73 protein-coding genes (1 of these 73 running past the window's edge) are annotated in these 101,335 nt (G+C 71.3%); 41 read left to right on the top strand and 32 right to left on the bottom strand.

Annotation, left to right across the window (positions count from 1 at the left end; translation table 11 throughout):
* Positions 1 to 711 carry the 3' portion of a glucosamine-6-phosphate deaminase gene (locus AC067Z_RS14145; protein ID WP_478789753.1) on the top strand. Its footprint begins 72 nt before the window's first position, so 711 of the gene's 783 nt are visible here — the last part of the coding sequence; the start codon falls outside the window, past its left edge; its stop codon occupies positions 709 to 711.
* A gap of 86 nt (positions 712 to 797) precedes the next feature.
* On the opposite strand, the gene AC067Z_RS14150 is transcribed toward AC067Z_RS14145, so the two are convergent.
* Genes AC067Z_RS14150 through AC067Z_RS14180 form a run of 7 tightly spaced genes read right to left on the bottom strand, consistent with a single transcriptional unit; the run spans position 798 to position 8,509 of the window.
* On the bottom strand, positions 798 to 1,511 hold the full coding sequence (locus AC067Z_RS14150) for an SRPBCC family protein (RefSeq protein WP_478789754.1): 714 nt from the start codon (positions 1,509 to 1,511) through the stop codon (positions 798 to 800).
* Positions 1,512 to 1,534: 23 nt separating this feature from the next.
* A complete protein-coding gene (locus AC067Z_RS14155) occupies positions 1,535 to 2,647 on the bottom strand; it encodes an XdhC family protein (RefSeq protein ID WP_478789755.1) in 1,113 nt (370 codons plus the stop codon).
* Positions 2,640 to 3,803: a vWA domain-containing protein gene (locus tag AC067Z_RS14160; protein ID WP_478789756.1), complete on the bottom strand. Its 1,164-nt coding sequence runs from the start codon at positions 3,801 to 3,803 to the stop codon at positions 2,640 to 2,642. Before AC067Z_RS14160 ends, AC067Z_RS14155 begins: the two co-directional genes overlap by 8 nt.
* A gap of 5 nt (positions 3,804 to 3,808) precedes the next feature.
* A complete protein-coding gene (locus AC067Z_RS14165) occupies positions 3,809 to 4,687 on the bottom strand; it encodes an AAA family ATPase (protein WP_478789757.1) in 879 nt (292 codons plus the stop codon).
* A 38-nt stretch (positions 4,688 to 4,725) separates the two neighbouring features.
* A complete protein-coding gene (locus AC067Z_RS14170; RefSeq protein WP_478789758.1) occupies positions 4,726 to 5,583 on the bottom strand; it encodes an FAD binding domain-containing protein in 858 nt (285 codons plus the stop codon).
* Positions 5,580 to 7,964 carry a xanthine dehydrogenase family protein molybdopterin-binding subunit gene (locus AC067Z_RS14175; protein WP_478789759.1) on the bottom strand — a complete coding sequence of 795 codons (2,385 nt, stop codon included), beginning with the start codon at positions 7,962 to 7,964 and terminating at the stop codon, positions 5,580 to 5,582. Before AC067Z_RS14175 ends, AC067Z_RS14170 begins: the two co-directional genes overlap by 4 nt.
* Positions 7,961 to 8,509 carry a (2Fe-2S)-binding protein gene (locus AC067Z_RS14180; protein ID WP_478789760.1) on the bottom strand — a complete coding sequence of 183 codons (549 nt, stop codon included), beginning with the start codon at positions 8,507 to 8,509 and terminating at the stop codon, positions 7,961 to 7,963. Before AC067Z_RS14180 ends, AC067Z_RS14175 begins: the two co-directional genes overlap by 4 nt.
* A gap of 727 nt (positions 8,510 to 9,236) precedes the next feature.
* Between AC067Z_RS14180 and AC067Z_RS14185 the strand changes: the two genes are divergently transcribed.
* The 20 genes from AC067Z_RS14185 to AC067Z_RS14280 are packed head-to-tail and all read left to right on the top strand — an operon-like array spanning position 9,237 to position 39,108.
* Entirely contained in the window at positions 9,237 to 11,087 is a 1,851-nt protein-coding gene (locus tag AC067Z_RS14185) for a phage tail sheath family protein (protein WP_478789761.1), read from the top strand.
* Between the two features lie 37 nt (positions 11,088 to 11,124).
* Positions 11,125 to 11,649 carry a phage tail protein gene (locus tag AC067Z_RS14190; protein ID WP_478789762.1) on the top strand — a complete coding sequence of 175 codons (525 nt, stop codon included), beginning with the start codon at positions 11,125 to 11,127 and terminating at the stop codon, positions 11,647 to 11,649.
* 28 nt (positions 11,650 to 11,677) lie between these two features.
* Complete coding sequence (locus AC067Z_RS14195) at positions 11,678 to 12,442, top strand: T4 family baseplate hub assembly chaperone (protein ID WP_478789763.1); 765 nt, start codon at positions 11,678 to 11,680, stop codon at positions 12,440 to 12,442.
* Positions 12,435 to 13,148 (top strand): hypothetical protein, encoded by a 714-nt coding sequence (locus tag AC067Z_RS14200; RefSeq protein WP_478789764.1) that lies wholly within the window; start codon positions 12,435 to 12,437, stop codon positions 13,146 to 13,148. The genes AC067Z_RS14195 and AC067Z_RS14200 overlap by 8 nt, the downstream gene beginning before the upstream one ends.
* A 4-nt stretch (positions 13,149 to 13,152) precedes the next feature.
* Positions 13,153 to 14,052: a Pvc16 family protein gene (locus tag AC067Z_RS14205; RefSeq protein ID WP_478789765.1), complete on the top strand. Its 900-nt coding sequence runs from the start codon at positions 13,153 to 13,155 to the stop codon at positions 14,050 to 14,052.
* A 31-nt stretch (positions 14,053 to 14,083) separates the two neighbouring features.
* Positions 14,084 to 16,207, top strand: coding sequence for an ATP-binding protein (locus AC067Z_RS14210; RefSeq protein ID WP_478789945.1), 2,124 nt, complete (start codon positions 14,084 to 14,086; stop codon positions 16,205 to 16,207).
* Positions 16,198 to 16,512, top strand: a complete 315-nt coding sequence (locus AC067Z_RS14215; protein ID WP_478789766.1) for a hypothetical protein — start codon at positions 16,198 to 16,200, stop codon at positions 16,510 to 16,512. Before AC067Z_RS14210 ends, AC067Z_RS14215 begins: the two co-directional genes overlap by 10 nt.
* Positions 16,509 to 23,297 carry an eCIS core domain-containing protein gene (locus AC067Z_RS14220; RefSeq protein ID WP_478789767.1) on the top strand — a complete coding sequence of 2,263 codons (6,789 nt, stop codon included), beginning with the start codon at positions 16,509 to 16,511 and terminating at the stop codon, positions 23,295 to 23,297. Before AC067Z_RS14215 ends, AC067Z_RS14220 begins: the two co-directional genes overlap by 4 nt.
* A gap of 6 nt (positions 23,298 to 23,303) precedes the next feature.
* Entirely contained in the window at positions 23,304 to 23,993 is a 690-nt protein-coding gene (locus AC067Z_RS14225) for a hypothetical protein (protein ID WP_478789768.1), read from the top strand.
* Entirely contained in the window at positions 23,990 to 24,676 is a 687-nt protein-coding gene (locus AC067Z_RS14230) for a hypothetical protein (protein ID WP_478789769.1), read from the top strand. The genes AC067Z_RS14225 and AC067Z_RS14230 overlap by 4 nt, the downstream gene beginning before the upstream one ends.
* Positions 24,677 to 24,681: 5 nt before the next feature.
* The gene (locus AC067Z_RS14235) at positions 24,682 to 25,062 is read left to right on the top strand and encodes a LysM peptidoglycan-binding domain-containing protein (RefSeq protein ID WP_478789770.1); all 381 of its coding nucleotides are present in this window, start codon (positions 24,682 to 24,684) and stop codon (positions 25,060 to 25,062) included.
* The gene (locus AC067Z_RS14240) at positions 25,055 to 26,194 is read left to right on the top strand and encodes a hypothetical protein (RefSeq protein ID WP_478789771.1); all 1,140 of its coding nucleotides are present in this window, start codon (positions 25,055 to 25,057) and stop codon (positions 26,192 to 26,194) included. Before AC067Z_RS14235 ends, AC067Z_RS14240 begins: the two co-directional genes overlap by 8 nt.
* A gap of 26 nt (positions 26,195 to 26,220) precedes the next feature.
* Entirely contained in the window at positions 26,221 to 26,748 is a 528-nt protein-coding gene (locus tag AC067Z_RS14245; protein WP_478789772.1) for a phage baseplate assembly protein V, read from the top strand.
* 22 nt (positions 26,749 to 26,770) lie between these two features.
* A complete protein-coding gene (locus tag AC067Z_RS14250; RefSeq protein WP_478789773.1) occupies positions 26,771 to 27,121 on the top strand; it encodes a hypothetical protein in 351 nt (116 codons plus the stop codon).
* Complete coding sequence (locus tag AC067Z_RS14255) at positions 27,118 to 27,498, top strand: GPW/gp25 family protein (protein ID WP_478789774.1); 381 nt, start codon at positions 27,118 to 27,120, stop codon at positions 27,496 to 27,498. The genes AC067Z_RS14250 and AC067Z_RS14255 overlap by 4 nt, the downstream gene beginning before the upstream one ends.
* Positions 27,495 to 30,677 (top strand): putative baseplate assembly protein, encoded by a 3,183-nt coding sequence (locus AC067Z_RS14260; protein ID WP_478789775.1) that lies wholly within the window; start codon positions 27,495 to 27,497, stop codon positions 30,675 to 30,677. Before AC067Z_RS14255 ends, AC067Z_RS14260 begins: the two co-directional genes overlap by 4 nt.
* A complete protein-coding gene (locus AC067Z_RS14265; protein ID WP_478789776.1) occupies positions 30,674 to 34,438 on the top strand; it encodes a putative baseplate assembly protein in 3,765 nt (1,254 codons plus the stop codon). Before AC067Z_RS14260 ends, AC067Z_RS14265 begins: the two co-directional genes overlap by 4 nt.
* A gap of 22 nt (positions 34,439 to 34,460) precedes the next feature.
* On the top strand, positions 34,461 to 36,620 hold the full coding sequence (locus tag AC067Z_RS14270; RefSeq protein ID WP_478789777.1) for a hypothetical protein: 2,160 nt from the start codon (positions 34,461 to 34,463) through the stop codon (positions 36,618 to 36,620).
* A gap of 39 nt (positions 36,621 to 36,659) precedes the next feature.
* On the top strand, positions 36,660 to 38,210 hold the full coding sequence (locus tag AC067Z_RS14275) for a DUF6519 domain-containing protein (RefSeq protein ID WP_478789778.1): 1,551 nt from the start codon (positions 36,660 to 36,662) through the stop codon (positions 38,208 to 38,210).
* A 22-nt stretch (positions 38,211 to 38,232) separates the two neighbouring features.
* A complete protein-coding gene (locus AC067Z_RS14280) occupies positions 38,233 to 39,108 on the top strand; it encodes a peptidoglycan-binding protein (RefSeq protein WP_478789779.1) in 876 nt (291 codons plus the stop codon).
* A 62-nt stretch (positions 39,109 to 39,170) separates the two neighbouring features.
* On the opposite strand, the gene AC067Z_RS14285 is transcribed toward AC067Z_RS14280, so the two are convergent.
* Positions 39,171 to 40,712 carry a hypothetical protein gene (locus tag AC067Z_RS14285; protein ID WP_478789780.1) on the bottom strand — a complete coding sequence of 514 codons (1,542 nt, stop codon included), beginning with the start codon at positions 40,710 to 40,712 and terminating at the stop codon, positions 39,171 to 39,173.
* The gene (locus AC067Z_RS14290) at positions 40,709 to 42,730 is read right to left on the bottom strand and encodes a hypothetical protein (RefSeq protein ID WP_478789781.1); all 2,022 of its coding nucleotides are present in this window, start codon (positions 42,728 to 42,730) and stop codon (positions 40,709 to 40,711) included. Before AC067Z_RS14290 ends, AC067Z_RS14285 begins: the two co-directional genes overlap by 4 nt.
* A 195-nt stretch (positions 42,731 to 42,925) precedes the next feature.
* On the opposite strand from AC067Z_RS14290, the gene AC067Z_RS14295 reads away from it, so the two are divergent.
* The 3 genes from AC067Z_RS14295 to AC067Z_RS14305 all read left to right on the top strand — a co-directional run bounded on the left by AC067Z_RS14295 (position 42,926) and on the right by AC067Z_RS14305 (position 48,492).
* Positions 42,926 to 44,095: an ROK family transcriptional regulator gene (locus tag AC067Z_RS14295; protein ID WP_478789782.1), complete on the top strand. Its 1,170-nt coding sequence runs from the start codon at positions 42,926 to 42,928 to the stop codon at positions 44,093 to 44,095.
* Between the two features lie 50 nt (positions 44,096 to 44,145).
* Positions 44,146 to 46,008 carry an alpha-galactosidase D gene (locus AC067Z_RS14300; protein WP_478789783.1) on the top strand — a complete coding sequence of 621 codons (1,863 nt, stop codon included), beginning with the start codon at positions 44,146 to 44,148 and terminating at the stop codon, positions 46,006 to 46,008.
* Between the two features lie 75 nt (positions 46,009 to 46,083).
* On the top strand, positions 46,084 to 48,492 hold the full coding sequence (locus tag AC067Z_RS14305; RefSeq protein WP_478789784.1) for a glycosyl hydrolase family 95 catalytic domain-containing protein: 2,409 nt from the start codon (positions 46,084 to 46,086) through the stop codon (positions 48,490 to 48,492).
* Between the two features lie 92 nt (positions 48,493 to 48,584).
* On the opposite strand, the gene AC067Z_RS14310 is transcribed toward AC067Z_RS14305, so the two are convergent.
* A complete protein-coding gene (locus AC067Z_RS14310) occupies positions 48,585 to 48,971 on the bottom strand; it encodes a winged helix-turn-helix transcriptional regulator (protein ID WP_478789785.1) in 387 nt (128 codons plus the stop codon).
* 136 nt (positions 48,972 to 49,107) lie between these two features.
* Between AC067Z_RS14310 and AC067Z_RS14315 the strand changes: the two genes are divergently transcribed.
* Complete coding sequence (locus tag AC067Z_RS14315; RefSeq protein WP_478789786.1) at positions 49,108 to 50,079, top strand: NADP-dependent oxidoreductase; 972 nt, start codon at positions 49,108 to 49,110, stop codon at positions 50,077 to 50,079.
* Between the two features lie 31 nt (positions 50,080 to 50,110).
* On the opposite strand, the gene AC067Z_RS14320 is transcribed toward AC067Z_RS14315, so the two are convergent.
* The 3 genes from AC067Z_RS14320 to AC067Z_RS14330 form a co-directional block, all read right to left on the bottom strand.
* Positions 50,111 to 51,505 carry an NADP-dependent succinic semialdehyde dehydrogenase gene (locus tag AC067Z_RS14320; protein ID WP_478789787.1) on the bottom strand — a complete coding sequence of 465 codons (1,395 nt, stop codon included), beginning with the start codon at positions 51,503 to 51,505 and terminating at the stop codon, positions 50,111 to 50,113.
* Between the two features lie 262 nt (positions 51,506 to 51,767).
* Positions 51,768 to 52,142, bottom strand: coding sequence for a hypothetical protein (locus tag AC067Z_RS14325; protein WP_478789788.1), 375 nt, complete (start codon positions 52,140 to 52,142; stop codon positions 51,768 to 51,770).
* A 209-nt stretch (positions 52,143 to 52,351) separates the two neighbouring features.
* The gene (locus AC067Z_RS14330; RefSeq protein ID WP_478789789.1) at positions 52,352 to 53,029 is read right to left on the bottom strand and encodes a DUF6629 family protein; all 678 of its coding nucleotides are present in this window, start codon (positions 53,027 to 53,029) and stop codon (positions 52,352 to 52,354) included.
* Between the two features lie 678 nt (positions 53,030 to 53,707).
* On the opposite strand from AC067Z_RS14330, the gene AC067Z_RS14335 reads away from it, so the two are divergent.
* Positions 53,708 to 54,625, top strand: a complete 918-nt coding sequence (locus tag AC067Z_RS14335; RefSeq protein WP_478789790.1) for a S1 family peptidase — start codon at positions 53,708 to 53,710, stop codon at positions 54,623 to 54,625.
* A gap of 138 nt (positions 54,626 to 54,763) precedes the next feature.
* Positions 54,764 to 54,997, top strand: coding sequence for a hypothetical protein (locus AC067Z_RS14340; RefSeq protein WP_478789791.1), 234 nt, complete (start codon positions 54,764 to 54,766; stop codon positions 54,995 to 54,997).
* 74 nt (positions 54,998 to 55,071) lie between these two features.
* Here AC067Z_RS14340 and AC067Z_RS14345 read toward each other — a convergent pair whose 3' ends face one another.
* Positions 55,072 to 55,587 carry an ATP-binding protein gene (locus tag AC067Z_RS14345; protein ID WP_478789792.1) on the bottom strand — a complete coding sequence of 172 codons (516 nt, stop codon included), beginning with the start codon at positions 55,585 to 55,587 and terminating at the stop codon, positions 55,072 to 55,074.
* A 217-nt stretch (positions 55,588 to 55,804) separates the two neighbouring features.
* Here AC067Z_RS14345 and AC067Z_RS14350 point away from each other — a divergent pair, with 217 nt between their 5' ends.
* From AC067Z_RS14350 to AC067Z_RS14360, 3 genes are read left to right on the top strand one after another with little or no spacing between them, the layout of a single operon-like run.
* Positions 55,805 to 58,162, top strand: a complete 2,358-nt coding sequence (locus AC067Z_RS14350; RefSeq protein WP_478789793.1) for an FHA domain-containing protein — start codon at positions 55,805 to 55,807, stop codon at positions 58,160 to 58,162.
* A 6-nt stretch (positions 58,163 to 58,168) separates the two neighbouring features.
* Positions 58,169 to 59,011 carry a hypothetical protein gene (locus AC067Z_RS14355; protein WP_478789794.1) on the top strand — a complete coding sequence of 281 codons (843 nt, stop codon included), beginning with the start codon at positions 58,169 to 58,171 and terminating at the stop codon, positions 59,009 to 59,011.
* On the top strand, positions 59,011 to 60,048 hold the full coding sequence (locus AC067Z_RS14360) for a serine/threonine-protein kinase (RefSeq protein ID WP_478789795.1): 1,038 nt from the start codon (positions 59,011 to 59,013) through the stop codon (positions 60,046 to 60,048). Before AC067Z_RS14355 ends, AC067Z_RS14360 begins: the two co-directional genes overlap by 1 nt.
* Before the next feature lie 20 nt (positions 60,049 to 60,068).
* Here the strand turns inward: AC067Z_RS14360 and AC067Z_RS14365 are convergent, their stop codons facing one another.
* Entirely contained in the window at positions 60,069 to 61,346 is a 1,278-nt protein-coding gene (locus tag AC067Z_RS14365) for a streptophobe family protein (RefSeq protein ID WP_478789796.1), read from the bottom strand.
* A gap of 159 nt (positions 61,347 to 61,505) precedes the next feature.
* On the opposite strand from AC067Z_RS14365, the gene AC067Z_RS14370 reads away from it, so the two are divergent.
* The 4 genes from AC067Z_RS14370 (at position 61,506) to AC067Z_RS14385 (ending at position 66,623) form a co-directional block, all read left to right on the top strand.
* Entirely contained in the window at positions 61,506 to 62,912 is a 1,407-nt protein-coding gene (locus tag AC067Z_RS14370; protein WP_478789797.1) for a DUF6777 domain-containing protein, read from the top strand.
* Positions 62,913 to 63,045: 133 nt separating this feature from the next.
* A complete protein-coding gene (locus AC067Z_RS14375) occupies positions 63,046 to 64,563 on the top strand; it encodes an extracellular catalytic domain type 1 short-chain-length polyhydroxyalkanoate depolymerase (RefSeq protein WP_478789798.1) in 1,518 nt (505 codons plus the stop codon).
* A gap of 5 nt (positions 64,564 to 64,568) precedes the next feature.
* Positions 64,569 to 66,068, top strand: a complete 1,500-nt coding sequence (locus AC067Z_RS14380; protein WP_478789799.1) for a 3-hydroxybutyrate oligomer hydrolase family protein — start codon at positions 64,569 to 64,571, stop codon at positions 66,066 to 66,068.
* A 57-nt stretch (positions 66,069 to 66,125) separates the two neighbouring features.
* On the top strand, positions 66,126 to 66,623 hold the full coding sequence (locus AC067Z_RS14385; RefSeq protein ID WP_478789800.1) for a peroxiredoxin: 498 nt from the start codon (positions 66,126 to 66,128) through the stop codon (positions 66,621 to 66,623).
* A gap of 74 nt (positions 66,624 to 66,697) precedes the next feature.
* Here AC067Z_RS14385 and AC067Z_RS14390 read toward each other — a convergent pair whose 3' ends face one another.
* Genes AC067Z_RS14390 through AC067Z_RS14415 form a run of 6 tightly spaced genes read right to left on the bottom strand, consistent with a single transcriptional unit; the run spans position 66,698 to position 76,251 of the window.
* The gene (locus AC067Z_RS14390) at positions 66,698 to 69,724 is read right to left on the bottom strand and encodes an alpha-mannosidase (RefSeq protein WP_478789801.1); all 3,027 of its coding nucleotides are present in this window, start codon (positions 69,722 to 69,724) and stop codon (positions 66,698 to 66,700) included.
* A gap of 28 nt (positions 69,725 to 69,752) precedes the next feature.
* Positions 69,753 to 71,768: an endo-beta-N-acetylglucosaminidase gene (locus AC067Z_RS14395; protein WP_478789802.1), complete on the bottom strand. Its 2,016-nt coding sequence runs from the start codon at positions 71,766 to 71,768 to the stop codon at positions 69,753 to 69,755.
* Positions 71,769 to 71,797: 29 nt separating this feature from the next.
* On the bottom strand, positions 71,798 to 73,084 hold the full coding sequence (locus tag AC067Z_RS14400; RefSeq protein WP_478789803.1) for a glycoside hydrolase 5 family protein: 1,287 nt from the start codon (positions 73,082 to 73,084) through the stop codon (positions 71,798 to 71,800).
* 39 nt (positions 73,085 to 73,123) lie between these two features.
* A complete protein-coding gene (locus tag AC067Z_RS14405) occupies positions 73,124 to 73,984 on the bottom strand; it encodes a carbohydrate ABC transporter permease (RefSeq protein ID WP_478789804.1) in 861 nt (286 codons plus the stop codon).
* Positions 73,981 to 74,952: a carbohydrate ABC transporter permease gene (locus tag AC067Z_RS14410; RefSeq protein ID WP_478789805.1), complete on the bottom strand. Its 972-nt coding sequence runs from the start codon at positions 74,950 to 74,952 to the stop codon at positions 73,981 to 73,983. The genes AC067Z_RS14405 and AC067Z_RS14410 overlap by 4 nt, the downstream gene beginning before the upstream one ends.
* Before the next feature lie 12 nt (positions 74,953 to 74,964).
* Positions 74,965 to 76,251: an extracellular solute-binding protein gene (locus AC067Z_RS14415; RefSeq protein WP_478789806.1), complete on the bottom strand. Its 1,287-nt coding sequence runs from the start codon at positions 76,249 to 76,251 to the stop codon at positions 74,965 to 74,967.
* Positions 76,252 to 76,651: 400 nt separating this feature from the next.
* On the opposite strand from AC067Z_RS14415, the gene AC067Z_RS14420 reads away from it, so the two are divergent.
* The 5 genes from AC067Z_RS14420 to AC067Z_RS14440 all read left to right on the top strand — a co-directional run bounded on the left by AC067Z_RS14420 (position 76,652) and on the right by AC067Z_RS14440 (position 82,264).
* A complete protein-coding gene (locus tag AC067Z_RS14420; protein WP_478789946.1) occupies positions 76,652 to 77,674 on the top strand; it encodes a LacI family DNA-binding transcriptional regulator in 1,023 nt (340 codons plus the stop codon).
* Positions 77,675 to 77,839: 165 nt separating this feature from the next.
* Positions 77,840 to 78,232 carry a DUF6479 family protein gene (locus AC067Z_RS14425; protein WP_478789807.1) on the top strand — a complete coding sequence of 131 codons (393 nt, stop codon included), beginning with the start codon at positions 77,840 to 77,842 and terminating at the stop codon, positions 78,230 to 78,232.
* Between the two features lie 341 nt (positions 78,233 to 78,573).
* Positions 78,574 to 79,143, top strand: a complete 570-nt coding sequence (locus tag AC067Z_RS14430; protein ID WP_478789947.1) for a (2Fe-2S)-binding protein — start codon at positions 78,574 to 78,576, stop codon at positions 79,141 to 79,143.
* Complete coding sequence (locus tag AC067Z_RS14435; RefSeq protein ID WP_478789808.1) at positions 79,140 to 80,141, top strand: FAD binding domain-containing protein; 1,002 nt, start codon at positions 79,140 to 79,142, stop codon at positions 80,139 to 80,141. The genes AC067Z_RS14430 and AC067Z_RS14435 overlap by 4 nt, the downstream gene beginning before the upstream one ends.
* The gene (locus AC067Z_RS14440) at positions 80,138 to 82,264 is read left to right on the top strand and encodes a xanthine dehydrogenase family protein molybdopterin-binding subunit (RefSeq protein ID WP_478789809.1); all 2,127 of its coding nucleotides are present in this window, start codon (positions 80,138 to 80,140) and stop codon (positions 82,262 to 82,264) included. The genes AC067Z_RS14435 and AC067Z_RS14440 overlap by 4 nt, the downstream gene beginning before the upstream one ends.
* On the opposite strand, the gene AC067Z_RS14445 is transcribed toward AC067Z_RS14440, so the two are convergent.
* The gene (locus AC067Z_RS14445) at positions 82,200 to 83,000 is read right to left on the bottom strand and encodes a uracil-DNA glycosylase (RefSeq protein ID WP_478789810.1); all 801 of its coding nucleotides are present in this window, start codon (positions 82,998 to 83,000) and stop codon (positions 82,200 to 82,202) included. The two genes, AC067Z_RS14440 and AC067Z_RS14445, sit on opposite strands and share 65 nt — an antisense overlap.
* A complete protein-coding gene (locus AC067Z_RS14450) occupies positions 82,997 to 85,513 on the bottom strand; it encodes a SpoIIE family protein phosphatase (RefSeq protein WP_478789811.1) in 2,517 nt (838 codons plus the stop codon). Before AC067Z_RS14450 ends, AC067Z_RS14445 begins: the two co-directional genes overlap by 4 nt.
* Positions 85,514 to 85,710: 197 nt before the next feature.
* On the opposite strand from AC067Z_RS14450, the gene AC067Z_RS14455 reads away from it, so the two are divergent.
* Positions 85,711 to 86,634 carry a MurR/RpiR family transcriptional regulator gene (locus AC067Z_RS14455; RefSeq protein WP_478789812.1) on the top strand — a complete coding sequence of 308 codons (924 nt, stop codon included), beginning with the start codon at positions 85,711 to 85,713 and terminating at the stop codon, positions 86,632 to 86,634.
* A gap of 360 nt (positions 86,635 to 86,994) precedes the next feature.
* Positions 86,995 to 87,408 (top strand): hypothetical protein, encoded by a 414-nt coding sequence (locus AC067Z_RS14460; RefSeq protein WP_478789813.1) that lies wholly within the window; start codon positions 86,995 to 86,997, stop codon positions 87,406 to 87,408.
* Between the two features lie 31 nt (positions 87,409 to 87,439).
* Here AC067Z_RS14460 and AC067Z_RS14465 read toward each other — a convergent pair whose 3' ends face one another.
* The 9 genes from AC067Z_RS14465 to AC067Z_RS14505 all read right to left on the bottom strand — a co-directional run bounded on the left by AC067Z_RS14465 (position 87,440) and on the right by AC067Z_RS14505 (position 101,196).
* The gene (locus tag AC067Z_RS14465; protein WP_478789814.1) at positions 87,440 to 90,349 is read right to left on the bottom strand and encodes an NHLP bacteriocin export ABC transporter permease/ATPase subunit; all 2,910 of its coding nucleotides are present in this window, start codon (positions 90,347 to 90,349) and stop codon (positions 87,440 to 87,442) included.
* A 1-nt stretch (position 90,350) separates the two neighbouring features.
* Complete coding sequence (locus AC067Z_RS14470) at positions 90,351 to 92,654, bottom strand: NHLP family bacteriocin export ABC transporter peptidase/permease/ATPase subunit (protein ID WP_478789815.1); 2,304 nt, start codon at positions 92,652 to 92,654, stop codon at positions 90,351 to 90,353.
* A complete protein-coding gene (locus AC067Z_RS14475) occupies positions 92,651 to 93,457 on the bottom strand; it encodes a hypothetical protein (RefSeq protein ID WP_478789816.1) in 807 nt (268 codons plus the stop codon). The genes AC067Z_RS14470 and AC067Z_RS14475 overlap by 4 nt, the downstream gene beginning before the upstream one ends.
* A gap of 163 nt (positions 93,458 to 93,620) precedes the next feature.
* Positions 93,621 to 93,839: a type A2 lantipeptide gene (locus tag AC067Z_RS14480; protein ID WP_478789817.1), complete on the bottom strand. Its 219-nt coding sequence runs from the start codon at positions 93,837 to 93,839 to the stop codon at positions 93,621 to 93,623.
* Between the two features lie 505 nt (positions 93,840 to 94,344).
* Positions 94,345 to 95,301 carry a glucose-6-phosphate dehydrogenase assembly protein OpcA gene (opcA, locus tag AC067Z_RS14485; protein WP_478789818.1) on the bottom strand — a complete coding sequence of 319 codons (957 nt, stop codon included), beginning with the start codon at positions 95,299 to 95,301 and terminating at the stop codon, positions 94,345 to 94,347.
* Positions 95,298 to 96,833 (bottom strand): glucose-6-phosphate dehydrogenase, encoded by a 1,536-nt coding sequence (gene zwf, locus AC067Z_RS14490; protein ID WP_478789819.1) that lies wholly within the window; start codon positions 96,831 to 96,833, stop codon positions 95,298 to 95,300. Before zwf ends, opcA begins: the two co-directional genes overlap by 4 nt.
* Positions 96,834 to 96,994: 161 nt before the next feature.
* Entirely contained in the window at positions 96,995 to 99,406 is a 2,412-nt protein-coding gene (locus AC067Z_RS14495) for a beta-xylosidase/alpha-l-arabinosidase (RefSeq protein WP_478789820.1), read from the bottom strand.
* A gap of 47 nt (positions 99,407 to 99,453) precedes the next feature.
* On the bottom strand, positions 99,454 to 100,323 hold the full coding sequence (locus AC067Z_RS14500; RefSeq protein WP_478789821.1) for a carbohydrate ABC transporter permease: 870 nt from the start codon (positions 100,321 to 100,323) through the stop codon (positions 99,454 to 99,456).
* A gap of 3 nt (positions 100,324 to 100,326) precedes the next feature.
* Entirely contained in the window at positions 100,327 to 101,196 is an 870-nt protein-coding gene (locus AC067Z_RS14505) for a carbohydrate ABC transporter permease (RefSeq protein WP_478789948.1), read from the bottom strand.
* Between the last annotated feature and the right edge of the window lie 139 nt (positions 101,197 to 101,335).

Here is a 101,335-nt window from a genome sequence, read left to right on the forward strand (position 1 = left end):
CGACGCAAGCCCGACGCCCTGCTCGGCGTCGCCACGGGATCGACCCCGTTGCCGATCTACGAAGCCCTCGCGGCCAAGGTCTCGGCGAAGGAGGTGGACGCCTCCCGGGCACGGATCTGCCAGCTCGACGAGTACGTGGGCCTGCCCGCCGGCCACCCCGAGTCCTACCGCTCGGTCGTGCTGCGCGAGGTCGTCGAACCCCTCGGTCTGAGCGAGGCCGCCTTCATGGGCCCGGACGGCGCGGCCGACGACGTCGCCGCGGCTTGTCTGGCCTACGACCGCGCACTGGCCGAGGCGGGCGGAGTGGACCTCCAGCTGCTCGGCATCGGCACGGACGGGCACATCGGCTTCAACGAGCCTTGCTCGTCCCTCGCCTCCCGGACCCGGATCAAGACCCTCACCGAGCAGACCCGCCGCGACAACGCCCGCTTCTTCGACGGTCTCGACGAGGTGCCCCACCACGTCATCACCCAGGGCATCGGCACCATCCTCGAGGCCCGCCACCTGGTGCTGCTCGCCACCGGCGAGGCGAAGGCGGACGCCGTGGCGCTCGCCGTCGAGGGACCGCTGTCCGCACTGGTACCCGCCTCCGCGCTGCAACTGCACCCGCACGCCACGGTCGTGGTGGACGAGGCGGCCGCCGCCAGCCTGAAGCTCGGCGACTACTTCCGCGCCACGTACGCGGCCAAGCCGGACTGGCAGGGGATCTGAGGCATCTTCCGGCCCGCCGTGCCGCGGCCGGGACGCGGCGCACACGCCTGCCGACTGCCCGGTGTCAGGGGCAGCAGGACCTCCGATCAGCGCCGCCTGCGGCAACGGAAAAGGATCACGGTCAGCACGGCCGTGGCCACGACGAGCGCGGCGGCCACGCGTTTGACGACGGGGAGGCCGGCCAGGTACATGAGATCGATGGGCTCGGCCTCCTCCATGTCGGGGCCGGGCCCCACGTCCGCGCCGGTGGCATGGACGGCGCCCCTGCGGTGGGCGCCCACCGCAGCAGCGGCTCCACCCTGCCCCACGGCGGACTCGGACCCGGCGGACGTCGTGGCGGTGTCCTGTGCGGCCGACGTCCCCGACAGCTTCTGGGCCACGCAGGAGGAGAACCGGCCGATCAGCTTGTCGCCCACCTCTGCCATCACTCCGCGGCCGAACTGCGCCGGACGACCGGTGATCTTCAGATCGGTCGTGACAGTCACCGTCGTATCCTCCCCCTCCTGCACCAGTCCGGCGGTCACGGTGGCGTTCGCCGTGCCCTGGCCGCGTACCTCCTTGCCCCGTGCGGCGAGAACGAGCCGATGCGCGGTCTCGTCCCTCTCCTCGAAGATCACGGTCCCGCGATAGGTGACGGTGATCGGCCCGAGCTTCACCTTCACGGTGCCGGTCACCGTCTCCCCGTCGTACGCCTCGACCGTCGCACCCGGCATGCACGGGGCGATGCGCTCGATGTCCAGCAGCAGCCGCCACGCCTCGTCGACCGGGACGGGCACGGTGAACGTGTGTTCCAGCTCCATGGCTCCTCCTTCCGGCCGGCGCGTCAGACCGGCCTGAGTCCCGGTGGATGGATCATCCCCGCCGTGTCGCCGAGCGGTGCCCCGCTGCCGCCCCAGCGCAGTGCGACGATCTCCGCCGCGATCGAGACGGCCACCTCCTCGGGTGTGCGGGCGCCGAGGTCGAGACCGATGGGCGACCGCAGGCGCGCCAACTCCGCCTCGTCCAGGCCCTTTTCCCGCAGCCTGGCAAGACGGTCGTCGTGCGTGCGGCGACTGCCCATGGCTCCGATGTACGCGGCAGGGGTACGCAGCGCGACCTCCAGCAGCGGGACGTCGAACTTCGGGTCGTGGGTCAGGACGCACACCACGGTCCGCTCATCGACATCCGTGTCCCGCAGATAGCGGTGCGGCCAGTCGACCACCACCTCCACCCCCTCCGGAAAGCGCCGGGGGTCGGCGAAGACGGGCCGGGCGTCGCACACGGTCACCCGGTAGCCGAGGAACGCGCCGATCCGGGCGACGGCAGCCGCGAAGTCGATCGCCCCGAAGACGAGCAGCCGTGGCGGCGGGGCGAACGACTGCAGAAAGACCGTCACCTCGTCCTCGCGGCGTTCGCCGTGCGGCCCGTAGTGGCGCCGCCCGGTCGCCCCTTGTGCCAGTTCACCGCGCGCGTCGTCGGTGACCGCCGCGTCCAGGCCCTCCGTGCCCAGCGTTCCGACGACGACGTCCTGCCGAACGGCGAGCGCGGCGCCGGGGGCGGCCGGACCTTCGACGACGAGTGCGAGGGCGATGGGGCGGTGTGCGGCCACGGCTTGCGCGATGTGCCCGAAGGACGGGTCGACAGCCGCGGACACGGGGCGTACGAGCACGGTGATCTCCCCGCCGCAGGTGAGCCCGACGGCGAAGGCGTCCTCGTCGCTGTAGCCGAACGTCTGCAGCACTGCCTCGCCGCTCGCCATGACGTCCTTGGCGAGCTCGAAGACCGCCCCCTCCACACAGCCGCCGGACACGCTGCCGACGACCTGGTCACCGGGGCCGACGGCCATGGCCGCGCCGGGGCCGCGGGGTGCGCTGCGGCTGACCGCCACGACGGTGGCAAGGCCGAACGTGGCACCGGAGTCGTACCACTCGCGCAGTGCCGGAAGGATGTCACGCACGGGCCGCACCCCTCACCACTGCCGCCAGCCGCTCCAGCGCGGCCAGGCTGTGTCCCTCGACGAAGTCGTCCACGCTGGGCAGGGCCGCCACGATCCCCGCGGCGAGCGGCTCGTAACCGGGGCGTGCCTTACGGGGGTTGGCCCACACGACACGGTGCGCCAGCCGGTGCAGCCGCCTCATCTGGGCGGCGAGCAGTGCCGGGTCGTCGCGTTCCCATCCGTCGGAGAGCACCACGACGACGGCTCCGCGGGCGGTGCCGCGCTGCCCCCAGCGGTCGAGGAACCCCCGCAGGGTCTCGCCGAGCCGGGTGCCGCCACCCGCATCGTGGACGGCCGATGACACGGCGGCCAGCGCTTCGTCCGGGTCGCGGTGCGCCATCTCCCGGGTCACCCGGGTCAGCCGGGTGCCGAGGGTGAACACCTCGGTGGTGGCACGGCTCCCCGCCCCGCGCGTGGCGGCGTGCACGAAGCGCAGCAGGGCGTCCGTGTACGGGTCCATGGAGCCGCTGATGTCCAGCAGCAGGACGACCCGCCGGGGTTTGGCGGCGCGGGCGTGCGACGGCACGCTCGCCGGCTCGCCGCCGTGGCGCAGGAGTTCGCGCACGGTGCGCCGCGGGTCGACGGCGCCGCGCCGGGCCGGGCGCCTTCGTGGGGTGCGGCGGGGTTCGCCGGTGAGGGCGAAGGCCGTGAGCAGCCTGCGCAGTTGCTCGCGCTGCGCGGCGTCGAGCCCGGCGAAGTCCCGGTGGCGCAGTCTCTCGGTGGTGCTCGCCGCGGCGAGCGCCGTGCGTGACGCCTCGTCGGGGTGGTGCGTGTCGTCCGGCCGGCCGGGTGACGAGGCGGGCACGGCGGCCGGGCGCAGGACGAGTCCGGGCGGGAGCCGGGTCCCGCCCGGGCCGGGCGGCGGAGGGCGCGGCGCGAAGTAGGCGGCGAAGACGCGGTCGTAACGCTCCAGGTCGTCGCGTTCCGCGCAGAGCGTGAGCCGCCCGGCCCAGTACACGTCGGAGCGGCGGCCGGGGCCGAGGGCGTCGAGAGCACGGACGAAGGTCCCCAGCCGGTTCTGGTCGGCGCCGACCCCCGCGGCACGCAGGGCCCGCACGAATCCGACGGCAACGGCGACGGGATCGCTCACCGGGTCCGGGGCATGCGTTGGTGCCATGGTGGTCACGCCCCCCTCGTCGCGAGCGCCGCCGACAGGTCGAGGGAGCGGGCCCGTTCGGAGTCCTCGTGGTACTTCAGAACGGATCCGAGGGTGGCGACGGCGAGTTCCGCGTCGAGTGCGGTGGCCCCGAGGGCGTGCAGGGCCTCCGCCCAGTCGATGGTCTCCGCCACGCCGGGAGGTTTGACCAGGTCCTGGGTGCGCAGCAGTTGAACGACTGCGGTGACCTGGGCGGCGAGCCGTTCGGTCACCTGTGGCTGCCTGCTGCGGACGATGGCGAGTTCGCGTGCGAAGCCGGGGTGGTCGAACCAGTGGTAGAGGCAGCGCCTCTTCAGGGCGTCGTGGACGTCGCGGGTGCGGTTGGACGTCAGAACGACGACGGGCGGTTCGTCGGCACGCAGGGTGCCGAGTTCGGGCACGGTGACGGTGTACTCGGACAGCAGTTCCAGCAGGAACGCCTCGAACTCGTCGTCCGCCCGGTCGATCTCGTCGACCAGCAGCACCGCCGGCCGGGTCTCCAGTGCGCGCAGCAGCGGGCGGGCGATGAGGAAGCGCCTGCTGTACAGCTCGTCCTCGAGCTTGTCGGGGTCACTGGTCCCGGCCGCCTCGGCGGCCTTCAGATGCAGCAGCTGTCGTGGGAAGTCCCAGTCGTACAGGGCCTGGGAGGCGTCGATGCCCTCGTAGCACTGGAGGCGGATCAGTGCGGCGCCGGTGACGTCGGCGAGGGCCGCGGCGAGGGCCGTCTTGCCGGTGCCCGCGTCGCCTTCGCAGAAGATCGGGCGGCGCAGCTTCAGCGCCAGGAAGCAGGCGGTGGCGAGACCGTCGTCGACGAGATAGCCGGTCTTCTCCAAGCGGGCCCGCAGGTCGTTCGGCCCTTCGCTCACCCTGTCACCCGTCCCGTCTCCCCGCTGTCCGATGGCGGCTACTCCATGCCGGCGGCCGCCATGACGGCGCGCCGGGTCAGGACCCGGGCGAGATGTTCGCGGTAGGCCCGCGAACCGGAGAGGTCGGACGCCGGATGTGTTCCCTCGGCCGCCGCGTCCGCCGCCCGCGCCACGGTGTCCGCGGTCGCCTCGGCCCCGGCGAGGGCCTCCTCGGTGGCGCTCGCCCGCAGCGGTGTGGCTCCCATGTTCGTCAGGGCGATGCGCGATGCGGCGAGGCGGCCGTCGTCGCGCCGCACCATGGCGGCGACGCCGACGACGGCCCACGCCTGGGCGGCACGGCTGAACTTCTCGTAGTGGAAGCCCCAGTCGTCGCACTTCGGCACCCTGATCTCGACCAGCAGCTCGTCGGGGTGCAGCGCGGTCTCCAGGTAGTCGGTGAAGAAGTCGCGGGCCGCGATCGTGCGTCTGCCTCCCGGTCCGACGACGGTCAGCTCCCCCTCCAGGGCGAGGAGTACGGCGGGCAGGTCACCGGCCGGGTCGGCGTGGGACAGCGAGCCACCGAGGGTGCCCCGGTGGCGTACGGCGGGGTCGGCGACGGTCGCCGTGGCCGAGGCGAGGAGTCCGGCGTGGCGGCGCACCAGCGGGTCGCGCAGGATGTCGTGGTGGGTGGTCATGGCACCGATGACGAGCGCGTCGGCGTCCTCCCTGACACCGCGCAGCCCGTCTATCCGGCCGACGTCGACGAGGAGTTCGGGGAAGGCGAGCCGCAGCCGCAGTACGGGAATCAGGCTCTGGCCGCCGGCCAGCACCTTCGCGTCGTCGCCACCGTCCGCGAGTGCGCGAACCGCCTCTTCGACGGAGTCGGGCCGTGCGTAGTCGAACGCGGCGGGAATCATGCCGCCACCTCCTTCTCGGCCGCCGCGGCTGCCTCCTGGAGCGCCGTCCAGATCCTCTGCGGCGTGCACGGCATGGCGACGTCGGTGACGCCGAGGGGGCGCAGCGCGTCGACGATCGCGTTGACGACGGCTGGGGTCGAGGCGATGGTGCCTGCCTCGCCGACGCCCTTGACGCCGAGCGCGTTGGACGTGGCGGGCGTCTCGGTGCGGTCGGTGACGAAGTCGGGGAGATCGGTCGCGGAGGGTACGAGATAGTCCGCCATGGTGCCGGTGAGCAGATTGCCGTCGGCGTCGTAGACGGCCTCCTCGTAGAGCGCCTGGGCGATGCCCTGGGCGAGGCCGCCGTGGATCTGGCCCTGCACGATCATCGGGTTGACGGCCTTGCCGACGTCGTCGACACAGACGTAGCTGCGGATGCGGGCGCGACCGGTCTCGGTGTCGACCTCGATGGCGCACAGATGGGTCCCGTGCGGGTAGGAGAAGTGACCGGGGTCGATGACGTGTTCGGCGTTGATGGTCGGTTCGAGCCCTGCGGGTAGGTCGTGGAACGAGAAGGTCTCCCAGGCGACCTCCTGGATGGTCTTCGTCGCCTCGGGAGACCCTCTGACGGTGAACTTCCCCTCGGCGAAGTCGAGATCCGACTCGTTGGCCTCCAGCAGATGCGCGGCGACCTTGCGGGCCTTCTCCACGACCTTCAGCGCCGCGTGGTGGACGGCGACGCCGCCGACCACGAGGGAGCGCGAGCCGTAGGTGTCCATGCCCTGCGGAGCGACCTTGGTGTCGCCGTGCACGACCTCGATGTCCTCGAACGGGACACCGAGCACGTCGGCGGCGATCTGGCTCCAGCAGGTGGCGTGGCCCTGGCCGTGCGGGCTGGTCCCGGTGACCACCTCGACCTTGCCGTCGGGCAGCATGCGGATGCTCGCGGCCTCCCAGCCGCCCGCCGCGTACCGCAGGTCCCGCAGGATCCGGCTGGGTGCGAGGCCGCACATCTCGGTGTAGGTGGAGATGCCGATGCCCAGCCTGACCGGGTCGCCCCTGGCGTGGCGGGCGCTCTGCTCGGCGCGCAGGGCGTCGTAGTCGAACAGCGCCATGGCCCGGTCGGTGGCGGCCTCGTAGTTGCCGCTGTCGTAGGTCCGTCCGGCGATGTTGGTGTAGGGGAACTCCTCGTGGCCGATCCAGTTGCGACGGCGCAGCTCCATGGGGTCCGTGCCGAGCTCGGCGGCGAGTTCGTCCATGGTCCGTTCGATGGCGAACGTGGCCTCGGGGCGGCCCGCGCCCCGGTAGGCGTCGGTGGGCGTCCTGGTGGTGAAGACGCCGGTGCAGTTGAACGTGTACGCCTTCATCTTGTAGATGCCGGGGTACATGAACGCGCCGAGGATCGGGATGCCGGGTGAGAGCAGCATCAGATAGGCGCCCATGTCGGCGAGCAGGTCGACCCGCATGCCGAGCAGGGTGCCGTCGGCGGTGGCGGCGATCTCGACGTCCTGGATCTGGCCGCGGCCGTGGTGGGTGGCCTGGTAGCCCTCGGAACGGGACTCGGTCCATTTGACCGGCCGGCCGAGCTTCCGGGCGAGACCGAGGGCGAGTGCCTCCTCGGCGTACACCTGGAGCTTGGAACCGAAGCCGCCTCCGACGTCGGGGGCGATCACTCTCAGCCGGTGTTCGGGGATGCCGGTGGCCATGGCGAGAACGACGCGCGCCACGTGCGGGACCTGGGTGGAGGAGTACAGCGTGTACTCGTGCGAGGCGGTGGGCGGGACGGCGACGACGGCGCGCGGTTCCATCGCGTTGGGGATGAGGCGCTGCTGGGTGTAGCGGCGGGTGACCACGATGTCGGCGCGGGCTTTCTCGGCCTCGTAGTCGCCGCCGGTCAGCGGCCAGAGGTAGCAGCGGTTGGTGCCCTTGTCGGAGTGGACGAGCGGCGCGCCCGGGGCGAGTGCCGCCTCCAGGTCGAGCACGGGTGGCAAGGGGGTGTAGTCGACGTCGATGCCTTCGAGTGCGTCGGCCGCCCGGTAGCGGTCGCGTGCGACGACGACGGCGACCGGGTCTCCGGCGTAGCGGACCTCGCTCGCGGCGACCGCCGGGTGGTCGGGCATCACGATGTCCTCGGTCGCCGGCCATACGCAGGGCATGGGGTTCAGCTCGTCCGCGAGCTCGCGGCCGGTGAACACGGCGACCACCCCGGGCATCTCCTGTGCGCGGGAGACGTCGATGCGGTCGATCGTGGCGTGCGCCATGGGACTGCGGAGCAGCGCCATGTGCAGTTGTCCGGTGGTGGTGATGTTGTCGGTCCAGGTGGTGCGGCCGGTGACCAGGCGCGCGTCCTCCTTGCGGACGCGTGAGCGGCCGACCTCCGGTGCCTTGGGCTGCTGGTTCATACCGGCGCCTCCCGTCCGGCGCCGGCCGGGGCCTGCGAGGTGGCCGGGGCGGTGTCGGCGGCGGGCGCGGGGGCCGCGCGGCGGCGTTCCTCGGCTGCGGCGGCGAGCACGGCGCGGACGATGTTCTGGTAGCCGGTGCACCGGCAGAGGTTGCCCTCGAGCCCTTCACGGATCTCTTCCGGGGTGGGGTCGGGGTTGTCCTTGATCAGGTCCCGTGCGGCCATGATCATGCCGGGGGTGCAGTAGCCGCACTGAAGGGCGTGCTGCTGGTGGAACGCGGTCTGGAGCGGATGCCATTCGCCGTCGCGGGCGAGGCCCTGGATGGTGGTCACCTCGCTCCCGTCCGCCTGGACCGCGAGGACGGTGCAGCTCTTGGCGGTAGCGCCGTCGAGGTCGACCGTGCAGGCCCCGCAGTTGGTGGTGTCGCAGCCTATGGGGGTGCCGGTGAGGCCCAGGCGGTCACGGAGGTAGTGCACGAGGAGGAGTCTGGGCTCCACCTCGTCCTCGTAGAGCGTGCCGTCCACCGTCACCGAGATGCGGGTCATGTGACCTCCCGAGGCAGGGGCAGGCGGATTCTGCCGTTCTGCTCCGATACAGGCAACTTTAGGCGGCCCGATCGGGAGGCGCGAGCCTGGGAGGACGGGCCCGACGGGCGGACGCGACGGAGGGCTTCGCGTCGGATTCCGGACACCGGAGTGCGACGCCCCGGACACGCGACCCCGGCAGGCATGCACCGGCTCCCCCGGTTCGGTTGGGTGTGATGCGGACACACCTGGTCCGGGGCTCGCGCGGCGGCGTCGGGCGTGTGCGGGCGGGGCTTGCGGGGGCACCGCGCCGTCGACCGCCGCGGATATCTCTCGCATTTCGCAGTAATGGGGACACAAGGCGGCGCGCCGGGCGCATTTTCGAACGGCCGGATTCCACCCCTCGCCGCCCGGAACATGTGAAGCGATCGTGAATACCTCTTCATATCCGATCACCGGGACGGCGCTGACCATGACGATTAACCGACTGCTTCTTTCGCGCACGCTTTTCGGCGGATGACCGAAAGGGTCCCTTGACCACCACTTGAGAGACGAACGAGACTCGCAGAGGCACTCATGCATCAGGAGCCACAAGCGCATGCGCATGCAAGTGGCCCTGCGAGACCGATATCGCACGGGGTGTGTGGCGGGGGAAAAAGTGGAGAGCTCTCTTGCGCGTCCGACGCGTGCGGGCATTTCCTTCACCTCCTCTCCTCATCTCTTGGTGCGCGAAGGGAATGGAGGGGGAATGCCGACGCACATGGGCTATCCCGGCGTATACATCGAAGAACTTCCCAGCAGCGTCCGTACCATCGCCTCGGTCACCACGTCCGTGACCGCATTCGTGGGCCACACCCGCCGGGGTCCGCTCAACCAACCGGTGCGCATCACCAGTTTCGCGGAGTTCGAGCGCCGCTTCGGCGGCCTCACCGCCCGGAGCGCTGTCGGCTACGCGGTGCACCAGTTCTTCGGCAACGGCGGCGCTGTGGCCGTCGTCGTACGTGTGGCCAAGGCCGGCACCGGCCAGGAGGCATGCGTCACGCTCGACTCCACGGAGGGGCGCAGTGAGTGCCCCGTGCTCGAGGTGCACGCGAAGGAGCCCGGGGTCTGGGGTTCGGGCCTGCGGGTGGCCGTCGACCACGACACCCCCACCCCGGACAAGACGTTCAACCTGCACGTCCTGGACGCGCGCGGTGACGCACGCGAGACGTTCACCGGCCTGTCGATGCACTCGGGCCACGGCCGCTTCGTCGAGACGGTCGTGAACGCGGGCTCGTCGCTGGTCCGGGTGAAGGCGCTCGACGAGGACCGGCCCGATCCGTCGGGCACGGTGTCCAAGCCGTTCGCCGCCGACCTGCCGAACCTGAACGTCGAACTGAAGGTCAAGATCGGTGACGTGGAGCGGGAGTTCACGCTCTACGAGCCCGACCGCGACGGCCAACCGCCCGTGGATGTCACCGAACTGGCCCTGCTGCTGGAGCGCAAACTGCGCGCCCTGCCCGACGCCCCCGGCAAGCACGCCTACGCCGGGGCCGAGGTCACCCCCTTCGGCCGCCGTCTCCAGGTCGTCGCAGGTTCCGTGGACCCCGACGACGTCGTGCGCTTCGTCGGCGAGTGCGCCAACGATCTGGGCCTGGAAGCCTCGGTGAACCCGCCGGTCTTCGCCCTGGAGGGCGGCAAGGACGGCGACGCGCCCGGACCGCGCGACCTCATCGGCAGCGCGGCGGACAAGACGGGCGTGCAGGCGCTGCGCGACGTCGACGACGTCAACCTGCTGGCACTGCCCGAGCTCGCGGCGTACGAGTCCACCGAGGACATGGTCACCGTGATCTCCGCGGCGGAGCAGCTGTGCCGCGAGCGGCGGATCTTCCTGCTGGTCGACTCGCCCTCCACCTGGGGCAGCGTGGACTCGGCGCGGGCGGGGATCGGTTCGTTCGACTCCGTGCGCAGCGACCACGCGGGCCTGTACTTCCCGCATCTGCAGCTCACGGACCCGCTCACCGGCCGGCTGCGGGCCTTCCCGCCGTCGGGTGCCGTCGCGGGTGTCATCGCCCGCACGGACGGCGAGCGCGGTGTGTGGAAGGCGCCCGCGGGCACCGAGGCACGGCTGGCCGGCGTCCGTTCGCTCACCGTCCGCCTGACCGACCGCGACAACGGTCTGCTGAACCCGCTGGGCGTCAACTGCCTGCGCACCTTCCCCGTCGTGGGCCCGCTGGTGTGGGGCGCCCGGACGCTCCAGGGCGCGGACGCCCTGGAGAGCGAGTGGAAGTACGTGCCGGTGCGCCGTCTCGCGCTCCACGTCGAGGAGAGCCTTTACCGCGGTCTGCAGTGGGTCGTCTTCGAGCCGAACGACGAACAGCTGTGGCAGCAGATCCGGCTGAAGGCGTCGGCCTATCTCAACGATCTGTTCCGTCAGGGCGCGTTCAAGGGCGGCACGCCCCGCGAGGCGTACTTCGTGAAATGCGACAAGGACACCACCACGGATGCCGACATCGACCGCGGTGTGGTGAATGTCGTGATCGGAATCGCACCGGTCAAGCCCGCGGAGTTCGTCATCGTCAAGATTCAGCAGATGGCCGGACAGTTCGACCTCTCATAGTCTCCAGGCCCGAGGAAAAGGAACACGAAGGAAACCGATGGCTGAGTTCCAGGTAAACGCCCATCGTTTTGACCCCTACAAGAATTTCAAGTTCCTGGTCCTGTGGGACGGTCGAACGGTCGCGGGCATCAGCAAGATCAGTCCGCTCAAGCGCACCACCGAGGTGGTCAAGCACCGGCACGGCGGCGACCCCAGTTCGCCGCGGAAGTCCCCGGGCCGCTCCGAGTTCGAGGGAGTCACCCTGGAACGCGGTGTCACCCACGACCGCGAGTTCGACCGCTGGGCCAACAAGGTCTGGCAGGTCGGTGCGGGGCTCGGCGCGGAGGTGTCGCTGCGTGACTTCCGCAAGGACATCATCATCCAGGTCCTCAACGAGGCCGGGCAGGTCGCCGTTTCGCACAAGCTCTACCGGGCCTGGGTGAGTGAGTACCAGGTCCTCGGCGAACTCGACGCGAACGCGAACGCCGTCGCCATCCAGAGCGTCAAGCTCGAATGCGAGGGCTGGGAGCGGGACTACGAGGTGCCGGAGCCGGTCGAACCGTCGTTCACGCACCCGGCCTGACCGCCGTCCACGCACGGAGGGACGACGGATGAACGGCCCCAGGGGGGCGTCGGCCGCGGGACCGGCCGAGCTGCTGGCCGTCTGGGAGACCGGCCTGGCGCAGCACGCGGCGGACCGCTCACTGCTGCTGCACCGGGCCGCCAGGCCCGGGGCCGGTACCGACGAACTGCTGTCGGTACCGGTCGGGCGGCGGGAGGCGGATCTGCTCGCGCTGCGCCGGGCGCTGTTCGGCGAGCGCATGCAGGTGCGCGTCGAGTGCGGCGCGTGCGGCGAGGCGATGGAGTTCGACCTCGACACCAGTGTGCTGGGGGCCGGGGCGGCAGTTCCGGAGGAGCCGCTGAGGGTGGCGGATGACGAGTGGGTGGTCGAATTCAGGCTGCCCACCGTCGCCGACCTCGCGGTGGCCGCCTCGTCCGCCGACCCGGCAGAGGCACGCCGACGGCTGGTGGCGGCCTGCACCGTGCGGGCGCTGCGGCACGGCGAACCGGTCGATGCCGACGACCTGTTGCAGCTGCTGCCCGAACGGTTGGAGCGCCGCATCTCCGAGGCGGCGGCCGAGGCCGACCCCACGGCGGACGTCACCCTCACCATCGCCTGCCCCGAATGCGGTGAAGCCACCACGGCCGAACTGGACATCACCTCCTATCTGTGGACCGAACTCGACACCTGGGCGCGGGACCTGATGCTCGACGTCCATCTGCTCGCCACCGCCTACGGGTGGAGCGAGCCGGAGATCCTGGCGCTCAGCCCGCTGCGGCGTCGCTACTACCTGGAGCTGTGCGCAGATGCCTGACCACTTCGACCGGCTGCTCGCCCGGTACACGCCGCTGGGTGCGGCGGACCGCGCGCCGGCCCGGGTGCGGCCGCGGCTGCCCGGCCCGTTCGAGCGGGTCGAGGCGCTGCGGTACGGCCCGCCGGAGCCGGACGAGCCGGCGGCACTGATCCCATCGGCACCGGCGGCACCGCCCGCGCCCGCCGCGACGGTGCGCCACGAGCGCGAGGTGCGCACCGACCGTCACACGGTGGTGCGCACGGAACAGGTCCGGCCGGAGGACGCCGCGCAGCCGGACCGTACGGAGCCGGCGGCGCTGCTTCGGCCGGCGGCTCCGCTAGCTCCCCTCGTACGGCCCGTGCCGGAGCAGGCACAGCGCGCGGGACGCCGGAGCGGGACCGCCGACGCCGGGGACACCCCGCAGCGCGCCACGGCGTCCACCGACCGGCAGCCGTCTGCCACCCCGCACGTCGCCGCCGCCACCGCGCCCGTGCCGCGCGGATCCGACACCGCCGCCGTACGCAGCACGTCCCGGGGTTCGGTGGGCCGCCGCGCACCGAAACCGGCCGAGCGGGTCGTGCATGTGCAGATCGGGCGGCTGGAGGTCAGCGCCGCGCCGCCGCCCGGCCAGGACCGCCGGCCCGGTCCCCGCTCCGGCAGGGCCGCGCCCGCACTGACGTTGGACGACTACCTGTCACGCGCCTCACGCGGCGAGAAGAGGGACTGACGACATGAGCAACGCACTCGCCGTCGCGACGGTCACCCAGGCGCTGAGCCTGCTCATCGCGAGCAATCTGAGCCCCGAGATGGACATCGCGGTCAATGTCGAGACACGCAAGCCGCCGAACGAGCCGCCCACCGAACCGACCATCACGGTGTTCCTCTACCAGGTGACGCCCAACGCCGCGATGCGCCATGTCGACCTGCCCACCCGCGGCCCGGACGGCACCCTGCGCAAGCGCCCGGCCGCCGCGCTGGACCTGCACTACCTGATCACCGCGTACGGCGACGAGGCCGAGCTCGTCGGACAGCGGCTCATCGGCTGTGTGATCCGCACGCTGCACGAAATCCCCGTGCTGCCGAAGGACGTGATCGAGCTGGCGGCGGAGAAGCCGTATCTCGCGGGCTCCGATCTCGCCGAGTCGCCACAGAAGGTGCGCTTCACGCCGACGGTGATGGACATCGACGAGACGTCGAAGCTGTGGGGCATGCTGCACCAGACGCCCTACGCCCTGTCGGTGGCGTACCAGGCGTCACTGGTGCTGGTGGAAGGCCGCGAGCGGCCGGTTCCGGCGAAACCGGTGAAGGAACGGACGGTACGGGTGCTGCCGTTCGGCGCACCGGGGGCCCCGGTGCCGCCCGGAGCGGGCGACCCCGCGGGCGGGCCGGAACCGGTGGACACCCCCGTGCCGGCCGAGCGGGAGAACGCGTCCGCGACCGGCACCAAGTCGGCGGCCAAGCGAACCGTCCCGGCCGCGCGCACACGCAAGGAACTCCCGCGCGGCGACGACGAAGCGGCGAAGCCCCCTGCCAAGCGGGCGGCTTCACCGGCACGCGGCCGGGCCCGCAAGCCGAGTGGCGAGGACGGCCCGAAGCAGGGCGAGCCGCAGAAGACGGACGGGAACAACTGAGCACGTGGGGAAGACGGGGGCGGGTGAGGACATGGGCACGTACGAGGGGGCCGGCGGCCCGGCGGAGGCCGCGGCCCAGGGCTGGGCGCTGACGTCGGCGATCCAGGCCGTCCTTGCGCGCATCGACGCCCATGCCGCCCGGGCGACACGTCGCGGGGCAGGCGCCGGACCAGGGTCCGCGTCCGGCAATCCCGACGGTGTGCGCGGCGCCGACAGCGCCCCCGGGGCGGGCCCGACGCCCGCACCCGGACAGTCCGCGGGAGCAAACGGCGGTCCGGACACGGCACTTGACGACGCGTCGCCCGGCGAAAACCGGAGCACGTCTTCCGGCGTGGGCCTCGCGGAGGCGACCGCCCCACCGGCCGCGCTGGCCGCCCTCGTCGCCTGCTTCGGGCTCAGCACCTTCGAACGCGACATCGTCCTGCTCGCCGCCGCGGCCGAGTTGGACCCCACCACCGCGGCACGGTGCGCGGCGGCCTGCGGGGATCCGGAGCGGGGCCATCCCACGTTCTCCCTCGCCCTCGCCGCGCTCGACGCACCGCACTGGAGCGCGCTGACGCCTGTCGCGCCACTGCGCCGGTGGCGGCTGATCGAACTCGACGACGAGACCCGGCTCACCACCTCCCGGCTCCGGCTCGACGAGCGCATCCTGCACTTCCTCGCGGGCTCCCCGTACCTGGACTCCCGGCTGCACGGTCTGCTGCGCCGCACCGGTGTGCCCGACTCCCTGCCCGCCTCGTACGACCTGGCGGCGAGCCGGGTGGCGGCCGGATGGGCGGGGGCGGCCCCGGGTGCACCGCTGCGGGTGGAACTGGTCGGCGGGGATCTGCGCAGCCGCGCGGACATCGCCGCGGCGGCCGCCCGCCGTTCGGGGCTCGGCATGTACGAGATGTCGGCCGCCGACATCCCGACCGTGCCGGCCGAACGGGACCGGCTGGCCCGGCTGTGGCAGCGCGAGGCGATTCTGCTGCCGGCGGCCCTGCTGGTGGAGTTCGGCGACCTGGACCGCGAACAGGCCGCCGCCGCCGAGGTGTTCATCGAGAGCGCGGCCGTCCCGCTCGTCGTCTCCAGCCTCGATCCACGGCCGACCGACCGCCCGCGGGGCGAGCGGGTCGCCGTACCGCCGCTGGACACCGACGAGCAGCTCGGGGTGTGGACCGACGCGTTCGCCGCCGTGCCCGAGGTACCGGAGGCCGCTCTGCGGGACCTTGTCGCGCAGTTCTCGCTGCCGCCGCATCTCGTGCGCTCGGCCGGCGCGGCCGTCGCACGCGACCTGCCCGGTGAGGACGAGCTGGATGCGACGGGGCTCGCCTGGCGCGCCGGACTCACCGAGGCCCGCATGGGCATGGACGAGCTGGGGCGCCGGATCGAACCGCGGGCCGGCTGGGGCGATCTGGTGCTTTCCGAACGGCAGTTGAGGATTCTGCGCGAGATCGTGGCGCATGTCCGCAGGCGTCCCACCGTCTACGAGGAGTGGGGATTCGCCCAGACGCTGCGCCGCGGCCTCGGCGTCACCGCCCTGTTCGCCGGCGGTTCCGGTACGGGCAAGACCCTGGCCGCCGAGGTGATGGCGCGGGAGCTGGGCCTGGACCTGTTCATCATCGATCTGTCCCAGGTGGTCAGCAAGTACATCGGTGAGACAGAGAAGAACCTGCGGAGGGTCTTCGACGCGGCCGAACGCGGCGGCGCGCTGCTGCTGTTCGACGAGGCCGACGCGCTGTTCGGCAAGCGCAGCGAGGTCAAGGACAGCCATGACCGGTACGCCAACCTCGAGGTGAGCTATCTGCTGATGCGGATGGAGGCGTACCGGGGTCTCGCGATCCTCACCACCAACATGAAGCAGGCGCTGGACACGGCGTTCATGCGCCGTATCCGCTTCGTGGTCGACTTCCCGTTCCCCGGAGAGAGCGAACGGGCCGAGATCTGGCGCCGGGTGCTGCCCGCGCAGGCGCCGATGAAGGACATCGACCCCGAGCTGCTCGCCCGGCTCACCGTGGCCGGCGGCTCCATCCGCAACATCGCGCTGTCCGGCGCGTTTCTCGCGGCGGAGGAGGGTGACCGCCTTCAGATGCGCCACATGCTGGAGGCCGCCCGTACCGAATATCTCAAGCTGGACCGCTCCTTGACACCTTCGGAGGTCCACGGATGGGTCTGAACGAGGCTCCGCGCGGCGATGCGCGCAATGATCCCCGCACGGTGCGGGTCGACATCGGAGAACTGGTGCTCGACGGATTCGGCCGCGGGGTGGACCCGGAGCGGGTATCGGCCGCGTTCCAGGCGGAGTTGGGCAGGCTCGTACGAGAGCGGGGCGTGCCGCTGGCCGCGGACGGCGGCCGGGCACTGGACGGCCTCGCGGGTCTGCCGCCGCTGCCGGCGACGGCATCCGCACGTCGCCTGGGCCAGGAGCTGGCGCGCGCGGTGCACGCGGGCCTGTCCGGCAGGGGCGAGGTGACGCCATGAGCACGTCCCACTCCCAGGAGACGCGGTCGGACGGGCCCGGCAAGCGGCGCAAGCGCAAGGACCGCGCCAGGTCCGGAGCTCCCGAGCCGAAGAACATCGTCAGCGGGGCCGGCCAGCCGCTCGACATGAGCGTGCGCAGGGAGCTGGAGGAGCAGCTCGGCCACGATTTCGGCCGGGTGCGGCTGCACACCGACCGGGACGCCGGCGCGCTCACCGAGATGCTCGGCGCGGACGCGGTGGCGGTCGGCCAGGACATCTTCTTCCGCGAGGGCGCGTACCAGCCGGGGACGGTGGAGGGGCAGCGCCTCCTCGCCCACGAGCTGCTGCACACCGTGCAGAACCCGCACGGTCTCGGCATGCTGCGCGCGGGCCGCGACCTGGGCGCGGTGAGCCTGCCGCAGCAGGCGATGGAGCGCGAGGCGGAGTCGGCGGCGCAGGATCTCGTACGGGAGTCAGCAGAGCCATCGGGCGAGATTGCCGTACGACCTGGGGAAGCCGAGGTGCGGACCGGCCATGCGACGCCCGGCTGGCTGCGCTATGCGACCGTGGACGCCGATCGCCGCCGGATGGAGGAGCTGGACCCCGCGACCCTGATCGACCGCGTCGCGAACGGCGTCCTGCGATCCCTGCGCGGCGACCCGGAGGACCGATCGGGCCGGGTACGGCTCCAACTGGCGCGGCTGGCGCCCCAGGTGCAGGACCTCGTCCTCGACCGACTGGAGATACGGCTGCCGGCACCCGCCCTCGACCGGGTGCTGGACCTCGTCGAGGAGACCGAGGCGGCTGGGCCGCTGCCGCTGGATGCTGCGGTGGCGCCGGTGGCATTGCCTGGGGCGGGAGAGCAGATTGCGGAGGAGCGTCGGCGCGACGAGTCCGCCGACGAGCGGCCGGACGCCCGCGAACGGCGGAAGGGCGCCGGAGGCGGTCCTGAGGGCGAGCAGGATCAGCCCGGCGAGGGCGGCGGCAGGCTGCCCGGGACCGAGGGCCATGAGGGAGCGGCTGACGGCGACGGGAAGGGCAGCACGTCCCCTGAAGAGGCCGCATCGCAGGACAAGGAGGAGGCCGGGGCGCGACAGCAGGACCGGTCGCAGTCCCAGCAGGTGGACAGGGACGCCTCCGTCCGCGAGGACAAGATCGCCTCCGCGCAGGACCAGCAGCAGAAGGCCCAGGGCGACGGCGCGCAGAAGGACGAGGCGAAGCAGGACGACCAGGCCGCCGAGGAGGAGCGGGAGGAGGCCGGAGGCCAGGAGGAGGCGCCGCAGGAGCCGGAGCGGCAGGCGGGAGAGCACCGGGCAGGTGAGGACGAGGGGCTGGCGGGCGCCGGGAACATCGCGGCCGCCCCGTCGCCCGTCGACAAGAGCGGCGCCGAGCCCGGCGAGAGGTCCCGTACCGGTGACACCCGGCCGGCCCCTACCACGGGCGATCCGGCGAACGAACAGGACGTCGACGACGAGCCGTTGGGGCTGGAGCCCGAATCCGAGCAGGACGCCGCGGAGGAGCCGGACACCGAGGCGGCGGAAAGCTCTGGTGTGGCGGACGCCGGCGCCGATCTGAAGGGCCCGGACACCACCGACGACCCGCGGCTGTTCCAGCGGCGAAAGAGGGGCGCACCCCGGGTACCTGGAATCTCTTCCACCGAGGGCGAATCGGAGCCGGACACCGTCGAGGAAACGACGGAGCCCAAGGGGGCACGGGGCGCACCCGAACGCACGGACGAAGCGGACTCCGAGAGCCGGACCACCCAGGAGCTGTCGGTCGACATGTCCGCCGAGCAGGACCTCGGGTCCCAGGGAACCGGCGGGCCGAGCGATACGGGGCTGCTGTCCGGGCTCACCTCGGCGGAAGCCGTGGGTGGGGACGCCGAGAAGCGACAGTCGGAGCAACGCGCGGAGGACGCCGAGGCTCGCCGGCGGGACGAGGAGGCCCGCACCGCCGACGGTGCAGAAGCCGGCGCGCCCCTGACGGCCGGCGGACCGGCCGGTCCCGAGCACCTGGCCAAGGCGGACGAGGACGCCCGTACCCAGGACGCTGGTTCGTCCCACGCGTCCGGTAAGAAGGCGGACAGTGGCGGACAGGCCGAAGGCACCGCAAAGCAGGGATCACGGGCCGCCGGCGCCCCGGCGAAGAGCGAGCCGGAGCCGAGCGCCGGATCGGACAAGGGGGCCGCCCAGCCGGCCGACAAGGGCGAGGACACCACGGGCGCCGGCGGCAGCGGAACCGGCACTGGCACTGGCCAGGGCGCTCCCGACACCAAGCCAACCCCCCGCCCCGACCACCAGGACGTCACCGAGGGCAACGGCAGCAACAGCAACGCCACATCGCCGGGGCCGGAGACCGGCACGGACAAGGTCTCCACGCCAGGGTCCGGCTCTGCTCCGCAACTGGCGTCGGGCAACGGCCCCTCACCCATGTCGGCCACGGAAGCGAGGACCAACACGCCCAAAGCCGGGGGCGGTTCGGGCTCCGGCACAGCGGGCGCAGCGGCCCGGTCCAAGCCGTCGGGCAGCAAGCGGCAGGCCGCACGGCAAGTCGCCCGGAACGCGCGCCGCGGCGGAGGTGGTGGGGGCGGTGGCGGTGGCGGTCGCTCGTCCTCCGCTCCCCCGCCCGCACGGGGCCGTGGCGCCAAAGCAGGCGCATCCGCCCCGGCGAAGCCCAAGAAGGAAGCCGCCGCACCGGATGTCTCGAACGCCACGCCCGAGGCCGGACTCGCGACGGCAGCGGGCCTGAAGCCACATCAGATGCTGGACACGCTCAAGGGAGTGAACGGCGCGGTCGGCCGATCGGTCGACAAGGAGCGCACAGTCCTGCGCAAGGCCCCGCCGAAGGAGCAGCGCCCGTCCGGCTCCCCGCGGACGGTGCCCGGTGGCCCGACGGCGTCGGCGCCAGGGACGTATACCAACGCCAAGGTGGCCCGTACCGAGGCAGCTCCGGGCACGACACCCGAGATCGCCGGCGAACAGAAGCCGGAAGGCGAAGTTCCGGGCGCGAACGTGCCTGAGCCGAGCTGGTGGGACATCGCCGTCACGATCGGCGCGCAACTCTTCGGCAAGCTCCTGAAGGAGATCCTGCCGCTCGACGACCTGATCGACTCGATCCTCGGGCTCCCGACGAGGGACGAGGGCCTGCAGAACGCCAAGGTGGGCGACGCCCCCAGGCTCCCGCTGGAGAACGACTCGGACCCCCAACGCACCGACGAACAGGGCCAGAAGCTCGACGAGCGGAAGACGGAATTGCACCGCTCCGGCCGGGCGGACGCGGCTCGCCCGATGGGCGAGGACCAGATCTATCCGGACGTTCCCCAGGAGACCCTGACCGGCAAGGTGCCCGGCCGCAACGGCAAGAACGCCAAGGGTGCCGGTCGCACGATGCCCGGCGGCGGGGTGCCGATCGAGTCGGCGTCGGCCGTGGCCGAGCACGACCGCGGTCCGCAGATCCAGGCCGGCTTCGGCCAGGGTCGGCAAAGGATGTCGCAGGAGCGCAAGACCAAGGACGACAAGGCGCAGGACGACCGGCAGAAGCACGACCGGGACCTGAAGCACGAGGTCGACGCCAGCAGCAAGAAGCAAGCCGACGCCCGAGACAAGGGTCGCGCCGACATCTCCGACTCCCGCGACAAGTGGCGTAAGGAGCAGGACGACAAGACCTCGGAGATCGACGGCAAGAAGGGCAAGAAGTACGACGAGGTCCGCAAGGACATCAAGGGCAAGGAAGAGGAGACCGACAAGGACGTCGACAAGCGCACCGAGGACGACAACAAGAAGATCACGGATGAGCAGGCCCAAGCCGAGAAGGACGCGGAGAAGAAGCAGGAGGAGGGCAAGGACGACGCCGACAACTGGCTCGAAGACGCCATCGAGAAGCTGAAGCAGTTCTTCGAGGATCTCAAGAACGCCATCAAGAGCGTCTTCGAGAAGGCGCGGCAGGTCGTCACCGACCTCATCGACAAGTTCAAGCAGCAGGTCTTCAAACTCATTGACGACGCGCGCAATTGGGTGATCGACAAGATCAACAAATTCGCCGACGCGTTGATCGCTCTCGGTGACGAACTTCTCGCCGACTACCCGGCGATGCGCGACAAGTGGCGCAACACCATCGATGGTGCGCGGGACTGGGCCGTCGAGAAGGTCAACCAGTTCGCGGACGGGCTCAAGGAAGTCGCGGGGAAACTGCTCGACGGCCTGTGCGGGGCGCTGCTCGCCGGGCTCGACGTCCTGGAGACCGGCATGCTGGCGGCCGTCGAGGTCGCCGAGACCGCCGCCGTCGGGGCGCTGGAGTTCGGTGCCGCCGTAGTGGAGGGCCTCGGCGAGTGGGCGGCCATCTTCAACGACATCGTCTCCGACCCCGGCGACTGGATCAGCAAGGCGGGGGCCGCCGCGGACGCCGGTGCCAGGGACCACCTGTTCAACGAGGTCACGAGCGCGGTCAAGGCCTGGTTCAACCAGAAGGTCCAGGAGATCATCGGGATCCCGATGGACCAGTTCCAGGAGCTGATCTCCGGCGGGGTGACCGTCGAGCAGATGGCTCAGATGGCGTGGGACGAGGCGCTGCCGCAACTCCCGGTCATCATCGGTGTGCTGGTGGTGGAGAAGGTCGTCGCGAAGCTGATCCCCGGTGCCGGTTGGGTCATGGCGATCATCGACGCTCTGAAGACGGCGTGGGGCGCACTCAGCGAAATCCTCGCCGCTTTCGGCCTTTTCATGGACTTCCTGAAGTCGGTCAAGAGCGGCAATGGCGCCCAGCCTTTCGCGAAGGCGGTGGCCGCGGGTGTGGTCGCGCTGCTGGAGTTGATCTACGAGTTCCTGATCGAGGGCGTCGGGAAGTTCATGGGCAAGGTGGCCGAGAAGCTCGGCGACATGCTGAAGAACCTCCGCAAGAAGAAGGACAAGCCCGACGGTTCTGACACCCCGCCGCCGGACGCACCAAGCAAGCCGAAGGACGACGAGTCCAAGAGTGACGACCGCACCACGCCCGCCAAGTCCTCCGACAAGCCGGGCGACAAGGGGACGGACACCCCGACGACGCGCAAGCCGCCGCCGGACAAGACGTCCCGCCCGCCGGCCCGGCCGCGCCCCGGCAAGCGTTCCTCACCGGAGAAGAAGCCCTCGCACACGACCCGGCCGAAGAAGCGCCGGGACGACGAGGAGCGGCGTGAGGAGGGGCGCGAGGTCAACGCGGCTCGGAAGCGGATACGGGACGGGGAGCGGCGCTCCACCCGCGACGACAAGGACGACAGCCCTTCGCGCCGCGGCCCGGCCCGCGACACCCTCCGCCCCGACCGCCGCAAGGACGACGACCGCCCCCGTGACCCGGACGAGGACCGTGACAGGGACCGCGACCGTGACCGTGACCGCGACAAGGACCGCGACAAGGACCGCGACAGGGACAGGAAGCGGGACAAGGACCGCCGCCGCACCCGGCGCGCCCGCCAGACCGTCAAGTCGGCCCGCAACAGAGCGCGTCGCGCGGCGGACAAGCTCCGCGGCAAGGCCCGCCGCAAGCTCGGCAACCGCCTGAACGACCGGCTGCGCCGCCTCAAGGACCTGTGGCGACGCCGGCGGGACCGGAGGCGGGACGACGACCGCCCGCGCGACCCGGGCAGGAACCGCCGGGACAGGCGGGACGACGGGACCGAGTCGGTCGACCTGCCGGATGTGCCGTTCGCTGACGCCGACGACGGGGAGCGGCACGTGCTGAGGTTCCACGGCCGCGGCACGGACGCAGGTCTTTACGTTCACAGCATTCCGGAAGAGGTCACTAAGTTCATTGCCGAATGGCGAGAGGACATCGCGAAGCAGGAGCCGTCGACCGAGCGGGACAACCAAGAGCTGTATCTCAAGGCCGCCGTGAGTAAGTACAACCGCGCCACGAGAATTCAGAAGGGAATTCCGGCGAAGGTGAAGAAGGCGGACCGGGACAAGTACAAGCCCCGCCGTCGGGCCCTGCGGAAGCAGATGGTGAAGTTGGCCAACGCGGCGAGGCTGCGGGAGTACAACGACATCCCCGATCCCAAGTGGCCGGACTTCGATGACGTTAAGCCTGGTCGCGGGAGTGCGGGACACTTCTCCGAGTACCTCGGGACCTCCGCGAAGACGGTGTTCGGTGGACCGGGCCAGGATGCCTCCAAGGCGAAGAAGGGGCAGCCGTCGGGTTGGGACTACATCACGAAGAACGGTCTGAGTGAGAACTCCGCCTGGGTGAGGATGCACCTCCTGCCGGAGCGACTCGGCGGCAGGGCCACCGGCGACAACCTCGTGCCCGCACGCGGTCCGCAGACCAATATCCCATTCCGGGAGAACATCGAGGATCAGGCCTACGGTGCCATCCCCAAGCAGCAGAAGATCATCTGGTACAAGACGGGGGTCCGGTTCGGGTACTCGCGTACCAAGGACTTCGCCGACTTCCCCAGCTATATCCATGCCGCGTACGGCGGATACGAGAAAGTTCGCGGTACCGGGAAAAAGCGGAGCGATTGGATTCGGAAAGGCGCGGAGAAACAGTATGCTCGGCACGTTGAGCCGCCCCACAAGGACGAAGGAGGAACCCTCTTCATCAACACGGCCGGTGCGACGACCATCGCCGGCATGCTCGAATGCTCCGAGAGGCTCGCCGGGCACGTCATTGATGCACGTGAAGACGCAGGGAAGTTCAAGACGCTGCTTGGAATCGGGCCGGTTCTTCGGGCCTGGAAGGGAAGGCGGGGGCCTGACTTCATGCCCGGCTTGCCGGACATGCTCGACAAGCTTGATGACCTGATCGCACAGGATAAGGTCAAACTGACGGTGTGAGGAATTATGAATCCCGACGGCAAGAATCAATCTTTTCCGTTCGAAGGGCTCTGCGCAAACGTTTTCGAGGAGATTCACAGTTCCTCCGGACTGACGGTATGGGAGGCCAAATTCGGTGAGGTGCCGGAGTATTTGGACGACCCTGAATACGTCTTCGGAAGTCTTGCCGAGGACTATGATCTGCCGTTCGGTCCAGAGGTTCGGCGAAATTTCTTCCGATTCGAAAAAATTGCAGCGTATTGGCAATCGGCAGACCAGGGCTCTGAGCTGGTCGGCGAATTCCAGCTAAATCATGTGTACAGCAGAAGGCTCATGTCGCACACCTGGGAAGGAACCGACGACTGGGAGCGCGCGCTATACAAAGAGCTGCGGATCTTCGACAACACGCCTCAGACGGGAAGCGGACGCATGGCCGGGCTGCGTGCCACGCCTGGTACCACGGATCCCGAGATCTGGTTCTTCGACATGCGACAGGGCGCCATGGAGATGGAACTCGACTACGGAACGTACCTGGACACGCTGATGGTGACCAAGGGAACCATCGGCTGGCAGTACCTGTTCTGTGACGCAGGTTTCGGTGATGAAGGCTTCACGCCCATCGCCGAGGGACTCAACGAAATGCTGGAGGTATTTCCGCGGTTCTTTCCCGATCACGACTACGCGGACCTCAAGGCCCGCCTCCGGGAGCGCACATGACCCGCTACGCCGACATACCCAAGCCCATCCGCTCCGGCATCGTCGTCGTCGACCCCGAACGCGGCACCCCCCAGCGCATCATCGTCCTCCAGTTCAACCCCGACACCCTCGAACGCTCCCTCTCCCCCCAGGCCGCCGGAGGGTCCGGTGATGCCGGCGGGGGCGGGAGTGGGTCCGGGGACAGAAACGAGGCTCTCCGCCTCAAGGGGCCCGCGCAGGAGACATGGAAGTTCACCGCCGAGATCGACGCCACCGATCAGTTCGAGGTCGCCGCTCCCGACGGGATCCATCCCGAGCTCGCGACCCTCGAAATGCTCGTGCATCCGACCACCGCGCAGTTGCGGGAGGCCTCGCGGCTGACGAAGAAGGGGACGATCGAGATCAGCCCGATCGAGATGCCGCTCACCCTCTTCACCTGGGGGGCCAAGCGCGTCATGCCCGTGCGGCTCACCGAACTCGCCATCAACGAGTCCGCGTTCGACGTGAACCTGAATCCGATCCGGGCGAGCCTCAGCATCGGCATGAAGGTGCTCAGCGTCAGCGATCTGCCGGCCGGGCACCGCGGGGCCGACCTCTACATGGCGCACCTCGCGCAGAAGGAGCAGCTCGCCCGGGCCGCCCGCAGCGGCGGGCTCGCCGTGCTGGGGCTGGCCGGGCGCAACGGCATCATGGGGAGGGCCTGAAGGACATGGCAGACATCGAGCCGTACGAGAGCGCCATGGACGCGATACCCGGCGCCCACCCCTACCCCCGTTCGAGCCGCTACCACGACGCGGAGATCGGGGTGCACCGCAGCGCCGACGGTACTGAAGTGCGCTACACCAAACGGCGGTTACTGCCCCCGCTCGACGCGGCGGGCACCGACGACGAGTACGCGACGCACACCGTCAGCACCGGGGAACGCCCCGATCTGCTGGCGCAGCGGTACTTCGGTGACCCGGGTCAGTGGTGGCAGATCGCGGACGCCAATCCGGTGCTCGATCCGCAGGAGTTGACGGACGAGGCGGGCCGGGACATCCGCATCCCGCACGCAGGTGGTTTCCCCGCCCCGGGAGACCGGTATGTCTGAGCAGCCCGTCGGGCGCGGGCCCGTGCACATCACGCTGCAGACGGGTCCGCGGCTGACCCGGCCCGTGCCGCCGGAGGTCGTCGAGGCGCTGCTGTCCGCGCAGATCACGGCGACCGCCGGCGAACGCAGTGGGTTCCAGCTCGCGTTCGACCTCACCAAGACGGGTGCGCTGTCCCGGCGGTTACTGCCCGAGGGGTTCTTCGACCCCAAGACCCGGGTGATCCTTTCGGTGAGTGTGAAGGGGACCCCCGAGGTGCTCCTCGACGGACTGATCGTGCGTCAGGAGGTGGGCGCCAGCAACCAGCCGGGACATTCGACGCTCACGGTGACGGGCGAGGACCTGTCGATCCTGATGGACCTCGAGGAGCACACCGACCGGTACCCGAACCTGCGGCCGTCCCAGCGGGTGGGCCGGATCCTGGCCAAGTACGCCGACTACGGGATCGAGCCGCGCGTCTTCCAGGAGAAGATCGAGCAGCCGCCGCGCGAGCAGCTGCGGGTCGAGTATCAGACGGGCACCGACCTGGGGTACATCACCGAACTGGCCCGGGCCAACGGCTACATCTTCTACCTGGAGCCGGGTCCGCGCCCGGGTGTCTCCACGGCGGTGTGGGGGCCGGAGCGCCGGATCGGGGACCGTCAGCACGCCCTGAACGTGAACATGGACGTCAACTCGACGGTGGACCAGCTGACGTTCGCCTACGACGGCACGGCGCGCGAGGAGCCGCAGGCACGCGTGCAGAACCCGGCGACCCGCGACGCCGTGCTGCTGCCGCAGCCCGACATCGGGCCGCTGCGTCCGCCGTTGGGCCGCCGGGCCACGCCCGCGCTCAAGCGCCGCACGCTGTCCGGCACGGCCAAGAAGGAGTCCGAGCAGGCGCAGGCCGAGCTGCTGGCGCGGGCGGCGCTGTCCGCGGACGCCATCTCCGGTTCCGGGTCGCTCGATGTCAACCGGCACGGGTACATCCTGCGGCCGCGCGAGCTGGTGGGTGTGCGCGGCGCCGGGGTGACGTACGACGGCGACTACTACGTGAAGTCCGTGACGCACAACATCCGGCCCGGCTCGTACCAGCAGAACTTCACGCTCTCGCGCGAGGGGCTCATCGCCCGCAGCGGCACCGTACGGCCGTAGAACCAGGGGACCAGGAGTAACTACGCATGGCTGCAGGACCGAACAACCGGTTTCTCGGCAAGTTCCGGGGGCGGGTGGTGAGCAACGACGATCCGCTGAAGATCGGCCGGATCACGGTGCAGGTGCCGGACGTTCTCGGCAACGAGACGTCCACCTGGGCGCTGCCGTGCCTGCCGTTCACCGGACCGGGCTCGGGGCAGTACGTCGTGCCCGCCAACGGGGCGGGCGTATGGGTGGAGTTCGAGCAGGGGGATCCCAGCTACCCGATCTGGACGGGTTGTTGGTACGGGGACAGTGCGGAGCTGCCGCCCGATGCGCTCACGGGCGGTCCGGCGCACCAGAACGTGGTGATCCAGACCTCCGACAAGCACAAGTTCGTGATGGGCGACGTCCCGGGCGGCAACGGCATCCGGCTCCAGGCGGCGACCGGCGCGTACATCCAGGTCGACGAGAAGGGCGTGACGATCGCCAACGGCCTGGGCGCGTCGATCGTGCTGAGCGGCGCCGAGGTCAATGTCAACGACGGCCGGCTGATCGTGCCGGGCAAGCAGTAACGACACAACGGGGAGAGAAGTCTTGTCCGGACACTCCGGGAACTCCGGGACCTGCATCAGCGCGGTCTCCGCGCTGCACTGTCCGCACGGCGGCCGGGCGTTCGCCGCGGCCGCGCCGAGTGCCGTGCTCGTCGACGGGCAGCCCGTCCGCACGGCCTTGGACGTGTTCGCCGTGACCGGCTGCGCGCACACCGTCGACGGTGTCCCACGGCCGTGCACCAGCGTCCGCTTCAGTCCGGCCGCACGCGGCGTGCAGGTCGACGGGGTGGCGGTGCTGCTGGACACCATGGCGGCGCAGTGCTTCGACGCCGCGCTCGTGCCGCAGGGTCCGGCGGTCGTATCCGCAGCGCGACGAGGGGTGACGTGCCGATGACGGTCCGACGACGCAGTGACATCGCGTTCCCGTTCCGCAGCGACCGGCGCGGACGCAGCGCGCATGCCGCGTACGACGAGCATGTGCGGGATCTGATCGAGCAGTTGCTGTTCACCAGCCCGGGCGAGCGGGTGATGCGGCCCGACTTCGGCTGCGGGCTGCTCGATCTGGTCTTCACCCCGAACAGTCCCGAGCTGGCCTCCGCGCTGGAGCTCTCGGTGCAGGCGTCGCTTCAGCGCTGGCTGGGCGAGCTCATCGAGGTGGAAGCCCTGGACGTGGTCAGCGAGGAGAACGTGGTCCGGGTCCATCTGTCCTACACGGTGCGCTCCACCGGGAGCCGGCGTGACGACGTGTTCGAGGGGAGCGGGCCCGCATGAGCGGCGTGCGCGAGGAGTTGGTCTGCCGCAGCGACGGCAGGCGGGGCAAGGTGCGCGCCGCACAGCTGGGCGGCGTGGACGCGGTGGAGGTGGGCGACGACGGGCTGACGCTCACCGTGACGTTCCTCGGGAAGGCCCCGCACGGGCTGTGCCCGGAGAACATCCGGATCGACGGCGGGCGGCGCGTCACCGGGATCGAGGCGGTCGACGTCACGGTCGAGCGCGAGGAGGACCCCGAGCTGGACGACCGGCTGCTGGTGACGCTCGACCGGAGCGGGGACACGAGTCGCTACCGGCTGTCGGTGGTGGACACGGACCCGTACGGGCGGCCCGGCACCGAGCCGTTCCCCGGTTTCGACCAGCGGTACTTCTCGGCCGGGTTCTCCTTCCGGCTCGACTGCCCCACCCCGTTCGACTGCAAGGACGACCCCGGCGACTGCCCGCCCGATTTCCCGGCCGCGCCCGTCGTGAACTACACCGCCCGCGACTACGAATCGATCCGGCAGCTGATCCTGGACCGTCTGGCGCTGACCACCCCCGACTGGGTGGAGCGCAATCCGGCGGATCTGGGGATGACGCTGGTGGAGCTGCTGGCGCACACCGGCGACCGGATCAGCTATCAGCAGGACGCGGTGGCGACGGAGGCGTATCTGGACACCGCCCGGCGGCGGGTGTCGGTGCGCCGTCATGTGCGGCTGATCGACTATCCGATGCACGACGGCTGCAATGCGCGCGCGTTCGTGACGGTGGAGGTGGCGCGGGAGCTGACACTGCTGCCGGGCACGTTCCGGTTCGCGGCCGTCGATGTGCGCAGGCTCGGCCCGCGGGACCGGCCGGAGATCGGCACGGTGATCGACGACCGTGAGCTGACGGTCCTCGGCGAGCGAGGCTCCGTCGAGGTGTTCGAGCCGGTCGTGGCCGTGGAGCCGCTGGTGCTGCGTCCCGCGCACAACAGGGTCCGCTTCTGGACCTGGGGCGACGAGGTGTGCTCGCTGCCGAAGGGGGCCACGTCCGCGACACTGCGCGACGAGTGGGCCGACGAGGAGTGCTCCCGGCGCCAGTTGCGGCTGGCACCTGGCGATCTGCTGCTGATCGAGGAGGTGCGCGGCCCGCGTTCGGGAACACCCGGCGACGCCGACCCGGCGCACCGGCAGGCAGTGCGGCTGACCTCCGTCACCCCCGTCGTGGACACCCTGTGCGACCAGCCGGTGCTGGAGGTCACGTGGGCCGCCGAGGACGCGCTCGCGTTTCCCGTCTGCCTGTCCACGCGCGGCGGCAGGGACTGCGAGCCGGTCGCCGACGTGAGTGTCGCGCGCGGCAATGTGGCGCTGGTCGACCACGGCCGCTCGCTCACGTTCTGCGGCGGCACGCCGGAGACGGTGACGGTGCCGCCCGAACCTGCGGTGCTCGGTTCCTGCGATCCGGCCGGCTTCGGCTGCTGGGACGAGGACGCCGGCAATGCGGTCGCGGATCTGATCGGTGCACGGCTGGACCAGACACGGCACGGACGACAGCTGACCGCCGCTCAGATACGTGAGCTGTTCACGGTGGCGGGCGAGGACGAGACGGGCCGGGCCGGACTCGGTCTGGAGCTTGCGGGCCGCCGTCGGGAGAAGGTCGTGCCCGGCACCGCGTACGAGCAGGCGGAGGCGCTCGAGACGCTGCTGGCGCAGGTGGTGTACCCGGGCATCCGGCGCCGGTTCCGTCCGGTGCTGCAGCGCTCCCCCGTTGTCCAGGCGGTGCCCTTCCCGCTGTCCGCGCATGTGTCGGCCGGTCAGTCGGCCCGGCTGGCGGCCGTCCCGGGGCGGGTGCGGCAGCGGCTGGTGGAGCTGTGGCGCAGTGCCCGCGACTGCGACGGTCTGACGGAGGCGGAGATCGCCGAACTGACCGTGCTGTTCGGGCTGAAGGTGCTGGAGCGCTTCGAGCTGCGGCGTCATCCAGTGGGTGCACTGCGGGAGTTGCTGCACCGCAGCGAGCGGCTGCTGGCCGCGAAGCTGCGGCGGCTGGAGGTGCTGACTGCCCGGTCACGCGCGGGCGCGGTGCTCGATGCCGGCATCGCGTGGGAGATCGCGCACACGTGGGGCCCGGCGTACGCGGCAGGGCTGCACCCGGACGAGCCGGAGCTGCGCGGCCCGGCCGCCGCGCTGCGGCAGGATCCGCGCGAGGCGCTGCCCGCCGTCCGGGTCGTCGACGGTGACGATGTCTGGTCCCCGCGGCGGGATCTGCTGCACAGCGGGCCGCGCGAGCGGCATGTCGTCGGCGAGCTGGAGGACGACGGCCGGATCGCGCTGCGGTTCGGCGACGGCAGGCACGGGGCGCGGCCTCGTCCGGGCGCCCGGCTGGAGCTGCACTACCGGCTCGGCGGCGGCGCTGCCGGCAACGTGGGCGCAGAGGCCATCAATCATCTGGTGCTGTGCCGCGATCCCGATGCCTCGGACGCCGGAGACGCGATGCCGGTCGCCGGAGTGCGCAATCCGCTTCCTGCGGTGGGCGGCACGGAGCCGGAGCCGGTCGAGCAGGTGCGGCAGCTGGCGCCGCTCGATCTCAAGCGTTCGCGGATGCGGGCGGTGACCGCCGAGGACTACGCGGCGCTGACCGCGGCGCTGCCGGGTGTGCAGCGGGCGGCGGCGGAGATCCGCTGGACCGGCAGTGTGCAGGAGGCCCATGTGGCCGTGGATGCGCTGGGTGCCGGGGAACCGGGTCCGGAACTGCTGGACTCGGTGGCGTACGCCCTGGAGGGCTACCGGCGCATCGGGCACGACCTGGTGGTCGGCCCGGCGCGCAGCGTGCCGCTGGACATCGCGATCGAGGTCTGTGCGACGCCGGGGCACCAGCACGGGCAGATCCTCGCGGAGCTGTACCGGCTGCTGGGCACCAGGCGTCTGTCCGGCGGGCGGCTCGGCTTCTTCCACCCGGACGCGCTGACGTTCGGCGAACCGGTGCGGCTGAGCCGCCTGGTGGCCGCGGCGGCCGCCGTGCAGGGCGTGGAGAGCGTGCGGGTGACAAGGCTGCAAAGGCTCTTCGAAGGACCCACGTCCTTCACCGAGCACATCGACGACACGGCACTGGAGGCAGGCGTGCTGCGGCTCGGCCCGCTGGAGATCGCACGTTGCGACAACGACCCCGACCGGCCCGAGAACGGGCGGCTGTCCATCGAGCTCGGCGGAGGTGCGCGATGAGCGGCACGTGCGGCTGCGGCTGCGGCGGCCACGACGAGCGCCACGCGCCGAAGGCTGTGTACAACCCGCCGGGGCGCACCGCGTTGGACTACCGGGTGGGCGAGTACGGCTCGTTCCTCGCGGCTCTGCTCGACCGGTTGGCCTCGCCCGCGTATCCGGCGCTGCGCGGCCTGACGGTCCGCACGCCGGACGATCCGGCCGTGGGCCTGCTCGACTCGTGGGCGGTGGTCGGTGACCTGCTCACGTTCCATTCGGAGCGGATCGCGGACGAGGCGTATCTGCGCACCGCGAACGAGCACCGTTCACTGGCTCTGCTGGGCCGCCTGGTGGGGCACCGGCCGCGGCCGGGTATCGCCGCCGACACCCACCTCGCGTATTCCCTGGACCGGGATCCGCGTGCCCCCGAGGTGTCCGTGGTCATTCCGCGGGGTGCACGGAGCAACAGCGTCCCGACGACGTCGGACGAGGACTCGCAGGTCTTCGAGACGAGGGAGGACCTGACGGCTCGGGCGTCGTGGAACGAGCTGGCGGTGCGCAGGCGCCGGCCCTCCCTGCTGACACCCGACGATCTGGCCCGGCGCTCGGAGATCTTCGTGTCGGGCACGTCCACCGCGCTGACGGCGGGCGACCGGCTGCTGTTCGTGTTCGGGGGTGAGGAAGGCGGGCCGGAGGGGCAGCGGATGCTGCTGCCGGTCACCCGGCTGCGTACCGACCGCGAGGACGATGTGACGGCGATCGGGCTGCCGCAGTCGGCGCCGCCGACGCTGGGTGAGCTGGTCGGCGAACTGCGCGAGTGGATCACGGAGGACGAGCGGGAGGTCGAGGACGGGGAGCCGACACCGGCCAACCCCAATCCGCGCCCGGTCAGCCGGTACATCGAGGAGTTCGACACCCAGGTGCTGGCGCCGCTGCGCGCCGATCTGGACGCGATCGGCACTCCTGCCGCGTTCGCCGCGCGGCTCGCCGAACCCCACGACCGGCTGGCCGAGGCGCAGGCGGTGGCCGCCGCGCACGAGGATGTGGCGGCCTGGTTCGAGCAGTTGGAGGCGGTGGTCGGCGAGCTGCGGGAGCGGGCGGCCGACCTGGAGCCGTCCCGTCCGGCGCCGCCGGACGAGACGCGGCTGTCCGAGGGCGCGTCGGCGCTGCGGGCGCTCGGCGCGGTGCTTCCGGCCCTGCGTACCCGCGATGTGCGGCCCGGCGCGAGTGGGCGGCGGGCGGGGCGGCTGCCCGCCGCCGGTTCGGAGATGGGCGCGCAACTGCTGGGTGCCCTCGACCCGCGCGTTGCGGACGGAATGTACGCGGCATGGCGGCGGGCCGCCCCGGCCGCGCCCGCGCTGCTGCGCGAGCTGCAGGCGATGCGCGTGACGTCGGCACCGTTCGGTGCGACGGCTCCGCTCCGGCCTGTGCAGGACGAGCGCGGCCGGGTGATCCGGCAGGCGGACTGGCCACTGACGGGTGCGGCGCTGACCACGATGCGGGTGGTCTACGACCCGGCGGGCCGGGTGCCGGTGCGCACCGAGTTCCAGCACACGGAGACCGGTTCGTCGGTGCAGGTGTCGGAGAACCTTCCCGCGGACAAGACGTTCGAGCTGGGTCCTGGCCGGATCACGCTGCGTACGCGTGCCGGTCAGGACCACGATCTGAGCTGGCTGAGCAGGCGCCCGGCGGATTCTCAGGAGCCCGGCGTCACCGCGCAGCTGCACGACGGTCTGCCGGAGCGGACGCTGTTCGTGTCCCGCCCGGGTGAGGACGGCCGGGTCCATGTGGCCGTGCACAACGGTGACACGCAGACCTGGCAGCTGGCTCCGGGTGAGCATCACCAGATCCGGCACGAGGACTACGAGCTGACGGTGGCCTACACGGTCGGCAGCGAGCCCGCGAACGTCGTGATCGGTATCGCAACAGTGCCGGAGGCGGCGAACCGTCATGTCCTGCCACTGGATTCGGTCCAGGACTCGGTCACGGTCGGCAGCTGGGTCGCGATCGAGCGTCCCCGCAAGGGCGCGGGCGGTGCCGACGGTATCCCCGGCGACGAGAAGCTGAAGTTCGTGACGACACGGGTCACCGGAGTGCGCACGGCGGTGTACACCAACTACGGCATCACGGGCCGCGGTACGGAGCTGACACTCGCCGATCCGTGGCTCGACGACCACGACGTGCTGCTGTCCAACATCCGCGACACCGTCGTGCACGCGGGCGGGCAGAGCCTGCGCCTCGCCGACGAACCTCTCGGCGAGGACGTGCACGGCGACGAACTCGAACTGGCCGAGCTGTACGACGGACTGCGGCCGGGACGGCAACTGATCGTCTCCGGCGAGCGGACGGACGTACTGCCGCGGTCCCCCGGCGCCTCGGGGGTGACGGGCACGGAGCTGGTGGTGGTCGCCGGAGTGGAGCAGGTGCTCGATCCGCGGCTGCCGGGCGACCATGTGCACACCAGGCTGCAGCTCACCTCGAAGCTGGTGTACCGGTATCGCCGTGACACGGTGCGCGTACTGGGCAATGTGGTGGCGGCGACGCACGGTGAGAGCCGGGACGAGCCGATCGGCAGCGGTGACGCGGGGCGGCCGAACCAGACGTTCGCGCTCTGGCAGTCGCCCCTGACCTGGCTCCCGGCGGACAATCCCCTCGGTGCGGAACCCGAGTTGGAGGTACGTGTCGACGGGCTGCTGTGGCACGAGGTGGACAGCCTGGCCGGGCGTGGACCGCGCGACAGGGTGTACGTGACCGGCACGACCGCCGACGGCCGGACGACGGTGACGTTCGGCGACGGGGTGCACGGCGCCCGGCTGCCGACCGGCAGTGAGAACGTCCGTGCCCGCTACCGGTTCGGCACGGGCCGTGCGGCCAATGTGCGGGCGGGCCGCATCACGCAGGCCGTCACCCGCCCGCTCGGTGTCACCGGCGTCACCAACCCGCAGCCCGCTGCGGGCGGCGCGGACGCCGACGGGCCCGGCCTGACCCGGCGCACGGTGCCGCTCGCGGTGTCGGCGCTCGACCGGCTCGTCTCGGTCGCGGACTACGAGGACTTCGCGCGGTCGCGGGCCGGGATCGGACGGGCCGTGGCACGGGAGATCTTCGACGGCAGGCGGCGGGTGCTCCATGTGACGGTCGCCGGGGTCGACGACATCCCCGTTGCCGAGGACTCGGACGTCCTGCGATCGCTGCGCTCCTCGCTCGCGCGGTACGGCGATTCACGGCTCCCGGTCCGGGTGGACGTACGCGAGCTGGTGCTGCTGCTGATCGCCGCGAAGGTCAAGATCGCCCCGGACCACAGCTGGCAGGTGGTGGAGCCGCGGCTGCGAGCGGCGCTGCTGCGGGAGTTCGGAGCCGGCGCGCGCGAACTGGGGAGGCCCGCGCAGCTGTCCGACGTGCTGGCGACGGCTCACCGTGTGCCCGGCGTGGACCACGTCGACGTGGACGTGTTCGACGGCGTCCCCGCCTCGCTCACGCCCCAGGAGCTCACCGGGCTGACGGACAGGTTCGCCGAGCCGCGGGCCACGGTCCCGGCGCGGCTCGCCGCGTACGACGAGGACGTGCACCGGGTCACCGCGGAGGAGGGCGAGACGCTCACCCAGGTCGCGGGGCGCTACGGCATATCGCTCGCCGAACTGCTGCGCCTCAACCCGGACATCACCGACACCCGGCGGCTGGCGAAGGGACGCGCGGTGTTCGTCTTCCGCGGCATCCGCCCCGCCCAGCTCGCCCTGCTGTCACCGCAGGTCGCGGACACGCTGATTCTCACGGAGGTCACCGCATGAACACGCACGAAGGGAGCACCGCATGAGCAGGGAACCGGACGGGCTCGCGGAGCTGCTCCCCCAGTGGCACCGGCTCCGGGACGCCGAGGCCGGGGAACCGCTGCGCGCGCTGCTCGCGGTGATCGCCGAACAGGTCGACCTGGTGCGCGACGGGGTCGAGCAGGGCTACGAGGACCTGTTCGTGGAGACGGCCGCACCCTGGGTGCTGCCGTATCTCGGTGATCTGGTGGGCTACAAGCCGCTGCCGGGCTACGAGAGGGTGCGGACGGACGGACTCGGGGACGAGGGCGCCGACGCCTCGCGTGCCCGGCTCGCCGAGGCGCTCGCGCCGCGCCGTGATGTGGCGCAGACGGTCGCCAACCGCAGGCGCAAGGGCACCCTGCACCTCCTGGAGGAGCTGGCGCAGGAGATCGGCGGGTGGCCGGCACGGGCGGTGGAGTTCTCCCGGCTCGTCTCGCACCAGCAGCCGGTGAAGCTGTACCGGTCGGGGACGGCGGACGTCGATGTGCGCCGGGCCGGCCGCGGCCGGCTGGCCGACGTCCGCGAGGGCGGCGAACTCGATCTGTCGGGTGGCCCGTTCGGGTCGGTCGCCCGGTCGGTGGACGTACGCAGGGCGGCCTCGGCGCGCCGCACGGGCGGGTATTCGCCGGCCGGGGTGGGGCTGTTCGTGTGGCGGCTGAAGCCCTACCACGTCACGCGAGCTCCGGCGTACTGCATCGACCGTGCGCGCAGCCTCTACACGTTCTCGATTCTCGGCAACGACAGCCCGCTGGTGACGAAGCCGGTTCCGGAGCCGTCCGCCACACACATCGCGACGATCGACAACGTGCCCGCGTACATCCGGCGCCGGCAGCTCGCCGACCGGCTCGCGGACTACTACGGTCCCGGCAAGAGTTTCACCATCTGGCGCGACGGCCAGGACGAGCCGGTGCCGATGTCGGACATCGTCGTCGCGGACCTCTCGCAGTGGCGCTACCGGCCCCGGCGGGGCCAGGTGGCGGTCGACCCCGTACTGGGGCGGATCGCGTTCGGGTCCCGTTCGGCGCCGCGGCAGGGCGTGTGGGTGACCTACCACTACGCGTTCGGCGACGACATCGGCGGCGGCGAGTACCCGCGCGAACGGGACACTTCGCCGGCGGCGAAGGTCTACCGGGTGGGGCCGGGCGGGGCCCACCAGAAGATCATGGACGCGTACGAGGAGTGGCGCGGCGACCGGCGTGCGGGCCGCTGCGGCCCCGAGGGCATCATCGAGATCACGCACAGCGGCGCCTATCAGGAGCAGTTGGACTTCGATCTGGAGCGCGGCGACCGGCTCGTACTGCGGGCGGCGGAGGGCTGTCGGCCGGTGATCCGGCTGCTCGACTGGTACAGCAACCGCCCCGACGCACTCAACATCCGTGCGCAGGAGGAGGACTGCGCTCCGGGCCGGGACGCGCCGCGCATCGTGCTCGACGGGCTGCTGATCACGGGGCGCGGGCTGAACGTGTGCGGCCCGGTCGGCGCGGTGGTGCTGCGGCACTGCACCCTGGTGCCCGGCTGGTCGCTGGAGCCGGAGTGCGATCCGCACTCCCCCGAGGAGCCGAGTCTCGTACTGGACAGGACGACGGCGTGTGTGCAGATCGAGCACAGCGTCCTCGGCACGATCGAGGTCATCGGCGACGAGGTGAACCACGATCCGCTGCCGATCCACATCCGGGACAGCGTCCTCGACGCCACCGGTCACGACCGTGAGGCGCTGTCGGCGCCGGACTGCCGGCTGGCGCACGCCGTGCTGCACGCGTACCGCACCACCGTGATCGGCGAGGTGCACACGCATGCGGTGGAGATCGGCGAGAACAGCATCTTCACCGGGCAGATGTGGGTGGCGCGGCGCGGTGTCGGCTGCCTGCGGTACTCGTACGTGCCGCCGGGCTCCCGTACGCCGCGCAGGCACCGCTGCCAACCGGATCTCGCGGGCGATGCGACGATGCGGCCGCTGTTCACGAGCGAGCGTTACGGCACGCCCGCGTACGGCCGGCTCTCCGACGTGTGCCCGCCCGGCATCCGGCGGGGCGCGGACGACGGCGCCGAGATGGGCGTCTTCCACGATCTGTACGAACCGCAGCGCGAGGACAGCCTGCGGGCCCGGCTCGCCGAGTACACCCCGGCCGGTACGGACGCCGGGATCATCCCCGTCACCTGACACGACTTCTTCCGAACTTCCCGAGGGGGACCCCAACCCATGCACGCAGACATCTCCCGTGTCACCTTCCGGCCGGAGCGGCACTACTCGGCGGTGATCGCCCAGCAGGGCCGTGTCCAGCTCGACGCCGATGCCAACGAGCAGACGGCGATCCAGCTGCACCAGGCCCGCACCACCGCCCGCGATCTGATCGGGCAGCACGGCGGCCCGCGCGGTGCGGCAGGTTTCCGGATCGACTTCCTCGGCGGCAGCCGGGAGCTGGACGATCTGTCGATCGGCGGCGGCCGCTACTACGTGGACGGCATCCTGGTGGACGCGACGCGTCCGGCGCCGGGCGTCCCCGTCACCGTCACCGACGGCGACGGCGAGGCTGCCGAGGAATCGGAGGCTCCGGGCGCTTTGGCGACGTGGACGTACTGGGACCAGCCCGACGGGTACCGCGACCCGGAGCGTCCCGGCGACCGGCTGCCCACGCAGTTCCCGTATCTGGCGGTCCTTCAGGTGTGGGAGCGGGCGGTGACCGCTGCCGAGGACCCGCTGCTGCGCGAGGTGGCGCTCGGCGCGGCGATGCCGGACACGGCGGCCCGCCTCAAGACGGTGTGGCAGGTGGTTCCGCTGCCCGGTTCCGCGCTGGAACTGGAGGAGGGCGCGACGAAGGACCAGGTGCGTGTCGCGTTCGACAAGTGGTCGGCGGCGCAGGCACCGACGGCACGGATGGCGGCGCGCAGCGTGCGGCCGGACCGGGCGGACGAGGATCCGTGCCCGATCCCGCCGGACGCCCGCTACCGCGGTCCGGAGAACCAGCTGTACCGGGTGGAGATCCACGAGGGCGGCGCGGCGAAGGACGCGACGTTCAAGTGGTCCCGGGAGAACGGTTCGGTGACCTTCCCGGTCGACGAACTGGACGGCACGTGGGTGGAGTTGGCCTCCCTCGGCAGTGACGACAAGCTGGATCTGAACGTCGGCGACTGGGTGGAGTTCACCGACACCGCCTACAGCAGCCGCCGTGAGCCGCTGCCGCTGCTGCGGGTCGAGGAGCTCGATCTGCCCGGGCGGCGGGTGCGGCTGTCGGAAGAGCCGGACCCCTCGGTCGGCCGCCGGCCCGAGCGCAACCCGTATCTGCGCCGCTGGGATCACCGTCCGGCGACCGGACGCGGCAAGGGCGCGGCCAGGACCCGCGGCGCGCTGCGGATCGAGGAAGGCGCCTGGCTGCCGCTGGAGGACGGCGTGTTCGTGTACTTCGAGCCCGGCCGTGCATACCGCTCCGGGGACTTCTGGACCGTCGCGGCGCGCACGGCGACGGGTGACGTGGAATGGCCGACGGATGCCGCCCGCCGCCCGCTGCTGCGGTCGCCGCACGGTGTCGAGGTCCATCGAGCGCCGCTGGCCTGGGTGCTCGGCGAGGGGTCCGTGGCCGATCTCCGGCTCGCCTTCGGGCAGTTGGCCGCGCCGATCCCGGCGGCCGACGAGGAGGCGCTGGCCGCGGAGGCCACTGCCGAGGAAGAGGCACGTGCGGCGGAGCGGGCCGCGGCAATCGGTTCGGCCGACCCGCAGACCGGGCAAAACGATCAGGGACGGCCCGCGAACTGACTTCCGGGAAGGAGCACCAACGATGGCGAAGCCTCTGTCCGCCGACAGCCTGCTCAAGGCCCTTCGCAACGAGGGACTGCGCGTTGTCGAGCATCGGAGCTGGCGCACGCACAACCGCAACCACAAGGGGCCGTGGGGGCCGGTGAACGGTGTGATGATCCATCACACCGTCACCAAGGGCACCCAGAGCTCCGTCGAGCTCTGCTACAACGGTCACTCCAGTCTGCCCGGCCCGCTGTGCCACGGCGTGATCGCGAAGGACGGCACGGTCTACCTCGTCGGCAACGGCCGGGCGAACCACGCCGGGCTCGGCGACGACGACGTACTGCGCGCCGTCATCAACGAGTCGGCGCTGCCGGCGGACAACGAAGCCAACACCGACGGCAACCGCTACTTCTACGGCTTCGAGTGCATCAACCTCGGTGACGGCGAGGACCCCTGGCCCGCCGTGCAGCTGGAGGCCATCGAGAAGGCGGCCGCGGCGATCTGCCGGGCGCACGGCTGGACGCACCGCTCGGTGATCGGTCACAAGGAGTGGCAGCCGGGCAAGGTCGATCCGCGCGGATTCACGATGGACTCGATGCGGAACAGGATCAAGGAGCGGCTGGGCGGCAACCCGGACGGTCCGCCGAAGCCGCCCGCCCCGCCGAGATACGAACCGTTCCCCGGCGCGGCGTTCTTCCAGGCAGGCCGCCGCAGCGCGATCATCACCGCGATGGGCAAGCGCCTGGTGGCCGAGGGCTGCGGCCGCTACGAGGTGGGGCCGGGCCCGGACTGGTCCGAGGCCGACCGCAAGTCGTACGCGGCATGGCAGCGCAAGCTCGGCTACTCCGGCAGCGACGCGGACGGTGTCCCGGGCAAGACGAGCTGGGACAAGCTGAAGGTGCCCAACGTCTGACGGGTACGACATGCGGTGGCCGGGCAGCCCAAAGGGGGCTGCCCGGCCACCGTGTTCGTGTGTCAGGTGCGGCTCGCGGTGCAGTCCGCCGGTGTCGGCCGGCCCGTGGGCCAGGCGAGTCCGACGAAGCGGATCCGGCCGGGGGCGTCGGGTGCGAGCTCCACCACGGAGACCGCCTTGTTGTAGGGGTTGCCGTAGTTGTCGAGGCAGATCCAGCCGCTCGCGCCGTCGACCTTCCCCATGCCGTGCAGCCGAAGCCAGGAGTCGCTGATGCGGCCGAGCGCGGGGATGACGGGGTCGCCGTCGTCGCGCATGCGGATGGCAGTGATCGCCGTGAGTCCGGCGTCGTAGAAGGTGATGGTGCGTGAGTCGGTGAGTTCCACCGGGCCGATGTTGCCGACCTCGGAGCCGGTGGCGAGGTCGGCGAGGGTGCGGTACGCGGCGGCGGAGCCGCCGGTGGCGGGGGCCTTGGGGCCGGCCCAGGCGTCGGGGTGGGCGACGGCCGCGTACTGCAGGGTGACGCCCTTGCCGAACGCCTTCCAGTCGAGGAGCTTGTCGGACGAGAGGGTGGAGGCGCCGGAGCCGGTGATGACGGTGTACTTCTTCTCGGTGCAGCCCCGGTTGCCGAGTTCGTTGACGAACTGGCGCAACTGCACGGGGCGTCCGGCGAAGTAGATGACCTCGGCGGCCGAGGTGCAGATGGTGTCGACCATCTGGTCGAAGGCGTTGGCCGTGGTGCCTTCGTCGTGGAACTCGTCGGGTGCGCGGTACTGCTCGGGTGCGCGTGGTGCCCCCTCGGTCCGTTCGGCGAACGCCTGCTTGAGGGCGTCGACGTAGCTGTCGCCGGTGCGGACGTCCTCGACGACCAGGGTGTGTTCGGGGTCGATGTTCTTGTTGAAGTGGGACAGCGCCCTGGCCTGGTCGGTGGTGGTGGGCACGACGCGGGCGAGGCCCGGGTAGGCGTCGGGACGCGCGGCGCTGTTGCCGGAGTCGTCCGCGGTGATCGGGCCGCCCACGACGGGGATGCCACGTTCCCTGGTGAGATGACCGATGGCGGCCTGGGTGGTGGCGGTGGAGACGTCGAAGCCGATGACGGCACGCAGATTGTCGTCCGTGGACTCGGACATGGCGCCGAGCTGATCGGCCACGGGCTTCCAGTGGTCGTGGTTGCGGCCGGGGTTGGCGAGCAGCAGCCGTATCGCGGGCTTCTTGCCGTTGGAGTCGTGATTGGCGCGGAACTGGGCGAGGTGGGCGCCCTGCACCTCGTGCAGGGTCTTCTCCTGCTCGAAGGCCTGGGTGGGTGCCATCGGCAGCATGACGGCGATGGAGACGTGCGGTTCGTCGGCGATGCGGTCGTTCTCGGCCTTGATGCGGGCGCTGATCTCCTTCAGATTGTCGGCGAACACATAGCTGCCGTCGGTCACGCCGGTGCACTCCTCGCGGCCCTCGGGTCCGCGTTCCTCGATGCCCTTCCCGCAGGCCGGGTCGGGACCCAGGAAGACGATGCCGGTCCACACGGCGGCGGCGAGGACGACGAGAGTGGCGAACAGGACGGCCGCCTTGGTGAGCGGTCCGCCGGGGAGCCTTCCGATGAACGAGGTCATGACGCGGCCCCTTCCGGGACGGGCAGATCGGGGGCCTGTAGGCCGGCCCTGAGCGCGGCCGGCCAGGTCGCGGACGCGTCGCGGTAGGCGGCGTGCACGGCCTTGTTGCCGTACAGCGTCTCCAGCGCGATGCGCACGGTGGTCAGTTCGTCCTCGCGGGGCGCGAGGGTGAGCGGGTCGGACAGCTGCCACAGCAGCGGCACGAGGCTGGCGACCGCCTCGTGGTGCGGGCCGGGGGTGTCGCTGCCGCATGCCGTGCAGGACAGGGTGGCCGTGCCGCTCGGGGGCTCGTAGTCCTCGCGGGGGTGCGGGGCGGCGCAGATGCGGTTGAGCGAGGTCAGCCACGCGGTGGGGGACGCGACGGTGAACCGGTGGTGCAGCACGCACACCACTTCCTCGGTGCGGCCGAGTGCGAGGGTGTGGTGCAGATAGGTGTCGCTGCGCGGGTCGCACAGGGAACGCAGCCGGAGTTGGGTGTCGCGCCAGCGCTCGTGGGTGACGGTGGCGGCGAGCCGGTGGCGGAGCAGCAGGTCGAGGGCGCGGTCGCCGTCGAGCCGGGCGCGTGCGCGGTAGTCGTCCGCCTCGTGGACGCGGGCGGCGACCAGTTCGTCTGAGTGGTCCTCGGGGTGGGCGAAGGTCCACAGCCCGCGCCGCGTGGTGCCGTCTTCGGCGGCCGACAGCAGCACGAGCCTCTCCTGCAGGACGGGGTCGGGCAGCAGTTTGGCGAGCAGGTCGGGCACCGCGGCGTCGACGAGTTCCCGGCTGCGTATCGTGCCCGCGTCCTGGACGCGGCGGATCGCCGCGTCGGCGAGGGTGCGCGCGCTGGCGGCGCGGCCGCCGCTGTAGCGGGCGACGAGGCGTGGCAGGTGTTCGGGGTAGTCGACGGAGCTGAGCATCTCGCCGATGTGGGCGGGGTCGATGTCGGGTATGCCGAGCACGACGGGAGGGGCGGGGGATGCCGTGTTCCGGTCGAGGTCGGTCAGTGGCGGATGGTGTCCGCCGCTGCCGAGCACGGTCGCGAGGACGACGGGCCGTACGGGGTCCTTGTCCGAGGGCTCGAACCCGGCTTCCAGCAGGCCGAGGAACGCCTGCCCGACGTCGGTGTGGGCGTTGTCGAGGAGCAGCAGCGGCCGGGGTTTGCGGTTGAGCCGCCGGAGTGTGCCGTAGTTGGCGTCGATGTCGGCGAGGAACGCGGCGACGAGATGCTCCTCGGCGGTGCGCCTGCGTTCGTCGAAACGGCGGAACAGACGGACGAACTGGAAAAGCCGCTGCACCGAGTCCCCCTGGTAGCCCTGGGAGCGGTGCAGCCTCGCGCCCCACCAGGCAGGTGCGCCCCTGTCGCTCTTGGTGAGGTGCGGGAGCAGTCCCTCGAAGAGGGAGCGGGCGACGAGGTCCAGGCCGGCGACGCCGAGGATCTGGGGCAGATAGTTCATGCTGAAGTCGAACCAGGTGCGCATGAGTTCCCTGCGGCGGGCCACGTCCGGATTCTCGTCGCGCAGCAGTTCCCGCAGTTCGCGCTCCGTGCGCACCATCTCGGGAGGCCGTACGTCCGGGGGCCGCACCCGCGGGCCCGCTCCGGTGGCCGGGCCGCCGGGGTCCTCGGTCCCGGGCGGCCGCCACGCGGTCACGACCAGCAGCCCGAGCGCGAGCCGGGGAAAGGCGAGCGGCTTGCCGAAGTGCGACACCTCGAGGTGGAGTTTGTAGGCGAGCAGGAAGAGCAGATTCGTGAGGTGCGAGGCGTTGGGGACCTCCGTGTCGCCGAGTCCGGCGACACCGGCCTCGCCGTACCCGGCATCGGCGAGGTCGAGCTGCGCAAGCGGCACCCGATCGCTGTATGCGGCCCGGACGCCGTCGAGCAGTGCCGTCCGCCCACTGCCGCGCCCGCCGACGATGCGGACCACCGGCGCGCCCCGGGGATACGCGAAGGGGATCTGGTACCCGTCCTTGTGGTGCAGGCCGACCAGCCGGGGCACAAAGCTCTCCTGCAGCGCCTGCTGACCGTACAGTGTCCCGCACATGGCGCTCCCCCGCCTCCCCGTGGTCCCGCTGCGCGTCCATGAGATCAACTGGCCGTGCACAGAGGGAATTTACCCGACAGATGCCCCTCGGTCAGAGGGTTGCGCAGGTCGGATCCGTCCACTTCCCGAAACAGCTACGGCTCCGGGCCGCCGACTTTATTGACAGCGGAAAATAACCCCTCTACGTTTCCCGCCATGCCGTCGACGTACCGCACCGAGACGTTCCCGGCGGCCACACCGGCCGCCTCGTCGGTCTTCACCACTCTGCTGTCCCACGGACCGCTCACCCGGCTGGAGTTGGGCCGTCGTACCGCCCTGTCACCGGCTGCCGTGACGAAGGCGGTCCGCCCGCTGATGGAGGCGGGTTACGTCGTGGAGGCGGCGAACGGCGGAGCACGTCCGGCAACGGGCCGCCCCGCCAACCCCGTCCGGGTCGACGCCGGCCGCGCCCTGTTCCTCGGCGTCAAGATCACCGGCGACGAGGCGATCGCGGTGCTCACGGACCTGTGCTGCCGCATCCGCGCCGCCCGGCACGAACCGCTCACGGCACGCGACCCTGCGACCGTACTCGGCGTCATCACCGCACTCGCGGAGGAGTTGGCCATCGAGGCCGAGGGCATCGGAATCCGTGTCCAGGGCCTCGGGATCGCCGTCTCGGGAGACGTGGACCGCGCCGCCGGAGCGGTCCGCTACTCGCCGTTCCTCGACTGGCACGAGGTGGCGCTGGCCGAACTGGCGTCGGCGGCAACCGGGTTGCCGGTCACCGTCGACAACGACGTACGGGCCCTGACCGTCGCCGAGCAGTGGTTCGGCGGTGGCGTGGGCTGCGCGAACTTCGCCCTGGTCACTGTGGGTGCGGGCATCGGCTGCGGGCTCGTCGTGAACGGACGCGTGATCTCCGGCGCACACGGGGTGGCCGGGGAGATCGGCCACCTCACCGTCGACCCGCAGGGACCTCCGTGCCACTGCGGCAACACGGGATGTGTCGAGGCGATCGCGTCGGACCCGGCGATCCTGCGCAGCGTCCGGGAGGCCACCGGACTGCCGGTGGCGGACTCAGCCGCGGCGCTCGCTCTGGCGCACGGCGACTCCCCCGCTGCCCGGGCGGCGTACGCCCGGGCCGGCGAGGCGATCGGCCGGGCGATCGGGGCCGTGGTCAACCTCCTCGGACCCGAGCGGGTGATCATCTCCGGCGAGGGGCTCGCAGCCTACGACCTGTTCGCCGCACAGATCCGGGACGCGTTCACCGAAGCCGCCTTCTCCACCGCCGCACAGTGCGAGCTGACGACCCGTCCGCTGCCGTTCGACCAATGGGCGCGCGGTGCCGCGGCGACCGCGATCGAGACGTTCATCCAGACCGACTGACACCTCCCCCACCCGTCCGCCTCTCGCCGCATTGCAGGAGGGCCCGCCTCATGCTGCCCACAACCAGTTCCGGCACCACCCCCAGAGACGATGTCTCGGCCCCGTGCCGCAGCCGAAGGGCGCGCACGGTCCCCGCGCTGCTCGCCCTCGCCATCGCCGCATCGCTGACCACCGCAGTGCCGCAGGCCGTCGCCGAACCGGCCGCGCCCACCTCCCCTGCCACGAGCGCCGCCACCGCTTCGCCCGCCCCTGCGCAGAAGCCGTACATGGGCTGGAGCAGCTGGAGCATGCAGTCCAGCAAGTACCCCGGCCTCAACCCCAGGGGCGACTACAGCTATCTCACCGAGGCGAACGTCCTGAAGCAGGCCGACGCGATGGCCGCCAAGCTCAAGAGGTACGGCTACGAGTACGTGAACATGGACGCCGGCTGGTGGCGCACCTGGGACTGGAAGCCGCTGTTCGACGCGTACGGCCGGCAGAAGGCCGACCCCGCGCGCTTCCCGCGCGGGATGAAGGCCGTCGCCGACGATCTGCACGCCAAGGGACTCAAGGCCGGCATCTACCTCCCCGTCGGCCTCGAGAAAGAGGCGTACGGCGAGGGCAGGGTGCCGGTCTGGAACGCCCCTGGCTGCACCACCGGTGACATCGTGTACGGCGATCTGCGCACCACCAACGGCTGGGACAGCGCCTACAAGATCGACTTCACGAAGCCGTGCGCGCAGAAGTACATCGACTCCCAGGCCCAGCTGTTCGCCGACTGGGGCTACGACTTCCTCAAGCTCGACGGCGTCGGCCCCGGATCCTTCAAGAGCGGCGACAACTACGACAACCGGGCCGACGTCGCCGCGTGGAAGCAGGCGATCGCCACCGCGGGCCGCCCCATCCACCTGGAGATCTCCTGGTCGCTGGACATCGACTACATCGCCGACTGGAAGAAGAGCTCCGACGGATGGCGCATCGACACCGATGTCGAGTGCTACTGCGACTCACTCGTCACCTGGGAGAACTCGGTCGAGGACCGCTGGCGCGACACCCCCGCCTGGACCCGGCACGCGGGTCCGGGCGGATTCAACGACCTGGACTCCCTCGACGTCGGCAACGGCGCGATGGACGGGCTGACGAAGGCCGAGCGGCAGAGCTACATGACCCTGTGGGCCATCTCGAAGTCCCCGCTCTACTCGGGTGACGATCTGACGAAGCTGGACGACTACGGGCTGAAGCTGCTCACCAACCGCGAGGTGCTCGCCGTCGACCAGCAGCCGGGCCCGGTCGCCCGCCCGGTCACCGCGGACGCGGAACGGCAGGTCTGGGGCATGAGGAATCCCGACGGCACCTACACGGTCGCCCTGTTCAACCTCGGTGACTCACCCGCATCCGTCACGGCGAACTGGTCCGCCTTCGGGTTCGGCGGCACCGCATCGGTGCGCGACCTGTGGAACCACGAAAACCTCGGCAGCCGTCGGGACGGCATCACGGCGGCCCTGCCCTCCCACGGCTCACGCCTGTTCACGGTCACCCCCCGCTCCGGCGACCAGCCGATGACCTCGTACGAGGCCGAGGCCGGCACCCTGGGCGGCACCGCCTCGGTCGCCTCCTGCGACGAGTGCTCGGGGCAGAAGAAGGTCGGCAACCTCTACCTCGGCGGCAGCGTCCGCATCGAGGACGTCGTGGTGCGCAGAGCAGGCACGTACATCGTCAACGTCCGTTACACCTCCGGCGATCCACGGCCGGTAACCGTCTCGGCCAACGGCAAGGGCGCCACGCGCCACGACTTCCCGTCCAGCGGCGGGTGGGGCGCGGCGGAGAGCGTGAGCATCCCCGTGACGCTCCGGGCGGGCAGCAACACGCTCACCTTCGACAGCGCATCTCACTACTCGCCGGACATCGACCGCATCGACGTCCCGCGTTCCTGAACGCCGCGGCCGGGGCTGCTCCGTACTCGCACGGAGCAGCCCCGGCTCCCCGCCCACCGATTCCGTGGAGTGACCGTGGACGATCAGCACACCCCCGCCCCCCAGCCGCCGACCCGCCGCCGCATCCTCGCCGCGGCCGCCGCGCTCGGAAGCGCCGGCGCCCTCGGCGGTCTGCCCGCCTTCACTGCGACCGCGGCGCCGGTCCGCCCCACCACGTCACCGATGCGGGCCACCGACCCGGCAAGCGAACTCTGGTACCGGGCGCCCGCCTCCGACCGGAAGATGATCGAGCAGGCGCTGCCCGTCGGGAACGGCAGACTCGGCGCGCTCGTGGGCAACGACCCCGGCCGGGAGCTCCTGTTCGTCACCGACGCCACGATGTGGACCGGCGGCCTCAACGACACGCTGGACCAGGACGGCCAGTTCCCCTACGCCCGGGAGAACTTCGGCAGCTTCACCCAGCTCACGCACATCGCCGTCGACATCCCCGACCACGACCTGTCCGCCGTCAACGACTACCGCCGCGCCCTTGATCTCGGACAGGCGATCGTCACCAGCTCGTACACGAGAGCGGGGGTGCGCTACGAACGGCAGATCTGGGCGAGCGCCCCCGACGACGTGATCGTCGTCCGGCTCACCCAGCGCGGAGGCGGCTCGTACACCGGCACCATCTCCCTCGACGGCACCCACGGCGAGACGACGTCCGCCGACGGTGCGCGGGCCGAGCTGTTCCTCGACGACTCCTTCGGCAACGGACTGCGCTACGGCGCCGCGATCACGGCACGGGGCAGCGGCGGTGCGGTGCGGGTCTGCGGCTCGCAGATCGCGTTCACCCGCTGCACCTCGCTGACGATCGTCATCAGCGGCGGTACGAACTACGCGCCGGATTTCGCCACCGGCTACCGCGACCCGGACCTGCACCCGACGGCCCTCGCCCGGACCAAGGTGCGCTCGGCGGCGCGGATCGCTCCCGAGAAGCTGCTGCACACCCATGTCGCCGACCACCGGGCGCTGTACGACCGGATGGACCTGTCGCTGGGTGAGTCGACGGACGTCCAGCGCCGGCTCGACACGCGGGAGCGGCTGCAGGCGCGCAGGGCGCAGGGCGATCCGGACCCCGAACTGGAGGCGGCGTATGTGCAGTTCGGCCGCTACTTGATGATCAGTGGATCGCGGGGCCGCCTGCCGCTGAATCTGCAGGGGCTGTGGCTGGACGGCAACGACCCGGACTGGATGGGCGACTACCACACCGACGTCAACCTCCAGATGAACTACTGGATGGCCGACCGCACCGGTCTCCAGCCGTGCTTCGACGCGCTCACGGAGTACTGCCTGGCGCAGCTGCCGTCGTGGACGAAGCTCACCGGCGATCTGTTCGGCGATCCGCGCAACCGGTTCCGCAACACCAGCGGCAAGGTCGCCGGCTGGACGGTGGCGTTCTCGTCCAACGTCCACGGCGGACTCGGCTGGTGGTGGCATCCGGCGGGCAACGCCTGGTTGTGCCAGTCGCTGTGGGAGCACTACGAGTTCACCCAGGACACCGCGTATCTGGCGCGGATCCTGCCACTGCTGCGGGGCGCCTGCGAGTTCTGGGAGGCGCGGCTGGTGACGGTCACGGTCACCGAGGCGGCCACCGGTGAGCGGCGTGAGGTCCTGGTCGACGACCACGACTGGTCGCCGGAGCACGGTCCGCAGGACGCCCGGGGCATCACCTACGCCCAGGAGTTGGTGCACCTGCTGTTCGGGAGCTACCGGCAGGCGTGCAGGCTCCTCGGCAGGGACACGGCGTACGCGGCCCGGATCGGGCGGCTCCAGGAACGGCTGTATCTGCCGGAGGTCAGCCCGACGTCCGGCCGGCTGCAGGAATGGATGTCCCCGGACGACCTGGGTGAGACGACACACCGCCATCTGTCCCCGCTGATGAACCTGTTCCCAGGTGACCGCATACGGCCGGGCGGTGCGCCACAGGAACTCGTGGACGGTGCGGCCGCCCTGCTCACCTCGCGCGGCACGGAGAGTTTCGGCTGGGCGAACGCCTGGCGAGCCCTGTGCTGGGCGCGGCTGAAGCGCGGTGGAGACGCCTATCAGCTGCTCGTGAACAACCTGCGGCCCTCGGTGAACGGCAGTAACGGCACGGCCATGAACCTCTTCGACATCTATGAGGTGGAAAAGGGCCGAGGGATCTTCCAGATCGACGCCAACTTCGGCACGGCGGCGGCCGTGACGGAGATGCTGGTGTACTCCCGCCCCGGTCGTGTCGAACTGCTTCCCGCGCTGCCCGACGCCTGGTCGGCATCCGGTGCGGTGAGGGGTGTGGGCGCACGCGGCGGTTTCGTGGTGGACGTGAGCTGGCGCGACGGCCGGGTGCGTCGGGCCACGGTGCGCAGCACCGGCGGCCGGTCGACGACGCTGGCGTGGCCGGGTGGTTCCCGCACGGTGACGATGCGGCCGGGGGCGTCGATCACGCTGCGGGACTTCGTGTGAGGGCGCGCCTGCGGCAGTGGCCCCTGCCCCGCAGGGGGCAATGGTGACCCGGGAGGGAGCGCATCGACGTCCCGCGCGTTCTGAGCACGGGCTCAGGTGGAGGCGGGGACGTCCGTGGCCGCGGAGCGGATGCCGTCGAGGTTCTGCTCGACCCACGCGCGCAGCTGCCCGAGGGGCTCCGAGACGCCGCGGCCGAGCGGGGTCAGTTCGTACTCGACGTGCAGCGGCACGGCAGGATAGACGGTGCGCTCGACGAAGCCGTGGTCCTCGAGACGGCGCAGGGTGCTCGTCAGCACCTTGGGGCTGACGCCCTGCAGCTGCCGCTGGATCGCGCCGAACCTCCGTGGTCCGTCCTCCAGCGCACCGATGGCCAGGGCCGACCATTTGTTGGCGAGCATGTCGAGCACGTCGCGGCAGGGGCACAGGGCGGCGTAGACATCGTGCTCGTCATGGCGCCCGGAGGCGCAGGCCACGGTCATGAGAACTCCTTCCGGGTGGCTTGCACCCGCGACTACCTCGATACTTCCCAGGAGATAGTAGCCTCCCTTGCAGGAAACCACTAGCTGGTGGGTAGCGTTCTGAGCATCATCGGTTCCGCACCACAGGAGTTTCTGGATGAGCACCACCACGACCATGCGCGCGATCACTCAGGACACGTTCGGCGGCCCCGAGGTCCTCAGGCTCTCCGAGCTGCCGCGCCCCGAGCCGCTGCCCACCGAGGTGCTGGTACGCGTCACCTCGGCAGGCGTGAACCCGGTGGACTGGAAGACCCGTGCGGGCGGCGGAATGGCAGGCGTTCTGGGCGAGCCCCCGTTCGTGCTCGGCTGGGACGTCTCCGGCGTCGTCGAGGAGGTCGGCTTCGGTGTGCACACCCTCCGGCCCGGTGACGAGGTGTATGGGATGCCCTGGTTCCCGCGCTCCGCCGGTGCGTACGCCGAGTACGTGACCGCGCCGTCACGTCACTTCGCGCGCAAGCCCGCCTCGCTGGGCCACGACGAGGCGGCCGCGGTGCCGCTCGCCGCGCTGACCGCCTGGCAGTCGCTCGTGGACGCCGCGGGCGTGCGCGCCGGGCAGCGCGTGCTGATCCACGCGGCGGCGGGAGGGGTCGGCCACTTCGCCGTGCAGTTCGCGAAGCGGCTGGGCGCCCATGTGATCGGCACCGCGTCGGCGGGCAAGCACGAGTGGCTGCGCTCGCTCGGCGCCGACGAACTCGTCGACTACACCGCGGTGCGGTTCGAGGACGAGGTGCGCGACGTGGATGTCGTCATCGACCTGATCGGCGACGGCCACGACACCACGAGCACCCGTTCGCTGCAGACCCTGCGACCCGGCGGCACGATCGTCGCGGTGCCGTCGGGGGTCTCTCCCGAGCTGCTGGCCACCGCCCAGGAGCGCGGGCTGCGGGCGCTCGCCTATCTGGTCGAGCCGGACGGCCCTGCGCTGGCCCACATCGCGGACCTCGTCGACAAGGAGGGCTTGCGGGTCGAGGTCGAGGACGTGCTGCCGCTGGCCGACGCGGCGCAGGCACACCGCCGGGGCGAGCGGGGACGGACCCGCGGCAAGCTCGTGCTGCGGGTCGAGGAGTGACCCGCAGGGCGGGAGGTGACGCGGGACCCTGTCATTCCCCTGCGTGCCACAACGTGGTGACATTGCAGAACTCGCGGATGCCGTGGCCGGACAGCTCCCGCCCGTAGCCGGACCGCTTGACGCCGCCGAAAGGCAGCGCGGGATGGGAGGCGGTCATCCCGTTGAAGAAGACGCCACCGGCTTCGAGGTCTCGGGAGAAGCGCTCCACCTCGGTCTCGTCGCGGGTCCAGGCGTTCGAACTGAGGCCGAAAGTGGTGTCGTTGGCCAGCTCGACGGCCTCGTCGATCCCCGCGACCCGGTAGAGGGTGGCGACCGGCCCGAACGCCTCCTCCCGGTGGATGCGCATCCCCTCGCCCACCCCGGTGAGCACCGTGGGTTCGTAGTACCAGCCGCGCTGCTGCCCCGGCGGCCGACGGCCGCCGCATTCGGCCGTGGCACCGCGGGCGAGTGCGTCGTCCACCAGCTCCTCGAGGTCGGCGCGGCCCTGTTCGGTGGCCAGGGGACCGACGTCGGTGGACTCGTCCATCGGGTCGCCGACGCTCAGGTCCTTCATGGCCGCGGCGAACCGCTCCCGGAAGGCGTCGTGGACGTCCGTGTGGACGATGAACCTCTTGGCCGCGATACAGGACTGGCCGTTGTTCTGCACGCGGGCGGTCACGGCCGTGCCGACCGCTCGGTCGAGGTCCGCGGACGGCATCACGATGTACGGGTCGCTGCCGCCGAGTTCGAGCACGGTCTTCTTGATCTCGTCGCCGGCGACGGCGGCCACCGAACGCCCGGCCGGTTCGCTGCCGGTCAGCGTCGCGGCGGCCACGCGCCGGTCGCGCAGGATGGCCTCGACCGCGCCGGAGCCGACCAGCAGGGTCTGGAAGGAGCCGTCGGGATATCCCGCGCGGCGGAACAGGTCCTCGAGGTACAGCGCGGTCTGCGGCACGTTCGACGCGTGCTTGAGCAGTCCGGCGTTGCCTGCCATCAGGGCGGGAGCGGCGAACCGGATCACCTGCCAGAGCGGGAAGTTCCACGGCATGACGGCGAGGACGACACCGAGCGGCCGGTAGCGCACGGTTGCGCGGGCGGCCCCGGAGTCGCGTACGTCGGCGTCGGCGGGGTGCTCGTCGGCGAGCAGTTCCTCGGCACGGGCCGCGTACCACCGCATGGCCTTGGCGCACTTGGCGGCCTCCGCGCGGGCGGCGGCGATGGGCTTGCCCATCTCGGTGGTCATCGTGCGGGCGATCTCCTGCTGGTCGCTCTCCAGCAGGTCGGCGGCGCGGCCCAGCAGTGCGGAGCGCTGTGCGAAGGGGACCGTGCGGTGCTCCGCGAAGGCGGCCGCGGCAGCCGCGAGCCGGCGCTCGATCTCCTCCTCGCCCAGCGCGTCGAAGGTCTTGAGCGTCTCGCCGGTGGCGGGGTTGACGGTGGCGATGGGCATGGCGGTTCTCCTTGGAACTGGTCTGCGGCAGGACGGTGGTGGGGGCGCGGCCGGCCGGGATTCGGGGCCGAGGGCCAAGGCCCTGTCCGGGCGGACAGGACCTGGTGCCGCGACCGGCAATATTTGCCTGTTCAGGAGCGTCGTCCGATGCGTGCGATCGCAAGGCGGCCGTAGTCCTTGCAGCGGAGCCACCAGGACTACTGGCCAACGCAGCGAGGGCGCGTGCTGAGCGGCGCGACAGGGCAGAGCTTGCGGACAGGGCCTAGTGGACGCCGCTGGCCAGCCGCAACTGCACGTCCTTCTCCTGGTCGCCGGCCGCCATGCCCTCCTCGTGCACGTCGAAGCTCGTCATGAGCGTCTCCGTCATCCGGTCGACGGCCCAGTAGCCGCCCTGGACCTCCGCCGTCACGGCTGACGCGAGCCGTACGGGCTCCGCCTTGCCGAGCGGGTGGGTCACGTCGAACGTCGTGGTCCACACGGTGGCGTGGCCCTCGGAGACGTACTGGGGTGTCTCGTGCGCGGCACGGTCCGAGGGGTACGAGCGGCCGAGCGCGCGGAAGACGGCGTCCGCGTCCTCCCTCGAGCAGCCGGTAAGTGTGACCACGACCGACTCCGTGGGCTCCTGTGCAGTGTTCACCGTGATTTCCGCCTTCCGTTCCGGACCGTGTCCTCCCGCGCAGGGCAGCGCGGGGCGTCCCGTCCCCCTCCAGCCTCACCCGGCGGGCGTGCGGTGGCGACCGGGCCGGGGCCGGGCGGTACCGGGTACCCGGCAGGGCCGCTCCGATGCACCGGAATAGCGGATCGGTCCGGCTCGGACGCAGGTGACGCGGGTCGGCGCGGGGACCGTCAGGCCCCGGTCCCCGCGCGCGGCCGCCCCGGCCGGCCGGGGCGGGGACGGTCCCCGGCCGGTGTCGCTCCGAGGGTCCAGGCCAGGACGGTGACGGAGGCGACCGCCGCGACCGCGCACCATGTGGACACGAACTCCGCCCGCCACAGGACGAAGCACCCGGCCGCCCCGGCGGCGACAAGGAGGCCCAGCCACCGCAGGGTGCGGTCGGCGGCGAGCAGCAACGAGCCGACGGTGGCGGCGAGGTACCCGCTCAGCAGCAGGACAGGGTGCGGCAGACCGATGGCGTAGCCGACGGTGTGCCCGCGGATCTCCGCACTCACGGTGCGGTCGGCCAGGGTCGCGGCGAGCGCGGCGGCGGTGGCCACACCAGCGGCAGCGGGGACGGCGAGCCGCGCACGGGCACGGGGAGGCGCCGCGAGGAGAACGCCGAGAGGGACCCAGACGGCGAGGAGCGGCAGGGCGATGACCGCCCATGCCGTGGTGGCGGGGCCGCTCCCGCCACCGGAGCGCCAGACGACGGACTCGACGATCTGGTGGGCGCCCAGCAGCAACGGCAGTGCGGCGACGGGCAGGTCACGCATCCGGCCCCGCCGCACGGTGGCGGCGACACACACGGCACCGACCGCGGCGACCGTGGTGCCACCGACGAGGTCGGCCGTGGCGCTCCAGCACATGCGGTCACCGTACGACGGTCCGGATCCGGACACGGGGGCGTGCGGGGCGAACGGGGAGCGATCCAGGCATAAGGGCCCCGCGCACGGGCCGGGGGCAGCGGTCGGCCAGGGCGGCGCGCGCGTTCGGCCGGGCAATCGCGCGGCACCGGGCCCGCATCCGGCTGCGCGGGGCGCGCGCGGCAGGTGTGTGCGAGCGCCACTGCAACGACGCGAGGAGGGGGCGTCCGCCGGCGACACCCCCTGCCGGGTACAGCCGGTCGCGCCACGTGAGGCGCATGGCGACGCTGAGCAGCCAAAACGGCGCGACCCATTCCGCTTGCACCCTTCGACGAACGGGCCGTTCGGCCGCGATCCCTCTTACTCCGCGGTCAGTTGATGGTTGACCAGCAAACGAATCGGAGCCTTTGCTCCGCGCCCGAGCCGCCCTCCGCCACCGTCCGCCACCGCACCCCTTCGGCCCCATTCGTATCGGAGCACTCCCGCCAACGAGAACGGCATGCCCGATGGACGCGCGTAGAGCGGCCGAAAGGCGATCTTGTCGCGGAATCCGCCCAGCTCCAGGATGCGTAGCGACGGTTGTCAGGCTCATGGCGGAGAACCTTTCCGTCGGCGGCCCGGCATCCGCGTCCCCACGGGCCCGTCCACCCAGCGGGCCCCGGATCCCCACCGGAGGATGCAGTGAACATCAAGCGCTTGTCCCCCCTCGGCGGCATGGCGAGAGGTGCACGGCTGATCGCCGTCGCATCGGCGCTCCTGGCCGTCTCCGCGCTTGCGGCCCCCTCGGCGGTCGCCGAGCCGTCCCCCGCGGCGAAGGCCACCACCGCCCAGCTCGCCGAGGCGAACGACGCCGTCCTCGGCGCCGATGTGCCCGGCACCGCCTGGTACACCGACAAAGCGACCGGCAAGGTCGTCGTCACGGCGGACTCCACGGTCTCGGCCGCCGAGATCGCCACGATCAGGAAGGCCGCGGGCGAGCGCGCCGGCGCCCTCGAGATCAAGCGCACCGAAGGCACGATCAACAAGCTCATCGCCGGCGGCCAGGCCATCTACGCGGGCGGCGGCCGCTGCTCACTCGGCTTCAACGTCCGCAGCGGCAGCACCTACTACGCCCTGACGGCCGGCCACTGCACCAACATCGGCAGCACCTGGTACACCAACTCGTCGAGCACCACCCTGCTCGGCACCCGGACCGGCACCAGCTTCCCGAACAACGACTACGGCATCATCCGCCACTCCAACGCGTCGGCAGCCGACGGCCGCGTGTACCTCTACAACGGCAGCTACCGCGACATCACTTCGGCGGGCAATGCCTACGTCGGCCAGTCCGTGCAGCGCAGCGGCAGCACCACCGGTCTGCACAGCGGCACCGTCACCGGTCTCAACGCCACGGTCAACTACGGCGGGGGCGACATCGTCTACGGCCTCATCCAGACGAACGTCTGCGCGGAGCCCGGCGACAGCGGCGGCTCCCTCTTCTCCGGCAGCACCGCGCTGGGCCTGACCTCCGGCGGCAGCGGCAACTGCAGCTCCGGCGGCACCACGTTCTTCCAGCCCGTGACGGAGGCGCTGAGCGCCTACGGCGTGAGCATCTTCTGATCGGCCGCTAAGGGCCGGTGATCCGCCTCCGGGCGGATCACCGGCCCTTAGCGCATGAGGGATCCCCTGGCGGACGGCCGTTGTCAGTGCCCCACGAGATGCTTGACGGTCCAACACCTTCACGAGGGGAACTGCGAGATGAACGATCCCGAGCTCGCCGCCGCCCAGGCGTACGTACGGCTGCTGCAGACCACCAGGGCCGTGCTCGCCGACCCCGCCCGCGCGCCCCTGGCCCTTCCTCTGCTGTCGGCACCGATGGCCGAGGCCGACGAGGCGCTCAGCGCGGTCGGACTGGCGGGCAACGAAGCGGGGTTCTTCCGCCTGCTGGCATCGCTGCACCCTGCCGAACGGCAGGACAGAAGTGCCGCCTGAGCCCCCGCCGACATACGGCCGGCCGGCCATGAGTCTGCCTGCTCATGACCGGCCCGGCCAGGAATTCGGGCTTGTCAGTACACGGCTGCCACATCGAGGGGCGGCGCGTCGGACCGGTCGGCTGGCACGGAAAGGGTGACCGGCAGCGGCCTGAACTCCACGGTGGGACGGCGCGGGACACGAAGCCCGCGCACGATGCGCTCGGCCTCCTGGACCCGCCTGCTGAACCAGATCACCTTGCCGTCGTCCGTGCCGCAGGTGCCCCAACTGTCGCTGAGCATCGCCACCTTGGCGAGTCCGCCTCTCGTCGGCGACGACGTGCGCACCGGCGGCAGCTGTCGGTCCCGGTCGGCGACCGAGGCGATGAGATGGCGGCCCGCCCACCGCAGCTCCACCACACAGGTCTTGTCGCCGTCGACATGGCGGACGACGTTGTCGACGAGTGCGTCGACCGCACCGCAGACCGGGGTGACGTGGGGCTCCAGGCTCCAGTACCGCAGATGCGCCGCGAGAATGCGGTGGATCTGCGGTATGCGCTCTGGCGACGCCGGCACTTCGATTCTGTAGTGGCAGGCAACCGGAACGTTCATGACCGTGGCTCCTCAATGCGACGGCTCTTCCTTCACAGAACGGAACCCCGAGTACGAAGAGTGAGCACGTACAGCTTCTGGGTCACTAACAGATTCACCGCTACCGGCCCGCCCCGCAACACGCGCGGCCCACGCCCGGTCGGCGCAATCCCTCCCGCCGAGCCCGCACGCACGTCGACCGGGGGCGGCCGTGGGATCAAAAAGTTAGAATTCGGACATGCCACAGCGGCCTGTCACGCCCACCGCGCCCGAACTCGTCGTGGAAACCGATACAGGCACCACGGTCATGAGTCCGAGCCGGGACTACCACGTCGGGCGCGATCCCCTGAGCGACATCGTCATCGACGACGCACGCGTGTCCTGGCATCACGCGGTGCTCCGCGTCGAGGCCGACCACTGGACCCTCGCGGACGAGGACAGCACCAACGGCACGTACACCGAAGGCCGGCGCATCCGCGAGTGGGACGTGGGACCGGGCAGCGTGATCCGGTTCGGCAGCGCCGCCGACGGCCCCCGCGCCACACTCGTGGGACGCGAAACACCGCACCCGTCCCCATCGTCGGCCGCCCGTCCCTCGTCCGTGTCGATGCCTGCCGCTACGGGCACCTTCCGCCGGCCTACCAGCGTCCGCCCCCTGCCGGTCCGCGCCGTCCGCATTGGGCGCGGCCCGGACAACGACCTGGTCGTCGACGACCTGATCGTCTCGCGCCGGCACGCGGAGCTGCGCTCCCTGCCGGACGGCACCTACGAGATCGTCGACCTCGGCAGCCACAACGGCACCTACCTCAACGGCCGCCCCGTGACCCGAGCCCGGATGCTGCCCGGCGACATCGTGGGAATCGGACACTCGGCGTTCGCTCTGGTGGGCGACGAACTGCAGGAGTTCGTGGACACCGGTGAGGTCTCGCTCGACGTGCAGGGCCTGGCCGTATCCGTGGACCGGGGACGCAAGACGCTCCTCGACCACGTCACCTTCCCCGTCGGCGAGAAGTGCCTGCTCGCCGTCGTGGGACCGAGCGGGGCGGGCAAGTCCACGCTGCTGAACGCCCTGACCGGGCTACGGCCCGCCGACCGGGGCACTGTGCTCTACGACGGCCGTGACCTCTACCGCGACTACGCCGAACTGCGCCAGCGCATCGGCCTCGTACCGCAGGACGACATCCTGCACTCCCAGCTGACCGTGCGCCGGGCTCTGCGGTACGCCGCGGAGCTGCGCTTCCCGCAGGACACCGCCGCGTCCGAGCGGCAGGAGCGGGTGGCCGAGGTGGTTCGTGAACTGGGCCTGGAGCAGCGGGCCGGACAGCCGATCCACAGTCTGTCCGGCGGCCAGCGCAAGCGGGTCAGTGTCGCACTGGAGCTGCTGACGAAGCCGTCGCTGCTGTTCCTCGACGAGCCGACGTCCGGTCTCGACCCCGGCATGGACCGGTCGGTGATGCACATGCTCCGCGGTCTCGCGGACGACGGCCGCACGGTCATCGTGGTGACGCACAGCGTGCTGAGCCTGGACGTCTGCGACCGGCTGCTGGTGCTGGCCCCGGGCGGGCGGATCGCGTACTACGGCCCGCCGGACGACGCCCTGGCCTTCTTCGGCTTCGAGCAGTGGCCGGAGGCGTTCGAGGCGTTCGAGAACGACCGGGACCGCGACTGGGCGGGGACATATGCGCAATCCCCGTTCCACCGCCGGTACATCGAGGGCTCCAGTGTGCAGCCGCAGCTGGAGGCGGACGGTCCCGCGGGCCCTGTGGCCCCGCCGCCGAAGGCACAGAGCTGGGGCTCGCAGCTGCGGACCCTGGTGCGCCGGTACACGGCGGCTCTCAGCGCGGACCGGACCTTCCTCGCCATCATGATCGCCCTGCCGTTCGTGATGGGCGCGATGGCGAGGGCCCTGGCAGGAAGCCGGCTCGACCGTGAGACGGCGATGAACGCGCTGCTCATCCTCTGTGTCGGCGGTGTGCTCACCGGAGCAGCCAACGCGGTGCGCGAGCTGGTGAAGGAACGGGTCATCTACCAGCGGGAGCGCGCCGTCGGGCTGTCCAGATCGGCGTACCTGATGTCGAAGGTCGTCGTGCTGGGCACGGTGACAGTGCTTCAGGCCGTCGTCCTGACGCTGGTCGGCCTCCTGGGCGTCGATCTCAACGCCCCGGACGGCGAGGGCGTCCTCATGCCACCGCTCGTGGAGATCACGCTCGCCGTCGCCCTGCTGTCGTTCACCGCGATGATGCTCGGCCTGCTGGTCTCCGCCCTGGTGCGCAAGGAGGAGGTCACCATGCCGCTGCTGGTGCTTCTCGCGATCGTCCAGGTCGTGTTCTGCGGTGCGCTGCTCGAACTGGACGGGGTGGCGGTGATCGAGCAGTTGGCGTGGCTGGTGCCGTCGCGCTGGGCGCTGGGCGCGATGGCAGGCACGATCGACCTCGGGCGGATCGTGCCGGGCGAGCTGACGGGCGATCCGCTGTTCGCGCATTCCGCGGGGGTGTGGCTGCTCGACATGGGGATGCTGGTGGTGCTGTCGGTGGTCTTCGGTTTCGCGGTGACACGCCTGTTGCGGCGGCACGAGCCCGCGATCATGCGGAAGTAGGCGGCAGTGACCACTTGGGACTTCGCCCCCACGCATGTCGTTCCACAGGCCGGGATGCCGGCCTGGGAGGGGCCCGACGTGTCCCGTCCCACCGAGCCGCTGGATCCGCTGCTGCCGGTTCAACTGCTGGAGCGGCGCGGCGACTGGGCGCGGATCCTGTGCGTCAACGGCTGGTCCGCATGGGTCGACGGACGTCTGCTGGTGTCCGTCCCTCAGGAACCTCCGTCCGCCGCACAGCCGATGGCCCGTACGGCCGATCCGCGGCCGCTGCTGGCGAGGGTCGAGGACTCGCTCGGCCGCTACCGTCGCGCGGCGGAGGACCTGGCGGGCGGACACGCGGACGGCGAGGGCTTCCGGCGCCGCACACAGGGACTGCGGGTGGGGATGGTCGTCGACGGGGAGTCGGTGTGGCTGTACGACGCCGAACACGAGCGCTGGGTGTACTGCGACGGCGTACGGCTGAGCACGCTGGCGGCCGCCGCGGCGCCCGTCGCCACTGCTGCCCCGGTCCCGCCCGCCGCGCGGCCGGAACCGACCCGGATCGTGTCCCCCGAGCCGGTGCGGGACGAGGACAAGGCCGGGCCGGGGCAGGAGCCGGGGCCCGCCCGGCCGGCCGGCCCGGAGGCAGCCCCCGGCGACCGCCCCAAGCAGGATCCGGAAGCCACCCGGACCGTCGGAGCCGAGCCGGGGCCGGGCGTCGGCGCCGGCCGGAATCCCGACGCCGAGGAGACCCAGCTCGTCGAGCCGGCACAGACCGACCCGGGCGGCGACCGTGACACGGACCGCCCCGACACGACCCGGCTCGTGGACGGGACCGGCCATCCGCCCACCCGGCGCGGTGACCGCTGATGCCCCCTCCTCTGCCGCCTCCCGGCGGCGCACCGACCGGCGGACGGCCCGCCGAGCTGGTGGGCACGCAGATCGCGGACTACCTGGTGGAACGCGAGGTCGGCCGGGGCGGCATGGCGGTCGTCTACCGGGCACGCGATCTGCGTCTCGACCGGACGGTGGCGCTGAAGCTCCTCGCCCCCGAACTCGCCCGCAACGACACGTTCCGCAAGCGTTTCACCCACGAGTCACGAGTCGCGGCGTCCATCGACCACCCGCACATCGTGCCGGTCTTCGAGGCGGGCGAGACCGACGGACTGCTCTACATCGCGATGCGGTACGTCCCGGGCCAGGATCTGCGTGTCCTGCTGGACCGCCAGGGGCCGCTGCCCGCGCCTGTGGCCGGGCGGATCGCGGCGCAGGTGGCCTCGGCGCTCGACGCCGCGCACGCACACGACCTGGTGCACCGCGATGTGAAGCCGGGGAACATCCTGATCGCCGAGGGAACTGACAGCGAACACCCCGAACACGTCTATCTCACGGACTTCGGGCTCACGAAGAAGTCCCTGTCGCTGACCGGTTTCACGAGCGTGGGCCAGTTCGTCGGCACGCTGGACTACGTTGCTCCCGAGCAGATCTCGGGGCGGCCGGTGGACGGCAGATGCGATGTCTACAGCCTGGGGTGCGTCGTGTTCGAGACGCTGGCGGGTGCCCCGCCGTTCCGTCGCGACGACGACATGGCCCTGCTGTGGGCGCACCAGTACGATCCCGCCCCGTCGCTGAGCGAGCAGCGCCCGGATCTGCCCGAGGCCGTCGACGGGGTGTTCGCGAAGGCGATGGCGAAGAGCCCCGAGGACCGCTACGAGACCTGTGCGGTCTTCGTGGCCGCCCTGCGGGCCGCGGCGGCGGGCGGACCGGCTGCGGCGGGGCGTACGCCGACACTGGTGGACGCGGGCGGTGCGGGCCGCTCCGGGCCTCCCGGGCCGCCGCCCGGACCGCCGCGCTGGGCCGAACCGGTGTTCAGGGGCGGGGGCGCGGGACCGCCTGCCGCACGCTGAACGATCGCACGGGCGACCGTTCATCCGGACGAGTCGATCTCACCGCGCCGGTGGACGCGGGAGGCGAGCAGACCGCCGAGGAATCCGGCCACCAGTCCCCACGCGGCGGCGAGTCCGAAGCAGCGCCACAGATGCGGCTGGAGCGAGACCTCTCCCCCGAGGTCGCCGCCGAGGTCGCCGATGCCGAGCAGGGACAGCCCGTAGTGTGCGCTGACGCGCGCGAGCAGACTGACACTCAGGACGGTGAGGGCCAGCGCCACCGCCATGTGCAGGGCGTGCTGCCACAGCCGTGTCCGGGCCGGTGAACGGGCAGCCGTCAGGAACCCTGCGGCCAGGACGAGCAGCGCGGAGACGATGAGCAGCCACCAGGCACGTGCGTCGCGTTCGGTGAGCGTCGCGAGGTCGAGGGTGGACACGTCCCCGGTGCGGAGCACTTCGTCCAGGATCTGCGGCATCGGCAGACCGAACGGCCCTTGCACGGTTCCCTCCCAGGAACCGCCCAGACCGAGGGTGAGGGCGAGCCACATCAGATTGGGCAGACCGAGGAGGATCACGGCGAAGGTGTCGGCGGGATGCCCGCGGGTCGCGGCGACGACGAGACCGATCACGAAACCGATCACCAGGGTGGCCAGCAACAGGGCGACCATCGCGTACGCGGCCGGCCGCACGGCCTCCTGGAACCGCAGCAGCCGGGCGGGCAGCGGCGCGCCGCGCGACACGAGGAGCGCGAGCGCGAGCACTCCGGCGAGCCACAGCAGCCCGATGACCAGGGTCTGCGGCACTTCGGCGCGGAAGCCGACCCGGGGGGTCGCGCCGAAGGCGTCGATGAGTCCACCCGTCGGGTCCTCGACCGGGATGGTGAAGGTGTACCGGGCAAGTACGGCGAGGCCGACGAGCGCGAGCAGCCACAGCACGGCGATCCGCAGCGCCCAGCCCGCCAGCTCGGGCGCCGACGCCACGGCGCGATGACGCAGTGGCCGCAGGAATCCGGCGGCCACGACCAGGGCGCCGACGACGGTCACCGACAGCGGCAGCGCCGTGAGGCCCGCGCTCGTCTCGGCGAGCTCTCCGGCGTCGCCGGAGAGCTCGATCGAACCGCCGACGGCCATGACCACGGTGGCCGCGAGCACCTTGGGGAACGCGCCGCCGGGCAGATCCGCAGCGCCCGCCGCCCACAGTCCGAGGGCGGCGACGACGACCATGGCCACCAGACCGGCCAGCACGGCGAGGAGGGCGTGCGGCCAGCCGTGGGCCGCTCGTGTCGTGCCGACGGGCTGCGCCGATGCGTGCTGACTCACCCTGCCACGCTATGCAGGGCTCGGACGGAGCGCGCCCCGGGTGGGCCGACCGCGTCGGCTTGCGACGCTCCGGGATGCTGGGCACACAATGGGCACGATGACTGACAAAGCAGACAGATTGCCCGCTCTCCGTTCTCCGGCTCCTGGGAAGAAGTGCCCGTGAGTACCGAACCGCCGTCGTCGGACCGCCCCACCGGCCCCCCTTCGGGCCCGTTGTCGGGCCCCTCGCGGCCCGGCTCCGCGCCACCCCCGGGCGGCGGCTCGTCGGGCGGCCCGTCGCAGGGTGCGACGGGTGGTCCTCCGGTGCCCCCGCCGAGCGGACCGGGTGGGCCAGGGGATTCGGGCGCCTCGCGCGGTGGGCCGGAAGGTCCCGGCGACGCGGGTGGAGCACCCGTCGGCCCCGGCGGGCCGGACCGGCCCTGGTGGCGGTCCGCGCCCCGTATCGCGGTGATCTCCTGTGCCCTCATCGCGGCCGTCGTGCTGGCCGTCGTCCTCACCCGGCCCGGCGGCGGCTCGGACGGCGGGAGCGGCGGCGAGGTGTTCCTGCAGGCCGCCAACGCCACCGGGCCCGATCCGTTCACCGAGTCCACTGCACGCGACAGCGGGCCGACGGACGAGCCGGCCGAACCTCCGACGGACAGTGCGGCCCCGACGGTGTCCGGGAGCAATGTCACGCGCAGCGTGCAGGGTTCGGCGCCCGGGCTGTACGGAGGCACCCGCAAGGTCGCCAGCTGCGACGTGGAGAAACAGATCACCGCGTTGTCGGCCGAACCCGCGAAGAACCAGGCCTTCGCCGAGGTCCAGAAGGTGGCGGCGGACCGCGTCCCCTCCTATCTGCGGTCGCTCACTCCCGTACAACTGCGCATGGACACCCGCGTCACCAACCACGGCTACAAGGACGGGAAGGCGACGGCCTATCAGGCGGTGCTGCAGTCCGGTACCGCGGTGCTCGTCGACCGGCGCGGTGTGCCGCGGGTGCGCTGCGCCTGCGGCAATCCGCTCCGACCGCCCGTGGCGCAGGAAGGCACACCGAAGACCACCGGCAAGGCGTGGCCCGGCTACTCGGCGTCGAACGTCGTGGTGGTCGCTCCAGCCCCCGAAGCCGTCGACGTCTTCGTCCTGTTCGACGCCGAGAAGGACAAGTGGATCGCCCGCCCCGCCGGCGACAGCGGGACGCGGGACAAGGAGACGGCGCCCCCGAAGAAGCCTGTGCCGTCCCCGTCGGACAGCTCACCGTCGGGCGGAGCGTGTCCGCCGCGTCCGGGCGGAGAAACACCGGCCACCTGTCCGCCGGAGAAGCCCCCCACGTCGCAGGACCCGACGTCCGAACCGCCGGCGAAGCCGGAGCCTTCGACGTCCGAACCGCCGGCGGAGCCGGAGCCGTCGACGTCCGAACCACCGGCGGAGCCGGAACCGCCCCCGGAGGAGGACTCCCCGCCGCCCGACGAACCCTCGCAGCCCGCGCCGGAGTCGGGCGGCCAGGACTCGGCCGCGGAGTCCGCGCCGGAATCCCCCGACGAGCTGCCCGCACCGGGGCCCCTGGGTGCCCGAAGCGGGGTCGTCTAGCAGCTCGGCTCCCTTTGGCGCAAGGGAGTGTGACCCGCCGTCCGTGAGCGCGGCTATGGGCCGCGTCACCATTCCTCGCGCAGGCAGTCGGTTTCTACCGTGACCGGCATCTAGTCGCCTGCGGGAGGTACCGATGTCCCTGCCTGGAAATCCGCTGCGTGACGGCCCGGCGCAGACCGGCCGTTCGCGCCCGCACCTCGCCCGGGGGGTGCGTTCGGCTGTCGGCCGGACGGTCGCCGTCCTCGCCGTGCTGCTCGCCGGCCTCTGGTTCGCCCCTGCGCCACCCGCACACGCGGCCGTCGCTCTGGAGCGCGTCACGGCCTTCGGCGCCAACCCGGGCGCGCTGGAGATGTATGTGTACCGCCCGTCGTCACTGTCGGCGTCCCCCGCAGTCGTCGTGGCGCTGCACGGCTGCACGCAGAGTGCGCAGGTCTACGCGGACAACACGGGGCTCTCTACGTTCGCCGACCGGCACGGCTTCCTGCTCGTGTTCGCCGGTACGACGTCGGCGAACAATCCGAGCAGCTGCTTCAACTGGTTCCAGACGACGGACAACCGACGTGGGCAGGGTGAGGCCGCGTCCATCCGGCAGATGGTCGCGCACGCCGAGAGCGCGTACGGGGCAGACGCGTCGCGCACCTTCGTCACCGGGCTGTCGGCGGGCGGTGCGATGACGTCGGTCATGCTCGCCACGTACCCCGACGTCTTCGAGGCGGGGGCCGTGATCGCGGGCATTGCGTACGACTGCACCAAGGACACCGGCGCGTTCACCTGTATGAACCCCGGCGCGGACCGGACGCCTGCGGTGTGGGCGCAGCGGGTGCGCGACGCGTTTCCCGCCCACCCGGGGCCCTGGCCGCGGGTCGCCGTCTGGCACGGCGACAACGACAGCACCGTCGCGCCGATGAACGCCGGCGAGCTCAGGGACCAGTGGACGGCCGTGCACGGGCTGGACCAGACGCCGGACCGGACGAGCACGATCGGGCCCAACGGCACGCGCCGCGAGCAGTATCTGGACAGCGGCGGCCGGGTTGCCGTCGAGGTCGACCGGGTGCCGTCGATCGGGCACGGCACGCCGGTCGACCCGGGCACGGGACCGGACCAGTGCGGCACGGCGGGCACGGCGCACTTCATCGACTCGATCTGCTCCAGCCTCTGGGTGAGCGAGTTCTTCGGGCTCACCGGCGACGGCGAGCCGGATCCGGGCGGGCTGCCCGCGCCTGTCGGACTGACGGCGACCGGCGCGGACGACACCTCGATCTCCCTGCGGTGGAACGCGGTCGACGGGGCAGCGGGGTACGCCGTCCACCGCGACGGCACCCGGGTCGCCACCCCGTCGGGCACCACGTTCTCCGACACGGGGCTGGCGGCGGGCTCCACGCACTCCTACAGCGTGGCGGCCCGTGACGCGGCGGGCACCGAAGGGGCGCGCTCCGCTCCGATCAGCGCGTCCACCACAGGAGCGACGGCCGTCTGCTGGACGAGCAGCAACTACGCCCATGTCCAGGCGGGCCGGGCCACCACCACCGGCGGCTACACCTACGCCAAGGGGTCCGGTCAGAACATGGGCCTCTACAACACGTTCGTGACCCACACGCTCAAGGAAGCCCCGGCGGGCCACTACGTCATCGCCGACGGCACATGTTCCTGAATCCCATGTCCGCCCCCACCACAGGAGGCCGTTCCGTGCTGTTCGCCCTGCCGCCAGGTACCCCGCCGTCCCGCCCGTGCCGCCGCCGTGCGGCCGTCCTGAGCCGCCGGGCAGCAGGTGCGGCGGCCGCGTCCGCCCTGCTGCTCGGCCTCACCGCCGTCCCCGCCTCGGCGGACCGGTCCGGCGCCCGCGCCGGCACCGGGCACTGCACCCGGATCGCCGCACTGCAGGTACCCGGGGCCGAACGCCAGCAGGCTTCCTGCCTGGGCGAGTTGACGACGGCGGGCACGATCGCGTCCGGGCACACCGACCAGGCGGACTGGGCGGGACTCACGCCCGCGGGCCTGGCGACGCCCTCCGGGGTGCCGGGCATCCAGCTCGACGGCTACTTCCCGGACGACTCCGCGACCAATACGAACCACGGCTGGAGCCATGACGCGCAGTTCGTGATCCGGCTGCCCGACCGCTGGAACGGCGGTCTGGTGGTGGCCGGTTCGCCGGGAGTGCGCGAGCAGTACGCCAACGACCGGGCGATCTCCGACTGGGTGCTGTCCCGCGGCTACGCGTTCGCCGCGACCGACAAGGGCAACACCGGGGCGTCCTTCCACCGGGACGGCGACAGGCCCGGCGAGGCGATCGCCGAGTGGAACGAACGGGTCACCCAGCTGACCCGTGCAGCACGCACGGTCGTCGCACAGCGCTACCACCGTCCCCCCGCCCGCACCCTCGCCACAGGCATGTCCAACGGCGGCTATCTGGTGCGCTGGCAACTGGAGAACCATCCGGAGCTGTACGACGGAGGCGTGGACTGGGAGGGCACCCTGTGGCGTACCAAGGGCCCGAACCTGCTGACGTTCCTGCCGCCGGCGCTTGCCGCGTACCCGGTGTACGCGGCGGGCGGCGAGGGTGCGGACCGGGCGCACCGCGCGATGGTGGCGGCCGGCTTCCCGGCCGGCTCCGAGTTCCTGTGGCCGTTCCACCACCAGTACTACTGGGATCTGACGCAGCGCATCTACCGCGAGGAGCTGGACCCGGGGTTCGACGGTGCCACCGAGGCGGGCACGCCGTTCTGTGCTCCCGGCGCACCGGCCTGCGACGCCGACTACGACTACCCGGGCCGGCCGCGCGAGGTCCGCGACGCCGTGGAACGGATAGCGCTGACGGGCCGGATCGGGAAGCCGCTGATCACCCTGCACGGCACGCTGGACGTGCTGCTGCCGATCGGCAAGGACTCGGACGTGTACACCCGGATGGTGCGCGAGGCAGGCCGGGGCGCACTGCTGCGCTACTACCGCATCGGGGGCGGCACGCATGTCGACTCGTTGTACGACACGTTCCCGGACAGGCTGCGGCCGCTGACGCCGTGCCACCGCTCGGCGTTCAGGGCCCTGGAGGCCTGGGTCGGCGAGGGCCGCGAGCCCGCGCCGAGCCACACCGTGCCGCTGCCGGCGCCGGGCGAGGGTGACGGCCGCGACCTGCTGAACCGCTGCTCGCTGGGCGGCTGAGGCCTCTTCGGGGCCCCGCCGTGGCCTGACCGTCTACTGGGGAGTAAGAATGCTGCCATGGCTTCCTCACCCGAAATCGGCGGACCCGTGGCGGACTTCACCCTCCCCGGGGGCGTCCTGACCGGCGGTTCGGCGGACGGCGCTTTCGAACGGCGCGATTTCACGCTGAGCGCACGGCAGGGCGGGCCGCTGGTGCTCGCTTTCTATCCCGGGGACGACACCACGGTCTGCACCAAGCAGCTGTGCTCGTACTCCAGCGGCCTGGAGACGTTCACGGACGTCGGCGCGGAGGTGTGGGCGATCAGTCCGCAGGGCGTGGACAGCCACGAGGCGTTCGCCCGCAAGTACGGGCTGCGGATGCCGCTGCTCGCCGACACCGACCGGGCCGTGGCCCGCGCGTTCGGGGTCACCGCGCCCGGGATCGGACTGCGGCGTGCCGTGTTCCTGATCGCCGCCGACGGCACGCTGCACTGGAAGCACGTCGGCCTGTTCGGTGCCACGTTCCAGTCCACGGACACGCTGGCCCGCCACCTCACCACGCTGAACGGCGCGTGAGGCGGCGGGCCGAGGCCCGCCGGACTGGGCCTGGGGTCTTTCGTTCGGAGCCGGCCTGATCCGAACGAGAGGCCCTAGCGTGCCAGGCGGAGCGTGACGAGCTCGAACGGGCGCAGGCTCAACCGGACCGTCCCGTCGACGGATTCGTGCCGCGGTCCGTCGGCGAGCGGACGCTCCAGCAGGTCCGTCGCCGTGACCGTGGTGGCCGCGAATCCCGGAGTGAGGCGCGCCCGGGCGCGGCCGCCGGACGATTCGTACAGTCGCACCACCACGTCGCCGCTGCCGTCGTCCGCGAGCTTCACGGCGCTGATCACAACGGCGTCGTTGTCGACGGTCACCAGCGGGGCGACCTCGGCGTCCCCGGCGATGCGCCGCTCGGGCAGGTTGATGCGGTACCCCTCGCGGACGGCGTCGCCGATCGCCGCGCCCGGGACGAGGGCGTGGCGGAAGCGGTGCACGCCCTGATCCGTCTCCGGGTCGGGAAAGCGCGGCGCGCGCAGCAGAGACACCCGCAGCGTGGTCGTGGTACCGGAGTCCGTGGTGCGGACGGTGCGGGTCACGTCGTGGCCGTACGTCGAGTCGTTGACGAGCGCGACGCCCCAGCCCGGCTCCTCCATGTGGACGAAGCGGTGGTTGCACGCCTCGAACTTGGCAGCCTCCCAGCTGGTGTTGGTGTGGGTGGCGCGGTGGAAGTGCCCGAACTGGGTCTCGGAGGCGTACCGCTCGGCGTGGATGTCGAGCGGGAAGGAGACCTTGAGGAACTTCTCCGTCTCGTGCCAGTCCACCTCGGTGTCGATGTCGAGGCGTTTGGCGCCGGGGGCGAGCGTGAGCACCTGCGTGACACGGGAACCGCCGAAGCTGCGGACCACGCGCACGGCTGCCCCGGTGCCGTTGTCGAGGGCGGTGACCTCGTCGGCTGCGGTCAGATCGGTGACCGTGTTGCGGTAGAACTCGTCCACGTCCCAGGCGTCCCACATGTTGGGGAAGTCGGGGTGGATCTGCAGGAGGTTGGCCGCCCGGCCGGGTGCGACCGTCTCTCGTTCGGCGCCTATGTCGAAGACGGACACGACGAGGCCGCGGGCGTCGATCTCGACCTGGAGCAGCCCGTTGTCGAGCAGGTGTCCCCCGCCGTCGCGCTCGGTGAGGTGGGTGCTGCCTCCGTTCACGGGTGCGCCGGCGGCGCCGGCCGCCACGCCGTGCCGCTCGTGCGGTGCGGAGTTGAACACGACCTCTCCGGCGGCGTCCGCATCACCGGCGAGGGCCCGCTGCGCGGCGCCGATGATGCCGTTCAGTTCCTCCGCGACGGCGGCGTACGTCTTCTCGGCCTCGCGATGGACCCAGGCGATGGAGGAGCCGGGCAGGATGTCGTGGAACTGATGGAGCAGAACCGTCTTCCAGACCCGGTCCAACTGCTCGTACGGGTACGGGAATCCCGCCCGCACGGCGGCGGTCGACGCCCACAGTTCCGCCTCGCGCAGCAGGTGTTCGCTGCGGCGGTTGCCCTGCTTGGTCTTCGCCTGGCTCGTCAGGGTGGCGCGGTGCAGCTCCAGGTACAGCTCGCCGACCCACACGGGCGGGTTGGCGTACTCGGCCTCGGCCTTGGTGAAGAACTCCGCGGGGGTCTCCCAGGCGACCGTGGCGGAGCCTTCGAGGTCACGCAGCCTGGCCGCCTTGGCCACCATTTCGCGGGTGGTGCCGCCTCCTCCGTCGCCCCAGCCGGTCGGCGCGAGCGAGTGCCGCGCCGCACCCTTGTCCTTGAAGTTCTTCGCCGCGTGGGCGATCTCGCTGCCCTTCATCGAGCAGTTGTAGGTGTCGACGGGCGGGAAGTGGGTGAAGATCCGGGTGCCGTCGATGCCCTCCCACTGGAAGGTGTGGTGCGGGAACGTGTTCGTCTGCGACCAGGAGATCTTCTGGGTGAGCAGCCACTTGGCGCCCGCGGCCTTGATGATCTGCGGCAGTCCCGCGGCGAAGCCGAAGGTGTCGGGCAGCCAGGCCTCGTCGTTCTCGATGCCGAACTCGTCGAGGAAGAAGCGCTTTCCGTGTACGAACTGGCGGGCCATCGCCTCCGATCCCGGCATGTTGGTGTCGGACTCGACCCACATGCCGCCGGCCGGGACGAACCTGCCGTCGGCGACCGCCTTCTTGACCTTGGAGTAGACCTCGGGCCTGTGTTCCTTGATCCAGGCGAACTGCTGGGCCTGCGACATCGCGAACACGAAGTCCGGCTCGTCCTCCAGCAGGGCGGTCATGTTGGAGGTCGTCCGGGCGACCTTGCGGACCGTCTCGCGCAGCGGCCACAGCCAGGCCGAGTCGATATGGGCGTGGCCGACGGCGCTGATGCGGTGCGCGGAGGGCTGGGCGGGGGTGGCGAGGACACCGGCGAGCTGTGCGCGGGCGGCGGGCGCGCTGCCGTTCACGTCCTGCAGGTCGACGCAGTCCAGGGCGCGGCCCACGGCGCGCAGGATGTCGTGGCGGCGGGCGCCGTCCGCGGGCAGTTCCTGCATCAGCTCGCCCAGCACCTCGAGGTCCAGTACGAGCTGCCACACGGTCTCGTCGAACACGGCGAGGTCCATGCGGGCGAGGGTGTACTGGGGTTCGCTGCCCGCTGTGTCCTTGTCGCCGAGCCTGGTGGGCAGGAAGGGGTGGTAGTCGAGGATCACGGGGTTGGACGCGGCCTCGATGTGCAGCCGGACCTCTTCCCCGCCTGCGACGGGCGCGCCGATGCGCACCCACTGGTTGCGCGGGTTGAGGCCCTTCACGGGGGTGCCGTCGGGGCGGTACACGAGGCCCTCGCACTGGAATCCTGGCATGTTCTCGTCGAAGCCGAGGTCGAGGATCGCCTCGACCGTGCGACCGGCCCAGGCCGCCGGCACGGTGCCGGTGACGGTGAACCAGCTGGTGCCCCACGGAGCGCCCCACCGCTCTTTGGCCGCGATCGGTTCCGGCGCGGCCGCGAGCCCTTCGGCGACCGGTACGGGCTCGCCGGGCGCGTTCCACACGGCGATGTCGAGCGGTACGGACTCGGGGTACACGGCCGGGCGGATGCGTTCGTCGAGGACACGCTTGAGGCGGGCTTCGACGAGGCTGCGGTCGTCATGCATCAGGGGTGCTCCGGGGGTCGGTGGTGATCTACCAGCGGTGGTCGGCGGTGACGGGGGTGGACGCGGTGTACAGCTCCCCCACCGCGCGCAGTTCGAACCTGGCTGCCTGTTCGCCGTCTTCGGGTACGAGCCCTGCCACATGGAAGGCGTGCTGGCCGGTCGCTCCGAGGAAGCGCCGTGTCCCGTCTGGCATCAGGCGGTGCAGGGTGTGGTGGCGCACGGCGCCGGGCGCGCCCTGCCAGGTGAAGCGCAGGCCGCCGCCCGCGGCGGGGGTTATCGCGAGGTCGAAGGGGGCGGCCGGTGCCGGGGTGGTTCCGTCGTGCACGGCGAGCCGGCCGATGCGCCACGTCACCGGGCCGCCGGTGCCGGTGAGGCGTACGCCGAGGGCGTGGACGGTTCCGGTGAGCCCGGTCAGCGGGACGGTCGTCGTCGTCCAGCCGGCTCCGGCGCTCCCCACGGGGAGGAAGGTGTACGGGTGGGGCTCACCGGGGCCGGCCGGTTCGGCGGTCGCGACGGCCAGTTCTACGGTGACCTGCCCGGCGTCGGCGCGGTGGGTGAGTTCCACGACAGTGCCGTCGCCGAGCGGCAGGCGGGTCGCGTACAGGTCGAGCGTCGTCTGCGAGTCCAGCGCGCCTCGGACGACGACGCTGTTGCCGCCGTGCCAGGCGTTCTCGAAGTCGAATCCGACGGCGGGGCGGGCTCCGTCGGTACGGACGACCCACTGCCGGGAGGGCATCCGGTCCTGGAGCCCGAGGTGGTTCCACTGGCTGTCCGAGGTGGCGGTGCCCCGCTCGTACCAGCGCAGGCCGTGGCCGGTGTTGAAGACGGTGGCGAAGGGCAGGCCGCGGACGGTGGAGCGGTCGGCCACGGCGAGTGCCGGGGCACGCCAGGAGTCGCCGGTGTCGGGGCGCGAGGGGTCGAGTGAACGGCCGGACCAGAAGCGGTCGTCGGCGGCGTGGAAGTCGGCCGGAGTGCGGTCTGCAGGAAGGTGGTTGCGGGTCCATTCGGGCCGGTAGAAGCCGAGAGAGACGATGTCGTCACTCGTGGCGGGGATGATGGCGTCCCAGTCGACGGACTCGTTCCAGCCGTTCGCCTCGACGTCGACTCCGGCCCACAACGCGTAGCGGCTGCGACCCAGTTGCTGCGCGAGCTGTCCGGAGGACGCCAGGGTGGCGCGCGACCAGCGGAAATCGACGAACATCGAGTCGGCGGCCTCGAAGAACGGCCGGTTGCGGTCGTTGAGGGCGCCCTGCCAGCTCACGGAGCCGTTGACAGTCATCGAGTCGTACCAGGTGACACGCAGTCCGTTCGGCGTGCCCAGCGCCTTCAGCGCGGCGACGAAGCCGCGCATGTCCGCCGCGAGTGCGCTGTCGCCGCCGTTGGTCTCCGCGTTGATGAACCAGCCGTCGAAGCCGTACGCCACGGCGACCGCGACGAGCTGTGCGGCGAGCGGGAAGCGGCCGAAGTCGTCCTTCTGGACGAGATCCCGGGTCCAGCGCAGATCTCCGCCGTAGGCCACGGGCGGCAGGAAGACGCTGCCGAGCACGGGGACGCCGTGGCGGTGCGCTGCATCGACGACGGGAGCGTTGGGGGCGAGGACCAATCCCTCGCCCGAGGAGCCGCCCCAGAAGACCAGTTCGTCGACATATCCCCAATGGGTCGTGGCGTAGTGGTCGGCGGTGGGGGCGCCCTGCGACGGGTTGGAGGCGGTGGGCGCGAAGGAGACCAGGGACTGGATGCGTGCCTGGCCGGCGCGGGCGGTGGTGTTCACGGGCGTCGGGGTGAAGCGGTCCGCGAGGGGGACGGTCGCCTTGTTGAACGCGAGGTCCGTGTCGTCCTCGGCGCGCCAGGTCTTCAGGCTGCGCCAGGTGATGCCCTCACCGGGGCTGCCCGCGGGGAAGGAGTCCGGATACCAGTAGGCGGCGTACGGTGCGCCCGGCGCGGCCTTCCTGGCGGCGGTGGCGGTGCCCGGCGCGAGGACCGGGGCGAGGGCCGCCGCGGCGGATGCCATGAGGACGGCTCGTCTGCTGAGGTGGGGGGCCATGTGTGTGCTCCGTATCGTTCGTGGACGGCTTACGGTGCGGTGCGCGCGGACGGCTCAGTGACGATGCCGACCTGTTCGGGGGTGACGACTTCGGTGATTCCTCGCGCGGCGAGGTGCGCCGGGTCGTCCGCGAGGCTTGCGAGGACGGTGGTGGGGCGTGCGCCGTCGGCGGCGAGTCGGGCGAATGCCTCGAACACGGGGCCGCCGGGGGCGCATACAGAGCGCCGGGGCGCGGTGTCGTCGTCGCCCGCGTCGACGACGAGTGCGGTGGTGCGCGGCGCGGGGCGGTGCTCGCGTCCGCGCCAGGACTCGACGATGGCGGCAATGGTCCGCCCGGCCGGTTTCACCTGCCGGTCGTTGGTCAGCAGGCCGAGGCTGTACTCGAGTTCGGGGAAGTCGGCGAGCGAGCGGGACACGTCGTGGGAGCACCACCAGGTCACTCCCCAGACGTCGGGGCAGTCGAGGGCGTTCGCGACGGTCGCTCCGGTGAACGCGGCGGCGTGCTCGGCGGGGATGAGCGGCGCGGGCGCGCCGACCTCCTGCAGCCATACGGGCCGGTGGGGGTCGCGCGCCCAGGCCTTGGACAGCTCGACGAGATAGGCGGCATGGTGCTCGGTCGCGGTGCCGGTGCGGCCGTGGCGCTGGGCGGTGCCGTTGAAGACCCAGGAGTGCACGGCGGTGACCGGTCCGAGGCGGGCCGCGTGGGCGGGTGTGAAGGGCTGGTCGTCCTGGTACCAGGAGGCGTCGTACTCGGCGTGCAGATGCATGCGTCCGGGTGCGCCTTCCTCGCACGCGTCGAGGAGCCGGGTGAGCCAGCTGCCGGCCTGCTGCGGGGTGATGCGGTCGGGGTCGGGGTGGGGTCCCGCGGCGAACTGGGCGACCTCGTTGCCGATGGTCATGCCGATGAAGTTGGGCCGGTCGGCGAGGGCCGTGGCGAGTGTGCGCAGATACTCGGCCTGTCCGGAGACGACCTCGGGGTCGGTGAAGATGTTGCGCCGGTGCCAGGTCTGCGTCCACGCGGGCAGGAAGTCGAAGCTGGACAGATGGCCCTGCAGCCCGTCGACGTTGACGTCGAGGCCCCGTTCGGCCGCGGCGTCGGCGACCTGGACGAGCTGTTCGACGGCGCGTGGCCGGACGAGGGTGCGGTTGGGCTGGAAGACCGGCCAGAGCGGGAACACCCTGATGTGGTCGAGGCCGAGGCCGGCGATGGAGTCGAGGTCGGCACGTACATGGTCGAGGTCGAAGTCCAGCCAGTGGTGGAACCAGCCCTGGCTGGGCGTGTAGTTGGCGCCGAAGCGCAGCGGGGCGGGGCTCATGGGGTGGCGATGTCCAAAGTCTCGTGGTGTGCCGGTGTGTCAGCCCTTGACGGCGCCCTCGCCGACGCCGCGGAAGAAGTACCGCTGCAGACAGGCGAAGAGGACGATCAGCGGCAGGACGGCGATGATCGTGCCTGCGGCGACGAGGCGTTCGTCGTTGGCGAAGGTGCCGTGCAGGTAGTTGAGTCCGATGGTGAGGGTGAAGTTCTCCGGGTCGCTGAGCACGATGAGGGGCCACAGGAAGTCGTCCCAGGCGCCCATGAAGGCGAAGATCGCGACCACCGCGAGGGTGCCCTTGACCGAGGGCAGCGCGATGAGCAGAAAACGCTGCCACACGTTGGCGCCGTCGACGAAGGCGGCGTCCTCGACCTCCTGCGGCAGGTTGAGGAAGGCGTTGCGCATCAGCAGGACGTTCAGCGCGGCGATCGATCCGGGCAGCAGCACACCGGCCAGGGTGTTGTTGAGGCCGAGGTCCCGCATGGTGGTGAACTGGGCGATGATGATGCCCTCCACGGGGACGAGCATGGCCAGGATGAACGCGAGGCCGGCCGCCCTGCGGCCGCGGTAGCGCATCCTGGCGAGCGCGTATCCCGCGAGGGCGGCGCCGACGCAGTTGGTGACGACGTTCGCGGTGGCGACCTTGAGCGAGTTGAACGCGTAGTCCCACACGGGGATGGTCTCGGCGACGCGCGTGTAGTTGCCGAGGGTGGGCTCGTTCGGCAGGAACTGTGGTGGCGAACTGAAGATGTCCTCGTGCGGGCCCTTGAGCGAGGTGGACAGCTGCCACAGGAACGGCCCGACGGTCAGCGCGAGCACGGCCAGGAGCAGGACGTAGCGCAGCACGAGCTGGGTGGCGGGGATGCGCTTGCCTTCGGCGTCGGTGATGCCCCGGGGGCTCATGCGTCCTCCTTCCGGTCGGCGCGCAGCACGAGCAGCATGAGCGCGAGGGTGACGACGAAGACGACGACGGAGATGGCGGAGGCGTAGCCGACGCGGCCGGTCAGCCCCGTGCCGACGCGCTGGACGAGCATGACGAGGGTGGTGTCCTCGCCGGCGGGTCCGCCGGTGGGCCCGGCCATCAGATAGACCTCGGAGAAGACCTTGAAGGCGGCGACGGCGGAGAGGGCGGCGACGAGGACCATGGTGGAGCGGACTGCAGGGACGGTGACCGTGAAGAAGCGGCGTACGGGGCCCGCTCCGTCGACGGCGGCGGCCTCGTGCAGTTCGCGCGGCACGTTGGCCAGCGCCGCCAGGTAAATGATCATGTAGTAGCCGAGGCCCTTCCAGACAGTGACCGCCATGGCGCTCAGCAGCAGCAGCCACTGGTCGCTGAGGAATCCGATCCGGCCGACTCCCACCGCCTCCAGTACCGCGTTCACCAGTCCCCGGTCGTCCAGCATCCACACCCAGATGAGCCCGACCACGACGATCGAGGCGACGACCGGGGTGTAGAAGGCGGATCGGAAGAAGGTGATGCCGGGGATGTGGCGCTGCACGAGCATCGCCAGCAGCAGCGGCAGGATCACCAGTGCGGGAACGACACCGAGGACGTACAGCGTGCTGTTGCGCAGTCCGATCCAGAACATCTCGTCGTCGAGCAGTTCGCGGAAGTTGGCGAGCCCGACGAACTGTCCGGGGACGAGCGTGCGCCGGTCGGTGAACGCGTTGACCAGGGTGCTGAGGAACGGGTACAGGACGAACGCGCCGATGACGAGCAGTCCCGGTGCCGCGAACAGCCAGGGGCTGGACGGCAGATGGCGGCTGATGCCCCGGCGGGGGCGGCGGTCGGTGGAGCCGGTGCTCCCGACCGCCGGGCCCTCCGTCGTGATGTCGGACGAGATCGCCTTGGAGGCGGTGAAGGTCTTCATGGCCTCGGCCGATCAGCTCTGCCGCAGCAGCCGGTCGCACGCCTTGACAGCGTTGTCAAGCGCTTCCTGGGGGCTCTGCTTGCCCTGCAGTGCGCGGGCGACCGCGTTGCGCAGCTCGGTCTTCATCTGCTCGCTGAACAGCACGGGCGTGTAGTTGACGGCGGTCTTCAGGGACTTGGCTGCCGCAACGCGCACCCGGGTCTCGTCGGTGCCGTCCTCCTCGGTGAAGTACGGGTCGTCGAGCGAGCCGGCCGTGCTGGGGAAGATGGCGACCTTCTTGGCGAACTCCATCTGCCGGGTCGCGTCGGTGACGAAGTGTGCGAAGGCCACGGCAGCCGGCTTCTGCTCGGTCTGCGCGTTCACCATGACGCCCATGACGTACATGTTCGCCTTGCCCGTGCTGGTGATCTGGTCGGTGATGCCGATGTTCTTGTAGAGGCTGGGAGCCTGCTTCTTGAAGTTGCCGAGGTCGAGTGCGCTGCCGGGGTTCATGGCGACGGACTCGGTCAGGAACTTGTGGCCCGCCGACTCGGGGGTCGCGGTCAGCGCCTGCGCGTCCAGCGCCCCGGCCTCGAACAACTCCTTGTAGTGGGTGAGCAGTTCGACGCCCTTGGCGTCGTTGAAGGCGAAGCCGTCGCCTTCCTTGTTCATCAGCGGGACGCCGTAGCGTCCGAAGTCCTCGATGGTGGGCACGTTGGCGAGGGTGGCCACCTTGCCCTTGCTCTTCTCGGCCATCCTCAGCCCGGAGTCGAAGACCTCGCCGTAGGTCGTCGGCGGCTTCTCGGGGTCGAGCCCCGCTTCCTCGAGCAGGCGCTTGTTGTAGAACAGCGGGCCGGTGTTGAGGTACCAGGGGAAGGCGTACGTCCCCTCGACGCCCGGCACTTCGTGGGCCTGCCAGGCGCCCGGCAGGTACTCCTTGCCGTACTGGGGCGCCGCCTTGTCCAGGTCGAGGGCGAGTCCGGCCTTGGCGAGCGGTGCGACGAGGTCCGGGGAGACGTTGACGACGTCGGGCAGGGTGCCACCTGCGGCATCGGCGCTGATCTTGTCGGCGTAGCCCTCGGCGGGCCGGTCGACCCACTTGACGTCGGTGCCGGGGTGCTTCTTCTCGAAGTCGGCTATGAGGCCGTTGAAGTAGTCCTTGAAGTTGGCCTGCAGATTCCAGGTCTGGAAGGTGATCTTTCCTTCGACCTTGCCCGAGGCGTCTGCCGAGCCTGACCCGCTGCCGCCGCCGCACGCGCTCAGCGGCAGGACGACGGCGATGACGGCGGCAGTGGCGACTGCCCTGCTGGTGATGCGCACGGTGAACGGCTCCTTTGCTCGGACCAGACGCACGGAAGGCGGCCGCCGGGCGCCCGAGAGCGGCCGGCTGCGATGCCCAGCAGACCTTGCATTGCCCTGCCGGAGAAAGTCAACAGATTCGTCGTCGGCAATTCATGTCCGACTCATCGCTGCTGGTCAGTGGCATGGATTCGACTACTTGGCAAGAACAGCTAATGCGCTTTAGGCTGGATCACTCAAGCGCATTAGTCATCGACCGGGGGCTGTCCGTCCGCGGGCGGCGCAGGCCATAGGATGCCGCCCGTGGACCGGCCCGCCGCCGGCCACGGGGAATCACGGAAATGGGGTCCGGGTGACTGCCAACACCCCGTCCGCCAAGGACGCTTCGCCGCCGCGGCGCAGTCCCGCGCGGCGGCCGACGATGAAGGACATCGCCCAGCGGGCGGGTGTCTCGGAGAGCGCCGTCTCGTTCGCGCTGAACGACCGCCCCGGCGTCTCGGACATCACCCGCGACCGCGTCCGCCGCGTCGCCGAGCAGCTCGGCTGGCGGCCGAGCACCGCCGCCAGGGCCCTGTCCGGTGAAGGCGCGGCGACGGTCGGGCTGGTCGTGGCGCGCCCCGCGACGACCCTCGGCGTGGACTCGTTCTTCCTCCAGCTGATCTCCGGCATCCAGGAGGTCCTGGCGGAGCGTCAGCTGGGCCTGCTGTTCCAGATGGCCGAGGACGTGGCCACCGAATGCGCGGTCTACCGCCGGTGGTGGGCCGAGCACCGCGTCGACGGCGTGCTCGTGGTGGATCCGCGCACCGACGACCCCCGGCCGGCGCTCCTCGACGAGCTGGGCCTGCCGGGGGTGGTCATCGGCGGGCTGCCCGATCCGCACCCGAACCTTTCACAGGTGCGGGCGGACGACAGCGGGGCCATGGCCCGTGTCGTCGGCCGGCTGCACGAACTGGGCCACCGCCGGATCGTGCACATCGCGGGACTGGCGTCGCTCGCGCACACCGACCGCCGTATCCGCTCGCTGCGCGCAGAGGCGGAGCGCCGGGGCCTGGCCGAGGTGCGCTCGGTGACCACGGACTACTCGGACACGGAGGGCGCGGCCGTCACCCGGCGGGTGCTGGCCTCGAAGGCGGCGCCCACCGCCCTGGTCTACGACAACGATGTGATGGCAGCGGCTGGCGCGGCCGTGACGGCGGGGCTCGGACTTGCCGTCCCCGGCGACGTGTCGATCGTGTCGTGGGAGGACTCGGTGCTGTGCCGGATGGTGCACCCGTACCTCACCGCCCTCTCCCGTGATCCCGTCGTCTTCGGGCGGATCGCCGCGCGGGAGCTCACGGCACTGCTCGACGGCGGCGCGGCCCGGTCCGTGCAGGTGCCCCTGCCCGAACTGATCGAGCGCGAGAGCACGGCAGGAGCCCGGGGGCCGCTCACACCTCCGGCGTAGAGCGCGGCAGGGCCCGGGGGCGTAGGGCGCGGCAGGGGGTCTCATGCACGTCCGGGTCCCGCCCGGCCCGACCACCTGCGAAATGCCACCCGGCGAACGCCGCTCTTCGGGGGCGTCCGGGTCCATACTGGCTGATATCAGAGCCAGAATGGGTACCCGGTAATCATGGTCACTTACAGTCAATCGGCTCATGACGCCGCCACGGAACTCGCCGCAGGCGAGGGGGCGCCCGCTGTCATCGTGTTCCTCCTCGTCGTGATCGGCCTGCTGGTTCTCCTCGTGTGGATCGTCTGGCAGGCCTCGCGCCGACGGCGTGACACGGCACCGCAGCGTGACGAGCTGCCGACCCCGCCCGACCACGGGACGCACTACGAGACGCGCCTCGAGCCCGACGAGATCGACGGGTCGCAGGGCCATCAGACGCCGGGCCGTCTGACGCCCCACGAGATGCACGGCTACGGGAACATGGGGTCCAGGCCCGTTCAGGAGGAGCCGCCGCCGCGCGACCCCGACGACAACAGCGGCGGGCCGGTCGGCAGCGGCAGCCAGGGCGGCTGAAGGAGCCTGAACGGCACGCCGGCGGCGGCGCCTGCCCCCGCTCGGCCGGTGGTTCCCCGCGGCGCCCGGGGCGGTCCCGGCCGCGGGCGCACCAGCATTCCGCCCATGGGGACTGCCGTCGGCGGCAGTCCGCTTCGCATGGCCCGCAGACACCAGTCCCGCGTGCGTATGAGTACCCGCACAGCCGGGCGTCGGCTCCCGGCCGAGGTGTCGGGACGGACCCGGACGGACGTTCACCCGTGGCACATGGTGGTGTCCGGCGAGCGCTGCGGCGGGGTCCGCCTCAGGCTGGACGAAGACTGCCGCAGACGGGCGCGGTGACCAACGGAAGGGCCCACGACGTGGATCCGAACGAGCGGACGAAGGACGTGTCCGGAGCCGTGCACGCCCACGCCTCCGTCCTCACCCTCCACGTCAACTCCGTCTCCTACACCATCGAGCTGGATCACCGCACGACCCTGCTGGACGCGCTGCGCGAGCGGCTGGACGTGACAGGGCCGAAGAAGGGCTGTGACCACGGCCAGTGCGGTGCGTGCACGGTCCTGTCGGACGGGCGGCGCGTACTGGCCTGCCTGCTGCCCGCCGTGGCGTACGACGGGGCACGGATCACCACCGTGGAGGGACTCGCGGACGGTGACCGGCTGCATCCGTTGCAGGAGGCGTTCGTGGCGCGTGACGCGCTGCAGTGCGGCTACTGCACGCCGGGCCAGATCTGTTCCGCGGTCGGCATGCTGGCCGAGGCCGCGCACGGTGATCCCTCCGCGGTGACGGAGGGCGACCGGCAGGGAGGGCCGGTCGAGCTCACCGCAGAGGAGATCCGTGAACGGATGAGCGGCAATGTGTGCCGGTGCGGGGCGTACCCGAACATCGTGGCGGCCATCGAGGACGTCGCCGAGGACGTGATCCGGTGAAACCCTTCGGCTATCTCCGCGCCACGACCGCCGATGAGGCTGTCGTGGCCCGTGCCGCACACCCCGGCGCCCAGTACCTGGCGGGCGGCACCAATCTCATGGATCTGATGAAGCTCGGTGTCGCCGCTCCGGGTCTGCTGATCGATGTCAGCGCGCTCCCGCTGGCCTTCGTGGACGAGACACCGCAGGGGGGTCTGCTCGTCGGTGCGACGGTGCGCAACGCGGATCTCGCCGCCCATCCGGCCGTGCGCACCCGCTATCCCGCTCTCTCGGCCGCCCTTCTCGCCGGCGCCTCGGGCCAGCTGCGCAACGTCGCGACCACCGGCGGTAATCTGCTGCAGCGCACCCGCTGTCCGTACTTCCAGGACGTGTCCAAGCCCTGCAACAAGCGGGCGCCGGGGACGGGTTGCCCGGCCCGGGAGGGCGAGCACCGCGATCTGGCCGTGCTCGGGCACTCCGAGCACTGCGTCGCCACGCACCCTTCCGACATGGCCGTGGCGCTGGCCGCCCACGACGCCATGCTGCGTGTTCGGGGCGCGGACGGCGAGCGCACCCTGCCCGTCACCGAATTCCACCGGCTGCCGGGCGAGCGGCCCGATCTGGACACCGAGCTCCGCGACGGCGAACTGATCACGGCGGTCGAACTGCCGCCCGTGCCCGAGGGTGCCCGCGCGGCGTACCGGAAGGTGCGCGACCGGACGTCGTACGCCTTCGCCCTGGTGTCCGTGGCCGTGGTGCTGGCCGTCGACAACGGTCGGATCCGGCATGTGGCGCTCGCCTTCGGGGGCCTCGCGCACCGCCCGTGGCGGGCCTGGACGGCCGAGGAACGGCTGGTCGGCGCGACGCCCTCCACAGGGTCGTTCGAGCATGCCGTGGAGGCCGAACTGGACGCGGCACAGCCACTGAGGGACAACGCCTTCAAGGTCCGCCTCGCGGGCGATCTCGCGGTCCGCATGCTCGTGGAGCTCGCCTCCGACGCGCACGAGGAGGCGTCATGACCGGTTCGCACGGTGCGCTGGGTCTCCCGGCCCTGCGCGTCGAGGCGCGGGACAAGGTGACCGGACGGGCCCGCTACGCGGCCGAGTACCGGCACCCGGACCGGGTGTGCGCCTGGCCCGTCCCGGCCACGGTGGCCCGCGGACGCATCACGGCCCTCGACACCGACGGCGCTCTGGCGCTCCCCGGCGTCCTGGCCGTCCTCACGCACGAGAACGCGCCACGCCTGGAGATGCCGGACGACGCGACGCTGTTCCTCCTCCAGGACGACCGTGTCCCGCATCGCGGCTGGTACGTCGCCCTGGTGGTGGCGGACACGCTCGAGCACGCGCGGGCCGGCGCCGCGGCCGTACGGGTGGAGTACGCGGCCGAGGACCACGACGTACGGCTCACCCGGAACCACCCGGGCCTGTACACGCCCGAGGTGGTCAACGGCGGCTATCCCGCGGTGCGCGAACGAGGGGACACGGAAGCCGCGCTCGCCGGCGGCGCGTTCCGCGTCGACGCGACGTACACGCTGACACCGCTGCACAACCACCCGATGGAGCCGCACGCCGCGACCGCCGTGTGGCGCGACGGCCGGCTGACGGTGCACGACTCCAGTCAGGGAGCCGGAACCGTCCGCGATGTGCTTGCACACGTCCTCCGGCTCGACCGCGCGCAGGTCACTGTGGTCTCCGCACATGTGGGCGGCGGCTTCGGCTGCAAGGGCACTCCCCGGCCGCACGTGGTGCTCGCCGCCATGGCTGCGCTCCACACGGAGCGGCCCGTCACGCTCGCCCTGCCCAGGCGTCAGATGGCGGCAGTGGTCGGCCATCGCCCGCCCACGGTGCACCGGGTGCGCATCGGCGCCGACGCGAACGGCGTCATCACAGCCCTTGACCACGACGTGGTCACGTACACATCGCGGGTACGCGAGTTCGTGGAGCAGGCCGCGGTGCCCGGGCGGGTCATGTACGGCTCCCCCGCCGGGCGTACCGCGCACCGCGTCGTGGCACTCGATGTACCGACGCCGTCCTGGATGCGTGCACCCGGCGAGGCCCCTGGGATGTATGCGCTGGAGTCCGCGATGGACGAGCTCGCCGTCGCCACCGGAATCGATCCGGTCGAGCTGCGGCTGCGCAACGAACCGGACACCGAGCCGGACACCGGGCGTCCGTTCAGCAGCCGGGGGCTCACCGCGTGCCTCACCGACGGAGCACGGCGGTTCGGCTGGCGGGAGCGCGATCCGCGGCCGGGTGCGGGGCGCGAGGGGGATCTCCTGGTCGGTACCGGGGTCGCCGCCAGTACATATCCGTTCTTCGTCGGTCCGTCGCGCGCGAGTGTGCACGCCGCCGCGGACGGCACCTTCCACGTCAGGATCAACGCCACCGACATCGGCACCGGTGCGCGGACCGTCCTCGCCCAGATCGCGGCCGACGTGCTCGGCGCCCCGACGGACGCGGTACGGATCGACATCGGCAGCAGTGATCTGCCCGCCGCCCTCCTTGCGGGTGGCTCGGCGGGTACCGCCTCGTGGGGATGGGCGGTACACAAGGCCGCCTCGGACCTCGCCGGGCAACTGGCAGGGCTGCGTGGCGGGATCCCGGACGAAGGGCTGACGGCGTCGGCCGACACCAAGGCGGAGGCAGGTGCCACGTCCGCGTACGCGCGGCACGCGTTCGGAGCGGTGTTCGCCGAAGTGCAGGTCGACACGGTGACCGGAGAGGTCCGGCTGCGGCGGCTGCTCGGTGTGTACGCGGCGGGCCGCATCCTCAACCCCCGTACCGCACGGTCGCAGTTGATCGGCGGCATGACGATGGGTCTGGGCATGGCGCTGACCGAGGGCAGCACGCTCGACCCCCGTTTCGGGGACTTCGCCGCGTGCGATCTGGCCTCGTACCATGTGCCGGTCTGCGCCGACGTGCCCGCGGTCGAGGCGCACTGGATCGACGAGGACGACCCGCATCTCGGTCCCACGGCGAGCAAGGGCATCGGTGAGATCGGCATCGTCGGGACGGCGGCGGCCATCGGCAACGCCGTCCACCACGCGCTGGGTGTGCGCCTGCGGGAGCTGCCCCTCACTCCGGACGCGGTGCTGGCCCATCTGCACCGGGCGGCTCCCCCGGATCCGACGTACCGGTGAGAGCCCCGGCGCGGCGGAACACCTCGACGAGCATCGGGAGCGTGACCCGCCCGGTGAACATGTTGCGCCTGCTGGGGTGGTAACAGCCCAGAACGTCGAGTTCCCGGCCCGCCCCGGTGCGCAGGGTGATGTGGACTCCGTGCCCGAACACGGGCCGCGGGCGCGGCAGTTCGTATCCGGCGGCCGCGAGGACGGGCAGCAGCGCCTGCCAGCCGAAGACACCGAGGACGACGACGGCGCGGAGCCGGGTCAGCAGCGCGAGTTCGGCTGCGAGCCAGGGCCGGCAGGTGTCCCTTTCCCCGGGCGTGGGTCTGTTCTGCGGCGGGGCGCAGTGGACGGGCGCGGTGACGCGCACTCCGTGCAGCACGAGGCCGTCGCCGCGGTGCGTGGAGGCCGGCTGGGACGCGAGACCGGCGGTGTGCAGCGCGGCGAACAGTGCGTCCCCGGAGTCGTCCCCGGTGAACATCCGCCCGGTGCGGTTGCCGCCGTGTGCGGCGGGGGCGAGTCCGACGACGGCGAGCTTGGCGTCCGCGGGGCCGAAGCCCGGGACGGGCCGGCCCCAGTACTGCCAGTCCTGGAAGGCGGCACGGCGCGTGCCGGCGACGCTCTCCCGCCATGCCACGAGCCTCGGGCAGGCCCGGCAGCGGCTCACCTGCTCGTCCAGCAGGGCGAGGTCGCGGCAGCCGGGCGCGGTGAGTTCGGGGAAGCGGGCGCTGTCGGGGTCGTGCGCGCTCACGGTGCGGCCGGCACGTCGGACCAGCGGGCGGCGAGCAGGAGGGCGATGTCGTCGGGTCGTTCGGCGCTGTGTCGCGCCTCGTTGATGAGCCGGTCCGCGGTGTCGGCGAGCGCGGCCCCGCCCACGTCGGCGAACGCGCGGCGCAGCTCCTCGATTCCCACGTCGATGTCGATCCCGGACCGCTCGACGAGGCCGTCGGTGAACAGGGCGAGCACCGCGCCGGGTTCGAGGGTCAGTTCGGTGACGGGGTACGCGGCGTCCGCGGCGACACCGAGGACGACTCCGCCGGGCAGGTCGAGGATGTCCGTGCGGCCGTCGGGGTGGCGCAGCAGCGGCTGGAGGTGTCCTGCGCGCACCGCCTGCGCGCTGCCCGTGGCGGGGTCGAGCAGGATGTAGCAGCAGCTGGCGAACTGGCCGGGGTCGAGGTCGATGAGCAGCCGGTTGGTGCCGCTCATCACCTCCTCGGGGGTGTGGCCGCTCATGGCCAGCGCCCTTACGGCGCTGCGGAGTTGGCCCATGGTCGCGGCGGCGGACACGCCGTGGCCCTGGACGTCGCCGATGACGATCGCCAGTCCCCGCCCGGTGTCGACGACGTCGTACCAGTCCCCGCCGACCTCCATCCCCTGGGTGCCGGGGAGGTAGCGGCCGACGGTCTCGAGCTGATCGACGACGGGCAGCCGGTGCGGGAGCAGCCCGTCCTGCAGGCCGCGGGCGAGTGCTGCCTCGGAGTCGTAGCGGCGGGCGCGCTGCAGCGCCTGGGCGATGAGTCCGGCGAGCGCGGTGAGCACGGTGCGTTCCTCGGGACTGAAGCCGCGCGGCTGGTCGAAGCCGAGAATGCAGGACCCGACCGGCCGGCCGGACGCGATGAGGGGCAGGAAGGCACGGGCGCCGACATGGGCGTCCAGCGGGATGCCCGGGTAGGCGTCGGAGAGATGCTGCATGGACTCGAAGAAGAGGGGGCGGCCGGCGGTGAGCGTCTCGACGCCCGGCAGCTTGGCGTCCAGACCGACGCCGTCGAACCGGTTCAGGAAGCCGCGGGGGAAGCCGGTTTCCCAGGCGAGGTACAGATGCTGGTTGCTGAGCAGATAGATGGCGAGCTGACGGCCGCCGAAGGCGGGCAGCAGTTCCTCGGTGACGACGGCGGACACCTGGCGGGCGGTCACGGCCTCGGTCAGCGCGATGGCAAGGGCGACCGGCCGGTAGAGCGCCACGGCCCGGTCGGCCGGTGAGCCGAGTCCGGTGCCGGGCGCGACGACGGATCCCGGGGTGTAGGCGGGGCTCTCGCCGGGGCTGAGGGTGACGGTCAGGCCGTCGAGGCCGGTGAACAGGGTGATCGACACCCATTCCTCGTCCCGGCGTGCGAGGAAGTGCACGGGGTCGCTGGAGAGCAGGGCGGCCCGGTAGTGGTCCTCGTAGGCGGACTGGCCGAGCCAGGGCACCGTCTCCCACAGGACCCGGCCGATGAGGTCGGCGCGCTGCTGGCCGAGCAGGGTCTCGGCGTGCTGGTTCACATACGAGATGCGCCCGAGCCGGTCGACGCTGCAGACACCGTGCGGGAGCCGGTCCGCGGCTTCGGCGACGACCGGGCCCGCGCCGAGGTCGACGAGGAAACCGGTGAGCTGCGTGCCGGACGACTTGTCGGAGGCGCGTCTTCGCCGGCCGGACAGTTCGAGCAGATGGGCGCGCCCGTCGGCACTCTGAAGCCGCATCCTGCGGGTCACGGGACGGTCGGACGCGGCCGCCTGCCGGGCGACCGCCCACAGACCGTAGGCGTCCTGCGGCTCGATGCGTGCGGCCACCGCTTCGACGGTGAGTGGCAGGTCCTCGGGGGCGACGCCCATGATGGCGCACCAGCCGTCGTCACCGGAGACGATGCCCGCTTCGAGGCTCCAGTCGAAGGCGCCGATCCGGATGGGGGGTGCGGTGAGGTCGGGCAGGGTGACGGCGAGCGGTTCGTCGTCCCATTCGATGCGCGGGCCGCTCGTCGACATGGCGCCGAGCGCGGCGCCGAGCTGGGTCGCCACCTCGCTGATCCGGCGCCGGTCGGCCGCGTCGACGGAACGGCCGGGGGTGGCGGGGCGCAGGACCGCCAGTACGCCGAACGTTTCACGGCCGTGGACGATCGGCTCGTACAACGACCCGAAGGGGAACGGGAGGCCCGCCATCAGCTGCGGGTAGCGGCGCATGGCTTCTTCCGCGTCGGCGAGGTGGATGGGCCGGCCCGAGCGGTAGGCGTCCGAATGCGGGAAGGGACGATTGACGTGCATGTCACGCCAGTGGCGGAAGAGGTTGGCGGGCAGACCTGCGAGCACGGCGAGCCGGAGCAGTTCGGGCGACGCGGAACGCATGTAGAGCCCGCCGGCGAATCCGCCGACGGACTCGATGGCGCTCACCTCGGCCTGGGCGAGCATCATGACCAACTCGTCCGGCCCGGTGTGGTCGCCGTCCGAGCCCCCTGGCCCCGCCCGCTGCGCGACGTGCTCGGGGCGCCCGCCCGCGCCGTACCAGCTCATCTTGCCAGGATGCTCCCCGGCGCCGGTGCTCCGCATCTCCGTGGACGCGGCGGGCGGCACCGGGGGCGCCGCACGTGTCGCCCGTGGTGCGGCGGGGCGGCTCGCCGCTCGCGGAGGGCCGGCGGCGTCCGGCCCGAGGGGCAGTCCGTGCACTTGAGCTAGATTTGAGCCCGATCCGGACGACAAGGAGGCACACGGTGCCATCAGGGCAGCAGGCACGTGCGCAGGCGGCCGCGATCACCCCGGGCCGTCAGTCACCGGTGTCCGAGGCCGCCCCCGCCGACCGCGTCCGGGCCCTTTTCGGCAGCCACCGGCTGTCCCCCGGCCAGCGCCGTATCGCGCAGTACATGATCGATCACCTGACCGAGGCCGCCTTCCTGTCGATCACGGATCTGGCGGAGCGGGTCGGGGTCAGCCAGCCGTCGGTGACCCGGTTCGCCACCTCGCTCGGCTACAGCGGCTTCCCCGCGCTGCGGGAGGCCCTGCAGCCGATCGCGCTCAGCGCTGTCGCCGGGGCACAGGAGACGCGGGAGCAGATCCGTCGCAACGAGCTGCAGGCGGCGGTCGACGCCGAGATCGAGAACCTGGAGAGCCTGCGCCGGGTGTTCGCCGACACCGACCAGGTGCTGGACCTCGGGCGTGAACTGGCCCGGTCGATGCCGCTGACCGTGCTCGGACTGCGGATCTCGGTGTCACTGGCGGAGTACTTCGCGTATGCCGCCCGCCGCATCCACCCCGATGTGCGGATCGTGACCCGCGGCGGCAGTGTCGCCTACGACGCGCTGCTCCAGTCGCGGGAGGCGGGCGGCACGTGGGTGCTGGCGTTCGCGATGCCCAGGCACGCCAACGAGACGCTCGCGACGCTGCGCGCCGCACGGAGCACGGGGCTGCACGTCGCCCTGATCACGGACCAGACGCTGGGGCCGCTCGTCGACGAGGCCGATGTGACGCTGACGGCGGGCACCGGGTCGCGTCTCGTATTCGATTCGTACGCGGCGCCGGGGGTCCTGTCGGCCGCGGTGCTGCAGGCGATGGCCGACGCGGATCCGGAGCGGACCCAGGCGCGGCTCGAGGGGTACGAGCAGGTCGCCGACCAGCACGACTTCTTCATCGAGGACTGACCGGTCACAGACCGGAGGCCCGGCGCCGTATGCGGCATGACTTTCCTGTGTGACACGCATGTTTCCCGGACATATTCACCGCGTCACTGTGCATGTAATTTTTCATACCCTTGCTTACTCGACGGTATATATATTTACTGCTCGTGGCAGACGGTCCACGGCTGCCGCGAGTGGCACGACCCATGCCCTCAAAGACGGAACATCCAGCAGACGGCGCTCCCTCCTCGCGCCGGCCTCGGGTGTTCAACCCGGGCACCCGCCGTACCGCGGATGCCCTCGGCGGTCCCGGTCAACCCCTGGGCCGGGACCGCCATCAGTCTCTCGATCAGAGCCCATCGGCACCGTCCGGAAGCGACCACCATGTCCCAGACCCTCACCGCGCACGGGCCTGACTGGCCCTGCCAGGTCAAGACTCCCGGAACGCGCGACTGGGACCGGACCGCCGCCCGATGGCTCCGGGATCTGCTCCCGGCCCGTTACGCCGGATACTCGGCGTTCACCCGCCACCCCGTGCTGCTCGCGCGCCATGCGCAGCTGCAGATCCAGCACGAGATCCGGGCCGTGCGCGTGGCGCTGCAGACCTCCCGAGCGGAGCTTCCCACGCTGGGCGTGGCGGAGACGGTCATCGAGAACACCATCCGGATGTACGCGGTGGAGCTGGAGCAGCTCAACCGCCTGGCGCGCGGAGTCCGCCTCGTCAACGAGGCGCTGCTCTCCGACGGCGCGGGCAGCGCGCCGCCCCGCAGGCGCTCTCCGGCGCAGCGCGTCTCCTAGGGCCTGTCCGGGCGCCTCTCCCCCACGCACGTCAGGCCAGCTGCCGCCGCACCAGTTCGTACAGCCGCCCGCCCGGCTCGGCCAGCAGGTCGGCGGGGCGGCCCTCCTCGACGATCCGGCCCTCGGACATGACGAGCACGCGGTCGGCGTCCATGACGGTGGTGAGCCGGTGGGCGATCACCACACGGGTGGCGCTCAGCTTCCGGGTGGAGTCGATCACCGTCCGTTGGGTCTCGTTGTCCAGTGCGCTGGTGGCCTCGTCCAGGAAGAGAATCCGCGGCCTGCGGACCAGGGCCTGCGCGATCATCAGCCGCTGGCGCTGACCGCCGGAGATCGCCCCGCCGTTCGCGATCATGGTGTGCATCCCCATCGGCATCCGCTTGATGTCCTCGGCCAGTCCCGCCATCTCGGCGGCCGCCCAGACCTCTTCCTCCGTGAAGGTCTCTGCACCGCAGATGCACTCCAGGATCGAGCCGGTCAGCGGCTGTGCGTTCTGCAGGACGACACCGCACTGGCGGCGCACCGCCGCCCGGTCGAGGGCCGACAGGTCCTGGCCGTCGTAGAGCACGGCGCCCGTGTCCGGGCGGTCGAAGCCGATCAGGAGCCGCAGCAGGGTCGACTTCCCGCAGCCGCTGGGACCGACGATGGCGACGAACTCCCCCGGCCGCACCTGCAGCGAGACGTCGTCGAGTACGGCGGGTCCGTCGGCGCCGTAGGCGAACGACAGCTTCCGCGCCTCGATCGCTCCGGAGAGCGTGCCGGGCTGAGCACTTCCCCCGCGTACCTCCGGTGCTTCGTCGAGGATGGGCCGCACCTGCTCGAACATGGGCAGCACGGCGACGGCCGACACCAGGACGCCGGTGAGCTGGGTGACCGACGTCAGCAGCATGGTCACGGCGGCATTGAAGGTCAGGAAGTCGCCCGCCGACATGGAGCCCCGCGCCGGGCCCGCGAGCAGCATGAACATCACGAGCGAGCACAACGGCAGGTAGACCGCGTCGAGCACGGTGGTCATGTTCTTGATCCGGCCCGCGCGCTGCTGGAGTTCGCGCGTCCGGGCGAACTCCCGCGCCCAGGCGGCGTACGCGAAGCTCTCCGCCGCGGCGACCCGCAGTTTGGGCAGTCCGCGCAGGGTCTGGAACGCCTGGTTGTTGAGCTTGTTGCTCAGTTCGACGAGTTGCCGCTGCCAGCGCACCTGCAGCAGTCCCATCGTCAGGAACACGACGGCGATCAGCAGCAGCATGCCCATGGCCGCGAGAGCCAGCGGCACGCTGTACCAGAGGAGCAGGGCCATGTTCATCAGCCCGACGGTGGTCGACTGCACCGCGACCGGGCCGATGCCGGACAGGACGCGGCGGATGGAGCTGATGCCCATGGCCGCACTGGCCAGCTCACCCGTGGAGCGTTCGGCGAAGAACCGGGTGGGCAGTCGCAGCAGCCTGTCCCAGACGGCCGGTTGAAGCGCGCTCTCGATACGCCCCTCCATCCGCAGGATGGTGAGGTTCTGCAGCAGCATGAACGCGGCGGAGACCACCCCGGCGATCATGACGGCGAGGGCGAACTGGACGATGAGGTTCGTCTCGGCGTTCGGCACGTACACGCCGAGCACCTTGCCGGTCGCGATCGGTACGAGCGCTCCCAGCCCGACGGTGACCAGTCCGCCGAGCATCAGGTTCCGCAGGTCCATTCGGGTGCCGCGCAGACTGAACCGCACCAGCCGCCTCAGGCTCGCGGGCCGTTCGGGCAGAGGCCGGTAGAACATGACGGCCCGCGGCTCGAACTCGTCAGCGTTGTCCTTGCCGATACGGGCGCGCGAGCCGGTGAGCGGGTTGACCGCCTCGTACCGGCCCCGACGCCACAGCAGGGCGACAGGGGCGCCCGACGCCGCCCGATGGCCCACCAGGTCACCGCTGTACGTGCGCCACCAGCTGCCCATGAGGCGTACGGGGCGGGTGCGGATGCGCGAGGCGATCGCGATGCGCTCCACCGGGGTGACGCGTTCGTCGCGGGGTCCGCTCCTCGGAGGTTCGGTCAGGGTGATGCCGGCTGCCCGGGCGACCTCGTGACACACGGCGAACACCGCGTCGTCGCTGTCCGCCCGCGATGTCCCGCCGCGGGCGCGGTCCCGCTTGCCGATGGAGGCCAGCAGTGCCTCGTCGGCGCGTGCACGGACGTCCTCACCGGCCTTGATACCGGCGGCCGTACGGTCCTCGTGGGCACGTTCCAGCTGTTCGATCCACTGGTCGACGGCGGACAGCAGTCGGTACTGCTGGTTGACCATGCGCTGCCACATCGCGCCGTCGACGAGCAGATCGCCCGCGGCGTCCGCGCTGTAGGCGGCCCCGTACCGGACGCTGCCGGGGTCGACGGGCATCCACAGGACGTCGTCGTCGGCCATGCCCGCGTCGGCGGCCGGCCGGTCCTCCAGCGGGGCCGAGAACAGGACGGAGAGGCTGCGCCCGACGCCGAGCGCGAAGGCGTGCTCCAACTGGCTCCAGGCCCCGTTGCCGTACGGGCTCTGCGCGTACGGGTCCTGGGTGCCGTAGTGCTGCTGGCCATAGCCGGCCTGGCCGTACGGGTCGTGCGCGTACGGGTCCTGGTGGAGCTCGCGCAGCGGGATGCGGCGCAGCAGGCACTCCTGCGAGGGGCGGCCGACCAGCGTGTGGCGCGGGCCCTCCACCGGGCCGAGCAGCAGGGTGCCGGGGTCGAGCCGGCCGAGGAAGTGCCAGTGGCCCTGCTCGGCGGCGTCCACCGCGAAGAGGTCGAGGCTGCCGCCGACCACGAGCCACAGCACCTGCGGGCCTTCGAGGTGGAGGCTGCGAAGCCCGGTGCCGTCGACCGCTGCGCCGAGCCCACCGAAGGCGTAGGCGACCGCGTCGGTGGGCGCCGGCTGTTCCGTGGGAGTCGTGTCCTGGCTCGCGGCCGGGTGTACGGATGACACGTCAGTGCTCCTTGACCAGCTCGGCGTAGGCTCCGCGGGCGGCGACGAGTTCCTCGTGCCGGCCGCGTTCGACGACCGCACCGTGGTCGAGGACCACGATCTCGTCGCTGTCGCGTACGGTGCTCAGCCGGTGGGCGATCACGACGCAGGCGCAGCCGCGCCTGCGGATGTTGTCGATGATGATGCGCTCGGTCTCGGCGTCGAGGGCGCTGGTGACCTCGTCCAGCACGAGGATGCTGGGCCTGCGCACCAGCGCACGGGCGATCTCCAGGCGCTGGCGCTGTCCGCCGGAGAAGTTGCGCCCGTCCTGTTCGACGCGGCTGTGGATGCCCTCGGGCCTGCGCATGACGACGTCGTGGAGCGCGGCGTCCTGGAGCGCGGCGACAACGGCCTCGTCGGTGAGGGAGGGGTCCCACAGGGCGACGTTGTCCCGCACGGTGCCCTCGAAGAGGAAGATGTCCTGGTCGACGAAGGAGACGGAGGCGGCCACCGCGCTGCGGGAGATGTCCTCCAGACGCTCCCCGTCGATCCGGATCGTCCCCTCCCACGGGGTGTACAGGCCGGAGATGAGCCGCGAGACGGTCGACTTCCCGCTGCCCGAGCCACCGACGAGGGCCACCTGCCGGCCGGGGCCGACGGCCAGGGAGAAGCCTTCGAGGAGGGGTTTGTCGAGCGGGCTGTAACCGAAGGTGATGTTCTCCAACGTCACATGGCCCTTGAGCCTGCGGGTGCTCGGGTCGGGTTCGTCGCGGGAGTAGAGCGCGTCGACGGGGAAGTTCTCGACGTCCTTGAGCCGGGTGACGTCGGCGGCGAAGTCCTGGATGCGCCCGGCCACGCCGTTGAGCCGGGTGATGGGCGCGGTGAATCGTGCCACGAGTGCCTGGAAGGCGACGAGGAGGCCGATCGAGATGTGGCCCTCGACGGCCCGCAGTCCACCGATCCAGAGGATGACCGCGCTGTTGAGGGTGGCGAGGGTCGGGGCGACGACGGCGAGGACCGCGCTGGGCACCCCGAGCCGCTGCTGCACTTCGAGGGTGGTGGCGTGCTGCCCCGCCCAGCGGCGGAAGAATCCGTCCTCGCCGCCGGTCGCCTTCATGGTCTCGATCAGCTGGAGGCCGGTGTAGGAGGTGTTGGTGAGCCGTGCGCTGTCGGCGCGCAGTTTCTGGGTGTGGGTGGCCCGCAGCCGTATCACGATCCGCATGGCCACCACGTTCAGGAGCGCGATCAGCACACCGACGACGGTCAGTTGGGGGTCGTACGTCCACAGCAGCACGGCGTAGAGCACGACGACGACGCCGTCGACGGCGGCCGCGGCGAGGTCGCGGGCCAGGGTCTCGGCCACCGCGTCGTTGGACTGCAGCCGCTGGACCAGGTCTGCGGGGCTGCGCTGGGCGAAGAACGTGACCGGCAGCCGCAGCAGATGGCGCAGGAACCGGGCGCTGCCGAGGGTGGAGGAGATGATGCGGCCGCGCAGCAGGTTCGACTGCTGCAGTCCGGTCAGCACGGCGGTGAGCACGACCATCGTCGCGAGCGAGGCGAACAGGGGGCCCAGCAGTGAGGTCTGGCCGCCGATCAGGAACATGTCGATGTAGGTGCGGCTGAGCGCGGGGACGGCCGCGCCGACGGCGACGAGCAGCAGGCTGGCGAGGAGCGCGGCCAGCAGCGTTCCGGTGGTGCCGCGCAGGCGTGCCGGCACGGCCCGCATGATGCCCGGTTTGCGGCCTCCCGTACGGAAGTCCGGGCCCGGCTCGAAGACGAGCGCGACGCCGGTGAAGCTGGTGTCGAAGTCCTCCGTGGAGACGAAGCGGCGTCCCTTGTCGGGGTCGTTGATGTGGACGCCGCGGCGGCCGAGGCGGCGGCCCATGCCGTCGTAGACGACGTAGTGGTTGAACTCCCAGAACAGGATGGCGGGCCCCTGGACCTCGGCGAGGGCGGTCGCCTCCATCTGCATGCCCTTGGCGGTGAGGCCGTAACTGCGGGCAGCCTTGAGGATGTTGCTGGCACGCGATCCGTCACGGGACACGCCGCAGGCGATGCGGAGCTCTTCGAGGGGGACGTGGCGGCCGTGGTGGGCGAGCACCATGGCCAGGGCGGCGGCGCCGCACTCCACAGCCTCCATCTGGAGCACGGTCGGGGTGCGTACGGCCCTGACCCTGCGTGCCGGGCGCTGCTTGCGGTTCTGGCCGGGCCCGGCGCGACGGGATCCGCGACGGCCGCTCGGGGCCGGTTCGGGACGGTGCCTGCGACGGCCGGCGGGCGGCAGTTGCCGCTGGGTAGGGACGGCGGATTCGCGGTGCGTGGTCACGGCAGCAGCCAATCGATCGGATGCTGGGCGGCAAGGTGGACGGAACCCTCCGCGAGCGTCATGGATTCGAGCGCGTACGGCGGCCCGTCGGAGGTGGACCAGTCGTAGCCCGACTCGGTGCCGCTCGCCCGCTGCAGTTCCACGAGTACGGACACGGGCTGGCCGTCCTTCGAGAACTGTTCGCCGAGCTGGCTGCTGCCGAGGAAGGCAGTGATGCGCTGGCGGGTCTGGGCGGTGCGGCCCACGGACTTCACGCGGCCGCGCAGCACGCCGTACTTCTGGGTGGCCACCGACTGGACGCCGAGGTCGACGCGGGCGCCGACGGTCACGCTCGACCCGCTCTCGGCGGGCACGTACAACATGGCCATCAGGGGGTCGCGGGCCTTGTCGACACGTTCCACGGCGGCCACGTCACTGCCGGTGGTGACGACGGATCCGATGGCGGCGACGAGCGCCGTGAGCCGGCCGGCGGCGATGGTGCGCACGACGGTGTCGCCCTGGGCGGTGCGCACCTTGAGCAGGGGCGCGTCGGCCTCGACGCGTTCCCCCTCCTCGGCCAGCACATCGGTGACCTGGCCCGAGACGGGACTCTGCAGGACGTAGCTGCCCTGTGCGTGGGTGAGGATGCCGGGTGCGGAGACCGTGGACGTCACGGTGCCGGTCACGGACCAGACCGCGGCGGCGATCATCACGACGACGGTGACGGTCAGGACGAGAAGGCCCTGCGGCCGGGCGAACCGCACCGGGAGGTCGATCTCCTCCGGTGACTGCAGCTTGGAAAGGGCCTGTTGGCGGAACTGCACGACACTCTTCCCTCAACTGCCTGGGGACTGCGGTCCCTGGAACTGCATCGAGCCGCACGAAGCGGCGGTGAAACCACGCGCGGCCGTGCGCCCCGGGACCTGGATTGGTCCGGGGCACACGGCTCGGCATGCCGGCAGAGCGGGCCGGCGAGCCGCGGAGGTCTTACAGACCGGCGACGAGACCGGTGACCGGGCCGGTGATGGCGGCGGTGTTGATGCCGGTGGCGCCCTCGACCAGACCGGTCGCGGTGGCAACGGTGGCCGAGACCGGGGCGATCGTGTCAAGAGCGGCGGTGGCGTTGCCGACCACGGCGCTGTGCAGGCCGCCGGCCACGTTGTCCAGCTCGCTGTCGGAGATCTCCTGGGTGGGGACGAAGTTCATAAGAAGCTTCCCTTCGGGATGGGTATTTCGAAATGTCAGCGCCCGGCCGCACATAAAGAGTTGCCGACCGCTCGGCGGGCGTGGGGAGATTCTCGGATCCGAGAACCAAATCAAATCCCGCGGTGCGAAGGATCAAAGCACGTAAGCGCGTTGAGCAGCCAATCGCCGGAGGCGGACAGAAGGGCCGTTCGGGCCCCGAACGCGCCACGTATTACCGCGACGTGCACGCGCCTACATGAATCGGTGCCATCTCCTTCACGGGATCACCCAACACGGCAGCCCTGCCGCACCCCGGCGCGGGACCGCCGAACGGGACATTCCTGCACAGAGTCAGATATCTGCAGGTCAGAGCCGAGTTACCGATGGGGAGACGATGTGCCGCCTGAGCATTCGCTGTGCAGATTCACGGAAGGAGACGGTTGTTCGACCGGGCCTCACAGGGCCTTCACACATTCAGGGGTGCGGCGTTCGCGCCGCACCCCTGAATGTCGTTCTGCGTCACCGGTCAATTGCGGAGCGTATTCGCCTCCGCGGATTCGGGGACGGGCACGGTGATTTCGGCGTGCAGTGCCGCCGCATAGGCCTCGTCCGGATCGAGCCTGCGCAGTTCCTCCGCGATCAGTTCCGCCGTCGTGCGCACCTTCAGGGCGAGGACGCGATTCGGCTGTCCCGGGATCGCGAGCCGGGCGACCGGCCCTTCCGGACGGTCGATATGGATCTCCCCGTCGGCGGTCCGCAGCCGCACGGCGGTGACGACGGGGCCCGCGGTGACGACCTGTTCGACGGGCACCTGGAGCCGGGCGGCGAACCAACGGGCCAGCAGTTCGGCGCTGGGGTTCTCCGCCTCGCTCTCCACCACGGCGGAGATGACCTCGGCGCGCGCCTGGTCGAGGGCGGCGGCGAGCATGGAGCGCCAGGGGGTGAGCCGTGTCCAGGCGAGGTCGGTGTCACCGGGCTCGTACCCGGCGGCGCGGGCGGCCAGTTCACGCAGCGGCTCCTCGACCGCGTAGGCGTCGGTGATGCGGCGCTGGGCGAGGGCGCCGAGCGGATCCTTGGCGGGGACCGGCGGGGCGTCGACCGGCCACCAGACGACGACAGGGGCGTCGGGCAGCAGCAGAGGGAGGACCACCGAGTCCGCTCGGTCGGCGAGTTCACCGTGCAGCCGCAGCAGAACGGTCTCCCCCGCGCCCGCGTCGGAGCCCACGCGCACCTCGGCGTCGAGGCGCGCGTCGTTGCGGTCGCGCGGCGAGCGTGCATGGCGCTTGATGACGACAAGCGTGCGGGAGGGGTGCTCCCGCGAGGCGTCGCCCGCCGCCTTGATGGCGTCGTAGGCGTTCTCCTCGTCGGTGACGATGACGAGGGTGAGCACCATGCCGACCGCCTGTGTGCCGATGGCACGGCGGCCCTCGATCAACGCTTTGTTGATCTTGCCGGCCGTGGTGTCCGTAAGGTCGATCTTCATGGCCTGCGCCAGCTCCGTCCGTCTCGTGCGAGCATCTCGTCCGCTTCCGGCGGGCCCCAGGTGCCCGACGTGTACTGGGCCGGGGTGCCGTGTCGGGCCCAGTGGTCCTCGATCGGGTCGAGGATCTTCCAGGACTCCTCCACCTCTTCCGGGCGCGGGAAGAGGTTGGCATCGCCGAGCAGCACATCGAGGATGAGCCGCTCGTACGCCTCCGGGCTGGACTCGGTGAACGATTCGCCGTACGCGAAGTCCATCGTCACGTCCCGCAGCTCCATCGAGGTGCCGGGGACCTTGGAGCCGAAGCGCATGGTGACGCCCTCGTCCGGCTGGACACGGATGACCAGGGCGTTCTGCCCCAGTTCCTCGGTGGCCGTCGAGTCGAACGGCGAGTGCGGGGCGCGCTGGAAGACGACCGCGATCTCGGTGACGCGGCGGCCCAGGCGCTTTCCGGTGCGCAGATAGAAGGGGACACCCGCCCAGCGGCGGTTGTCGATCTCCAGCCTGATCGCCGCGAAGGTGTCGGTCGTCGACTTCGGCGCGATGCCGTCCTCCTGGAGATAGCCGACCGCCTTCTCACCGCCCTGCCAGCCCGTCGCGTACTGACCGCGCACGGTGTGGCGTGCCAGGTCGTCAGGAACCTTGACGGCCTTGAAGACCTTCAGCTTCTCGGTGACGAGCGACGCGGCATCGAAGGCCGCGGGCTCCTCCATCGCGGTCAGCGCGAGCAGCTGGAGGAGATGGTTCTGGATGACGTCACGGGCGGCGCCGATGCCGTCGTAGTAGCCGGCGCGGCCGCCGATGCCGATGTCCTCGGCCATCGTGATCTGCACGTGGTCGACGTACGACCGGTTCCAGATCGGCTCGAAGAGCGTGTTGGCGAACCGCAGCGCCAGGATGTTCTGGACGGTCTCCTTGCCCAGGTAGTGGTCGATCCGGAAGACCTCGTCCGGGGAGAACACGTCGTGCACGATCACGTTGAGCTCGCGGGCGCTGGTCAGATCGTGGCCGAACGGCTTCTCGATGACCGCGCGGCGCCAGGAACCGCCGGGTGCGCCCGACAGTCCGTGGTCCTTGAGCTGCTGCACGACCTTGGGGAAGAACTTCGGCGGCACGGACAGATAGAAGGCGAAGTTGCCGCCGGTCCCCTGCGCCTTGTCCAGCTCCTCGACCGTGATCCGCAGCTGTTCGAACGCTGCATCGTCGTCGAAGTCCCCCTGGACGAACCGCATCCCCTCGGCCAGCTGATGCCACACCTCCTCGCGGAATGGCGTGCGTGCGTGCTCCCGGACTGCGTCGTGGACCTCCTGGGCGAAGTCCTGGTCCTGCCAGTCCCGGCGGGCGAAGCCGACGAGCGAGAAGCCCGGCGGCAGCAGTCCGCGGTTGGCGAGGTCGTAGACGGCGGGCATCAGCTTCTTGCGGGACAGGTCCCCGGTGACTCCGAAGATCACGAGTCCGGAGGGCCCGGCGATACGGGGCAGCCGCCGGTCGAGCGGGTCCCGCAGCGGATTCGCCCAGCCGCTGTTCTCTGACATGGGGTCAGGCCTCCTTGAGCGAACGGCTTTCGAGTGCGTCCGTTCCGAGGATCGCATCTCTCCCCGATCTTGTACGGATACCTCAGCGTGCCGCCGCGTCAATCCATTCCCGCGACCTCGTGCGTCAGGGCCCCTCGTCCGGATCGGACCGTGCGGGCCGATCAGTCGGTGACCGGGGTCAGCGTCGCCTCGCAGTCCATGCGCCGTTCGTGGCCGACAGCGCGTTCCAGGCCGGTGAGGCGCAGGCGCACGGTGTGCCGGACGTCCTCGGGCGCGCTCGAGGCGGTAAAGCGCAGTTCGAGGTCGCCGGGCTCGACGATCCTGCCGCCGTCGACGCCCGTGAACGAGGCGAGGTCGGCGTGGAAGCGGAACCGCACCCGGGCCGCCTCGCCGGCCGCCAGGGGCACCCGCGCGTAGCCGATGAGCCGTGCCTCGGGGCGGGTGGTCCGGGCGACCGGATCGTGCAGATACAACTGGACGACCTCGGCACCTGCCCGATCGCCGGTGTTGCGGACGACGACGTCGATGTCGGTGGCGCCGTCCGTGGCGATCTCCGCCGGGACGGGTGCACCGCCCTGCCAGGCGAAAGTGGTGTACGACAGTCCGTGCCCGAAGGGGTACAGGGGCGTCGGGTCGAGGCTGCTCACCCCGCCCGCAAGGCCGAGCGGGGGCTGCAGATACGTCCACGGCTGGCCGCCGGGACCACGGGGTACGCCGACGGGGAGCCGGCCGGACGGGTTGACGCGTCCGGAGAGCACTCCGGCCAGTGCCGGGCCGCCTTCCTCCCCGGGGAAGAACGCCTGGACGACGGCGGCCAGTCGGTCCGCCCAGCGGCCGAGCGCGTAGGGACGCCCCGTCACCAGTACGGCCACGACGGGAGTCCCGGTCGCGAGCAGGGCGTCCAGGAGCTCGCCCTGGACACCGGGCAGGGTGAGGTCGGCGGCGTCGCAGCCCTCTCCGGAGGTGCCGCGGCCGAACAGCCCGGCGCGGTCACCGAGCACGGCCACGCAGACGTCGGCGTCGCGGGCCACTGCGGCGGCGTCGGCGATGCGGGAGGTCTCTGTTCCGTCGACGTCGCAGCCGTCCGCATGGCGCACCGCCGCGTCGGGGAACTCGGCCGTCAACGACTGCAGCACGGTGGGGATGTCGATGCCCAGCGGCATCTCGGGGTGGCCGACGCCGACATGGCTGGGGAACGAGTAGCAGCCGAGCATCGCGAGCGGATCGTCGGCGCGGGGGCCGACGACGGCGACGCGGGCGACGTCGGGGCGCAGCGGGAGGACGCCGGCGGCATTGGCGAGCAGGACACAGGACTGCTCGGCGAGCCGTCGTGCGGTGTCGCGGTTGACCGTCGGGTCGAGATCCACACTGCCGCGCACCTCGCCGGCGTCCGCCGTCCCGATCGCTGCCGGGTACGGCGACCAGTCGGGGTCCAGCAGGCCCAGTTCGCATTTCTGGAGCAGGACGCGGCGCAGCGCGCGGTCCACCAGTTCCTCCGGGACCGTCCCCTCCTGCAGGGCTGCGACCAGGGCGTCGCCGTAGGAGCGGACCGTGGGCAGTTCGACGTCGACCCCTGCGGTGAGGGCGAGCCTCGCGGCGTCGGCCCGGTCGGCGGCCACCTTGTGCAGTGTCTCGAGGAAGCCGATGCCGAAGTAGTCGGCGACGACCGTGCCGGTGAATCCCCAGGTGTCGCGCAGGAGTCCGGTGAGAAGGCCCGCGTCGGCCGCGGCGGGGACACCGTCGATCTCGGCGTAGGAGTGCATCACGGAACGCGCGCCGCCGTCCCGCAGAGCCATTTCGAACGGAGGCAGGATCACGTCGGCGAGCTCGCGGGCGCCGGCGCGCACGGGGGCGAGGTTGCGTGCTCCGGAGGAAGCCGAGTAGCCGGCGAAGTGTTTGAGGGTCGCGACGATGCCGGCGGACTGCAGTCCGCGCACATAGGCGGTGCCGAGAGTGGCGACGAGGTACGGGTCCTCCCCCATGGTTTCCTCCACGCGGCCCCAGCGCAGGTCCCTGACCACGTCGAGGACGGGGGCCAGACCCTGGTGGACGCCGACCGCGCGCAGGTCGTGGCCGATGCGTCCGGCCATCTCGGTCACGAGCTCCGGGTCGAAGGCGGCGCCCCAGGCCAGCGGTACGGGGTAGGCCGTGGCACCCCAGGCGGTGAAGCCGGCGAGGCACTCCTCGTGGGCGAGGGCGGGAATGCCGAAGCGGTTGGCGGCGGCGATCTGCAGTTGTGCGCGCGCCAGGGCCACGGCTCCGGTCGCGGGGTCGACCGGGGCGGTGCCGAACGGCCGGGTCAGCTGACCGAGTCCGCGGGTGATGAGGGTGCCCCAGTCGACGGTGTCGACCATGTCGTTCTGGTGGGGCGCCACACCGTCGCCGTCGCCGTCGGCGCCCACCCACACCCCGTACAGCTGGGCTGTCTTCTCCCAGGGAGTCATGCGTCCCATCAGGTCGGCGACCCGCTCCTCGGGGGTGAGCGAGGGATCGCGCCAGGGGCCGTCGGCCTCGGGGGCGAAGGCGGCGGCCGAGGCGGCCTCAAGGGTGTCCGGGGCAGGCGGGATTGCCATCGGGCGGGGATTCCTCTCGGTGGTGGCGAGGTGCGGGGCTGCGGGGGCTACTTGCCGCCGACGCCCATCAGGCCGTTGATCAGGGCGCGCCGCGCGAAGAGATAGACCGTGAAGATGGGGACCACGGACAGGGCGACGGCGGCCAGCAGAGCGGGGACGTTGAGTCCGTGCTGGCCCATGAACGCGAACAGGCCCAGGGTCAGCACCTGTTGCTCGGGGGACTGGGTGAGGATCAGGGGGAACAGGAAGCCGTTCCATGCCTGAAGGGCGGAGAAGATCGCGACGGTGCTGATGCCGGCCCGGCCCAGCGGGACGGCGAGCTGCCACAGCATCCGCGCGGGTGTGGCGCCGTCCAGGGCCATCGCCTCGTACAGCTCTTCGGAGATGTCGCGCAGGGTGGAGGTGAGCACCAGGACGGCGACGGGCATCGCGAAGGCGGCGGTGGGCAGGACGACGGCGAGCAGACTGTCGTAGAGGCCCATCTCGGCGATGAGCAGGTACAGGGGCACGACGACGGCCTGTGCGGGAATCGCGACGCCGAGCAGGAAGATGCGGAACGTGGTGTTCGAGGCACGGCTCAGGGTGCGCACGGCGACATAGGCGACGGGGACGGACAGGGCGAGCACGAGGGCGACCGTGCCCACCGCGACGATGGCGGTGTTGCCGAGCAGGGTGAGGAACCCGCTGTTCAGCACGGAGTTGTAGTTGTCGGCGGTGGGGTGCGTGGGAAACGCCAGCGGATTGCCGGTGAGGGCGTCCTGCTGCCGCGTCAGGGACGAGGAGACCATCGTGTACAGCGGCACGATCACGACGGCGAGCCACACGAGTGCGCCGAGTCCGGCGAGCGGATTGCTTCTTGCGAGACGGCGGCGCAGGCCGCCGGCCGGGGACGGTACCGGGCGGATCGTCGTGGCCATCGGTCACATCCCTTCCCTGGTGGAGCGCATCCGCCCGAAGCCGCTGAACTTCACCAGCAGCAGGGACAGCGCGGTGGCCACGACGACCAGCGCGGTCGCGATGGCGCTGGAGTAGCCGAGGTCGTACGTCTTGAAGCCGGTGCGGTACATCAGATACGGCACGATCGTGGTGTCCGTTCCCGGCCCGCCCTGGGTCATGATCAGGACGGTGTCGAAGTAGGTGAGGGAACCGACGATCATGAGTACGGAGGACGTGGTCACGGAGTTGCGCAGCTGCGGCAGGGTCACGGAGAAGAACTGCCGCACGGTGCCCGCACCGTCGATGGCCGCGGCCTGGTAGAGCACCTCGGGGATCTGCCGCGCGCCGCCCTGGTAGATCAGGGTGTGGAAGGGGATGAACTGCCAGCCGCCGACGAAGGCCACGGTGAGCAGGGCTCCCGTGGACGAGCCGAGGATGTTCGGGTCGATGCCGAGCCAGGGCCCGATCTCCTTGATGACACCGAAGTTCGGGTCGAGCAGCGTGTGGAACAGGACCGCGACGGCGGTCGTGGACAACAGCAGCGGGACGAAGAACACGGCGGAGAGGACCGCGCGGTTGAGCTGCCTGCCTGCCGCCCAGACGCCGAGCAGCAGCGCCACCGGAGTCTGGAAGGCCCAGCTGATCACGGTGAGCAGCAGGCTCAGCCATGCCGCACGGCCGAACTCGGCATCGTTCAGCAGCCGTGTCCAGTTGTCCGTGCCGATCGGTGTGGGCGGGGTGAGCCCGTCCCAGGAGCAGAACGAGAGATAGACGGCCAGGCCCATGGGGACGATGGCGAAGAGGCCGAAGAACAGGACGCCGGGCAGTGCCCAGCCGATGTGCGGTCGCCCGATGCCGCGCGCCGGGGCGGGGGGGGGGGGGGGGGGGGGGGGGGGGGGGGGGGGGGGGGGAGGGGGGGGGGGGGGGGGGGGGGGGGGGGGGGGGGGGGGGGGGGGGGGGGGGGGGGGGGCGGGAACACCCCCACCCCCACCT

The organism is Streptomyces sp. NPDC043812, from assembly GCF_056436245.1.

Coding starts and splice junctions, on each gene's coding strand:
- AC067Z_RS14150 (WP_478789754.1), bottom strand. CDS start 1,511: ATGGAGCTGGAACACACGTTCACCGTGCCCGTCCCGGTCGACGAGGCG.
- AC067Z_RS14160 (WP_478789756.1), bottom strand. CDS start 3,803: ATGGCACCAACGCATGCCCCGGACCCGGTGAGCGATCCCGTCGCCGTT.
- AC067Z_RS14170 (WP_478789758.1), bottom strand. CDS start 5,583: ATGATTCCCGCCGCGTTCGACTACGCACGGCCCGACTCCGTCGAAGAG.
- AC067Z_RS14175 (WP_478789759.1), bottom strand. CDS start 7,964: ATGAACCAGCAGCCCAAGGCACCGGAGGTCGGCCGCTCACGCGTCCGC.
- AC067Z_RS14180 (WP_478789760.1), bottom strand. CDS start 8,509: ATGACCCGCATCTCGGTGACGGTGGACGGCACGCTCTACGAGGACGAG.
- AC067Z_RS14185 (WP_478789761.1), top strand. CDS start 9,237: ATGCCGACGCACATGGGCTATCCCGGCGTATACATCGAAGAACTTCCC.
- AC067Z_RS14190 (WP_478789762.1), top strand. CDS start 11,125: ATGGCTGAGTTCCAGGTAAACGCCCATCGTTTTGACCCCTACAAGAAT.
- AC067Z_RS14195 (WP_478789763.1), top strand. CDS start 11,678: ATGAACGGCCCCAGGGGGGCGTCGGCCGCGGGACCGGCCGAGCTGCTG.
- AC067Z_RS14200 (WP_478789764.1), top strand. CDS start 12,435: ATGCCTGACCACTTCGACCGGCTGCTCGCCCGGTACACGCCGCTGGGT.
- AC067Z_RS14205 (WP_478789765.1), top strand. CDS start 13,153: ATGAGCAACGCACTCGCCGTCGCGACGGTCACCCAGGCGCTGAGCCTG.
- AC067Z_RS14210 (WP_478789945.1), top strand. CDS start 14,084: ATGGGCACGTACGAGGGGGCCGGCGGCCCGGCGGAGGCCGCGGCCCAG.
- AC067Z_RS14215 (WP_478789766.1), top strand. CDS start 16,198: ATGGGTCTGAACGAGGCTCCGCGCGGCGATGCGCGCAATGATCCCCGC.
- AC067Z_RS14220 (WP_478789767.1), top strand. CDS start 16,509: ATGAGCACGTCCCACTCCCAGGAGACGCGGTCGGACGGGCCCGGCAAG.
- AC067Z_RS14225 (WP_478789768.1), top strand. CDS start 23,304: ATGAATCCCGACGGCAAGAATCAATCTTTTCCGTTCGAAGGGCTCTGC.
- AC067Z_RS14230 (WP_478789769.1), top strand. CDS start 23,990: ATGACCCGCTACGCCGACATACCCAAGCCCATCCGCTCCGGCATCGTC.
- AC067Z_RS14235 (WP_478789770.1), top strand. CDS start 24,682: ATGGCAGACATCGAGCCGTACGAGAGCGCCATGGACGCGATACCCGGC.
- AC067Z_RS14240 (WP_478789771.1), top strand. CDS start 25,055: ATGTCTGAGCAGCCCGTCGGGCGCGGGCCCGTGCACATCACGCTGCAG.
- AC067Z_RS14245 (WP_478789772.1), top strand. CDS start 26,221: ATGGCTGCAGGACCGAACAACCGGTTTCTCGGCAAGTTCCGGGGGCGG.
- AC067Z_RS14255 (WP_478789774.1), top strand. CDS start 27,118: ATGACGGTCCGACGACGCAGTGACATCGCGTTCCCGTTCCGCAGCGAC.
- AC067Z_RS14260 (WP_478789775.1), top strand. CDS start 27,495: ATGAGCGGCGTGCGCGAGGAGTTGGTCTGCCGCAGCGACGGCAGGCGG.
- AC067Z_RS14265 (WP_478789776.1), top strand. CDS start 30,674: ATGAGCGGCACGTGCGGCTGCGGCTGCGGCGGCCACGACGAGCGCCAC.
- AC067Z_RS14270 (WP_478789777.1), top strand. CDS start 34,461: ATGAGCAGGGAACCGGACGGGCTCGCGGAGCTGCTCCCCCAGTGGCAC.
- AC067Z_RS14275 (WP_478789778.1), top strand. CDS start 36,660: ATGCACGCAGACATCTCCCGTGTCACCTTCCGGCCGGAGCGGCACTAC.
- AC067Z_RS14280 (WP_478789779.1), top strand. CDS start 38,233: ATGGCGAAGCCTCTGTCCGCCGACAGCCTGCTCAAGGCCCTTCGCAAC.
- AC067Z_RS14285 (WP_478789780.1), bottom strand. CDS start 40,712: ATGACCTCGTTCATCGGAAGGCTCCCCGGCGGACCGCTCACCAAGGCG.
- AC067Z_RS14290 (WP_478789781.1), bottom strand. CDS start 42,730: ATGTGCGGGACACTGTACGGTCAGCAGGCGCTGCAGGAGAGCTTTGTG.
- AC067Z_RS14295 (WP_478789782.1), top strand. CDS start 42,926: ATGCCGTCGACGTACCGCACCGAGACGTTCCCGGCGGCCACACCGGCC.
- AC067Z_RS14300 (WP_478789783.1), top strand. CDS start 44,146: ATGCTGCCCACAACCAGTTCCGGCACCACCCCCAGAGACGATGTCTCG.
- AC067Z_RS14310 (WP_478789785.1), bottom strand. CDS start 48,971: ATGACCGTGGCCTGCGCCTCCGGGCGCCATGACGAGCACGATGTCTAC.
- AC067Z_RS14315 (WP_478789786.1), top strand. CDS start 49,108: ATGAGCACCACCACGACCATGCGCGCGATCACTCAGGACACGTTCGGC.
- AC067Z_RS14320 (WP_478789787.1), bottom strand. CDS start 51,505: ATGCCCATCGCCACCGTCAACCCCGCCACCGGCGAGACGCTCAAGACC.
- AC067Z_RS14330 (WP_478789789.1), bottom strand. CDS start 53,029: ATGTGCTGGAGCGCCACGGCCGACCTCGTCGGTGGCACCACGGTCGCC.
- AC067Z_RS14340 (WP_478789791.1), top strand. CDS start 54,764: ATGAACGATCCCGAGCTCGCCGCCGCCCAGGCGTACGTACGGCTGCTG.
- AC067Z_RS14345 (WP_478789792.1), bottom strand. CDS start 55,587: ATGAACGTTCCGGTTGCCTGCCACTACAGAATCGAAGTGCCGGCGTCG.
- AC067Z_RS14350 (WP_478789793.1), top strand. CDS start 55,805: ATGCCACAGCGGCCTGTCACGCCCACCGCGCCCGAACTCGTCGTGGAA.
- AC067Z_RS14360 (WP_478789795.1), top strand. CDS start 59,011: ATGCCCCCTCCTCTGCCGCCTCCCGGCGGCGCACCGACCGGCGGACGG.
- AC067Z_RS14375 (WP_478789798.1), top strand. CDS start 63,046: ATGTCCCTGCCTGGAAATCCGCTGCGTGACGGCCCGGCGCAGACCGGC.
- AC067Z_RS14380 (WP_478789799.1), top strand. CDS start 64,569: ATGTCCGCCCCCACCACAGGAGGCCGTTCCGTGCTGTTCGCCCTGCCG.
- AC067Z_RS14385 (WP_478789800.1), top strand. CDS start 66,126: ATGGCTTCCTCACCCGAAATCGGCGGACCCGTGGCGGACTTCACCCTC.
- AC067Z_RS14390 (WP_478789801.1), bottom strand. CDS start 69,724: ATGCATGACGACCGCAGCCTCGTCGAAGCCCGCCTCAAGCGTGTCCTC.
- AC067Z_RS14395 (WP_478789802.1), bottom strand. CDS start 71,768: ATGGCCCCCCACCTCAGCAGACGAGCCGTCCTCATGGCATCCGCCGCG.
- AC067Z_RS14400 (WP_478789803.1), bottom strand. CDS start 73,084: ATGAGCCCCGCCCCGCTGCGCTTCGGCGCCAACTACACGCCCAGCCAG.
- AC067Z_RS14405 (WP_478789804.1), bottom strand. CDS start 73,984: ATGAGCCCCCGGGGCATCACCGACGCCGAAGGCAAGCGCATCCCCGCC.
- AC067Z_RS14410 (WP_478789805.1), bottom strand. CDS start 74,952: ATGAAGACCTTCACCGCCTCCAAGGCGATCTCGTCCGACATCACGACG.
- AC067Z_RS14420 (WP_478789946.1), top strand. CDS start 76,652: ATGAAGGACATCGCCCAGCGGGCGGGTGTCTCGGAGAGCGCCGTCTCG.
- AC067Z_RS14425 (WP_478789807.1), top strand. CDS start 77,840: ATGGTCACTTACAGTCAATCGGCTCATGACGCCGCCACGGAACTCGCC.
- AC067Z_RS14440 (WP_478789809.1), top strand. CDS start 80,138: ATGACCGGTTCGCACGGTGCGCTGGGTCTCCCGGCCCTGCGCGTCGAG.
- AC067Z_RS14450 (WP_478789811.1), bottom strand. CDS start 85,513: ATGAGCTGGTACGGCGCGGGCGGGCGCCCCGAGCACGTCGCGCAGCGG.
- AC067Z_RS14460 (WP_478789813.1), top strand. CDS start 86,995: ATGTCCCAGACCCTCACCGCGCACGGGCCTGACTGGCCCTGCCAGGTC.
- AC067Z_RS14480 (WP_478789817.1), bottom strand. CDS start 93,839: ATGAACTTCGTCCCCACCCAGGAGATCTCCGACAGCGAGCTGGACAAC.
- opcA (WP_478789818.1), bottom strand. CDS start 95,301: ATGAAGATCGACCTTACGGACACCACGGCCGGCAAGATCAACAAAGCG.
- zwf (WP_478789819.1), bottom strand. CDS start 96,833: ATGTCAGAGAACAGCGGCTGGGCGAATCCGCTGCGGGACCCGCTCGAC.
- AC067Z_RS14495 (WP_478789820.1), bottom strand. CDS start 99,406: ATGGCAATCCCGCCTGCCCCGGACACCCTTGAGGCCGCCTCGGCCGCC.
- AC067Z_RS14500 (WP_478789821.1), bottom strand. CDS start 100,323: ATGGCCACGACGATCCGCCCGGTACCGTCCCCGGCCGGCGGCCTGCGC.